We start from the raw sequence: 106,124 nt of genomic DNA on the forward strand, positions 1-106,124 counted from the left end.
ACCACGACGACCCGCCAAGCCGCGGCGGCCGGCAACGCGCCCGTCCTCACCGGAGCGACCGGCCTGACCACCGCCCAGTTCCAGAGCCAGTCGGTCTTCCTGCCGCTGGCGACGAGCCAGGGCTGGAACTTCCAGACGACCTGGGCTCCCCCGAGCGCCGGCTTCTACCCGGAGCTCTACAGCGTCTCGCGCGTGGTCTCCGTCACGGCCGACCCGGCGACCCGGGTCTACGGGCAGGCCAATCCGACGCTCACCGGCACGGTCTTCGGCGGCCCCGGCACCTACGTCTTCGACGCCTCGACCACCCGGCCGACCGCGACGAGCCTCCTCGCCACCAATGCGACCGCGGCGAGCGGGGTCGACGCCTACCCGATCGGCCCGGTCGCCGGCCCGTTCGTCAGCACGGGCAACGTCAGCTACCGGGTGACCGGCATCGCCAACACCCTCACCGTCACGCCCGCGCCGCTGACCATCACGGCGCAGGACGCGACCAAGGCGTTCGGCGACACGCTGACCTTCGCGGGCACGGAATTCCTTCCCCCCGTCGGCCTCGTGAACGGCGATCGGGTGACGCGGGTCGCCCTGGCGAGCGACGGCCAGCCCGCCGCGGCGCCGGTCGGCACCTACGCGATCACCGCCAGCAATGCCCAGGGCACCGGGCTCGTGAACCTGGTCAATCAACAGCCTAACTACACCATCCGGTACGTCGACGGCACGCTCGCGGTCGTCTCGAACGCCGTGGATACGGCCCGGACGGCCGCGACCTCGACGACCACCAACCCCAACACCGTGACCTTCCTGCCGAACTTCACGACGGCCGCGCTGGCGCTGCCCGACGCGATCGACACGCTGACCATCGGCGGCGGCGGCCCGACGATCGGGTCGGCCCAGGGCAGCCAGGACGGCGGCGGAAGCCAGACCCGTGCGGGCGCGCAGACCACGCTGGCCTCGGTCCAGCGCGCCGCGAACTCTCTTGAAGCGAAAGTCGCTGCCTGCGATAGAAGCAACAAGACCGGTCTGCGCGGGACCACGACCTGCTACAGCAACGCGCTCGACAGCTTCGCCGATACGCTGGAGATCCAGCTCCAGCAATTGCCGCCCGCCTTCCGCAGCCTCCCGGCGGTGATCCGCCAGGCGGCCCGCCAGGTCCGCGCGGCGACCACGGTGGCGGAAGCCCGGGCGGCGGTGCGGGTCGCCGTGGTGGCGGTGCGGAAGGCCATCTCGCTGCTGCGGGCGGACGAGCCGGCGGTGACGCGTATCCAGGTGAGGCAAGGCAATGCGATCGCCTCCGCCCTTCGCACGGTCGAGACCCGGCTCACGCGTGCGGTCGGCCTCTGATCGAGCGGTGCGCCGTCCGGGCCTCGCCCGGGCGGTGCGCGCCCTGATCGTTGGCGCCTGCCTGGTTCTGGCGCGCGCGCCGGAGGCGGCCGCCGACACCCGCGTGGCGCTGGTGATCGGCAACGCCGCGTACAAGGCGTTCAAGCCGCTCAAGAATCCGGCGACCGACGCGATCGATGTCGCGACGGCCCTGAAGCTGCTCGGCTACCGGGTGCTGAAGGGCCACGACCTGTCGCGGGCCGAGATGACCGACCTCATAAAGCGCTTCCAGGCGGAGGCGAAGGAGGCGGATGCCGCGATCTTCTACTATGCCGGGCACGGGTTCCAGGTCGATCAGAAGAACTACCTCGTTCCGATCGATGCCGTGATCGCCAAGCCCGAGGACGTCGCCGGGCAGACGATCGACCTGCAGCAGCTTACCACCGGCCTGGAGAACGGCCGCAGCAGCCGCCTGATCTTCCTCGATGCCTGCCGCAACAACCCCCTGCGCGGCAGCGCCGGCGAGGCCGGCGGCAAGGCGGTCCAGGACGGCCTCGCGCGCCTCGGCAGCGCGGCGGGCTTCCTGTTCGCCTACGCCACCCAGCCCGACAACGTCGCGTTCGACGGCGGCGGCCGCAACAGTCCCTTCGCGCAGGCCTTCCTGAGCCATCTTCCGGCCCGCGGCCAGGACGTCAACACGATGATGATCGAGGTCCGCAAGGACGTCATCGCGGCCACCGGCGGGTATCAGGTGCCGTGGGAGAACTCGTCGCTGACGACGCAGTTCTACTTCGCGCCCGGCGCACCGCTCGCCGTCTCGCCGGAGACCCAGCTCTGGCAGCTCGCGGCGACCAGCCGCGACCCGAGCCTGCTGCGTGTCTACATGGGCCGCTATCCCGAGGGCGCCCATGTCGGCGAGGCGCAGAAGATCCTCACTGTCGCCTCGGCCGAGACCCAGACCGCGAGCGTGGCACGCAGCACCGCCGACCTCGACACGATCTCGGACGACCGGCTGTGGGACCTCGCGCAGCGCTCGCGCATCCGGGCGCTCGTCGAGTTCTACATCGACCGCCGGCCGAACGGCCGCCATGTGCCCGCCGCCCAGGAGCTGTTGCAGAGTCTGCCCACCCAGGAGGAGGGGGCGCTGAAGCAGGAGGTCATCTGCGCCCGCACCGCGACCCACCCACGCGACGCGACCGCCAACATGCCGGGCGTCCCGCTGGACGAGCTCGCGCGCAACGGCGAGACCGCCGTCTCCGCCTGCCGGGCGGCCTGGGCCGCCAATCCGGAGATGCCCCATTACGCGGCGCTCCTCGCGCGGGCGCTCGCGGCGACCGGACAGCGCGAGGAGGCGATCGCGCTCTACCGGCTCGCCGCCGACCGGGGCGACCTGCGCGCCATGGTGAGCCTCGGCCTCATCCTCGAGAGCGGGGACGGCGTGGCCCGGGCGCCGAAGACGGCCTACGAGCTCTACGCACGGGCGGCCGAACGCGGCAGCCCGGACGGGGCGATCAATCTCGCGGTCGCCCTGATGGAGGGGACCGTGGTTCCCCGCGACACCAACCGCGCGATCGCTCTGCTGAAGCGCGCCTCCGAGGCCGGTTCGGCGATCGCCACCTACAATCTCGGCGTGCTGGCCGAGCGCGGCGTGTTCAAGGGCAGCCCCGCGCTGCAATACTTCGTGCGGGCGACGGAACTCGGCGACCCGCGCGGCTTCCTCTCGGCCGCCGTCCTGCTCGACGAGGGCCGCACCGTCGCCAAGAACCCGACCGACGCCGCGGACATGCTGCTGCGCGGCGCCGCCTCGGATACGGGCGAGGTGATGGAGCAGCTCGTCCACCGCGCCAACACGTGGTCCCAGGACACCGTGCGGGCGCTCCAGGGCAAGCTGCAGCGGGCCGGCTATTACAGCGGCCCGCTCGACGGGCGCGGCGGCCCGAAGCTGCGCCAGCCCCTGGAGCGATGGCGGCGTACCGGGGCGTTGACCCTGCAATAGGCCGGCCGGCGCCCAGCCGGGTCTCAGGCCCGGCCGGTCACAATGACGAGGCGATCGAGCCGAATCCCATGGCGCGGGCGCGGGCGCGGACCTGGGCCTTCTGGTCCTCGCGCAGCTGGTCGAGCAGCGGGCGCGCGACCGAGTACATCCGCATCCCCGCCCCGATGCCGAAGGCGTCCTTCGGATCCTGTCCCGCACGGACCATCGCGCTCTGCTGGGCGCTGATCTCCAGCAGCGCCTGCTCGACAGGCGCCCAGTAAACCTCCTGCTCGCGCGTCAGCCGCAGCGACAGCCGCATGCGCCGGATCTCGCCCGGCGTGAGCAGCCCGTTGGGCTGGGCGCTCGGCAGAGCGGCCTGCACGGTCGGCACCCGCTGGGGCGGCTTCGGCTCGGGCTTGGGCAGGGCCGCGGCCCGGAGCGGAGCGTCCTCGCGGGCAGGAAGGCCCTCGCGAGGAAGCGCGGCCTCACGGGAGCGAGGGGCCTCGCGGGGCGCGGGCCGGGGCCGGGAATCGGCCTTGGGGAGCGCCTCCTGCGGCCCCGGCCCGGTCTCGCCATTGACCGGCCCGTCCTCGCCTGGAAGGACCGGCGGCGGCGCGAGCCCGGCGGCGGGCTCGCGAAGGTCGGCGCGCGCCCCGTCCCGTGCGGCGTGGGCCGTCTGCAGCCGCGCCCGGACCGGGGGGAGGGGGGCCTTCGCATCCGATTCGAACGGCTTCAACACCGGCGTGCTCTCGATCAGCAGGCCCTGCTGCGCGGGCAGGACAGGCTGTTCGCCGGGCGACAGGCTGACGATCCCGAGGGCCCCGAGCGCGACGACCGCGACGAAGCCCAATGCGGCGCCGGTGACGGCAGAGGCTCGCTTCCAATCCATGCGCCAACCTCGTCAGCTCGAACCAACGCCGAACCGTCGGAGCCGTGACCGCCCATCATCGCCAAGATCCGCGCTCTTGCCTAGAGCGTTGGCGGCGCGGGCTTTCTCGCGCCGGACCGGCAACCGCTTCGCGGCCGGCACGGGACGGTGCGAGCCAACGCGGCCGCCCAGACCGTCAGGGCTGCCTCTTCCACAGCGGCCGTTCGTCGGCTGTCAGGCAAAGTCGGTTCGGGGTGGAAAGCGGGCCTCGACCCTGCGTCTGATACTGGACGTTCCGCTTTCGCCCTCTTTGGTCAGCGAACCTTTCTGATGCTTCTCGTGGGACGATCTTACGTCGCGGAACATGAGCGCAGCTGGGTCCGTCGGCCTCAGGCTCAGGCGTGGGGCTTCGGCCCAGAGCTGCGCCGATAAGGTCGATAGGGCTACATCACTAAAGCGTGAATTCAATCCCAGCAACGATTGCCAGACCGGCCGATTGGGCAGGGGGCGCACGGACGATTGACGCGCGCTTTTAATCCCCCTGTCCCGATGAGTGATCGATGACGCCTCAATTCTGGCTCTGGCTCGGCTTCGCCGGCATGGCGGCGGGCGCCGCAGCTATCTTGTTCATGGGAAAACGGCGGACGCCCGCCGAGGAGGCAGATACGATTATCCACGGCATCGTGCCGATCATCGCGGCCTGCTCCTACTTCGCCATGGCGACAGGACAGGGCAGCATCATCCTTCCAGCCGGTCCCGACGCCGCCGAGGCCGCGCGTCAGTTCTACTTCGCCCGCTACATCGACTGGACCTTCACCACGCCTCTGCTGCTCCTCGGCCTCTCCCGGACGGCGATGCATTCGGGGATGCGTCGGCCGGCCATCGTCTGGGGTCTGATCGGCTCCGACCTGATCATGATCGTGACCGCACTCGCCTTCGGCCTGTCGACGGCCGCCTGGATCAAGTGGACCTGGTTCGCCATCTCCTGCGGCGCGTTCTTGGCCGTGTTCTACGGGATCTTCATTCAGTTGCGCGAGGAGAACGCCGTCGAGCGCGCCGACGTCCAGTCCGCCTTTCGGCGCAATGCCGTGTTCCTCACCGTCGTCTGGTGCATCTACCCCGTCGTGCTGCTCGTCGGTCAGGACGGCCTTGGCATCCTGTCGCCAGCGGCCGCCCTGGCCGTCGTCGCGCTCTCGGACCTGACCGCCAAGGTGGTCTACGGCATCGTGGCGACCCGTGAGACTACGCGCGCGGTCGACCGCGACTTGACCGAGGGGCGCGCCCCGACCGCACCGCTGCGCCGGGCGGCCTGACCGGGATGGCGGCTCGCGCATCCGTCCCACCCCTCAGGGCATCCGACACTGCGAGCCGCCGACGTCCGGGTTCGGCGGGAGCGAGGCTCCTGCCCGTGGCGGGCGCTCTCGCGGCGCTGGCCCTGGTCGCTTCCGCGGCCCTGCCGCGCGAGGCGTCCTGGCTCGCGGCCCTGGGGGCGGTGATCGTACTCGGTGTACCGCACGGCGCCCTGGACGGAGCGGTGGCAGCGCCTCTGCTGCGCACCCGCTACGGACGGGCTTGGTTCGGGATCTTCGCCGTCCCCTATCTCGGGCTCTCGGCCCTGGTGCTTCTTGCTTGGCAGGTCGTCCCCATGACGACCTTGGCAAGCTTCCTCGCCATCTCCATCCTGCATTTCGGTGAGGAGGATGCTGGCCCGGGCCGCCCCTTCGAGGTCCTGGTGCGCGGTGGCGCTCCGATCGCCCTGCCGGCCCTGCTGCGGCCCGAAGAGACGGCGCGGGTGTTCGCCGTCGTGACGCGGGTGCCGATGCCGCATGTCCCCGGCTGGTGGGAGACCATGTCCTGGCTCTGGCTCGCCCTCGCGGCCGTCTGGCTCCTTGGACACCTGCGCAGGCGGGAGGTGCTGGTCGAGGTCCTGATCCTGACGGCGGCCTTTCGGCTGCTGCCACCGCTCACGGCCTTCGCGCTCTACTTCATCGGCCTCCACGCCCCGCGCCACATGCGTGCCCTGATCCAAGACCCGGTTCGGGCTCCCGGCATCGATACGATGGGACAAGCCGTCGTTGCTGCCCTGCCGGTCTTCGCGCTGACGCTGTTCCTTGGTGCAGCCCTATGGCCGCTCTATGCCGCCGGCTCGCCCGACAAAGCCGGCACACTTCTGACGCTCACCCTGCAGGGCCTCTCGGCTCTGACGGTGCCGCATGTCCTTCTCGACCGCCTGGCGGCCCGGCACAGCGAATACGATACGAGCGGCAGCCCTGCACGGCGCCTGAGGGGGGTAAACTGATGCGGCGCCTTGCCTCAACCTTCATGCTGGCCGCTCTCATTGCCGGCCCGGCCGCTGCCGAACAGGATTTGCTCCTCGGGGCGGACATGGGCTCGGCTGCCATGACCAAGGCCGAGATGACTCGGGCCGATGTCGAGGCCCTGATCGCCAAGGCGGATGGCCAGCCCATCGACCTCTCCGATAAGGCACTCGCCGGTCTCGACCTGTCCGGCCTGAACCTGAAAGGCGCGAACCTGCGTACCGCTCGGCTGAACAGGGCCAACCTGCGCGGAGCCGACCTGACCGGGGCGAACCTGGAGCAGGCTTGGTTCATCAAGGCCGACCTTTCCGGTGCGAAGCTCGTCGGTGCCAAGATGTTCGGCATCACCGCTCGAGACGCCAATCTCAGCGGCGCCGACCTGAGCCGCTCCATGCCCATCGGCGACTTCAAAGGCGCCAACATGAGCGGAGCGACGCTAGTCGCTCTCAAGGGAGGCGCAGATATCAAGAACCAGTCCATGGGCCTGATGCGGGCCGTATTCGTTTCGGTGAATCTATCAGGCGCAAACCTGAAAGGGGCCAACCTCGGGCGCTCCCGCCTGGAATACGCCAACCTGAAGGACGCCGACCTTACCGACGTAGTTCTTATGGGCTCCGACCTGTCGGGAGCGAACCTAACTGGCGCAACCGTCTCAGGGGCCGACTTCATGAACGTCGATGTCAGCGGCGCCCGGCTCATCGATCTCAAGGGCCAGGACAGCGCCAAGAATTGGTCGGCCCGGGTGAACGTCGACCGAGCGATCACCCAAACGGCGAACTAAATCAGTCCCATCGGTCATATTCTTTGCCCGGGTTAGTGGTCTGCAAGCGGACCTTCGCAGGGCCTCCTAAGGGTCTCAGCCACCGCCCGAAGGGTCGGTGGACCGGATCATGAACCCTGGATCCGCGCCGGAACACGCAGCGCCGGGGCCGGGATCGCGATAGTTCGAGCCGGCCAACGGCCTGCCGTCATCCGGCGACGGGGGCGGGCGTCTCGCGCAGATCCGCCTCCGCCGCCTCGACGAGGGCATCGCGGGCGATCTTCACGGTCACCCCCATGACGTGGCGCCGGAGCAGGCTCGACAGGCGGGCCGCCTTGCGCGCCTCCAGCGCCGCCATGATGCGGCGGTGATCGGCGATCGCCGTCTGCCAGTTCTCCGCGCTCTTGCGCGCCACGAAGCGGAAGGCCCGCGTCCGCATCAGGATCTGCGTGTAGGTGGCCTGGAGCGTGGCGTTGCCGGCCAGCCCCACGAGCGTCTCGTGGAAGCTGCGGTTGGCGCGCAGGTATTCCGGCTCGTCTCCGGCCTCGTAGGCCAGCATCATCCGGTCGTGGATCGCCCTGAGGCCGGCGATCTCCGCATCGGTTGCCGCCTTGCAGACCAGCTCGCCCGCCAGGGCCTCCAGCACGCCCATCACCGGGAACAGCTCGTCGATCTCCGCCGGGCTCACCCGCGCCACGATGGCGCCCCGCCGCGGCAGCAGCTGCAGCATCCCCTCCGCCGCCAGAACCTTCAGGGCCTCGCGCAGGGGCGTGCGCGAGACGCCGAAGCGCCGGCACAGATCCTGTTCCGGGATCTTGTCGCCCGGAGGCAGCTCGCCCGAGACCACCATCTCGCGGATGGCCGAGACCAGCATGTCGTGCAGGTTGAAGCGCAGGAGCGGCGTGGGCGAGTTCATCGGTCCGATACAGAGCCTCTCGATCCTCGGCGATCCTATCAGCCCCGCGCCGTCATCACAGCGGCGGGATCGAGCACCGCACCGGATTCGCGCGCATCCGCGCCCGGTGCCGGCGCGATTCACCTCCGTTCGGCGTGCGAGAAAGGAGCGGCGGCTCGCGCCGCGGTGCCGTCGCGCCGGCGACGGGTGAGGGTCCCGGCGCCGGTCGGCGGGACGCCGGCCTCCGGCACCACGATTCTGCTTCGCCGTCGGACCGGAAATTTGTTGCATCTCCTTGCCAGCGTCTTATGCATGCAGAATGCGATCGCGGCGCGGCTGGGCCGAGCCGTCGGTCCGACGACCGGCGGGCCAGTCGCGCGCCGTCCCGAACCCGACCGTTCCGGAGGAGGTGATCGTGACGGAGGATCCCGCGCCCGGCGCCGCCCGATCGGAGAGCACGGAACCCGCAGCAGACGCGCCGCTGCGCCCGCTGCCGCTCGCGGGCCTGCGCGTCCTCGACGTGACGCAGGTGATGGCCGGGCCGGTCTGCAGCATGCTGCTCGCCGATCTCGGTGCCGACGTGATCAAGATCGAGCCGCCGGGCACGGGCGACCAGACCCGGGGCGCGATGGGGTTCAAGATGAAGGGGCCCGACAGCATGGGCTTCCTGAACATGAACCGGAACAAGCGCAGCCTCGCCCTCAACCTCAAGAGCGAGGCCGGGCGCGCGCTGTTCCTGCGTTTCGTCGACGGGGCCGATATCCTGGTCGAGAATTACCGTCCCGGCGTGATGACGCGCCTCGGCCTCGGCTACGAGGCGCTGCGCGCGCGCAACCCGCGCCTGATCTACGCCAGCATCTCAGGGTTCGGGCAGTCGGGCCCCTGGGCGATGCGCCCGGGCTACGACCTGATGGCGCAGGCCATGTCCGGCGTGATGAGCGTCACCGGCCATCCGGGCGGCCCGCCCGTCAAGGCCGGCGTGCCGGTGGCCGATATCGGCTGCGCGCTCTTTGCCGTCTACGGCATCCTCAGCGCCGTGATCGGCCGGCAGGCGAGCGGCGAGGGCCAGGCCATCGATGCCTCCCTGTTCGATTCGGCGCTGGCCTTTTCGATCTGGGACATCTCCGAATACTGGGGCACCGGCCGGCCGCCCGAGCCCCTCGGGACCGCGAACCGGATGAGCGCGCCCTACCAGGCGGTGCGCGCCGCGGACGGCTACTTCGTGATGGGGGCGACGAACCAGAAGCTCTGGCGCCAGCTCTGCGCCGTGCTCGACCGGGCGGATCTCGTCGAGGACCCGCGCTTCGCGGACATCCCGGCGCGGCTCGCCAACCGCGAGAGCCTGATCGCGGAGCTCGAGGCGAGCTTCGCCGCGCGGAATGCGGAGGACTGGGTCGCCCACCTCCTCGCGGCCGGCATCCCGGCCGGCCGGATGAACACCTATCCGGAGGCCTTCGAGAGCGAGCACGGGCGCCACCGCCAGATGCGGATCGAGGTGCCGCACCCGATCGAGGGCAGCGTGCCCAATATCGGCTTCCCGGTGAAGCTCTCCGGCACCCCGGCCCGGACCCGTATGCACGCGCCGCTGCTCGGCGAGCACACCGACGCGCTGCTGCGGGAACTCGGCCTCTCCGAGGACGCGGTGGAGACGGCCCGCGCGGGCGGAGCCTTCGCCCCGTGAGCGGCGCGGGCAGCGAGGGGGCGGTCCGCTACCGCCAGGATGGCGGCGTCGCGCACCTGACAATCGACCGGCCGAGCGCGCGCAACGCCATGACCTGGCGGATGTACGCGGACTTGGCCGAGGGGCTCGCCCGGATCGAAGCCGATCCGGCGATCCGGGTCGCGGTCCTGCGCGGGGCAGGAGGCAAGGCCTTCGTGGCCGGCACCGACATCGAGCAGTTCGCGGGCTTCTCGGGCGCGGACGGCGTCGCCTACGAGGCGCGGATCGAGGGCTACGTCGCGGCGCTCGAGGCGGTGCGGGTGCCCACCATCGCGGTGGTGGAGGGCCTCGCGGTGGGCGGCGGGCTCGCGCTCGCCAATGCCTGCGATCTGCGCGTCGCCACGCCGGGCGCGCGCTTCGGCGTGCCGATCGCGCGCACCCTCGGCAATTGCCTGTCGCCGGCTAATCTCCGCCGCCTCACCGCGACGCTCGGGCTCAGCACCGTGAAGCGGATGCTGCTGCTCGCCGAGATGCCCGAGGCCGAGAGCCTGATGCCCCTCGGATACCTCGCGGCAATCGCCGAGCCCGACGCCCTGGACGAGACCGTCGCGCGGCTCTGCGAGCGGCTCCTCGGGCACGCGCCCGTGACCCTGCGCGTCACCCGTGAGATGCTGCGCGCGCTCGCGACCGATCCGGAGGCGGACGGCACGGCGGGAATCCGCGCTTGCTACGGCAGCCGGGATTTCGCCGAGGGCGTGCGCGCCTTCTCGCAGAAGCGCCCGGCCGTGTGGTCGGGCTCCTGACCGGCGCGCGCAGGCATCCCACCCGACGGACAGGCTCCCATGACGCTCTACGCTCTCGACGGCCACGCACCGATCCTGCCCGAGGACGGCAGCGCCTGGATCGCGCCCGGGGCCCATGTCGTCGGCCGCGTCGAGCTCGGCGCCGGGGTGAGCGTCTGGTTCGGCGCCGTCCTGCGCGGCGACAACGAGCCGATGCGGATCGGGGAGCGGACCAACATCCAGGACGGGGCGGTGCTGCATTCCGATCCGGGCTTCCCGCTGACGCTCGGGGCGGGCGTCACGGTCGGCCACGGGGCGATCGTGCACGGCTGCACCATCGGCGAGAACAGCCTGATCGGCATGGGCGCCACCGTGCTGAACGGGGCGCGGCTCGGCCGCAATTGCGTGGTCGGCGCCAACACGCTGGTGAAGGAGGGCGCCGAGTTCCCGGACGGGAGCCTGATCGTCGGCGTGCCGGGCAGATGCGTGCGCAATCTGGACGAAGCCTCCGCGCAGGACCTGCGCCGCCTCGCCGATCACTACGTCGCCAATGCCCGGCGCTTCGCCGCCGGCCTCGTCCCCCGGACATGAGGGGGAGATCACAATGAAAAGTTGCCGCACCTTCGGGCGAATGCAACTTTGAGAAGAGAGTCCGGGTCGATGGGCCGGCCCGGGACGAGGCGGCGGCAGGGCACAGCGCGACGCCCCGCACCGAACGGAGCCGGGCCCGTCAGGGATCCCGGCCCGCACGACCCCGCCCCCAATGACCCGGCGCAGACCGGGCAGATCCGAACGACACGGGAGAACGCCGCATGATCACGATCCCCAGACGCGTCACGGCGCCCGGCTTGGTGCTGTTCCTGCTCTGCCTGATGTACTTCATCACCTACGTCGACCGGGTGAACGTCGGCACCGCCGCCCCGGCCATCAAGGGCGAGCTCGGTCTGTCGAACACCGAGCTCGGCCTCGTCTTCTCGGCCTTCGCCTACCCGTACGCGGTGTTCCAGATCGTCGGCGGCGTGATGGCCGACCGCTGGGGCGCGCGCCGCACCCTGTTCCTCTGCGGCCTGATCTGGGCGGCGGCCACCATCGCCACCGGCTTCGTCGGCGGCGTCGTCTCGCTCTTCCTCGCCCGCTTCGCCCTCGGCTTCGGCGAGGGCGCGACCTTCCCCACCGCGACCCGCGCCATGCAATCCTGGGTGCCGAAGGATCAGCGCGGCTTCGCGCAGGGCATCACCCATTCCTTCGCCCGCTTCGGCAACGCCCTGACGCCGCCCTTCGTGGTCCTGCTGATGGCTCTCGTGGGCTGGCGCGGCGCCTTCGTGCTGCTCGGGCTGATCAGCTTCGTCTGGGTGGCCGTGTGGTACGTCTATTACCGTGACGATCCGCGCGATCATCGCGCCGTCACCCCCGAGGATCTCGACCGCCTCGCCATCGGCGCGCGGACGCTGGCGGCGCCCCGGCCCGTGGTGCCCTGGAGCCGGCTCGTGCCCCGGATGGCGCCCGTCACGCTGACCTATTTCTGCTACGGCTGGTCGCTCTGGCTCTACCTCAACTGGCTGCCGTCCTTCTTCAAGGAGGGCTACGGGCTCGACATCAAGAACTCCGCCCTGTTCGCCTCGGGCGTGTTCTTCGCGGGCGTGGTCGGCGACACCCTCGGCGGCGTGATCTCCGACCGCATCCTGAGGCGGACGGGCGACCTCCAGAGGGCGCGGCGCAACGTGATCTGCGTCGGCATGCTCGTCGCCGCCGCCTGCCTCACGGGGGTGTTCTTCACCAAGGATCTGACGCTGGTGGCGCTGCTGCTCAGCGCCGGCTTCTTCTTCCTCGAACTCGTCATCGGCCCGATCTGGTCGGTGCCGATGGACATCGCCCCGCAATTCGCCGGCACCGCGAGCGGGCTGATGAATTTCGGCTCGGCCTTCGCGGCGATCGTCTCGCCCCTGACCTTCGGGCTGATCGTCGACATGACCGGGAACTGGGTGCTGCCCTTCGCCGGATCGATCGGCCTACTCCTCCTCGGCGCCGGCCTCGCCTTCTTCATGCATCCCGAGCGACCGTTCGAGCCGGAGACGGTGGCGGTGCCCCGCGTCCTGCCGGCCGAGTAACGGCGCGACCGCCGCCCGCGAGGGGGACTGGCACCGCGGCGCACACGGCGCGGCGCCCAAGGCCTGGTGCCCAAGTTGCGGCGGGATGCCGGGCGGCCGCCGCGTGGCCCTGAACCAAGCAGCGGACGTGCTGCCTGCATCCGCGCGTCCCTCCCCATGGGCCTTGCGGCCCGACAAGAACCGGCATCGATCTCGCCTGTCCCGCAGATTTGAGAGCGGTGCGGGTCCTTCGCGCCCGGGCGGTGGAAGAGCCAAACGCCCGGGCTGCGTCGCCGTGGATCCACACGCGCCTGCGACGAGGGGCGAAAGGCCGTGTGGGCGTCATCCGCGATGCGGGGACGCGACGGGTCCGGCGGGGAGGGGGCGCCGACGCCGCGCCCGGCCGCGACACGTCGGAGGTCCGTGCCGGGCGGCCCGTCATCCACAGCTGTCCACAGGCGGAACCCTGCAGCGGCTGCACGGCATTCCGCTCTGCGCTGCGCCGATGTTCGCTTTTTGTTCTTGCGCCGGCGCCCCCGCTCGGTCATCGTGCAACTTCTGCTTGATGTCCTGATACATGACAATAAACCTCGATGTTCCGAGCGTGGGCGGCGGCATGGTCGAAGTGAACCGGGAGCGTCGACGGTTGTCGGCGACATGGCTGAACACGATCGCGTCCGGGGTGGTGTCCGCCGGAACCTGCGGCTCGATCCTGGCCTACAGCTTCGGCGCCCGCCCCGGCGTCAGCGGCCTGCAGGTCCTGACGATCGCGACGGTCTCGATCCTGACCGGCGGGCTGCTGCACCTCGTCGCCCGCGCCCTCCTGCGCACCGACGAGAACGAGCGCTGAGGCGCCCCCGTGGATCCCGGCCGGGGGCCGGGGCGATCCGGCATGCCGGCCGAGCCGCCGCAACCGATCCGGCATCGGATCCCGCGGGTTCGATACCCCGGGGTCGAGCTCTTGCCTTCGATTGCGCGACAGCGTTCGATGCAACCTGAGCGGGACAAGCGGGGATTGTGCGATGACGATCGCGGCTGCCGAGCCGAGCCCACCGGCTGCGCGGGCGAAGCGGGCGCCGCGCTTCGAGTACCTGCCCGTCGGCCTCTTCGGCGCCGTGATGGGGCTCACCGGCCTCGGCGCGGCATGGCGGCTGGCGGGCCTGCGCTACGGCCTCCCCACGCTGATCGCGGACCTCTTCGGCTGGATCGCGCTCGCGACCTTCCTGGTGCTGGCAGCGGCCTACGCCGCCAAGGCCGTGACCGCGCCCGAGGCGGTTCGGGCCGAATTCCGACACCCGATCGCCGGAAACCTGTTCGGCACCGTGCTGATCAGCCTCCTGCTGCTGCCCTTCGTCCTGGTCGGGATCAGCCGCGTTCTGGCGCAGGCGGTCTGGATCCTGGCGGCCTCCGGCATGGTGGTCTTCGCCGTGGTGATCGTCAGCCGCTGGATGAGCAGCCGGCAGCAGCTCGCGCACGCGACGCCGGCCTGGATCGTGCCGGTCGTGGGCCTGCTCGACGTTCCGCTCGCCGCACCCGTCCTCGCGCTGCCGCATACCGGGACGCTGACGCTGTTCGCGCTCGCCGTCGGGCTGTTCTTCGCGGTGCCGCTCTTCACCCTGGTCTTCGCCAGGCTCGTGTTCGAGGAGCCGCTGGCCCCGGCCTTGCGGCCGACGCTGATGATCCTCGTCGCGCCCTTCGCGGTCGGCTTCTCCAGCTACGCGGCGACGACCGGCCGGATCGACGCCTTCGCCGAGAGCCTGTTCCTGATCGGGCTGTTCGTGTTCGCGATCCTCGTCGGCCTGCTGCGCGATCTGCCGCGCTCCTGCCCGTTCCGGATCTCGTGGTGGGCCGTGAGCTTCCCGGCCGCCGCGATGGCCGGCGCCGCCCTGCGCTACGCGGCCTATGCGGCGAACCCCGTCGCGGACGGGCTCGCGCTGCTTCTGCTGGCCTTCGCGACGGGCCTCATCGGCGCCCTCGCCGTGCGGACCCTGGCGGGTATCCTGCGCGGGGAGCTGCGGGCCCTCAGCGGCTGAACCGGCGCCGTCGCGCCCATGCGGGCGCGTACATCCGCGCATCGCGGAGGGAGCCCGCGCCTGTTCCGCCCCCGCAAGGGCGAGCGGATTTGCGCACGAGACCTCTGAACCCGCTAGCTTCCTCGGGGGCGGCGCCTGCACGGCCGCGCCGATGCCGGTCCGGGCGGCTGCGTCGCACAGCGAGGGGCAGGCCGCTCAGAAACCGGGGCCCGCTCCGTGCATTGATGTCGATGCAGGATCCGAAGCATCGGATCGGATAGGACATTCCCGGATCCGGCGGGCCGAACGCCTGTCGGGTCGAAAGTCGTTGCGGGCCGGGGTACGGAGGCCGGGAGGATCGATGAGGCGTCTCGACGAGCTGAAGGGGGATCCGGCGTTCCGGCAGGCCGCCCTCGCGGTGAAGGGCGCGGCCAGCACCCTGAGCGGCCGGGCGATGACCCAGGACGAGGCGGAGCTCCTGGTCAGCTTCGCCCTCGCGACCTTCGCCAATGCCGGCGGCCTTTCCGAGCCGAGCCTGAGCCGGATCATGCGCTTCGCCGAGACGGTCTCGGCCGCGGACGGCGTCAAGGATCTGATCCGGCACTGAGCATCCGGGCCCTCAGGCACGGCCGGCCTCCGGCCGCACGCTCCCGATCACGAAGCCGCTGCGCGGACGTGCCGGGATGTGGGCGAGATCGAGGGTGAGATCCTGCTCCGGGACCGCGTAGCGCATCCCATTGACCAGCAGGTCCGCGATCGTCTCCAGCAGGATCTGGGTGATCCCTTCGCCGGGGCAGCGATGGCCGCCCGCGGCCTCGCCCGCGCCATGCGAGACGAGGGTGAAGGGGTCGACCGGTTCCCGCAGGAAACGATCCGGATCGAACCGGCCGGGATCGCGCCAGAGGCGCGGATCGCGGTTGGTGCCGTAGAGGTCCATCAGCACCCAGTCGCCGCGCCGGAAGGCGTGGTCCCGCCAGTCGAAGGGCTCGCGCACGCGGCCGCCGATGAAGGGGATGAACGGGTAGAACCGGCGAACCTCGAGGGCGAAGCGGCGCCGCGCCTCGGGATCCTCCGTCCGCAGGCCCTCGCGCAGGCCCGGATCGGCCTGGAGCGCCATCGCGGCGAAGACCGCGTAGCGGGCATTGGCGACCGTGGGGCGCAGGATGTTGATCAGCTCCACGCCCGCGATCGTCAGGTCGAGCCGCCGTCCGTCGGCGTCGCGGTGTTCGGCGATGGTGCGGGCGGCGCCCTCCGGCACCGCGCGGCGACCGTCGCGGATCTCCGCGATGATCCCGCGCGCCCAGCGCTCGGTGCGGGCGCGGTAGAGATGGCCGCGCCAGTTGCGCGGGCCGATGGAGCCGGTGCCGTCGATCATCGCGGCGAACTCGGCGGCGCGCGCCCGCGTCTCGGCCGGGGAGAGCGGCAGCCCGACCCATTCGCAGATCGCCGCCGTGAGCACGCAATGGGCCGCGTCGAGCAGGACGACGCGCTCCCGGCCCTGCCACTCGGCCAGGGCGGCCCACCAGTGCCGCACGGTGAGGTCGGCGAGGCGCCCGACCGCCTCGGGCCCGACGCAGGAGAGGAACATCGCCTTCCGGCGCCGGTGGGCCTCCCCGTCCATCACCATGACGCTGCCCTGGTCCTGGATCAGCGCGAACGCGCTCGGCGGCAGGGCGTGGCGGCGGGTGAAGCGGTGGCCGTCGTAGAAGTGGCGCGCCGCCTCCGCGCCTGAGATGCAGAGCGCCGGACTGAGCATCAGGCGCGCGGCGAAGATGTCGGTGCCGAAGCGGCGGCAGCGGTTCGGGATGAAGGCGTAGCCCTCGCGCAGGAGCGACAGGGTGCTGTCGAAGGCGGGATCCCGCGGCAGCGCGTCCGCGTGTCCGGGTTCGCTCAGGGCACGGTTCGATCGCATCCGATCCAGTCCTCCCGCCGGGGGCCGGCCCCGATACCGGAACAATCGGGTCGCCGCGACCGGGTTCAGGCGCAATGCCGCGACGGTTCGGCCCGGATGCCGGGCGCTCGCGGCTCCAGGACGGGCGTAACCATTCCGGCGGCTCGGCGAACCGTCCTGGCAGCGTCTGCGCGCGCCGCCCCGCGGCGTCCGCGCGCGGTCCCGGGCAGGGGCCTGACGGAGGGGGGATTCATGCTCTACGATCCTGTGCCGGGTCCTTCGCGTCGCCCGGCCGAGCCCCCTCCGATCCGGCGGGGCGCGCCGCGCGGGCCCAGGGGAGCGCATCGATGACCGGCCTCGCCGATTCCGCGATCCGCGTCGATCCGCGCCGCTACCACGAGGCCGCGCCCGCGCAGGCGGAGGCCGTGGTGCAGCGTCCGCCGGTCTGCCTCTATCTGGAGGTGACGAACCGCTGCAACCTGCTCTGCACCACCTGCCCGCGCACCTATGTCGAGCTCGAGCCGCCGGCCGACATGAGCTGGGAGCTGTTCACCCGGATCGTCGATCAGCTGCCCGATCTGAGCCGCGCCGTCCTGCACGGGGTGGGCGAGCCGATGCTGGTCAAGGACCTGCCGCGCATGGTCCGCTATCTCAAGGATCGCGGCACCTACGTCCTGTTCAACACCAACGGCACGGTGCTGTCGGAGAAGAACGGCCGCGCCCTGATCGCGGCCGGGCTCGACGAGCTGCGGGTCTCCCTCGACGCCGCGACGCGGGCTTCCTACATCGCCGTGCGCGGCAAGGATTATTTCGAGCGCATCCTCAGGAACGTCCGCGCCTTCCGGGCGCTGCAGGAGCGCGAGGGCCACACCACGCCCCGCGTCTCGGCCTGGCTCACCGGGCTCAAGGAGACGCTGCCCGAGCTGCCCGCCTTCGTGCGCGTCGCGGCCGAGGCCGGCGTGCGCGAGGTCTACCTGCAGCGCCTCGTCTATTTCGACGCCGATGCCATCGGTAAGGCCCGGCCGGATCAGGCCCTCTACGAGCGCTTGGCGTCCGACGAGGCCGACCACCTAACCCAAGCCCAATCCCTCGCTGCCGAACTCGGGCTTACCTTTTCGGCCTCGGGCGCCGCGAGCGAACCTGGAATAAGTCTGAGGCGCGACGATGATGGGTCACCTTGGTCCCTGTGCCGACGGCCATGGAACGTGATGTACGTTACAGCCAATGGGCGAGCGCTTCCCTGCTGCATCGCTCCGTTCTCCCAGCGCGGCTATGAGAACTACACGTTGGGCGACGCCACGCAGCAGACCCTTCGGGCAATCTGGAATGGCGCCGCCTACACGGTTTTCCGAGAGCACCTTCTTTCGGACGCGCCGCCGAAGGCTTGCGCCAATTGCGGGCTGCGCTGGAGCCTGTGAGAAGTCCGCTCCCGCCGACCTTCGTTTCCGCTATCGTACCCTGCTTTGAGGAGGAGACCGCGATCGGTGCGGTCGTGAAGGGGCTGCGCGTGTACGGCGCCGATGCGGTGATCGTCGTCGATGGAGGCTCGCGCGACGCGACGGCGGCGCGGGCTGAGGCGGCCGGCGCGCGGGTGATCTTCGAACCGCAAAGGGGTTACGGCCGCGCGATCCAGGCCGGGATCGCGGCGATGGCCCCCGAGACCGGAATCGTGCTCTTCGTGGATGGTGATGGTAGCGACCGTCTCGACAGGACGCCCAACCTGCTCGAACCGATCCGCCGCGGACGCGCCGACTTCGTTCAGGGCTCCCGAGTCCTTGGGGAGCGCGAGCCCGGCTCAATGAGCGTCCAGCAGATCGTGGCCGGTCATCTCGCCGGATGGCTGATCCGCGCCGCTTACGGCGTGCGCTTCACCGATATGTCGCCGTTTCGGGCTATCCGCGCCGATGCTCTGGCAGAGCTCGGCATGTGCGACGAAACCTATGGCTGGAACCTCGAGATGCTGATGCGCGTCTCGGCGGCCGGGCTACGCTGTGTCGAGATCGATGTCGGCCAGCGAGTGCGTCGAGGCGGCGCATCGAAGGTGTCCGGCGACTGGCGCGTCGGGCTGCGCGCCACATGGGTTATTGGCGCGACTTTCCTCCGTCTCGCCCGAACTTTGGCGGGTGAACGCCGCCGGGCGAGGTAGTGCCCCCATCAGGTTGCCACACGTACGAACAGACCGACGAGACCATTCGTGAACGCTGGCGGGAAGCGGCGGCGCAGCTCCGCGTCGAGGCCGAGGCAACGACCGGCGCCCAAGACGCTGAACAGTCCCATCAAGGCGCCGAGGAATACGTAGCTCCAAGGCCATTCCTGCGGATGCTGGTAAAGCCCAAGCCAGAGCTGGGCCACGAAGGCCACGCCGATTGCGCCCGTAAGCCGAACCCCGAGACCGAGCATCAGCGAGATTGCGAAAGCCAGCTCCGTGAGGAACACCGCGATGTTAAGGACGTAGAACTGCGGGGTCGGCAGCAGCACGTTTTGAACGAGGTCTCGATGGAATTGAAAGGCGGCGTACTTCACTTCCTCGCCAGTCCAGTAAAATAATCCGTTGTCCGTCGTAAAGATTGGCAGCTTCCAAAGCATTCCCTGGAACCACATACATCCAATCAGCAGTCGGAGTCCCCAAAGTGACAGGTCGCGTGCTGTCCGGTTCGCAGGCTCCTCGATCCATTCGCGCACGGCGATGATCAGGCTGCCGAGGATTAAGAGCGCGAACACGGCGACGATAAGCCAGCGTCCTGCCCCGCGGCTGATCTGATCGCCTTGCTCCCCGATCAGGAACAGCCATGAGTCGCTGAAAGGATCCGTCCGCATGGTTCTGGCCTCGGATATCGTTCGTTAATCCGTCACGGGCAGATCGGCCGCGCCAGGCTGTCCACAGGCGCACGCAGCGGCTCTGACAGCCGGGTCGGAAAGTCGGTCAGGCGCAGCGATCGGCGCAGGGCGCGTGACAACGCATCGACCAGTGCCGACAGTAGCGCCGTCGCGACGATCAGGACGACCGCTACGTCGAGGCGCAGCTCGGATATCGCGGCATCGACGTAGAAGCCGAGTGTGGTGACGCCAAGGATGCCGAAGATCGCGCTTTCGCGGAGGATCAACTCCCAGCGGTACAGTAGGTAGGCGAGGAACTGCCCGTAGAGCCGCGGCACCGTCTCGTAGGCGTAGAGATTGACCCCTGTCGGCGCGTCGGCACGGTACGGGAGACTGTCTGCGTGCCGGCCCATCAAGTAGCCGACGATTCCCGCATTGTGGATCGTCAGCGCCAGGATCGCCGGCAGCATAGAGGGACCGACGATCTGCAATAGGACGTAGGCGAGCATGTATTCCGGCGTTGAGCGAACAACGACGAGGACGACGCGGCCGAAGGGTTGGCCGATCGGACCGGCGAAGCGGCGCGAGGCCAGCGGGAACAATAGGAGCGCTCCAAGGGCGGTAGCAACCAGCGCGATCTGCGCCAGAACGAGCGTCTGGGCTGCGCCGGGCAGGATCTGCTGCGTGAGAATAGGTCGGAACCAAGCCCCGAGCTGGAACCAAGTCTTGGTATCGAGGAGCGCGCCAGAGCGGAGGGGGGCCGGGACGATGTCGTGGCCGATAAAGCGCGCGAAGCTGGCAAACAGGTTCGTGGCGCCGACGGTCTCGGGCAGGGCGACGATGCTCGCTGTCAGGAGGATCGGCAGGGTCGAGATCCGCATCCACAGCCGCCGGGAGCCGATCAGCGCGTAGAACGCCAACAGCAACGCCCCCGCCTCGGCGTAGCGTCCCTGTCGGAAGGCCGATTCGAGGTAGAAGCCCATGGTCGGCAGGCCTATGAAGCCGAGCACCAGGGTGGAGCGCAGGGCGCACTCGAAGCGATACAGCGTATAGTGCCGGAATGCCGCGGCCACCTCCGGCAGCCGGCCGTAGGCGAAGGCCGAGATCGCGCTGGTGCCCTCGGGTAGGACGCGCAGCGCGGCGAGATCGGCCTCCTCGATGATCTCCGAATAGACTTTGGCGCAGATGCCCGCGTAGGGCAGCGCGATGGCCAGGATCCCGGTCGTCGCCGACAGCCCGAAGACCTGCATCAAGAGGAGCGCCCAGAATAGCTCGTGCACCGAGCGCAACGCCGTGCAGAGCAGGCGCACCGAGCGCGAGCGCGCGAAAGTGATCGCGAGGACGAAGCCGGCGCTCGCGCCAAGGCTCACTCCGAGCGTCGCGAAGGCCACGGTGTAGACGATGCTCCAGCCCTCGATGGACAGGAGGTCGGGGTGGATCAGTCCGCCGAGCAGGCGCCGGAGGTCGGCCCATGGATCGAGGCTGGTTATCCTGAGGTCGGCCAAAGCCAGGGCCACGAGAGCGCCGAGTAGGAACCAGCGACTGACCGCGGCATAGCCCCGGCCCGTCAGGAAGCGGCCGGCGGCGGGGCGGAGCGAACTCACGCGGCCTCGTCGTGGAAGAACGGAAGCAGTGCCGCTTCGTCAAGGTCGCGGACAGGGGCGTCCAGGACGATGCGGCCCGTTTCAAGCAAGACGATCCGATCCGTATGGGCCAGCGCGAGCCCGATGTCGTGTAGGGCGAGAACCAGGGTCCTATGGCGGCGCGCTAGACGGTCCAGGATGGCTCCGCCCTGATTGCGGTCCAGGGCGGAAACCGGCTCGTCGCCGATCAGGATCGGGCGTCCGTTATAGAGGGCGCGGGCGACCGAGACGCGCTGCTGCTGGCCGCCCGACAAGGCGCCGGCTCTCGTCCGCAACTCCGCGGCGAGGCCGACCTCATCGAGAACCTGGCGGACCGCGTCGACGTCGGCTCGAGAAGGCAGGGCGAGGGTGCGCAAGTTGTGGAGCGTTGAGTGCTGGTCGAGCCGGCCCATGTATACGTTGTGGAATACGGATAGCGTGCGCACCAGCGCGGCGGCTTGCGGAATCAACGCGACCCGCGCTCGCGCCTGCGCATGAATCAGGCCGAGCAGCGTCGACTTTCCTGCCCCAGAGCGGCCCATCAGAGCGACCCTTTCGCCGTCCCTGATCGTCAGGTCGATACCGAACAGCACCGGCCTGCCGTCATACGCGGCTTCGGCGCCGTTGAGCACGATGTCGGGCTCCGTCAACACAGGGGGCACCGGCGCGTCCACTCAGTCGAGCAAACCCGTTGATTTCGCGACGCGTTCCACCGGCTCGTAGGCGGCGTTACTCACGGGGATGAATTTCGAGCGAGCGAAAGGCTGTAGGATCGATGGATCGCTGATGCCAACCAGGGCGCTCTTTAATTTCTCTGTGAAGCCCGCTCCATAGATCGCATCCACATCGCCACGTACCGTCCACTGATAGTCGGGGAAGGGCGGGCTCTCCCAGATCACCGTGACTTCTTTCGGGTCCACCTTCCCAGCCTTGGTGTCGAGGTCCCAGACGGAGTAGTCGACCGCACCGACCTCGAACGCGCCGGACTGTATGAGCTGGATCGTGCGACTATGATCACCCGAGAATCCGACCCGGGCGAACACCTCGTCGGGCGTTTTGCCGGGGAAGGCCTCGCGGACGAAATATTCCGGCATCAGACGCCCGGAAGTCGAGGCACGCGAACCGAAGGTGAAGGTCCGACCCGCGATATTTCTCGGGAACGCAGCGTCCTTCGTCAGCCCGGTTTTCGCGTTGGCGATGAAATAGGTCTTGAAGGCGGCGTCCTCCGCTCCTTGGGCCAAGGCCTGCGCGCCGGGAGAGGCCTTGCGCGCCTGTACGCCAGTGAAGCCACCGAACCACGCGAGCTGGACCTGTCCGTTGGTGAATGCCGTTACCGCCGCTGGATAGTTCTTTACCGGGATGTACTTCACCGGGACGCCAAGCTTGCCCTCAAGATAGGTGGCCACCTTCCCGAAGCGCTCCACGAGGCGGCTCTCGTCCTGATCGGGAATGCCTGTGAAGACGAAGGTCGGCTTGGCGGCGACCCTGGCGGCATCCTGCGCCTGTACCGCCACGGTTCCGATGAGGCAGACCAGACCCAGCACCAACGATCCGCCCAGCTGTCGTTTCCGCATCGCATGCTCCCTCGGTTCGGCTCCGCTTTGAACGACGCCGCACCTCCGCCGATGTCCAATCAATTGCAGGGCCGCGCATCCGCAGCATACGCTCCGCAGCGACGCCGACCTACCATTCGTAGTGCTTGCACAGACGTAGCACGCTGGGTGACCCGTAGCTTCGCGTCCGGTGCTCCACGCTGGGTCATTTTGAAAATGTGATGTCGGCAGCGGCCGTCTCCGTGCGAAGGATCGCATGGCTTCAGCAACAAGCCAATTCTCCGCGGTTCGCTACGTGATGCCAAGATAGGATCTCCATGAGTCCGGCGCCCGCAACTCCGAAGCAGACCTTTTCCCTCGGAATTGGTCTGACCAACGAATGCAATCTGGCCTGCAATTTCTGCTACCGCGATCCCGATCGGCTCGACCGCCTCGGACCCGAACAGGTCCGCGTAGTTCTCGACAGCCTGCCGGTGCGGTCCGTCAATTTGGGGACCGGCGAGAATGGCATGCACCCGCAATTTCCGCTTCTCCTCGATCTGCTGCGTGCGGAGCCGATCAAGCTCACCATCACTTCGAACGGCCACTCGATCGCCGTCATCGACGACGCGGCCGTGCAGGCGTTCGCCGACGTCGAGTTCTCGATCGATTATCCGACCCAAGAGGAACAGGACGCACAGCGCGGCACGGGCAACTGGGACCTCGTGATGGCACAGGCCACGCGCTGCCGTGCGCTTGGCGTCGGCGTGACTTTCATCGCCGTGATGATGCGAACGAATTTCGATCGGCTGCACGAGATTGCGGCCATTGCCGGCTCCTTCAATGCGCCGCTGCGCATCAATGTCTATCAGGCGGTCCGCAGCGATGCCTTTGCGCTGACCTTTGAGGAATATTGGAGCGGGTTCGAGCGGCTTTTCGCCGAAACCGACGTCATCGCGATCGGCGAGCCTCTGGTGCGAGCCATGGCAGGCTTGCCGGTCCGGAGTGGTGGCTGCGGCGTTGGTACCGTACGGGTCACGCCCCGAGCTACGGTTCAACCCTGCGTCTATTGGGGCGGCACCGGACAGGGGCTCGACACCCTTCGCGAGGTCGGCGCGGGTATCGTCGAGACGGCGCCGTTCGCTGCGGTTCGCGCACTTCCCGGTCCGTGTCGGGGGTGCGAGCATGCGGCCGTCTGCCACGGCGGTTGCGCCGGACGGCGGCGGCTGATGCAGCGCCTTGACGAGGCCGATCCCTACTGCCCTATCGTCCGCGGCGAGCACCGACCGCTTACCATCAGGATGGCGCCGACCCGCGATCTGCCGAAGCTCGAGAGCGCCTGCACCACCATCGTTCAGGCCCGGCCAGCGCATGCGCAGACCTGAGATAAAATTGCCGATGACATCTCTGAGAACGGTTGCTGGGTGCTTGGCGGACGAATGGGCCGTCTAAACCATCGGCACGCGCGAACGTTGGGACCGCGTTCTGATGTACCGGACGGTCCCCCGCGTCCGATAAGCCGTCCTCGAATCCGAATGCGTCCAAGGCCGCCCCGCCACAGGAATACGCCATGACCTCTTCACCGGTCCGCCTGACCAGCCTCGCCCATGGCGGCGGCTGCGGCTGCAAGCTCGATCCCGCGGTTCTGCACAAACTCCTCGCCGAACAGCCGGTCGCCGGCCCGTTCGAGCGCCTGCTCGTCGGCAACGAGACGGCCGACGACGCTGCGGTCTGGGCGCTTGACGACGGCACCTGCCTGATCGCCACCACCGACTTCTTCACCCCGATGGTTGACGATCCGCACGATTTCGGCCGGATCGCCGCCACCAATGCGATTTCGGACGTGTACGCGATGGGCGGCAAGCCGATATTCGCCCTCGCTATCCTGGGTATGCCGTTGGGCAAGATTGCGCCCGAGATCGTCGCTCGAATCCTGCAGGGAGGCGCTGCGACCTGCGCCGAGGCTGGCATCCCGATCGCGGGCGGACATTCGATCGATGCGCCCGAGCCGATCTACGGCCTCGCTGTAATCGGGACCTGTGGCCGGACCAGCATCCGCCGCAACGCAGACGCCCAGGCCGGCGACGTCGCAATCCTTACGAAACCCATCGGGGTCGGTATCTACTCCGCGGCGATCAAGCGAGAAGCGCTCGACGGGGCGGGCTACGCGGAATTTGTCGCCGTCACGACGCGTCTCAACAAGATCGGGGCCGACCTCGCTGTGCGGGCCGAGGTTCACGCCATGACCGATATCACCGGGTTCGGGCTTCTCGGCCACGGCCTGGAACTCGCCCGAGGTGCGAATCTCACGTTCGTCGTTGAGGCTGGAGCCGTGCCCTTGCTCCGGCGCACCGAGGCGCTCGCCCGCGAGGGCTTCGTGACCGGCGCCTCGCACCGCAATTGGGCAAGTGTGGCGAGTGCGGTCAGCCTGCCCGACGATCTGCCGGATTGGCGCCGCCACATCCTCACGGATCCACAGACCTCGGGCGGCCTCCTCGTGACTTGCGCGTCGGAGAGTGCGGAGACAATCCTCGCTCAGATCCGCGCTGCCGGGTTCGCGGAAGCCGCGATTGTCGGGCGGTTCGAGGCGGGTGCGCCCAGCATCCGCGTCGCGGCCTAACGCGACGATGTCCCGAACCGACGCGGTAAACGCTCCGATCCTGCGCGATAAGGCACACGGGGCGGCCTCAGAATTCACACCTGAGAGCCTCCTGCGCGAGGCACGCCGTCAGCGCGGGCTCCGTGGCTGCAGCCTCCCGGCGCTCTGCATGCTCGACCCGGACGGCGACATCCTGCGCCATCTGCGGACGACCGGGCAGGCCCAACGCGATACGGACTGGGCCTGCTACCACAGCGAACTCCACCGGTTCGCCCTGGGCGACCGGGAGGTCGGTGTCGTGGCCTGCGCGGTCGGCGCTCCCTATGCCGTGCTGGTGGCTGAGCAGATGTTCGCTTCGGGGTGCCAACTCCTCGTCAGCATCACCTCGTCGGGACAGATAACCGCCACGCGTGCGCCGCCGTACTTTATCCTGATCGAGACGGCCTTGCGCGACGAGGGCACCAGCTATCACTACCTGCCGCCGGCCGAGTTCGCCGCAGCCGATGCCGGTTTGATCGCCGCTATTGCCCCGGCCCTCGGCGGGATCGGCGAGCCAGTGGAGCGGGGCGCGACATGGACCACGGACGCCCCTTATCGTGAGACCGGAGCAGCTATCGCGGCGGCACGGGCACGGGGTATCCTCGCCGTCGAGATGGAAGCGGCTGCACTCTACGCCTTCGCCGAGGCGCGGGGCAGGTCGGTTCTGTGCTTCGCACACGTGACGAACCAGATGGGTCAGGAGGGAGATTTCGAGAAAGGCGACGCAAACGGTGCGACGGCGGCGCTCCGCCTTGTCGCCGCGGTTGCGGCGGCGTGGTTCGGGCCCGGTTAGGGGGCCGCTGGACGCCGGCACGCTCCGACCTCAAGGCATGCCGGTTGCAGGCGTGGCAATCGATCAAGGCACCCATATCCGGTGCGGCCTTGACCAGACGCCTCCGAACAAAACCCTTAGCGTCTTCACGGCGGTCCTAGATGGATCACGGGAAAAAGGCGGGACGGGGTTCACTGTTTAACACCGTGCATCTGGCGTCACAGCGAGGTGCTATCCTGGTTTCGATTGAACGCGATAGTTATGCGATGCTTGAGGACCGGATGGGGTCGAACCGTCGAGTGCGCGGGCTGGTGGCAACACAACGGCCGAGAAAATCCGTCGCTGCAGCAAAAAATCGGTATTGATCCCGATCATCGCGATCTGAGAGGCCAGTACGCGCAGATCTACGAGAGCGCCGTTTGAGCAGATCGAGATATCCGAGGGATGGCTGCGCTCACTCGATGGACGCCAATGCTCCGAGTTGGGCCCTGTTAACCAGACGTTAACCACTGCGTGCCGATGTGGCACAGCTGATCGGCAGCGCGACACGCCGCCGGAATTCGGTCCAACGACCGGAGATAACCGATGCTCGCTATCCTGCAATCCGCGCGCGAATCCGGTGCTCCGGCATCGCCAAGCCTGAGACGCGCGGCCAGCATCGTCGTGTTCATCATCTTGGCGCTGCTGCCGCCCGCGCGCGCCGACGACGGGGCTCAGCGGCTCTTCATCAAGGTCTGGTGGGACAGCCCCGCGACGGAGATGGATCCGTCGGACGATCCCGGCCGGATCGAGGTCTATGTCGGTGAGACTTTCGTCGGGTGTGCCGTCGCGCCGGCGCATCTCAACTATCGTCGGCAACTGATGGTCGTGCCGCCCTCCCTCGGGTTCACCGCGACCGGCGCTCCCTCGGCAGTCCGGATCGTGGTGACAGGTGAACTCGCGGCACTGGCCGGACGGCAGGTCAGCATCAAGCCGATCGGCGACGCGACGCGCCCTCCGTCCTGATCCGGAGTCCGGTCGATCGGAACGGAGACGGTCAGAGGTGATCGCATCACCAGGTCCCCCGCATCAGGCCGGAACGACCTTCCTCGGTCGCCCGCGGGGTCGCTTGGGCTCGGGAGCGGGCGCTGCGTCCTGGCCGGCTGGGCGCATCAGGCCGCCGGCCATCTGCCGCGCAGACGCTTCGTCCAGTGGTAGAGCGCGCGCAGGTGGCTCCAGGCTCGGCGTCGTCCGCGCTGCGCGACCGTGAACAGCCGAAGTCTTATTCCAGTACCGGAAGAGACGTCGATCGCCAGATCGGCGATCTCGACATCGTCCTTCCACATGTCCGCCATGTACCCGCCGCCGACCGCATTGCAGGAATCCGTGAAGGTGACCTCCGGGTTTGCCAGAAGCGCGGCCGTGGTCTGCCGCAGGAGCAGAATACCGGGAGAGTGCTTGCTCAAGGCCTCGTCGTAGGTCGTCATCCAGGTGGCTGCGCCCGAGCCGGAGAAGATCACGATCTGACCGGCCACCATCCGCCCGTCGAGACGGATGGTGCGGCAGGCGACGCGACCCTCCTCCGCGAGACGCCGCATCGCCTCGCGCAGGAAAGTCGCCTTCCGCCGGTCGAGCAGGACCGCTTGGCCGCGTTCGCTCCGCCGCCCTTTCCAGCCGGATCGTTCGAGGAGCAGGAATTCGTCGAGCGCTGCCGCGATCGCGGAGCCGTCGCGACAGACATCTTCTCGCAGAACGCCCAGCGCCTCGAGCCGCCGCCATTTCTGGTTCAGCTTCTTGCGATTCTGCGACGACAGGAACTCCATCGCCTTGCCCGGTCGCGACTGGAGCGCGGCGCGCCGCCGCCGGTGCAGCACGGACGCTGCCGCCTGCTCCCCGCGCAGGGCGGCCTCGAGCACCGCGATCTGCTCCGGTTCGGCATATTGATCGCCGAGTTCGACGATGCGCGGCAGCTGGGATGTCCGGAGGAAGCTCAGGAAGCCGCGGAAAACCGTGACGGCGTGGTCCCCTTCGAGAACCGGCGCGCCGACATAGGCGAGGGGGTTGATAGCCGTCGTGAGGTGTCGGACAGGCCACGGCCAGGTGCGTCGGAGGGTAAGGGGCCAAGCTCCCATCAGGCGGTGGGGCGCGGAATCGTCCGTGGCGTCCCAGGCGAGCAGCACGAAGACCTTCGGATCGGACATCACCGCAGCTGCGACGATGCCCGGATCCGCGAACGGATTCGGCCACGCGGCTCGCGCGGCGAGGGCTTGGAAATCCGCACGGACAGCCCAGAATCGGGCAGCGTCGGCTCTCTCGACGGCGATGCTCGGCGCGGCCATCCGCGGCGGCGCGACGAGGTCCGGACCGTGAGGGGTCACACGCTGATCCATTCGATGGAACGCTCCGTAGAGCGTTCGGCCGACGATCGCAGCACCGTTCTCCTCGGCAGCGCGGATCACCGCTGCATCGGACCGGCTGGCACCGGTACATCGCTGCAGAATCACGGCGCGATGTCTCCCTTTCGAGTCGGCCACAGTCGGAACGCCACGGATCCGGGTCATAGGAGCCCGGTTTCCGGCTTAGGAGAACCGAGATAGAGGATTAGCGCTTTAGCCCGCGCGCTCATGCTTTTGCCCGCACGACCGTGGCGTTCGTCCGAGTTAGATCCTGGCGTCGCGGATCTTGTTCGTCCGCACCGCGAGGGAGCATGGGCGATGGCTTCAGCCGACGTGGTGGTGCTGGGCGGCGGCCTCGCCGGGTCGGTCGCCGCGGCCATGCTCGGTCGGGTCGGCATCTCCACGATCGTCGTCGATCCGCAGGCGCGCTACCCCGCCGATTTCCGCTGCGAGAAGCTCGACGGCCACCAGATGCAGCTGCTGGCGGCGACCGGCCTGCGCGAGGCTCTCTCCGGCCAGCTGTCATACATCGGAGAGCTCTGGCTCGCCCGGCGCGGCCAGATTGTCGACAAGATCGCCCTGGATCAGTACGGGCTCGATTACGGGGCCTTCGTGAACGCCGTGCGAGCCGAGGCCTGCAGGCATGCCGCTTACCGGGTCGATACGGCAACGGAGATCCGCTCGGCCGGCGGCCGGCAAAGGGTTGCGCTGCGATCGGGTGGGGAGATCGAGGCACGCCTCGTCGTCGTCGCGACCGGCCTGCACACCGATCTTCTGGAGGCCATCGGCATCCAACGCCGGCTGATCAGCCGCTGCCACACGGTCACGATCGGGTTCGACATTCGCCGAGTGGATGGCCGCAATTTCGCCGTGCCGTCCCTGAACTATGTCTCGGACCGGGCCGAGGATCGGATGGCCTATCTCAACATCTTCCGCATCGGCGAGCGGATGCGCGTCAACCTGTTCACCTATCGCGACCTGCGCGACCCCTGGCTTCTGGACTTCAAGCAGGATCCGGTGGCAGCCTTGGAACGGATCGCACCCCGACTTTCGCAGCTCATCGGCGCCTATGCGGTCGCGGGCCCCATTCGGATCCGTCCGACGGATCTCTACACCGTCCAGGATCCCGTGCGCCCGGGGATCGTGCTCGTCGGCGACGCCTTCGCCACGGCCTGTCCCGCATCCGGGACGGGAACCCAGAAGGTGCTGACGGATGTCGAGCGCCTCTGCAGCGTCCATATTCCCCGCTGGCTCGCGCGTGACACGATCGGCGCCCGCGAGATTGCGGCGTTCTACGACGATCCCGTGAAGCGGAAGTCCGATGCGTTCGCGGCTCACAAGACCCATGCGCTGCGGACGCTTTCCGTCGGAACCAGCCTCCTGCGGCGGACTCAGCGTTGGCTGCGCCTGATGATCAGGCTCGGCACCGGCGCATGGCGGGGTCGGCGCGAATTCGCCGGGACCTGATTGGCAGTCGTGACGGGGATCCCTGTGTCCGATCGCGACGTTGGATCGCGAGCGTTGTCCGAGGACCCGTAAGCCATCCCCGTGACGGTCTTTTTCACCAGCGACACGCATTTCGGCGATCCGCGCATCCTGCGCCTGGATCGCCGTCCCTATCCGGATCTTCCGACCCACGACGCTGCGCTCATCGCGGCATGGAACGAACGGGTCGGGGACGCCGACGAGGTCTGGCACCTCGGCGATTTCGCGCTCGGTCCGAGCCCGGAGGAAACCCGCGCTCTGCTGGCCGGCCTGCGCGGGACGAAGAAGCTGATCACCGGCAACAACGACGGATCTGCGACCCGCGAAGCGCCCGGGTGGAGTTGGGTCGGCAGCTACGCCGAGATCGCGGTCGATGGCCGTAACCTCGTGCTGTGCCACTATGCCTTCCGGACCTGGAACGGGATCGGGCGGGGAGCCCTGAACCTGCACGGGCACTCGCACGGCCAGTTGAAGCCCATCCCGAAACAATACGATGTCGGAGTCGATGCGCAGGGGCCGGCACCTGTGACCCTCGCGGAGATTCTCGTCTCGCGCCGCCGAGGCAAAGTGGCCTGGACCGCGGAACCATCATCCTAGCTCTGCCGTTTGAAGGGCATCGATCTAGCGAGCGACCCGGACATGACATCTTGTGTCCCAAGTCCGGATGCTGGTTCGGGACGAAAAACAATTCGGCAATGCTTAAGATGGAAAGGCATCCGTTCGCCGTCCGGCGGTTCCCGTGAGGGTGCGGATCCAACCAGGACAGTGTCACCGTGGCGAAGACCAGACTTCTCTCCCTCGCCGGCTTCGGGTTTCTTCTCGCAGTGCAGAACGCGCTCGCTGCCCCGGCCTGCATCGAGGCGCAGCGCAAGGTCGATGAGGCTTCGGCGCTCCGGTTTCAGGCCCGTCAGGAAGCGCGGCTCGGCAATCACGACAGGGTTTGCGAGACCCTCGACGAGGTCGGAGACCGCTACAACGACGCACGGGACGCGTTCGAGGATTGCGGTGCCGGCGTCATCGCGATCGATCTCCGCAGCGAGTTGCGGGGTCTGCGGATCGCCAAGCGCCTGAACCGCTGCGACTGAACCGAGACCTTCCGCTTCGACACGAACGATCCCCTCGCGCGCCGATCGCTCAGTCGGGTGCGCGCCCGCACACCCGCGGGCCGAGCTTCACCATATCCTCACATCAAATCCGACGCCGGTCGTCGCATAGGATCCGTCATGAACACCGAGATGAACGCCCTCCCGACCGGCCCGTCCTTCGCCGCTGCTCTCTGCGGCTTCGTGAGCACCACCATCGCCACGACCGCGTTGATGTTCCTGCTGAGCAGCGTCTGACGGTCGGCTTACGGCGCGATCGACCAGAAGCGGCGCGGAGAGAGCAGCATGTCGGGCGACCCGACACTGGCCGGCGCCGTTGTCTGCGGGCAGGCCGGCTCGGGCCGCGCTGCGGGAACCGAGCATTGCGCGAGGGTCGGCCGCAATCCGAGGCGGATTTGGACGTCCGGCTGACGGACAGCTGCGATCGTGGCGACGCAGGCCACCAGCGCCCCGGCAATGGCTCCGAACAGAAAATTCATCATCCCGCAATTTCCCGGACGCCGCCGCTCCGGCCACCGATCGTCTACGTCCTAAGTCCCGCTCCAAACGGGCGGCTTTGCGGCGTGGTTCGGACGTCTGCGCGAAAACTTACCGTCCCTTAAAGATCCCATGCGACACCGCTCCACCGAGGACGCCGAATCGGCGGTATAACGAGGGGGGTCGGTCCGCATGAGCTACGCTGCAAACGCCTACGCCAGAACCGCGCAGGTCGCCATGTCCCCGCGCGAGGCAGAGGCCGCCGTGTTGCTGAAGGCCGCCCGCCAGCTCCAGACCGTGCAGGACGACTGGGAGAACCAAGCGTCGGGCTTGAATGCGGTGCTGAGCTTCAATCAGAAGGTCTGGACGGTGATCGCCTCCGCGGCGACCGATCCCCAGAGCCCGCTGCCGCTGGACCTCCAGCAGAACATCGCCGGGCTCGCCAGCTTCGTCTTCAGCCGCATCATCGACACGATGGTCGAGCCTAGCCGGGCCAAGCTCGACGCCCTGATCGCCATCAATCACAACATCGCCGCGGGCCTGCAGAACCGCTGAGCCGACTCTCGGCTTCCTCGCCCGGGATGCGGTGGGAGCGAGACGACCTGGCTTGATCGCCGTCCGCGCTCCGGGCGTCAGGCGGCGTCGCCGCCCGGCGAGAGCCGGTGGAGCAATTGACGCTCATACGCGACGAGGTCCCGCGCGCGCTTGATCGCGGCGTGATGATGGCCCGCCTCGAGTTCCAGCTGAATCGCTGCGAGGTAGGGCGCCATGCTGGGCGCCGCCGCCAGAATGTCGCCGGCCTGCGCGTAGAATAAGGCTTCGGCCTCCGCCGGCTGATCCGAGAGATAGATCACCGTCAGGGTGAGTTGCAGCCGTTTGCAGGCCGTGTCGGCCTCGCTCTCCGTGACGATCTCGCTCTCGCGGAGGAACTTGCACTGCGTTTCCACGAGGAACGATGAACGTCGGTCGCCGTTGCGGATCGCCGCACCGTTGATGATCAGCCGCTCGAAGGGCTTCAGCTCGATACGCAGCGGCATGCGGGCGGTGCTCCGGAATCCGAGTCCTGTTCCGTACCGGCATTAGTCACCAATCATTAACCATGTCTCAACGTGGAGCGCGTTCTGCTATCGAACCCACGGCCAAGGCTTGACTTTCAGGTGTCGCGTTAAGCACTCGGCAATCCGCGCCGTGATTTCTCGGACCGCCGCCAGAAAGGCGGTGTTTCAGATCAGCACGGATCGCCATCATGTCCAGCATCACCCTCTCGGCCGCCACGCGGCAGAACCTCCTCGTCGCCCAGGACACTGCCAGCCTCCTGTCGACGACCCAGAACCGCCTGTCGACCGGCAAGAAGGTCAACTCGGCCCTCGACAACCCGACCTCGTTCTTCACCTCGCAGGGCCTCGACAGCCGCGCGAGCGACCTCTCGAACCTGCTCGACTCGATCTCGAACGGCGTGCAGGTGATCCAGGCCGCCAACTCCGGCATCACCTCGCTGCAGAAGCTGGTCGACTCGGCCAAGTCGGTCGCCAATCAGGCGCTGCAGACCACGATCGGCTATTCCACGAAGTCGAACGTCTCGACCACGATCACCGGCGCCAGCGCCGCGGATCTGCGCGGCACCACGTCGTTCGCCAATGCGACGGCCAACAGCAACGTCCTGTACAAGGGTACGGCCGGCGGTACGACCGTCGCGGCCTCGACGACGACCCTCGGCGGTACGGCCGGCACCACCACCGGTACGGTGGTTCAAGACAACGCCGGTACGCCCGCAAACATCACCACCGGCACCTTGCTCTACGGCGCAAGCGGCGCCCTGTCGACGCAGGCTAACTCGCGGTTCGGCGACGGCGACACGCTGACCGTGAACGGCAAGACCATCACCTTCAAGGCCGCGACGACCCCGACGGCTACCACGCTGACCGGATCACAGAGCGAGACGGGCAACACCGTGTTCGACGGTGCCGGCAACTCGACCGTGTACCTGAACGCGGCCACGACGGTCGGTGACGTCCTCAACGCGATCGACATCTCCAGCGGTGCGCAGACGATCTCCAGCGTGTCCAGCGGCACTGCGACGCTGAGCGGATCGGGCTCCTCCATCGCGGGTGGTAAGATCACGCTCAAGTCCAGCACCGGGTCGGATCTCAACATTTCCGGCAAGGCCGATGCCCTGAGCTCCCTCGGACTGACGAGTGCGACGGGTTCCGGCACCGCCACGGTCACCGCCGCCCGCACCGCGTCTTCGGCGAGCCTCGCCTCGCTCATCACCGATGGGTCGACCCTGAACGTCAACGGCAAGACCGTGACCTTCAAGGACGCTGCGGTACCGTCCGCTTCGTCGACCCATACCGGCGTGAGCGGCAACGTCGAGACGGACGGCAACGGCAACTCCACCGTCTACCTTCGCGGCGGTACGGTCGCTGACGTCCTGAACGCCGTCGATCTGGCCAGTGGCGCCCAGACCGCAACGCTGGCGTCCGGTGGTGCGACGTTCGCGGCGGCGACCGGGGCTTCCAAGTCCTCGATCAGCTCGACGGGCGCGCTGGCGCTGAGCACCGGCACGCTGGCCGACCTCAACATCACGGGGTCGGGCAACGCCCTGCAGTCGCTCGGCCTCGCCGGCAACACCGGCACGGACACCAAGTTCACCGCGGCGCGCTCCTCGGTTCCTGGCGGCCTGTCGGGCAAGACGCTGTCGTTCGCCTCGCTGAACGGTGGCACGGCGGTGAACGTCACGTTCGGTGATGGCACGAACGGGACCGTGAAGACGCTCGATCAGCTCAACACGCAGCTTTCCGCCAACAACCTGTCGGCCACGGTCGATGCGGCCGGCAAGTTGACGATCCAGACCACGAACGATCGCGCGTCCTCGACCATCGGCAGCACGGCCGACGGTGGCGCGATCAGCGGCACCGCGGCGACGCTGTTCTCGACGGCGTCCGCTCCGGTGGCGGATACAAACTCGCAGAATACCCGCAGCCAGCTCCTCAACCAGTTCAACCAGATCCTGGACAACATCAAGACGACGGCCTCGGACGCCTCCTTCAACGGCGTCAACCTCCTGAACGGCGACACCCTGAAGCTGACCTTCAACGAGAAGGGCAGCTCGACCCTGAACCTCCAGGGTGTTCAGTTCGATGCCTCCGGCCTCGGCCTGTCCAAGCTTGGCCAGAACGGTGCCAACGAGTTCGAGGACAACTCGGCCACGAACAAGGTCCTCGACACGCTCACCAACGCCGCCACGTCGCTGCGGGCCCAGGCCTCGACCTTCGGCTCCAACCTCTCGGTGGTGCAGAACCGGCAGACCTTCAACAAGAGCATCATCAACGTGCTCCAGACCGGCTCGTCGAACCTGACGGACGCCGACCTGAACGAGGAGGCCGCCAACTCCCAGGCCCTCTCGACCCGCCAGTCGCTGACCGTCTCGGCCCTCGGGCTCGCGAACACGGCCCAGCAGAGCGTCCTGCAGCTGCTCCGCTAAGCCGGAGGCAAACGCGCGACCAGGAAGCGGCCGGGGCTTGTCCCCGGCCGTTTTCGTTTCACGATCGGACTGCTCATTTCAGAGCGGAACCCCCTTCCGGGGCTCGTGTTGATGCGATGCAGCAAGTCGTCGGTGTCGGCTTCCTGCCGCCCCTCCGGGCGTTTCCTCCCAAGACTCGGGCCGCCCTCGTGGGCGGTCTTTTTTGTTGCCGGACGCAGATTCATCGCTGCATCGCGCGCCAAGCTCTCGGGCCGCAGACACGGTTCAGCGGTCGGCGTTTCATGAGGCAGGATGAGGATACCGGCCCGCGCCGGTTCCCGCGGAACGCTATGGACCGGCTCTTGCCGAGGTCGCGCAGGGTCCGCGCGCTTCCGCAGCGGGACGTCGCTGCGATCGTGTGTCTTGCGCGGATCCCAGTCTGGGTCCAGCCTGGATCGCAGCGACGGGGCGTGGATCGCCGCGCGGCGGCTTCGGCGTCGGGAATCGAGGGCAGGCGATGACCACGGATCTGACCGACGGTGGACAAGCCCGCGGGGACGCGACGGTCGAACGGCTCGACACCCAGACGGCGTTGCTCGCCGAATGGGCCGCGACGTCGGCGGCGGAGAGCGCGCCCTTGCTGGAACGCCTCGAGGCGTTGGGTTACGCGGTCCGGGGGAAGTCGCGCGAGGCGATCGCCGAGGTTCTGCGGCATCCCCCGACCGAGCCGCGCAGGGTCGGGTCCTCCTGAGACTTCTCAGCCGGGCTTCCGGTCGTCAAGGGAGATCATCGCCCGCTCTTCTCGGCTCCGCTTGAGCAGAACGGGTGTCACACGCTCGACTTTGACTGATTTGCGACAACGCTCCGATTCTAATTGTTGTGCCGAAGCAACAGAAAATTCACGACGCTCTGATATGGGCTGGGCGTTCGTTCCTGAGACCGCGAACGTTTTTATTGGGCGTGCCTCTTTCGAGGGGCACGCCTTTTTCGGCTGCATCTCAGTGCGAGGGCCGCGCTACATCGCGTGACCCGACCCGATCCATGAGCCCGCGATGCCCCAGCATCTTTGCCTCGATCCGCAAGATCCCTACGCTCAGGGCGAAGTCCTGGTCACCTACGCCCGCGAAGGCGGGGGGTTGCGCCTGATTGCCGTGATCGACTCTCACGGCGATGACATCCTTCAGGATCTGATCGCACCCCAGGTCGGCGATCTCGTCCTGGAGATCGAGCAATCCTGCCTGCCGGGGCTGAGCGCCGCCCGGATGCACGCCGAAACGGTTTGAACGCGTGAGCGGACCAGGCCGCAAACGACTCGCGTCAGCGTGAGCCCCGATCGACGTTCGATCTCGCGTGCGGGATTCCGACCCTTCAGAGCATGATCCACGCGGCGTCGGCGCCCGGGGGACGCTCCGTCCTCCGAGGTCACGACAGGCCCTCGCGCACGCCTGCCAAATCCTGTCTGGGCACTGCATCGCCAGCCGCGCCAAGCGAGATCGAGCGCGTTCAGGGATAGAACCGTGCGTCTTGCCGACCCGCTCGTCGTGCAGCCCGATCGGTGCGGTCACCCCTGAGGGTCGCGGGACTCGAATGCGCTTGTGCCCCTGATCGGTCTCCCATCGAGACGACCGGCCGGAACCGCGCTGGTCGCGCAACAGGACGACCTTCGGTCATGACACCCGTCCGCCGCGCTCCTTCGGATCGGAGCACGGCGGTGGACGTTCGTTCAGCGGGCCGTCTCGGCCGACGCCTGCCGCGCCAGGACCTTCGACCGTGCGGGGCCGGCGGAGACCGGCTGCGGGGTGGTGGTCAGATCGGACGGGGCACGCACCGCCTGCGTGACGCGTGCCTGCTCGCGGTAGAGCGGGGGGGTCAGGTGGATGCGGTCGTCCGCGGAGGCAGCGGCCGTGAAGCCGATCGAAGCGAGGACGGACAGGGCAAGGATGCGGTGAGCGCGCATGAAAGATCTCCGGTTTGGCCCGTGGAAACCTCGTGGATCCGCTCTGGGCCGGTCACCGGATTGAACCACAGTTTTGTGCGGTGCGAACTGCAAATTTTGCAACGCACCACAGTGTGCGGAGCAGCGACTGTCCCGTTCGAGTGCAGGAATGCCGATCCCGATGGCGAGATACTTCCGGTTTGCTGCCCTGACTATGCGCCTCGAAGCTTTCATCTGAGAGGCCGTCAAAAATTTCTTGGGTGCAGTGCAAAATGAATTTGACGGAGCCCCTCGGCGATCGGTCCGGATCGGCCGTCGCGCAGAATCTCTCGGCGATCCACGACCGCCTGTGCCGGGTCGCGGCCGGCATCGCGGCGCCGCTCCACGACGCCATCCAGGGCCCCGGACCCCTCGCGCTGCCGGCGCCGGCTCACGCAAGCGTGGCCGAACGGCTATGCGTCGAGATCATCAACCAGCAGATCTCCACCCGTGCCGCCCTCGCGATCCGGACGCGGATCGAACGAGCGGCGACCGAGCGCGGATCGGGCCCGTACACGCTGTTCGCACCGGAGCACGCGGCGGTGCTCCGCGCCTGCGGCGTGTCGGGCAACAAGATTCGCGCGCTGATGGCCGTCCGGGATGCCGAAGCCGCCGGAAAACTCGGACCCGGCCTCGCCGCGCTGCCGCACGGGGAGCGCTCCACGATCCTGTGCGATATCCGCGGGGTCGGCCCCTGGACCGCCGACATGATCGGCATCTTCCACTTCAACGATCCGGATATCTGGCCGCTCGGTGACGTCGCGGCCGTCGGGACCCTGCGGCGCCTCGCCGACTGCACGGACACCGGGCCCGTCGCCGCGGCCTTCGCGCCCTATCGTTCGTACCTGGCGTATCACCTCTGGCGGAGCCGCGACGCGCCATCCTGACCCGGCGCGCTGACCGAGTTCTGTCGTCCACAGCCGGGCTGCCGAGCGCGCGACGCAACCACCCGGCGGCTGCCGCATTAAGACTTGACGAACGACGGCCGACGCATCATGCGCTGGTCGCCCGCATGTCTGCGCTGCATCGCCGATCATGCGGTCTCACAGGAACTTCGAACCCTATGCCCGACGACAGTAGTCGATCGACCACGCCGCTTGTGGCCGTCCGCGTGCACCGCGCCTGATCGTCGGATCGGCTCGCCCGCGACCGGCCCTGGCGGCTGGTCAGAACGAGGTGAGCCATGACCCACTCGACCCTTATCGCGCGGCGAGCCGTTCGTACCGGCCGCAGCGATCACAGCGTCCTCGTCATCGCCTTCATGATGGCGCTCGTCTTCGTACCCGTTCTGGCGATGCACCTGATGGCCTCGGTGTTCGCGCCCGCCGCGGCTATGGAGCTGGCGACCGAGAGCGCTCCGCTCACCGCGCGCCTGTCGGTTCGCGCGCCGGGCTGACGTCGACCGCGGACTCCCCCGATCTGGACCGCGGCTGATCTTACGGTGATCAGGGTTGCGCAGCCGTTGATCAGGGTTGCGCGACGGATCTACCACCGGGGGGCATTGTATTGCCCCAATTCGGGACGAAAGACCCCAATTCGCGCCGAAGAAACTCGGGGACCGGCGCGGACCATGCTAGCGTCTCGGCCGTGCTGTCGTCGGACCAGCGTCGCGCAATCGGGCGGGCCCGAGGGGTTACAGGATGTCGTCAGAAGCGCGGCCCGATTCAGGTCGGGATGAGATTCGGCAGAACGCGACCGGCGGCCCGCACGGCCAGGGGGCGGAGCGCCCGGCGGACGGACCGATCCATCGCATCGATTCGGGTATCAGCGCGCTGGTCCTCGTCGCCTCGTTCCATCAGGTCCAGTGCGAAGGCGCGCAGATCCGGCACGAACTCGGGCTCGGCGTGAAGGCCGCGAGCCCTGTCGATCTCGTGCGTGGGGCCAAGCTCGTCGACCTGAAGGCGCGGCTCCTCGAGAAGCAGGCGCCCGAGCGGCTCGATCGCGTCCCGTTGCCCGTCATCATCCAGTACGACGATGGCAGCTACCGGCTGATCGGCCGACGGATGGAGGACGGCACCTATCGGGTGATCGATCCCGCTGCCCGGACCGCCGAACACCTGCCGCGGGACACCGTCGTTGCGCGTTGGACCGGGACCCTGATCCTGGTGGCGCGGCGCGCGAGCCTCGCCAAAGTGGTCAGCGATTTCGGCCTGACCTGGTTCATGCCGTCGATCTGGCGCTATCGCAGGTCCCTGGGCACGGTTCTGGTCGCGTCGCTGTTCATCCAGCTGTGCGGATTGATAACGCCGATCTTCTTCCAGATCACGATCGACAAGGTGCTGGTCCACCGCGGCTATTCCACCCTGACCCTCGTCGTGATCGGGCTCGTCGTGCTCGGCCTGTTCAACGTCGTGCTGCAATACCTCCGGCAGTACATCCTCACGCACACGACGAGCCGGATCGACGTCGAGCTCGGCGCGCGCCTGTTCGACCATCTCATGCGGCTGCCTCTCGGCTACTTCGAGACCCGCGCCGCCGGCCAGACGGTCGCCCGCGTGCGCGAGCTGGAGCAGGTCCGCGCCTTCCTCACGGGCCAGGCCCTGTCGGCCGCGATCGACGTGCCCTTCACCCTGATCTTCATCGCGATCCTGTTCTTCTACTCCCCCGTTCTCGCCACGATCGTGACGCTGTCGATCCCCTGCTACATCCTCGTGGCGGCGCTCCTGCGCCCGATCCTGCGCGAGAAGACCCTGGAGCAGTTCAACCGCTCGGCCCTGTCCAATCAATTCCTGATCGAGTCGGTCGTCGGCATCCACACCATCAAGGCGATGGCGGTCGAGCCCACCCTTCGGGTGCAGTGGGAGGAACGCCTCGCCGCCTACGTGAAGACGAGCTTCGTCACCGGGATCATCGGCAGCCTGGGGCAGAACGCGATCCAGTACATCAACGCGGTGACCTCGGCGCTGGTGCTGTTCTTCGGCGCCTACGCGGTGATGGACGGCGACCTCACCGTCGGCGCGCTGATCGCCTTCAACATGATCATGGGGCAGGTCACCCAGCCGATCCTGCGCCTGAGCCAGCTCTGGCAGAGCTTCCAGCAGGTGAAGGTCTCGATCGAGCGGCTCGGCGACGTCCTGAACGCCCCCGTCGAGACCCGTTCGATGGGGCAGGCCCATCTTCCGCCTGCCAAGGGCAACATCACCGTTCGCAACTGTGTGTTCCGCTACCAGCCGGGCGCTCCAGAAGTGGTGCGGGACGTCTCGATCGACATCCCGGCGGGGCAGGTGATCGGCATCGTCGGGCCGTCCGGCTCCGGCAAGTCGACCTTCGCCAAGCTGCTGCAGCGCCTCTACGTGCCGGAGAAGGGTCAGGTTCTGGTCGACGGCGTCGACATCGCGCAGGTCGATCCCGCCTGGCTGCGCCGCCAGATCGGCGTGGTGCTCCAGGAGAACCTGCTGTTCAACAAGACCGTGCAGGAGAACATCGCGCTCGCCAATCCGGGCCTGAGCCGCGCCCAGGTGATCCAGATCGCACGGCTGTCGGGGGCCGACGACTTCATCAACCGGATGCCGCGCGGATACGACACCATGATCGAGGAGCGCGGCGCCAACCTCTCGGGCGGACAGCGCCAGCGCATCGCCATCGCGCGGGCGCTCGCGACCAACCCGAGGATCCTGATCCTCGACGAGGCGACGTCCGCCCTCGACTACGAGAGCGAACGCATCATCCAAGAGAACATGCGCCACATCGTGCAGGGGCGGACCGTGATCATCATCGCCCACCGCCTCGCCGCCGTGCGTGGCTGCGACCGCATCATCGCGATGCAGGACGGCCGCATCGTCGAGGACGGCGCCCACCGCGACCTCCTGGCGCGGCCCGACAGCCTGTACGGCCGCCTCTGGCGCCTGCAGGGCCATTCGGGTTCCGAGCAGGGAGCCGCCGCATGAGCGCGCAGCCGACCTCCAACCCGCCTCCGAATTCGACGAATCCGCCCGTCCTGCCGGCACCGGCCGCGCGCCGCGCCGGGCGCCTTCCCGCTTTGCGCCCGCGCGACCTGACGCCCCGGGCCCTGACCGAGCGGGTGCGGACCTTCGCCAACGCCCGCGAGGACCAGGAATTCCTGCCCGCGCATCTGGAGATCTTGGAAACCCCGCCCTCGCCGTTGGCGATGGTCTTCACTTGGACGATCTGCGCGATGTTCGCCTGCGCCCTGCTCTGGAGCGTGCTGGCGAACCTGGACATCTTCGCCGTGGCGACCGGGCGCGTGCAGCCGTCGGGCCGCTCCAAGGTCCTGCAGCCGTTCGAGACCAGCAAGGTCCAGGTCGTCAACGTCCACAACGGCGACCGCGTGCGGGCCGGCGACCTGCTGATCGACCTCGACGCAACAGAGGCGGCGGCCGACCTCGCGAGCCGCGAGAGCGATCTCGAGACGTTGGTCGCGCAAATGGCGCGTCGGGCCGCCACCGTGGAGGCGATTCGGCAGAACCGCACTCAGATCGAGCCGGATTACGCGGAGACCACGTCCAAAGCCGTCCGGATGCGCGAGAACGCGGCCCTCGTGGCCGAGATCAACCAGTACCGGGCCACCCGGGCCTCGCTCGAGGCCCAACTCGCCGAGAAGGTCGCGACCGAGCAGCGCTTCACCGCGAGCGTCGCCGCGCGCGAACGCCTCAAGGCGGTTCTGCGCGAGCGGGCGGACATGCGCGAGACCCTCGTGGCGCGCTCGGCGGGAACCCGCGCGGCGGTGATCGATGCCCTGCAGCAGGTCGAACAGGTTGCGGCCGACCTCGCCTACGACCAGGGTCAGCTGATTGAGGCGCGCGCGGGGGCCGAATCCCTGCAGCGGCGCATCGAGCAGCTCACCAGCGAGACGATCGCCAAGCAGGCCCAGGCGCTGACCGAGACGGCGCAGAAGGTCGACAGCCTGCGTCAGGACGTGATCAAGGCGCGCCTGCGCCGCGACCGCATGCAGTTGCGCGCGCCGATCGACGGCACCGTGCAGCAGCTCGCCGTCACCACGGTCGGGCAGGTGGTGACGCCGGGCCAGCCTCTCCTCGTGCTCGTGCCGAGCGACGGCCCGGTCGAGATCGAGGCACAGGTGCAGAACAAGGATATCGGCTTCGTCGCGCCCGGCCAGGACGTCGTTCTGAAAGTCGATTCCTTCCCGTTCACCCGCTACGGCACGGCCGACGGGCGCGTCGTGCGGGTCTCGCGGGATGCGGTCGACGAGCGGGAGGCCGGGGGTAATTCCGACGCCCTCGCCAACGCGCGCAGCGCCAATGCCGGCTCGCCGAGTGGATCCCCGCGAACCCAGAATCTCGTCTTCCCGGTCACGATCGAGGTGATCAGGAGCGGGATCGTGGCGGACGGCAAGCCGGTCGCGCTGACGCCCGGCATGACCGTTCAGGCCGAGATCCACACCGGGCGGCGGCGCGTCATCGACTACGTGCTCTCTCCGATCCGCGAGACCACCTCGACCGCCGGGCACGAGCGCTGAGGCGGCGTCGGACGTGCGCTACTTGCTGGCCGCCTGTTCGCGGGCACGCTGACCGAGCCCGATCGCCCGCGAGATCCGTGAGCGCTCGGCGCTGTAGGTGGCCGAGACGAGCGGATAGTCGACCGGCAGGCCCCACTTCGCCCGGTAGGCCTCCGGCGTGAGACCACGCAGGGTGAGATGGCGCCGCAGCGCCTTGTAGGGCTTCCCATCCTCGAAGCTGATGATGGTGTCCGGTCGGATCGAGGCCCGGATCTGCGCCTCGGTCGCCTTGCGCGAGGTCGGGCTCTCAGGCTGGCTCAATTCGTTCAGCGACCGGTGTACGGTTCCAACAAGTTCTGGTAACTGTACTGCCGGAACACTGTTCTTGCTGACGTAGGCCGCAACGATCCGTGCCGCCAATTCGATGGTATCGGGTTCCACTTGCACAGGCGTCTCCATGGCGACTTGCGAGGTTCGTGGCGGCCCGCTTCGCCCCAGGGATGTTTTTGCGGTTCTCCGGGTCGATCCGGACACTGTAGCGACGACTCCCCTAGGTAGGCGCGCGAGGTTCACACCACGGCGCTTGCAACTTCCAAGCGCCAACTCGCTGGAAATGTTCTACTTAAAATTGTTAGTGGCGGTCAATACCATTCGTGCACCCGGCTTCAGAAGCACCGAGTCTGTTCGGTGCAGATGCAGCAGTATCCATGCGGGGGTGTCGGAGGTGCTGGTCGCGGCTGCGGGATCGACGGGGCGCGATTTTTCTGCGTCCGCTGCCATCCCCGGCGCCTGCAAATTGGCTAGAACCCTCCGACGGACCCGGCCGCCGCCGTGGGCCGGCTGGTTCGAACGGGGCTTTTCGGAATGGATGTGCTCGTCGTCGGTGCCGGTGTGGTCGGTCTTGCGGCCGGACGGGCGCTCGCCCTGCGCGGCCACGCGGTCGTGGTCGCCGACGCCTCGGACGCGATCGGGACCGGGATTTCGTCGCGCAATTCCGAGGTGATCCACGGGGGGATGTACTATCCGGCCGGCTCGCTTCGGGCGCGTCACTGCGTCGAGGGCCGGCGGATGCTCTATGCCTATTGCGAGCGGCACGGCATCCCACACCGCGCCTGCGGCAAGCTCATCGTCGCCACAACCGATGCCGAGGCCGGAAAGATCGCGGCGATCCACGACCAGGGCACGGCGAACGGGGTCGAGGATCTCGCGCTGCTCGACGCGGCGGCGGCGAAGCGGCTGGAGCCGCAGCTTGCCTGCACGGCGGCCCTGCTCTCGCCGCGCACCGGCATCGTCGACAGCCATGCCCTGATGCTCTCGCTCCTCGGCGAGATCGAGGAGAGGGGCGGAGCGTTGGCTCTGCGCACGCCGATCGAACGCGTGACCCGCGCCGAGGGCCGCTGGTGCGCGCATTTCGGCGGACCTGAGCCCGGCACCTTCCCGTGCGATGCGCTCGTCAACGCCGCGAGCTTCGGGGCCCAGACGCTGGCGGCAGCGGTCGAGGCGTATCCGGCCGCGCGCATTCCACCGCTCGTGCTGGCACGCGGCAACTATTTCGGATGCTCCGGCAAGCCGGCCTTCCGCCACCTGATCTATCCGGCGCCGGTCGATGGCGGCCTCGGCATCCATCTGACGCTGGATCTCGGGGGACGGATGCGCTTCGGCCCCGACGTCGAGTGGACGAACGACCTCGACTATCGCGTCGATCCCGCCCGCGGGGCGGTGTTCTACGCGGCGATCCGGCGCTACTGGCCGGGCCTTCCGGACGGTGCTCTGGTTCCGGACTACGCGGGCATCCGCCCGAAGCTCTCCGGGCCCGGCGAGCCGGCCGCGGATTTCCGCGTCGATGGACCGGCCGAGCACGGACTTTCGGGTCTCGTGCATCTCTTCGGGATCGAGAGCCCGGGTCTCACCGCAAGCCTCTCGCTCGCGGAGGACGTCGCCGACCGGATCGAATCCGGGATCTGAGAGCCGGTCGAGGGCGTCACGCTTCCCGAGAGTGCCCTGAGGCTCAGGTCAGCAGGTGCAGTGCGAGCGGCGCCAGGACCGCCGTGAGAAAGGCGTTCAGGCCCATGGCGATGCCCGCGAAGGTGCCTGCGACCTCGCTGACCTGGAAGGCGCGCGCGGTGCCGACGCCGTGGGCCGCGAGTCCTGCGGCGAAACCGCGGGCCCGCATGTCCTGGATGCCCATCAGCTCCATCATCGGCGTGACGAGGATCGCCCCGACGATGCCCGTCATCATCACCAGCACGGCCGTCAGCGTCGGGTCGCCGCCGAGCGCTTCGGAGATGCCCATCGCCACGCCGGACGTCACCGATTTCGGACTCAGCGACACGATCACCGGCTCGGGGATGCCGAGGAGGCGGGCGAGCCCGATCGCCGTGGCGAGCGCCGCCGCGCAACCGGCTCCGAGGGCGGCGAGCATCGGCACCAGCGCCCGCATCACCGTGGACCGGTGCTCATAGAGCGGCAGCGCCAGCACGACCGTGGCCGGCCCGAGCAGGAAATGCACGAACTGGGCGCCGGCGAAGTAGGTCGCGTAGGGGGTGCCGGTGAGCGCCAGGATCGTCCCGGTGATCGCGATGGCGATGAGCACGGGGTTGGCCACGGGATGTCGGCCGGTGGCCGCGGAAATTCTGTCGGCAACGAGATAGGCCGCGAGCGTCACCGTCAACCAGAGCAGGGGCGTGCGGGAAAGGTAGACCCAGAGCGCGAATTCGCCGCTCATGGTCTGTCCGCGCCCGATCGGTCCATCAGCCGCTGCACGCCGAGGAAGACGAGGACGGTGGCGGTCAGCGCGGCCGCCGTCGAGGCCAGGATCACCAGAGCGAGCTTCAAGCCCTGCGCCTGCACCACATCGAGCCGGCCGACGATGCCGGCGCCGGCCGGCACGAACATCAGGGAGAGATTGGCGAGCAATCCCCGTCCGGTATTCTCCAGCGTCCCGTCGACGAGAGGGCGGGGCATCAGGCGCAGCGTGGCGCGCGGCCCCCTGTCGCGCAGGATCAGGAACCCGAGGAGAAGGGCCATCCCGATCACCGGACCGGGCACCGGCCATCCGGCGCCGCGAGCCACGGCCTCGCCGAGGAGTTGCGCCAGCAGGATCAGGGTCAGGCTCGCGATCATCGCGCGCGCGTCCCGTTCACGGCGCCACCCCGTCCGTCAGGCAGGGCGCGGCGCCCCGCGCCCGGCCGATTCCAGCGTCGTCGAAGCCGAGGAGCCGGCCGAGGCGCCAGACCAGCGCCTCCTCGAACTCGTCGATCGTGCCATCGGCCCCGGCCACCGACCACGCCATGGTGAGCAGGCGCTCGCGCTCGCCGTCGTCCGTCTGATGCGGGATCAACTCGACGAGGCTGGCGACATCGCGCATCTCGGCATCGAAATCCGCCGCCCGGCTGATGAGCGCGCGAGCCGCCTCCGGCGTGGCAGCGAAGCGACCGAGGACGAGGCGGGCGAGCCGATCCAGCTCCTCCTGCGCGAGTATGCCGTCGGCGCGCGCCACGTGGACGAGGAGCGCGATCGCGGCGAGATGTGTATCGTCCGCCGGGTCGGCATGCGCGGTGAGCCCGAAGGCTTCCGCGGCGTAGCTGCGCAGGCGTGAGACCAGCGACATGATCGTCTCCCGATTGATGCGGTGCACAGTCCGGGCGGCATTCCGGCACGTCAAGCGTGCACCGGCTCCGCACGCCGGAACCGCGACCCGCGTTGCAGCCGGGCATCGCTTCGCGACACAGGCGGCGCCGATGCTTGCCAAGGCCCGAGGGGAAAGCTAAAGAGCCATCTCCCGCGCCGGGGGTTCCTCCCGGCACCGGTTCCGCCGCAATAGCTCAGCTGGTAGAGCACCTCATTCGTAATGAGGGGGTCGGGGGTTCGAATCCCTCTTGCGGCACCACAGCATTGCCGATCCGCACCGACGGCTCGTCCAAGCCAGAGCGGCGCTGCGATCCAGCGCGATGCGGGGAACGACCTCGAAACTCTCGGCGACGTCTTGCTCAGGGCCCTGAGATCGGCTGGTGCCTACGCGTGTGATCCTCGGTGCAGGATCACGGCCAGGCCTAGGTGGCGGTCTTCAGGCAGGACTGCGTTCGTTACGCCGCGGAACGGAACCGTCGCAGCGCGATCTGAATGTTGAGGCGAACACCGCAGCGGATGCGGAGGTGGTTTTCAGAAAACGCGCATGAGCCACCGGCAGAGGCGAACCGATCCGCTTGGCCATCAAGGCCAACCGACGGTCGGGTGCCGAACCGTTGCTCGAAGAAAGTATTTGTTTCGTAAACCGAGATCGGTGCGCGTCTCAGAAAAATGGTGCCCAGGGGCGGAATCGAACCACCGACACTGCGATTTTCAGTCGCATGCTCTACCAACTGAGCTACCTGGGCGACATCCGATCCGCGGGGCGGCGTCGGATGGCGGGGGTATAGTGAAGCCGATTGGCGCTGTCCAGCCTCTCCGGCGCGACCGTCACGATTTCTCGGTGTCCGGGTCTGAGCCGGGATGGGCGAGGTCGGGATCGGCGTCCGGCTCGTCGCCGGGAATGACGTAGTGGTCGCTGAGCCAACGGCCGAGATCGATGTCGGCGCAGCGCTCCGAGCAGAAGGGGGCGAGCTTCGGATCGGCCGGCTTGCGGCAGATCGGGCAGGGGGGCGGCGCCCTCACGCCATCGCTCCCCAGCGGGCACGGATCGGAAAGCCTTCGCCGTCGAGCAGGCTCATGGTCTCGTAGAGGGGAAGCCCGACCACCGCGCTGTGGGAGCCGACGAGCTTCACGACGAAGGCGGCGGCCAGCCCCTGGATCGCGTACCCGCCGGCCTTCCCGCGCCACTCGCCGGAACCGAGATAGCTCTCGATGTCGCGCCCCGAGAGGCGTTTGAAGCGGACCCGGCTCTCGACTACGCGCTCACGCCGCCGGCCATTGGGCGTCAACAGACAGAGCGCGGTGAAGACCCGGTGCTGGCGGCCCGAGAGCAGCCGGAGGCAATCCGCAGCCTCGTCGGGCAGTTCGGCCTTCGGGAGCACGCGCCGTCCGACGGCCACCACCGTGTCGGCCGAGAGCAGGAAGGTGCGCGCCAGCCCGCCCTCCAGCCGCAACGCCGTCTCGGCCGCGGCGAGCTTCTCGCGCGCGAGGCGCCGGGCGAGTTCGCGTGGGGCCTCGGCCTTGCGCGGGGCTTCGTCGATGTCGGCGGGCAGCAGGGCATCGGGCTCGATGCCGATCTGCTGCAGCAAGGCCAGCCGACGCGGGGAGGCGGAGGCGAGGATCAGACGCGCCCCCGGGTGGGCGTCGGCCCCGGTCGTCTGCGGCGCCTCGGCCGGGCTCGTCTCTGGAATCATGGGCTCTTCGGGTGCGCACCGGCCCCGTCCCGCGCGCCACGGCGCTGCGGAGCTTCCGCGCGTGTTAATCGAAGGCCGCGGCGAAGGAAACAACGGCCTGTCCGCCTCAGCCCCCTGGCGAAGGCCGGCCGGCACCGCTACATGTGAGGGGCGGGGCTGCAGAGTTCGTCAGGAGAACTTTCCCCGGGGCCTTATCGACTCCCCCGGGAGCTGTCCCTGGCCTCGTCCCTGGACTTGGCCAACACGGCGCCCACCTACTCTGTAGGTTTCCCGGGATCGATCCTCCAACGGCTCACGTGGCTCCGCACCCCGACCTTTCCTCCCCGATCGCAGATCGCAAGGCGGCCCTCCGCGCCGAGGCTCTCGCCAGACGGGACGCCCTCGATCCGGAATTCCGCCGCTCGGCCTCGCGGGCCGTCGCCGACACGATCCTGGCGATGCCGGTGCTCGCGCGGGCGGCCCTGGTCTCCTCCTTCTGGCCGATCCGCAGCGAGATCGATCCGCGCCCGATCGTCGAGGGCCTGTTCGCCCGCGGTCAGCGGGTGGCCCTGCCGCATGTCACGCCGGAAGGCTTGGTCTTCCGCGAGTGGCGGGCGGGCGAGGCGCTGGTGGCCGGCCGCTTCGGGTTGAGCGAGCCGCGGGCGGACCTGCCCGCCGTCGATCCCGACGCGCTCCTCGTGCCGCTCGCCGCGTTCGACCGCCACGGCCAGCGCATCGGCTACGGCCGCGGCTATTACGACGGCGCGATCGCGCGGCTGTCGCATCGGCAGGCGCCGCTCACCATCGGGCTCGCCTTTGCCTGCCAGGCCGTCGCCCAGGTGCCGGCTGAGCCGCATGATCGGCCGCTCGATCACGTGGTCACGGAGCATGGTCCGGTTCCGCTTCGCTCCGAAGACGCCTAAACCACGCGACGGGCCCAGGAACGGTCCCGCAGAGATCTCCTTCATGCGCTTGCTCTTCCTCGGTGATGTCGTGGGGCGCCCCGGCCGTCAGGTCGTCGGCGAGCGCCTGCCGCGCCTGCGCGAGCGCTGGCGGCTCGATTGCGTGGTGATCAACGGCGAGAATGCCGCCCACGGCTTCGGCATCACCGAGTCGGTCTGCGACGAACTGCTCCAGGCCGGTGCCGACGCCGTCACGCTCGGCAACCACAGCTTCGACCAGCGCGAGGCGATGGTGTTCATCGATCGCCAGCCCCGCCTCGTGCGCCCGGCGAACTACCCGCCGGGCACGCCCGGACGCGGCGCCTGCGTCGTGGAAACCCGGTCCGGCGCGCGGGTGCTCGTCGTCAACGTGATGGGGCGCGTCTTCATGGACGCGATGGACGATCCGTTCGCGGCGGTCGAGCGCGAGCTGTCGGCCTGCCCGCTGTGCGACGCGGCTGACGCGGTGATCGTCGACGTGCATGCCGAGGCCACGAGCGAGAAGCAGGCCTTCGGGCATTTCCTCGACGGCCGCGCCAGCCTGGTCGTCGGCACCCACACCCATTCGCCCACCGCCGATCACAGGATCCTGCCCGGAGGCACCGCCTACATGTCGGATGCCGGCATGTGCGGCGACTACGATTCCGTGCTGGGCATGCAGAAGGACGAGCCCCTGCGCCGCTTCCTCCAGAAGACGCCGGGCTCGCGTTGGGAGGTGGCGCACGGGGAGGGGACGCTCTGCGGCCTCGCCGTCGAGACCGACGCGAACGGGCTCGCGGTCCAGGTCGCGGCCGTGCGGCTCGGCCCGCATCTGCAGGAGACCTGGCCGGAAAGCTGGGATTAGGCGCGGACGCAGCGTCCGTTCGCCCGACCCCGTGGAGAGCGCGACTTGATCGCGGGTGAGGCTGTCGCCACAGTGCCGGCCCGACCGGCCCCGGCTAACCGGCCCCCAGGAAGCGTTTCGGGCAGACGCCACCCGTTCTGATGAGTTCCGACCGATGGCCGCCCGACCTGCAACTCAGCCTCCGGGAAACGCCCCCGCGCACACGGCTGCGAAGCCGATCGCCCGACCGGGCATCTACCTCGTCCGGATGCTGGTCTTCCTGACGCTCGTCGGTTTCCTGGCCTTCGTCCTGTTCCGGCAGATCACTCCGGCCTTCCTGGCCAATCCCGGACTGAACGGCCTGATCCTCGGGGTCCTCCTGATCGCCGTTCTGCTCGCCTTCGGTCAGGTGGTCCGGCTCTTTCGCGAGGCGGGCTACGTCAACGCGGTGGCCGTCGGCGAGAGCGTGAAGCGCCCGCCGAACCTCCTGAAACCGCTCGTGCCGGCCGTGCAGGCGCGGGCGACCGGCGCGACTCTGCCGGGCATCCGCGCATTCCTCGACACCGTTGCGGCCCGGCTCGACGAGGGGCGCGACATCCTGCGCTACATCGCCGGCATCCTGATCCTGCTCGGCCTGCTCGGCACCTTCTGGGGCCTGATCGATACGCTCTCGGCCGTCGGCTCAGTGATCCGCACCATGCGGGGCGGGGGCGATGCCGCGGTGATGTTCGACGAGCTGAAGAACGGGCTCGCGGTGCCGCTCTCCGGCATCGGTCTCGCTTTCTCGGCCTCGCTGTTCGGCCTCGCGAGCTCCCTGATCGTCGGCTTTCTCGATCTGCAGGCGGGGCAGGCGCATGCCCGCTTCCACAACGAACTGGAGGATTGGCTCGTCTCGGGTGCCGAGAGCGCGACGCCTGCCGCCGCAGCCGCAGGCGTCGCCGTTCCGGCGGCCGGCGTGACCCGGGAGCTGCAGGAGGCGGTAGACCGGCTCACCGGCGTCATCAGCGAGGGCGCCAACGGCCGGGCCGCGACGCAAGCCATGGCCAACCTCGCCGAGGGCATCCAGGGCCTCGTTCAGCACATGCGCGCCGAGCAGCAGATGATCCGCGACTGGGTCGAGGCGCAGGCGAGCCGGGAGCGCGAGCTGAAGCAGGTGCTTGAACGCCTCGGGCGGGAGCGGGTCTAGGCGATGGCATCGCGAGCGGCGCGGCGCGAGCGCAGTCTCAACGTCTGGCCGGGCTACGTCGACGCGCTGGCGACGCTGCTCCTGGCCGTGGTCTTCCTGATGACGGTCTTCGTCGTCGGGCAGTTCTTCCTGTCGCAGGAATTGTCGGGTCGCGACACCATGCTGGCCCGGCTCAACCGCCAGATCGCCGATCTCACCGACCTCCTCGCGCTGGAACGCTCGAATCTGCGTACCGAGACCGCGTCCGCCGAAGCCCTGCGCACCACGTTGTCGAACGTCGAGGCCGAGCGCGACCGGGCGCTGGCGGAGGCCAAGGGAAGCGCCGCCCAGCAGGGGCAGGCCGGCGATCTCGACCGCCAGCTCCAGGCCGAGCGCGGCGCCACCCGCCGCGCCCTGTCCCAGGTCGATCTCCTGAACGAGCAGATCGCCGCCATGCGCCGGCAACTGGCGGCCCTTGAGGATGCGCTGGCGGCCTCGGAATCGCGCGATCGCGAATCGCAGGCTCGGATCGCCGATCTCGGCAGCCGTCTGAACGTCGCGCTCGCCCAGAAGGTGCAGGAACTCGCCCGCTACCGGTCCGACTTCTTCGGGCGGCTGCGCCAGATCCTCGGCAACCGCAGCGACATACGGGTGGTGGGCGACCGCTTCGTGCTGCAATCCGAGGTGCTGTTCCCAGCGGGCTCCGCCGCGCTGAAGCCCGAGGCGGGGCCGGAGCTCGACCGCATCGCCGCGGCAATCGCTGATCTGGCCAAGCAGATCCCCTCCGATCTTCCTTGGGTCCTGCGGGTCGACGGTCATACCGATGCCCGTCCCATCGCCAGTGCGCAGTTTCCGTCGAACTGGGCCCTCTCGGCCGCTCGCGCCATCGCGGTGGTGCAGTATCTCGCGGGCAAGGGCCTGCCGCCCCAGCACCTGCTGGCGGGTGCGTTCGGCGAGTTTCAGCCCCTCGACGCAGGCACCTCGGAGGAGGCCTACGGCCGCAACCGCCGCATCGAGATGAAGCTGACGGAGCGGTAGGGCGGGCGCTCAGGCGCCGGGCGGTGCCTCCGGCGGCGGCCTGCCGGGTGGTGAGAAGATGCCGAGGAACAGGGGACGGGCGAAGAGGTCGCCCGCATTGTCGGCATCCACATCCGCGCACCAGCGGCCGAGGTCGCAGGCCGAGTCGATCATGCTGCTCACCACCTGCGCGGCGATGATCGGGTCGACCGGACGGATCGAGCCGTCCGCCACGCCGTCGGCGATCGGGAAGGCGAGACGCTCCCACAGGCGCGTGAGTGTCGCCGGAACCTCGGCCCTCAGGACGTCCGGGAGCGCGCCGACGGCAGCGCTCCGCAAGAGCGGTCCGCTCTCCGAGAACTGGTGGCGGACCAGGGCGCGGGCGCATCCGGTCAGACGGTCCCAGCCCGGGCCCCCGCGCGCCTCCGCCGCGTCCTGCTCGCGGCGCAGGATCTCGAAGGTCCGCGCGAAGCAATTGGCGACGAGATCGTCCTTGTTGTCGTTGTGATGGTAGAATGAGCCCTTGGTCACGCTGAGCCGGGCCGAGATCTTCTCGACGGAGGCGCCGCGGTAGCCCTCCTCGTTGATCAGCGCCGTGGCGGCCCGGAGGAACGGTTCGGTCGCTCCGGTCATGCCGCCGGTGAGTGGCGGGGCCGTGCTCTCCCAGCCGGAGCCCGGCGCGGCGAGTCCGGTCACCAGGATGTCGGCGACGCGGGCGCCGACCCGTCCGTAGTCGCGCGCCTCGTAGCGGTCGATCCAGGCGCGTGCGGTGTGGACGATCGACAGGACGAGATGCGTCCGGGCGTTGCGCTCCGTGCGATCGAGGCGAAACGCGTCCTCCGGCAGAAAGGCCGCGCGGACGCGCCGGAACAGGGCGTTGTAGGCCGGGAACACCGCCTCGCTCTGCGGGCTGGGTAGGGCGAGCAGGTCGGTGAGCCGCACCTGCGGGCGATGAGTGCCGGTCTCGATGGCCGCGAGGTCGCTGAAGTAGCCGGCGAGGAAGCCGCGCAGCCGCGCCTCCGGTTCCGGAAGTGCTGCGACCGCGTCCAGGCGCGAGGCGTACCAGTCGAGGGTCCGACCGAAACAGGCCGCCGCCAGATCCTCCTTCCGGCGGTAATAGTAGGTGATGCTGTTCGTCACCAAGCCGACGCTGCCGGCCACGTCGTTCAGAGCCGTTCCGCGGATGCCGCGTGCGTTGAAGTGGCCGGCGGCGGCATCGAGAATCGCCTCGCGCTTGCGGGCGTAGCGCTTCGTCTGCTGCGGCGCGGTGGCGGCCCCTTCAATCATCCCGCGTGATTCAGCATGTCGGCGGGAGGGTTGCAAGGCGCCAGAGGCTGCCGTCCCGCCCGGAGGAAGGCCCCTCATAGCTGGTTGACTGACCCGGCCCGGTCGACCGGCGAGAACTTTTTCGAAGCCGCGGTATTGTCGCCGTAGCGCCGTGACGACGCTGCGCGGAAGCCCGGATAAATCGAGCCACGGCGGCGTTCCGCTGCGAAATTCCGGATCCGTCGGCGTTGTACCAATCGCTGATGCGGGAAAAGCACAATCGAGGGGGATTCCACTTTTTTGCGGTTGCGGTGCGCCGGGCCAAGTCTAACCTGTGTGAATCATGCTGATGCAAGCGCCCACGGCATTTCTGCCGTTCTCCTCAGCCGTGACGGCCGGTGCCGTGCGTCGAACGTCCGCGAGTGACCGCCACATGTTGTACGACGCGTTCCAGGCTCAAGCAGATCTCGCTGAACAGACCCGGGCCTGGGGGCGCGTCATCCACGATGCGGTCTCGCCCTGGAGCGGTTTCGGGGAGCCGGTTTCTTGGTGGTCCGCTGGCGCCCGGATGATGATGCGCGCCGGGATGACCTTCGCGCGACCGAGCTTCGGGCTGGCGGAGGTCATGGTCGGCAACCGCGCGGTGCCGGTCGTCGAGGAATCGGTATTCAGCACGCCCTTCGGGACGCTCCTGCGGTTCCGCAAGGACATCGACGCGCCGCAGCCGAAGCTTCTGGTCGTCGCGCCGCTCTCGGGTCACTTCGCCACGCTCCTTCGCAACACGGTGCGGGCGCTCCTGCCCGACCACGACGTCTACATCACCGATTGGCACAACGCCCGCGACGTTCCGCTCTCGGCCGGTCCCTTCGGGTTCGACGATTACGTCGACCATCTCGTGCAGTTCATGGGCGTGATGGGGGAGGGCTCGCACATGCTGGCGGTGTGCCAGCCGGCCGTGCAGGCGCTTGCCGCCTCCGCGGTGATGGCCCAGAGCCGCGATCCGGCCGCGCCGCGGAGCATCACCCTGATGGCCGGCCCGGTGGATTGCCGGATCAGCCCGACGGCGGTGAACACGCTTGCCACCTCCAAGCCGATCGCGTGGTTCGAGAAGAACCTGATCTCCACGGTTCCGAGCCGCCACAAGGGCGCGGGCAGACGGGTCTATCCCGGGTTCGTCCAGCTCTCGGCGTTCATGTCGATGAATATGAAGCGCCATATGCAGAGCCATGCGGACCTGTTCTGGCACATGGTCAGCGGCGATACCGCCAAGGCCGAGCCGATCGAAGCGTTCTACGATGAGTATTTCGCCGTGCTCGACCTTGCGGCCGAGTTCTACATCGAGACCGTCAAGACGGTGTTCCAAGACTACACGCTGGCCAAGAATGAACTCACCCACCGCGGCCAGCCCATCGACATGCGGGCGATCCGGCGCACCGCTCTAATGACCGTCGAGGGCGAGCGCGACGATATCTGTGCGGTCGGACAAACCATGGCGGCCCACGATCTCTGCACCGGTCTCGCGCCCCATATGAAGACGCACCACCTCCAGGCCGGCGTCGGCCATTACGGCGTGTTCTCGGGCAAGCGCTGGGAGCAGCAGATCTATCCGCAGGTGCGCAACTTCATCCAGTCGCACGCCTGATCGCGCGCGGTCCGGCCGGGGAAAGGGCCGGCGACAGGCCCCACCTCCCGAGGGCTGGGCGGATTTGACCCGCTGGCCCCGCACCGCCACCATGATAGCGTGTCCTGAGCGCGCCCTGGCAGCGCGGGAGGTTTTCGGCTGGAGCGGCGAGACGATCACGTGGACGATCAGCACGCGCAGCATCCCGCCGGCCCGGCCGTGACCGCACGGCTCGACCGCTTGGTCGCGCGGGCCCGGCTCGCAGGCCTCTGGGAGCGCGCATGGCCCCTGCTGTGGCGCGGGCTCGGTGTGGTGCTGGCCTTCGTGGTCCTGTCCTGGCTCGGGCTCTGGCTCGATCTCGGGCCGATCGCCCGCATGGCCGGCGTCGCGCTCTTCGGCCTGGCGCTCGCCGCTGCGCTGCTGCCCGTCCTGCGACTGTCCCGGCCCGGCCGGCAGGAGGCGCTGGCCCGCCTCGACCGCGAGGCGGCCGCGCGCGACCCCGCGCTCGCCCACGGTCCGGCCTCCTCGGCGGAGGATCGGATCGCGGTCGGCGGGAGCGATCCGATCGCGCGGGCGCTCTGGGCGCTGCATCAGCGCCGCGCGGCCGAGGCCATCGCGCGGCTTCGGGTCGGCTTGCCCCGGCCCGGCATGCCCCGGCGCGACCCCTACGCGCTCCGGGCCGCCCTCAGCGTGGCCGCGCTGGCGAGCCTGTTCGTCGCCGGCCCCGAGTGGCGCGAACGGATCGGCAGCGCCTTCGATTGGCGCCAGCCGCCGAGCGCGGGTCCGAATTACCGCATCGACGGGTGGATCGATCCGCCGCTCTATACCCGGATGCCACCGCTCCTCGTGACCCTGACGGAGCCGGAGCAGCGCCTGCGGGCGCCCGTGAACGCCCAGCTCATCGTGCGCATCGCGGGCGAGAACCGCGCGGCTGCCGACACGGTCCTGACCCCGAATGCCGGCCTGCAGCCGGTCTCCGGCAAGGAGTCGCGCGCGGACCTGCGTGAGGACCGCTTCAAGCTCGTCGGACCGGTGGCCGAATTGGACGTGGGAACGCCCGGCGGCAGGCGCCACCTCGTGATCGAGGCGATTCCCGACCATCCGCCCGAGATCCGGCACGTCGGGACCCCAGAAGTGAACGGGCGCGGCACCTTCAACTTGAGCTACCGGGCGCGGGACGATTACGGCCTCGCCTCGGCCGACGGTCTGGTGGAGGCGCCGGACGGCGGACGCTCGCTCGTCCCGCCCCCGCGCATCGCCCTGGTCCTGCCACCGGACGCCACGGGCGAGGTGGATGCCAAGACGCTCGTCGACCTCACCGACAATCCGTGGTCGGGTGCGCGCGTGCGCTTCACCTTGTCCGTCAAGGACGAGGCCGGGCAGGAGACCCGCTCCACGCCCGTCGAGATGGTCCTGCCGGCCCGCCCGTTCCGCGATCCCCTGGCCCGGGCCCTCGCGGAGGAGCGCCGGCGCCTCGTCACGACACCCGACACCGGTCGCCGCCGGGTTCAGATGGCGCTCGATGCCCTGCTGATCGCACCCGAGACCTTCACGCCGCAGCCCGGCGTGTTCCTGGGACTGAAGACCGCGACGCGGCGCCTGCGCCGAGCCGAGACCGACGCGGATCTCACCGAGGTCGCCGACCTGCTCTGGGAGATGGCGCTCAAAATCGAGGACGGCGATCTCTCGGACGCCGAGAAGCAGCTCCGGCAGGCTCAGGACCGCCTCAAGGAGGCGATCGACCGCAACGCGCCCGACGACGAGATCAAGCGCCTCACCCAGGATCTCAAGCAGGCGCTCGACAAGTTCCTCAAGGAGATGGCGCAGAAGCAGGGCCGCGAGCCGCGCCAGCAGCAGGGCCAGCGCAATCCCCCGAACGGGCAGTCCAAGAGCGTCACGCCCGAGGACCTCGACAAGATGCTGAAGGATATGGCCGACGCGATGAAGCGCGGCGATACCGCGGAGGCGCAGCGCCTGATGGAGCAACTGCGCAATATTCTGGAGAACCTTCAGACCGCCGAGCAGGGCGGCAAGTCCGATCAGGCGACCCGCGAGATGCGCCAGCAGATGCAGGAGCTCGACCAGATGTCGCGCGAGCAGCAGGGCCTTCGCGACGAGACCTTCAAGGACGGTCAGCAGAAGCGCGGCGAGCAGGGGCAGCGCGGCCAGCGCCCGCAGCAGAACCGGAGCCCGTCGCAGCAGGGACAGCAGGGCCAGGGCGGCGAGTCGCAGCCCGGGCAACAGGGGCAGAAGGGTGAGCGCGGCCAGCAGCAGGGCCAATCTCCCGGCAAGGGCGACGTGGGCGAGCGCCAGCAAGCCCTGCGGCAGCGCCTCGAGGATTTGCAGAAGCGCATGAAGGAGAACGGCATGAAGGGCGAGGACGGCCTTTCCGATGCCGAGGAAGCCATGCGCGAGGCCGAGGGCGCGCTGAAGGAAGGCCGCGAGGGCGAGGCCGTCGAGGCGCAGGGACGTGCCCTCGACGGGCTCAAGCGTGGCGCCGAAGGCATGCAGCAGCAGATGCAGGACATGGCCGAGGGCGAGGGCCAGGGCGACCAGCCGGACGGCCAACAGCCCGGCCAGCAGGGTCAGGCCGGCTCCCGCGACGACGATCCGCTCGGGCGTCCGACGCGCGGCCGCGATATGTCCGATGGCCGGGTCAGGGTGCCGACCGCCGACGAATCCGCGGTCCAGCGCGCGCGCCGGATCATGGAGGAGTTGCGGCGCAAGCTCGGCGACCCCGCTCGCCCGCGCGAGGAGCTGGACTATTTCGAGCGGCTGCTGCGCCGCAACTGACGAAACCCTGACGTTCGCCGCCGGTCAGCGATCACCGCCGGCCGATCGCATCCCCGAGATCTCCCGCCGATGTCCGCAAACACCCTCGTCCTCGTCGCCTGCGCCGCCGTCGCCGTCATTCTGCTGATGGGATTGGCCAACATGCTGCGCGGCGGCAGCGCCAACCTGTCCCAGAAGCTGATGCGCCTGCGGGTGCTGCTGCAGTTCGTCGCCATCGTGATCATCATGGGCGTGGTCTGGTGGCGTCAGGCCTGAAGCGGCTCCCGGCTGTGTGACCGGCACGCCGCACCCGCCCGGTTTCGGCGCGGATCGGGATGATTCCAGAACCGGCGGCCGACCGCGCCTGCGCAACCCGTGCTAGTGCTGACGGGCTATGAAGTCGGACCCGGCACCCATGCTCAACTCGTTCCGCTGCGTACTCGCCGGCGTTGTCGCGCTGGCTGCGACGGCCCCCGTGTCAGCTGCCGATCTCGCTGCTCCGCCGCGGCCCGTGCTCTACGCCGCTCCGGTCCAGCCGCTCAGCTTCGTCTCCGAGCTGCGCATCGGCGGCTCGGTGCAAGATCCCGGTAGCGCCGAGGGCAAGTCGCCTGGCTTCAGCACCGCGAACGTCAACGGCGAGATCCTGTTCGCCAAGCCGGTGATCAGCGCCGACCCGTTCTGGCAGGCCTTCGTGCCACGCCCGACCGTCGGCGGAAGCTACAACACCGGCGGACGCACCAGCTACGCCTATATCGGCGCGACCTGGACGATCGACATCCTCCCCGAGACGTTCAACCGCCGCGTGTTCCTCGACGGGTTCTTCGGCGGCGCGGCCCATAACGGCTATACGGGCCCGAAGGCCGGCACGCCCTTCGGCTTCAACACGCTCGGTTGCTCGCCTCTGTTCCGCGAGGCGGCGGCGCTCGGTTTCCGGATCACCGAGCACTGGAGCGTCATGGCGACGGTCGAGCACATGTCGAATGCCGGCCTCTGCGCGAACAATCGCGGCCTGACGAATTTCGGCGGCAAGCTCGGCTACACCTTCTGAACGCCTCCGATCCCTCGCTTGCCGGCCCGCCGGGCGCGTGACATCAGCGCCGGGCGGGCTTTTTCATGCCCGCGACAGGCCCGACGAACGGGCCGCCGCAGGGGAGGCAGGCGCCGTGGTCACGCTCAACCGCATCTACACCCGCACCGGTGACAAGGGCACGACCGCGCTCGCGGACGGGCAGCGCCGCTCGAAGGCCGACCTGCGCGTCGAGACCTACGGCACGGTGGACGAGACCAACGCCTGCATCGGGCTCGCCCGGCTCCAGGCCGAGCCAAATCTCGACGGGATGCTCGCGGCGATCCAGAATGATCTGTTCGATCTCGGGGCGGATCTCGCCACGCCGCCGAGCCCCGAGCCGCTGCCCTATGAGCCGCTCCGCATCGTCGCGGCGCAGGTAAAGCGTCTGGAAGCGGACATCGACGCGCTGAACGCCGCGATCCCGCCGCTGAAATCCTTCGTGCTCCCGGGAGGCACGCCGGCGGCGGCCGCCCTCCACCTCGCCCGCACCGTCTGCCGCCGGGCCGAGCGCCTCGCGGTGAGCCTCGCCGCGACCGAGGGAGAGATCGTCTCGGCCGAGGCTCTGCAATACCTCAACCGCCTCTCCGACTTTCTGTTCGTGGCGAGTCGAGCCGCCAACGGCAACGGTGCGGGCGACGTGCTGTGGGTGCCGGGTCAGAACCGCTGAGGCGCCCGCCAGGCCATACCGCCGCGTTGAAAACGACATCGGCCGATGTCCCGTCGCTTTTCGAAAGCGCGAGGCCGGGCGTCGCGTTGACAAGGCGGAAATGTGGCCGTTACGGTCCGCGCCCTGTGTGCGACGCGGCGCGCCCGGGTCGGTGCGCGGTCGCCGGATAGCGCTTCGTCAGAACAAACCACGCGGAGGAAGTTGGCCCCCATGAAGGTTCTGGTGCCCGTGAAGCGGGTCGTCGACTACAACGTCAAGATCCGCGTTAAGGCGGACGGTTCGGGCGTGGAGCTCGCGAACGTCAAGATGTCGATGAACCCCTTCGACGAGATTGCGGTCGAGGAGGCCATCCGCCTCAAGGAGAAGGGCAAGGTCAGCGAGATCGTGGCCGTCTCGATCGGCCCGCAGCAGGCGCAGGAAACCTTGCGTACCGCCCTCGCCATGGGGGCCGACCGCGCGATCCTGGTCAAGACCGACGTCAATTGCGAGCCGCTCGCGGTCGCCAAGATCCTGAAGGGCGTGGTCGAGAAGGAAAGCCCTGAGCTCGTCATCCTTGGCAAGCAGGCGATCGACGACGATTCGAACCAGACCGGTCAGATGCTCGCCGCGCTGCTCGGGTGGCCGCAGGGTACCTTCGCCTTCAAGCTCGAGTTCGGCGAGGGTGCCATCGACGTCACCCGCGAGGTCGACGGCGGCCTGCAGACGGTGTCTCTGAAGCTGCCCGCTATCGTCACGACGGATCTGCGCCTCAACGAGCCGCGCTACGCGTCGCTGCCCAACATCATGAAGGCGAAGAAGAAGCCGCTCGAGGAGATGGCGCCCGACGCGTTCGGCGTCGACGTGACCCCCCGGCTCAAGGTGCTGAAGACCGCCGAGCCGCCGGGCCGTTCGGCCGGCATCAAGGTCGGCTCTGCGGCCGAGCTCGTCCAGAAGCTGAAGGTGGAGGCCGGCGTCTTCTGAGGACGACGGCTTCGCCCGCGAATCGGGCTTGAGATTTCGCGATTCCGGCAGGCTGCCGCAGGGCGCCGCCCAGAGCAGGAACACCCCATGACAACGCTCCTCTACGTCGAGCACGCGAATGGACAGATCAGGGACGCCAGCCTGAAGGCGCTCACGGCGGCCAAGGAACTGGGAGCCCCCGTCCACGCGCTCGTCCTCGGAACCGGGTCGAAAGCTGCGGCTGAGGCGGCGGCCAAGCTCGACGGCGTCGTGACCGTCCTCAATGCCGAGGACGGGGTCTACGACCACGATCTCGCCGAACCGGTCGGGGCGCTGATTGCGGCCATCGCCGGCTCCTACGACGCCATCGTCGCCGCCGCGACGACGACAGGCAAGAACGTGCTGCCGCGGGTGGCGGCGCTCCTCGACGTGGCTCAGATCTCCGACATCATCAGGGTCGTGTCCCCCGATACCTTCGAGCGGCCGATCTATGCCGGCAACGCGATCCAGACCGTGCAGTCCGGTGGCGGCAAGATGGTGATCACGGTGCGCACGGCGGCCTTCAAGCCGGCCGGCGAGGGAGGCGCGGCCTCGATCGAGGCGGTGCCGGCGTCGGCGCCGGAGGTCGGCGGATCGAGCTTCAAGGGCGAGGAGATCGCCAAGTCCGACCGTCCGGAGCTGGCCTCGGCCAAGTTCATCGTCTCCGGCGGGCGTTCGCTCGGGTCGGCCGACAAGTTCAAGGCGCTGATCGAGCCGCTGGCGGACGCGCTGGGCGCGGCGGTCGGCGCATCGCGCGCGGCCGTCGATGCCGGCTACGCCCCCAACGACTGGCAGGTCGGCCAGACCGGCAAGGTGGTGGCGCCCGACCTCTACGTCGCGGTGGGAATTTCCGGCGCGATCCAGCATCTTGCCGGGATGAAGGATTCGAAGGTGATCGTCGCGATCAACAAGGACGAGGACGCGCCCATCTTCCAAGTGGCGGATTACGGGCTGGTCGGCGATCTGTTCCAGGTCGTGCCCGAGCTGCAATCCGAGATCGCCAAGGCCAAGGACTGAGCTTCCGGCTCAGACGACGGGGAAGCCGGCCGCGTCGCCGCGACCGGCTCCCGTCGTCCCGGTCGTTTGGGCGACGAGAGAACATGGCGACCCCCGGCGCATCGTGCCGGGGACTTCCTGCGCGCCCGCGAAAGGCGCACGATAACAATATGCCCGACTGCGCTCCCCCGGATCCGATCCGGGACGGAATGCGGCGGGTGGGGGTGGATACGCCGCGAAAGGGTTTCTTCCGTCCGCTCACGCGGGCTAGAAGGGAGCGGACCGGCGCGCCGAGGATCGAATTCCATCGCGCAGGTCAGCGTATTCGCTGGAGGCCGACTGCCGGTCCGGCTGTCGGAGATGGGGCGCGGATCGAAACATGGCCATCGACATTACGCGAGTCGGCATCATCGGGGCCGGGCAGATGGGCAGCGGGATCGCGCAGGTTTGCGCGGCCGCCGGCCTCGACGTGCGCCTGAATGACCGGGAGGGCGCCCGGATCGAGGCCGGCCTCGCCCATATCGAGGGGAACTTTGCCAAGCAGGTCGCCAAGGGCGCGATGGACGAGGCCGCGAGTCGTGAGGCCCGGGCCCGGGTCGTACCGGCCAACAGCTATGCCGATCTCGCGGAATGCGACCTCATCATCGAGGCCGCGACCGAGAACGAGGCAACGAAGCGCGAGATCTTCTCAACCCTGTGCGCGTCGCTCCGACCCGATGCGCTCGTGGCGACGAATACCTCGTCGATCTCGATCACGCGGCTCGCCGCGGCGACCGATCGACCGGAGCGTTTCATCGGCATCCACTTCATGAATCCCGTGCCGGTGATGCAGCTGGTCGAATTGATCCGCGGCATCGCCACGGAGGACAAGACTTACGAATCGGCCAAGGCCTTCATCGCCAAGCTCGGCAAGACCTCGACTATGTCCGAGGACTTCCCGGCCTTCATCGTGAACCGCATTCTGCTGCCGATGATCAACGAGGCGATCTACACCCTTTACGAGGGCGTGGGCTCGGTCGAGGCGATCGACACGGCGATGCGGCTCGGCGCGAACCACCCGATGGGCCCGCTGCAACTCGCCGATTTCATCGGCCTCGATACCTGCCTCTCCGTGATGCAGGTGCTCTACGACGGGCTGGCCGACTCGAAGTATCGCCCGTGTCCCCTCCTCGTGAAGTACGTCGAGGCCGGCTGGCTCGGCCGCAAATCGAAGCGCGGCTTCTACGATTATCGCGGTCCGACGCCGGTGCCGACACGCTGACGAGCCGGCTGGTCCGAACACGACGACGGCCGGGATGCGCCTGCATCCCGGCCGTCGTCGTTTCGTCCTTCGGCCGACGCCTTACTTGGGCGGGGCGGCGCCGTTCGCCGAGGGCTGCGACTGCTGGGGATAGGCCGGGTTGGCGGCCGGCGTGCCCGACGTGTTGGCGGACGAGGGCGCGTTCGCCTTGCCGTTGACCGACCCGGTGACCTCCTGGCGCGAGGCGTCCTGACTCTGCGAGGCGTAGTCCTTCGGCGAATTCGCACCGTTCCAGGTCAGCAGCCCGATCGTGGCGATGGCGAGGAGCGCCAAGCTCCCGACCAAGACCCACAGAACCGGCTTGCCGCGCGAACCCTGGCGCGCCTGCGTGTTGTCCAACTTCTCGACCATCGGGTGCTCTCAGCCTCCATGCTCGGGCACGAGGCTCCCGGCCCCGGCGCGATGCAACCTATGCCCGCAAACGCAGGGCTGATCGCGCCGGTTCCTGATGCGGTTGGAGCGAAGGCCCTCAGCGGCCCGTCACCAACAGGATCTTTCCGAGATGGGCGCTCGATTCCATGAGCTCGTGGGCCTTGCGCGCCTCCTCGAACGGGAAGGTGGCGTGGATGATCGGACGGACCGCGCCGGAATCGAGATCGGGCCAGACGTCGTGCGCGAGGCCGGCCGCGATCGTCGCCTTCTCGGCGATCGGCCGCGGTCGCAGCGTCGCGCCCGTGAAGGTGAGGCGCTTGGTCATGATCGGGGTGATGTTGAGGTCCTCGACCTTGAAGCCGCCCATCAGCGCGATCAGCACGAGGCGGCCTTCGAGCGCCAGCGACGCAAGATTGCGTGGCAAGTAGCTGGCCCCAATCATGTCGAGGATCACGTCGACGCCCTTTCCGTCCGTCAACCGCCGAACCTCCTCCGCAAAATCGACCTCGCGGTAGTTGATGGCGTGATCGGCGCCGAGTTCTTCGCAGAACCGACATTTCTCGGTGGAGCCAGCAGTCGCGAAGACGCGAGCGCCGCGCCGCTTGGCAATCTGGATCGCGGTCGAACCGATGCCGCTCGATCCGCCATGCACAAGGAACGTCTCGCCCCGGGCGAGACGACCGCGCTGAATTACGTTGGAGTAGACCGTGAAAAAGGTCTCGGGGATGCCGCCCGCATTGACGAGTGAAAGCGACGCTGGCCGCGGCAAGCAGTGAACGGCCTCAGCCACCGCGAACTCGGCGTAGCCGCCACTGATGACGAGGGCGCAGACCTCATCGCCCAGTGCCGGTCTCTCGACGCCTTCGCCAACCGCGACCACCCGGCCACTCACCTCAAGGCCCGGAATGTCGGTTGCGCCCTTCGGCGGCGGATATTTGCCCAGCCGCTGCATCAGGTCGGGCCGGTTGATCCCGGCCGCCACGACCTCGATCAGCACCTGGCCGGGGCCGACCTGAGGCAGCGGCGCGATCTCCAGCGTGATGACCTCTGGACCGCCGCCGTCGCTGTAGCGGATCTGGCGCATCGTCTCGGGCAGGGCGGCTGTGGCGATCATGGCTGGTCCTCGGTGGCGTGAAGGCGTCGCACGTCAGGTGCCGCATGATGTAGCGGCGGCAAGTCCCGGTCTGCACATTCCCGGCGCCGGCGCGTCACGGCTCTGACTTGGCACAGATGATACGGGTCGGGCGGCCTGCCTCAGCGCGTGCCGTACATGCGGTCACCGGCATCGCCGAGGCCCGGCACGATGTAGCCGTGATCATTCAGGTGGCTGTCGATCGCCGCCGTCCAGATCGGTACGTCGGGATGGGCGGCCTGGAGCCGGGCGACTCCTTCGGGCGCGGCGAGCAGGCAGACGAAGCGAAGATCCTGGGCTCCGCGCTCCTTGAGGCGCTGCAGGGCAGACACAGCGGAATTGGCGGTGGCGAGCATAGGATCGAGCACCAGCACGGTCCGGTCGGCAAGGTCGGACGGCGCCTTGAAATAGTACTCGATCGCCTCAAGCGTCTCAGGATCGCGGTAGAGACCCACATGGGCGACGCGGGCCGAGGGCACGAGCGAGAGCATTCCATCGAGAAATCCGACGCCCGCCCGCAGGATCGGAGCGAGCACGAGCTTTTTGCCCTGAATCTGACGCCCCTCCATCGCCTGGATCGGGGTCTCGATGGTGACGGGTTCAAGAGGCAGGTCGCGCGTCACCTCGTAGGCGAGCAGCATGCCGATCTCGTTGAGGAGATTGCGGAACCCTTGGGTTGAGCGTTCGCGGTCCCGCAGAAGGGTCAGCTTGTGCTGAACCAGGGGGTGCTCCACCACCGTGACCGATGCCGCCATGCCGCTCCCCTTCACTTTGCTGCAACGGTGTGCCGAAGGCGGCGCGGTGGCGCAACGGCAGTGGCGCCCGCACGCACGAAAAAGGCTCCCCGCCCGTGGACGGAGAGCCTAAGCGGCCAGGAGTCCAGCGCGGGTCAGGCGCGATCGTTTCCGCCTTCTGTCCGGCGCTTGGCCATGAAGGCATCGAATTGCTCCCGATCCTTGGCGCGCTTCAGCTCCTCGACGAAGGCTGCGAAGGCGCGGCTCTCCTCATTAAGCGCCCGGCGCTGCGCCTCGAGGCGCTCGAGTTCGGCGCGACGATAGTCGTCGAAGGCCGCGTTGCCGGTGGCACTGCGGCGGCTCGCCGTCTCGAAGGCCTGTGCGAAACGCGAGACCGGGCGTTCGGTGTGAACCCGCGCGACCATGTCGCGCAGCTCTGCCACAGCGGGATAACCCGCCAGCTTCCATGCCACGAGGGCGAGGCCGACCGGCCACCAATAGATGAAGGCGACCACGATCGCGCCGATCTCGATGGAACGGCGCGGGAATGGACCCGAACGGCAGACCCTGCCGGTGGCCCAGGGATTGGTGGAGGATGTGCTCACGGGAGGCTCCGCGTTCGATGTGAACAGCGTTAACATGCGGGGCCCGAATCCGGGTTTCAAGGGGTGCGCCGCCGCGCCCTCCGAGGCGTTTTCGGTCTTCACCTCTGTGGTAGACGACATCGGCCATCGTCCCGGCATCCGCTCCGGGCCGCCGATGTCGGGAGCGCCGCCACGGGAGGCGTTCCACCGCTCTTCCGGGAAAGTCGTATGCCGGCACAGGAGCTTGGAGCGTCGCAATGAGGTCGATCCCCGGCCCGATACCTTACGGTCGGCGCGGGATAGCGGCCCCGTGAACGAGCGCCAGGACTCCGGCGCGGAGGAGCTCGTACTTATCCGGGATACCGGGCCCCTTTGGTAGGTGCCCAGCCGCTGACAGGGTGGCGAGACCGTGCGCCAGCGCCCAGACCTCGAGCGCGATGAAGCGCGGGGCAACGCCGCCGAATCCCTCGGGGAAGGTCGATTGAAGAGCTTCGACCAGCAGGTCGAACGGGCTCGGCCGCGCTTCGGTCTCGATCTCGACGTGGAGGCCGCGGGTCTCGAAGATCGCCGCATAGTAGGCCGGCTCCTCTTCGGCGAAGGCGAGATAGGCTTCTCCCATCCGGGTGAAGCGTTCGAGCGCGCTGCCGCGCGAGGTGAGCGCCCGCGCCAAGCGCTCGGCCAGATCCGCGAAGCCGCGACCGGCGAGTTCCTCCAGCAACGCTTCGCGCCCACGGAAATGCCGATAGAGCGCTGCCGGCGTGACGCCGACGAGGCGCGCCGCATCCACCAGCGTGAAGCCGCCGATGCCGCGCTCGGCGATGAAGCGGCGCGCCGCCTCGATCAGCGCCTCCTTGAGGTTGCCGTGGTGATAGCTCCGTCGGTCACCGGATCCCTCCCGCCAGGGTCGCAATGTTCACTCCTCACGCTCCGAATGCCATGAAGACGGGCAAACGGCAGCTTTGTTTCAACGATCAGGGGGACTTAGCAGAGTTGCGCGCGATTCGGTGCGTAGCGTCTAGTGCTAGACGATGTTTTCGCCGCGGCTTGACATCGCGCCAGCCTATCGCTGCAACAGTGTTACACCGGTAGGCGCCGATCGCTTGGCGGGCAGTCCATGGGGCGATACACCGATGGCATTCATCAGCGTCAAGGCATGGCGCGCTCGCACCGCCAAGCGGAAGCACCTTGCGGACGAGTTGAAGCGCGTCCTGCGCACCGCACTTGCCCTCGCCGAGTCTGATTCGCTCGCGATCAACGAGATCGCCTGTCCAGACCCAGGCTGCCCGGACCTCGAAACGATCGTCTTGGTCATGCGGGTCGGTCAGCCGACGCGAGCTCTGCGCATCCGCAAAACACTCGACACCGTCGAGGCCGGCGACGTCACGGCAGTCGTGCGGGACGAGGCGCGGCGCCGGGCCGCCGGAGAGCCTTGAGGCTCGCGCCGATGTGACGCGCGTTCGCCGCGCGTTTGCGGCATATCATCGTGCGCAACCGAACAACGCGCTGGTCGTGTCGAGCGCGACGAAACCGACCGGGGCTGCGGCACGAACACACGCGGTTGAACGAGGACACGCTATGCTCAACCGCCGCCGCCTTGCCGCGCTCGTCGCGGTCAGCCCGTTCCTGGGCACTCCGGCCCGCGCCGCCGAGATCGTGCCGTTCCAAGCCGAGGCCTTTGAGGCCGCACAGAAGGCCGGCAAGCCGATCATCATTGCGGTGAACGCTCCCTGGTGCCCGATCTGCAGAGCGCAGAAGCCGATTCTAGCCAAGCTGTCAGCCGAGCCGCGCTTCAAGGAGCTGCAGATCTACGGGATCGACTTCGATACCCAGAAGGATTTGCTGCGCCGCTTCGACGCACGGACGCAGAGCACCCTCATCGCCTTCAAGGGCGTGAACGAGACAGGACGGTCTGTCGGCGAAACCCAGCCGGAATGGATCGAGGGGTTGCTCGACAAGACGATTTGAGGCGCGCCTCAGCGTTTGAAGAACGCGTCGGCCGCGCCGAGGGCGGCGACCTTTGCGGCCCGCACCGCATTTAAGCGGTCAATCTCCCGCTGCAGGAGATCGATGCGCTCGGCCAAGTCTTGTACCGAGAGCGTGTCGAGACTCTGGCCGATCTCGTGGCTCACCGGCTTAAGCCGTGCCCGCTCCTCGTCGTCCCGCATGTTCGCGCTCCTCACCACCAAGGTTGGCCGGCCGCCTGCCGCGGCAGATCAAGATGGCGCGCCACCGTCGCGCCGATATCCGCAAGGCTCGCCCGTCGACCAATCGGCCCTGGTGTGATCAGCGGTCCGAATGCCAAGACCGGTACCTGTTCCCGGGTGTGATCGGTGCCGGCCCAGGTCGGATCGTTGCCGTGGTCGGCAGTGATGACGCAAAGGTCGCCCGGCTTGAGCACAGCCTGGATATCAGGGAGGCGTGCGTCGAAGGCTTCGAGTTCCGCCGCATAGCCCGGCACATCGCGGCGATGGCCGTGCTCGGTGTCGAAATCCACAAGGTTGAGGAAGACGAGACCGCCGTCTGGCAGGTCGCGCAACGCCGCGAGCGCGGCGTCGAGGCAGGCCGCATTGCTGCCGGGCTTGATCTCGAAGCCAGTGGCGCGATGGGCGAAAATGTCGCCGATCTTGCCGACGCTGACGATTGGGCGGCCGGCCACAGCGGCCAGATCGAGCAAAGTCTCACCTGGCGGCACCACTGCGAAGTCTCGTCGGTTACCTGTGCGGCGAAATCCGACTTCGGAGTTGCCCTTGAACGGCCGTGCGATGACACGGCCGATCCGGTATGGGTCGCAGAGTTCGCGTGCGGTGCGGCAGAGCTCGTAGAGCGGCGCCAGCCCGAACGCCTCTTCATGGGCCGCGATCTGGAACACGCTGTCGGCTGAGGTGTAGCAGATCGGCTTGCCGGTTCTCAGGTGCTCGGCGCCGTATGCCTCGACGATGGCGATGCCCGATGCATGGCAATCGCCGAGGATGCCCGGCAGCCGGCCCCGAGCGATCAGGTCCCGGGTCAACGCCTCCGGGAAGGCCGGTTTCGTGTCTGGGAAATGGCCCCAGGGCTCGCGCATAGGCAAACCCGCAATCTCCCAGTGGCCGGATGGCGTGTCCTTGCCGGCCGCCATCTCGATGGCGTGCCCGTAGGCCCCGGCCATAGGACCGTCGTACTCCAGCCCCGGCGGCACACGGCCCGTGGCACCAGCGGCGGCGAGTCCGAGGCCGAGCCGGGCGAGGTTCGGTAGGCGCAAGGGACCGATCCGCAGGCCGGGCCGGTCTCCCGCGCCGGCGGCGCATCGTTCGGCGATGTGACCGAGTGTATCGGCGCCCGCGTCGCCGTAGGCGGCGGCATCGGGGGCGCCGCCGATCCCGACGGAATCGAGCACGACAAGGAGCGCGCGCGCCATGGCTTCAGACCGGCTCGAGATCTGCCACCGTCTCGCTGCGCAGATCGAATGCGGCGGCGAACAGGGTGCGGGTATAGGCCGTCTGCGGATCTGTGAAGATGCGCTCGGCCGGCCCTTCTTCGACGACGTGGCCGTTCTGCATCACGAGGACGTGGTTGGCGAGGGCCCGCACGACCTTCAGATCGTGGCTGATGAAGAGGTAGGCGAGGCGTCGCTCTCGTTGCAGGTCGCGCAGAAGGGTCACGATCTGCGCCTGCACCGAGCGATCGAGGGCCGAGGTCGGCTCGTCGAGGACGACGAAGCGCGGCTTCAAGACGATGGCGCGGGCGATGGCGATGCGCTGACGCTGGCCTCCGGAGAACTCGTGTGGGTAGCGGTCCATCACCTTCGGGTCGAGCCCGACATCGGTCAGCGCGCGCGCGACCGCGTCGCGGCGCTCGGCGTGGGAGCGCACCGCGCCCTGAACGACGAGCCCTTCGCCCACGATGTCGGCCACCGACATGCGGGGCGAGAGCGATCCGTACGGATCTTGGAAGACCACCTGCATGTCCTTGCGCAGCGGACGCATGCCGCCGACCCCGAGCCCGTCGATCGATCGACCCATGAAGCCGATGGGCCCCTCCGATGCGATGAGGCGCAAAATGGCGAGGCCCAGTGTTGTTTTGCCAGAGCCGGACTCGCCGACGACGCCGACGGTCTCGCCTTCGCGCACGCGTAGTGAAACGCCGTCTACCGCCTTGATATAGCCGGCCGTACGCCGGATCAGACCCTCCTTCAACGGAAACCAGACTTTCAGCGGCCCGGCCTCTACGAGTACCGGCGCGTCGGCAGGCACCGGGTTGGCGCGGCCCTTCGGCTCCGAGGCGATCAGGCGTCGGGTGTAGGCATGCTGCGGGTCGCCGAAGATCTGGGCGGCAGTTCCGGTTTCAACGATACGGCCGGCAAGCATCACGCAGACGCGCGAGGCGATGCGCTCGACGATGCCGAGATCGTGGGTGATGAAGAGCATCGCCATGCCGAGCCGCTTCTGGAGATCGGCCAGCAACGACAGGATCTGGGCCTGCACCGTCACGTCGAGGGCGGTGGTCGGCTCGTCTGCGACAAGCAGATCCGGTTCGCAGGCGAGCGCCATGGCAATCATCACACGCTGGCGCTGGCCGCCCGAGAGCTCATGCGGATAGGCGCCCATGCGCCGCGCGGCGTCGCGCAGGCCGACGAGTTCGAGAAGCTCAAGGATGCGTGTCCGAGCCTGCTTGCCCGAGAGCCCGCGGTGCAGTCCGAGCACTTCGCCGATCTGCCGCTCAATGGTGTGGAGCGGGTTGAGCGAGGTCATCGGCTCTTGGAACACCATGGTGATGTCGGCGCCCCGCACCTCGCGCATCGCGCGCTCGGGCAACGCCAGCAAGTCGCGCCCCTTGAAGACGATGCGGCCGGACAGCGTCGCGGCGCCATCCACGAGACGGAGGATCGAGAGCGCCGTCACGGACTTGCCGGATCCGGATTCGCCTACCAGCGCCACGGTCTCGCCCGGTGCGATGCTGAAGCCGACCCTGTCGACCGCGACCGTGCGGCCTCCTTCCGTTGGGAACGTGACGGACAGATCCTCGACAGTCAGCAGCGCTTCGGTCATCTCACTCGGTTTCGGATCAAGGGGAGACGTTTCTTATAGCGCGGCGGGGCAGCGGGGGCGAACGGTCGCTTCGGCAAACCGGACGGATCGCCGCGGCGGCCGAGTCGATCATCCTCAGCGAGCAATTTTCGGATGCGGAACGGCTGGATCCAGCTTCACACATGCGAGCTACGGTACCACGCCGCGGCCCGACGGGTGCTCGGACGCCAACGACGCGTCCAGGGCATGGGTCGGGCAAACGTCCTTCGCCGTGCCGGCACGCGGAATATCTGGTCCTATCGAGGCAAACCGCTCGGGCGTGGCTGTCGGACCAGATTGATCGTTCGGCGCGGCACGCTACAACCCGCGGCGTGATCCGATCCCCATCCAGAACCTGCGCGACGCTTTGCGTCGCTCTGCTCGCCTGCACGATTGTCTTGCGCTCGGTGGCAGCGGTGGCGGTGCCCACCGATGGCACGGGCGAAACCGTGGAACAGGCACTATGCCGCCTGATCGAGGGCTCGGCGAAGGCGCAAGCCATCCCGGTGCCGTTCCTGACCCGCCTGATCTGGCGCGAGAGTAGCTTTCGGGTGGGCGTCGTTAGTCCTGCCGGTGCGCAGGGCGTGGCTCAGTTCATGCCCGGCACTGCGCGCGAACGTGGCCTGACTGATCCGTTCGATCCCGAGCAGGCGATCCCTCACGCCGCAAGGTTGCTCGCCGACCTCAAGCGCCAGTTCGGCAATCTCGGTCTCGCGGCGGCGGCCTATAATGGCGGCGCCGGCCGCGTGACCAACTGGATCGCCGGCAGCGGCGGATTGCCCGCCGAGACCCGGGCCTACGTGCTCTGGATCACCGGCACGCCTGCCGAGGATTGGCGTGGTAGCCGCGGCACGATCGAGTTCCCGGAGGGCGGCGCGCCAAAAGCGGACCCGAAGGGCGAAGACACAGCGGTTGCCACGCCGGACAAGAGGATGGCCAGAACCGAGCCGGCCATCGACACGCCGCAGACCTGCCTACAGACCACGGCCGCTCTACGCATACCGTCGCGCGGCGACCGCTTCGCGATCGGACCGAATGAGGGGCCGGCGGCACCCTGGGGGATCCAGCTCGCGGGAAACTTCTCGAAATCGCTGGCGCTCGCGAGCTTCTCGCGGGCGCGCGCGACCTATGCGCGCGTGATCGGGGACGTGCGGCCGATGATCATCGGCACGCGCCTGCGGAACCGCGGCACACGCGCCTTCTACCGGATCCGCATTCCGGCGGAGAGCCGACAGGCGGCTGACGGTCTATGCACCCGGATCCGAGGAGCCGGCGGCGCCTGCATCGTGCTCCGGACCTGAGGTTTGGCTCGTTGCGATGGGGCCGGCCGCGTTTCCGTCATGAATCCGCCCCGAGGCCCCCGTCCTGTCGCTGGCCAGTCCCAATCGGAGATCGAATGACCCGCGTCCTCACAGCGCTCGCCAGCGTGGTCTGTCTCGCGCTCAGCGCGCTCGGCATCGTCGCCTGCTCGCCGCTCGCTTTGTTCGACGCGATCGGGCCGCGGGACGCAGGCGGGCGACAGGTGCTGCGCGACCATCCATTCGGCGAGGGGCCGCGCCGGACGCTCGATGTCTACGTCCCTGTCGCAGGGGCCGAGCGCGCGCCGGTCCTCGTGTTCTTCTACGGCGGATCCTGGCAGAGCGGCACGAAGGACGACTACGCCTTTGTGGGGCAAGCGCTCGCGGCGCAGGGCTTCGTCACGGTGCTGCCCGATTACCGGCTCTACCCGGAGGCGCCGTTTCCGGGCTTCCTGGAAGACGGCGCCCGCGCGGTCGCGTGGGTGCACGACAACATCGCGGAGTACGGCGGTGACCCTCGCCGCATCGTACTGGCCGGGCACTCGGCCGGGGCCTACAATGCCGTGATGCTCGGCCTCGACACGCGTTATCTGCGGGCTGCGGGTGTCGACCCCCGCGTGATCCGAGCGGTGGCCGGGCTCTCAGGCCCCTACGATTTCCTGCCTTTCGACCAGGAAACCACGATACGGGTCTTTGGACAGGCACCTGACAAGCCGGCGACCCAGCCTATCAACTTCGTCGGTCCCCACGCGCCTCCAGCCTTCCTCGCGAGCGGAGAGTCCGACACGGTGGTCCGCCCGCGCAACACGGCGAGTCTCGCGGCCAAGTTCCGGGCGGCGCACGTGCCGGTTCAGGAGCGTATCTATCCGGGGCTCGATCACAGCGACACGCTGCTTGCCCTATCGGTCACCTTCCGCTCGAAGGCTCCGGTGCTGGCCGAGATGGCCGCTTTCCTCAGGGGCCAGGCGCTGAACCGCCAGCAGGTATCGGTGGGCGCGCGGTAGGAGACGCCGCAATCTCATCCGGGAGCGTGAAGACCACCAGCGCGTCGCCTGTGCCGAAGCCCGATCCTTTTGTGAAGGAGGATCCGCCAGCGGCTACCGCGAGGTACTGGCGCCCGTCGAGCCTGTAGGTGATCGTCGGGCCGCTGATCCCGGCACCGCACTGGAAGCGCCAGAGCCGTTCACCGGTCCGGGCATCGTGCGCATCAAGGTTGCCGTCCTCCTCGCCGGAGAAGACGAGGCCGCCTGCTGTGGCGAGCGTGCCGCCGGCGAGCCGGCTGTCAGCGCGCCGGGACCATGCGATCCGTCCGCCATTGGCGACGTCTACCGCGGTGAGCGTGCTGTAGCTCGGTTCGCCGCGCGCTTCGCCGGTTTCGGTGTAACGGATCTCGGGTCGGCCAGGGGCGCCCGGCACCGTCTTCACCGTGTAGGTCGTCGCTCCGTGCCGCACCTGAAGGTAGGCCATCCCGCTGGCTGCATCGTAGGCGGTCGGGGGCCAGGAGACCGCGCCGAGGGGGCCAGGGCTCACGACCGTGCCTCCCGGAGTCGGTGGCCGGAACAGGTTCTTCTGCTCGACGAGCGCCTCGGAGCGGGCGAGCAGCGCCCCCGTCGACCGATCGTGGACGTAGATCCAGCCGGTCTTTGACGCTGAGGCTACGGCCTTGACGCTGCGCCCGTCCGGTGTCCGGTAATCGAGCAGGAAGGGTGGGCTCGCGACATCGTAGCCCCATTCATCGTGTGGCACCTGCTGGTAATACCAGCGCAACTCACCGGTCCGCACGTCCAAAGCGACGAGGCTCATGGTATAGAGGTTGTCCCCTGGCCGCGAGAGCCCGAAGTTCTGCGGCGCCGGGTTGCCGGTGCCGAGATAGATCAGCCCGAGTTCCGGATCGTAGGCCGGCGTCATCCAGAGCGAGCCTCCGCCGACGCGCCACGCCTCGGCATGGGCGGGCGCAGCCGCTTTCTCGGCCGCGATGTCGCGATGGAGCGGTATGCCGTCGGCAGTCTCGGGCACGAAGCCGCCCTCCCAGCCTTCGGCCTTGGTGACGTACCAACGCCAGCGCTCCTCGCCCGTCCGCGCATCGAAGGCAGCGAGCCAACCGCGCCGGCCGTAGCCGCCCTCGATGCCGACGACCGCGCCGCCATCGAGACCGCCCGCCTGATCCTCCACGTGAAGGCCATAGCCCGCGCCGGTGACGCCGACGATGACGAGGCCGTCGGCCACCAGCGGCGGCATCTTGAAGCCGAGCCGGCTCGACCCCTGCACCGGTTTGCCGCCGAGCGTGCGGGCAAGACCTGACGCGGTCTCGCTCTCGCCCTCCTCGGGGCGCACCGCCTCATGATCCCAGACCACCGCTCCGGTCTGCGCGTCCAACGCGATCACCCGGCCGTCCATGGTAGCCTCGTAGACCCGGCCTCCCGAGACGGCGAGACCACGGTTCGACGGTGGTCCGAAGACCTGATCGGTGCGCGGCTTGTGGGTGTAGGTCCAGCGTACGCGACCACTGTGCGCATCGAGCGCCGCAACGCTGTTACCCGTGGTGGAGATGTAGAGTGTCCCATCGACGACGATCGGCTGCGCCTGGAAATACCCGGTGATGCCGCTTTGAAAGATCCAGGCCGGGCGTAAGCGTCCGACCGTGTCGCGATTGATTGCGTCGAGGTCTGAGAAATTGCGATTCGATGTATCGTGCCCGAACATCGGCCAGCCGACATCCGCAAGATCGGCGGCTCCGGCGCACAAGGGGACGACGCCGAGCGCGAGGCCCAGCAGGGCGGATGCCCCCCGCAGCATCCGGGCATGATCGAGCATCGCGTTTCTCCTGAACGGTCTTGCAGCGCTGCGTTCAGCTCGTCGCGACAGGCGCAGCGCCCCGCGGAGCTTGCACAAGAAGCCCCGGCGCGGCCTGTGCTCCCATCGCCTGCGCCATCTCGGCGGCGGTCTGGCCGGCGGCATCGCGCCGCTCAGGATCGGCGCCGCGGGCGAGCAGCATCTCCAGGATCTCGATCCGGTCGAACATCGCAGCGATCATGAGGGCTGTTCGGCTACCGTCGCCGACGCCGTCCACCTGAGCCCCGTGGTCCAGAAGCATCCGGGCGATCTCGGTCTCACCCTTGAAGGTCGCACCTGCGAGTGGCGTCTGGCCGCGGTCGTTGGCAAGTTCCGGATCGCCCCCGGCCTCGAGGATGACCCGGACGGCCTCAGGCTGCCCGTTATAGGCGGCCAGCATCAGAAGGCTGTCACCCTTGTCGTTGCGCAGGTTCGCCGGCAAGCCCTGCCCGAACAGCTCGGCCAATTCGTCGGCATGGCCCATGCGGGCGTACTGAAACACCCGTCCCGCGAAGGCGAGGGTGGCGTCGTCGAGGACGGGCAGCGGAGTCTCGTCGGCTGGCATTCTGGCTTCCGTGTGTCAGGCGTCTCGAACTAGGGCAACCCGGACGGAAGGGGAGCCCGGTGCGGTTGGGCGACGGCCACCTGTCCGTCGGAAGTGCGTCGAACTTACCTCAGATCCGAGCTTCGGCTCCGACCGCGCATAGGCACAGCACCTTCGAGATCTCGGCATGCTCCATGTCCAAGTCTCCTGATGGTTCGATGGAAGTGTCGTCCACTTTACGACAGGCTAGGCAGGCTTCTATCATTCATCAAAGTCAATGTAGAAGGCGGCAGCGAAAACTTGAACAAAGAGCCGGTCAAGAAATCCACCGCGACCCAGGCACATGCCGGCCATCATCATCCGAAGAATCACCACAAGAAGATCGACGCGGCGCACAATCAGTCGAACGCCCAGTTTATCGCTGAAGCCGCGCGCGCAGCGCAGATTTCAGAGCAGACCACCGGCGTCCCAGCGAGCGTGACGATTGCGCAGGCTATTCTCGAATCCGGATGGGGCAAACATCATATCGGAAAGGCCAATAATCACTTCGGCGTCAAAGCGCATACCGTCAAAGGCTCGATTGACGTCGGCAAGGAGGCAACCGGGTACGTAACCGTCAAAACGAAGGAGCACATCAAGGGCAAGGACAAGATCGTCGACGCCAATTTTCGATCCTACAAAGATTTGTCTGGCTCCTTCGTCGATCATGGAGAGTTCATCAAAACCAACAAGCGCTATCACAAGCATGTCATGGATTATGCAAAGACCGGCAATGCTGACGCATTCGCAAAGGGTCTGCAGAAAGCCGGATACGCAACCGACCCGCACTACTCAGAGCTTTTAATCAAGATCATGAAAAAAAATAGTCTCTACAAGTATAATGGGGGACTTAGGCAGGTTCCCGATCTGAACGCGTCTCGACCATCGCCGCAGATTATCCTTCCCTAAAGGCGAAGCATGAGATCGAACCTTACCTATATCGGCGTTTTCGCCGCGCTGGCCCTCGGTAGCATCACCTGTGGCGAGAGCGCTGAGGCTCCCGCCTGCCGACCCGATGCCGTCCAAGATTCAGCGGTCCGGGAGCGATCGCGCGCATCAGCCAAGCTGCTCGCCGGGCTGGAGATTTCGCAAGTCGCGTTCTGCAGCTATGCCTCGGCGACCGAGATCTGGATCACGCCGCGATACGATCCGCAGACGGGGCCCAACACATATCGATATAACAAACTCTATCTTCGGTTGACGGATCTGCTGAAGACTGACGTCGTTCTGCGCGATCAGATGGACGACCTGACAATTCGGATTACTCGGACGCAGACCGGGATCCACACCGATTTTCAAACGGCACCGGAGTAGGGCACCTGTCGCGGCCCGTCAGGCTGCCGCCGATACCTTGTCGACGCCGGGCAACCCGCCGTAGCGGCGATCGCGCCGAGCGAACTCGCCGACGGCTTCCGCGAGGTCGGCCTGCCCGAAATCAGGCCACATCCGCTCAGTGAAGTGGAGCTCGGCATAGGCCGCCTCCCAGAGCATGAAGTCCGAGAGCCGTTTCTCGCCGCCGGTGCGGATAAGCAAGTCGACATCGACCGGGGAGCCGTGCATCTCACCCGCGATCAGGCGCCCGAACTCGCCGCGCGAGACGCCGGCATTCTGAGCCTGCGCGGCGGCGGCCAGGATCGCGTCGCGGGCCGAGTAGTCGACGGCGATGCGCAGGTGCAGACGCTTGCCCGACGCGGTCGCAGCTTCCGCGGCCTCGATTGCCTCTGGGATGCCCGCGGGGAGGCGATCGCGCCGTCCGATCACGCTCAGGCGGGTTCCGGTCCGGGCAAGCCGAGCGGTCTCGTTGCGCAGATACGAGCGCAGTAACCGCATCAGCGCGCCGACCTCGTCCGCGGGACGTTGCCAGTTGTCGCTGGAGAAGGCGTAGAGCGTCAGTGTACCGATCCCGAGGTCCGGGCAGGCCTCAGCCGTCACCCGGATCGCCTCGACGCCGCGGCGGTGGCCGGCGACGCGCGGTAGGCTGCGCTGGGTTGCCCAGCGCCCATTCCCGTCCATGATGATCGCGGCGTGCAGGCCGGGTCGCGCGTCGGCCAAGCTTTGCATCATAGAGTCTCCGCTCGGTCGGGGATCGGTGGCATGGGGAGGAGGTCAGACCGTGGTCGTAGCGAGGTCGGGAGCGCGGCCGGCAGCCTTCGCCGCGTCGCGCACCACCTGCTCCAGCACCGCGAGATATTCGAGGAATCGGGCGCGACCGGCCGGCGTCAGGCGGCAGATCGTCTGCGGCCGGTTCTGAGTGTGGCCCTTCTCGAGGCTCACCAAGTCGGCCTCCTGCAGCACGGCCAAATGTCGGCTCAGGTTGCCGTCCGTGAGGTTGCACAGGCGCTTCAGATCGGGGAACGGCAGTCCCTTAGGGTGCCCCACCAGAGAGGTCAGAACGCTGAGGCGCGCCTTTTCGTGGATCGTACGGTCGAGCCCCTCATAGGAGAAGCGGCCGTCGGCTCGGTCAGAGATCGTCATCGCGGCCTCCTCCGGCCCGGTGCAGCACGACGGCAAGCAGGCACTGGCCGACCATGAAGGGCAGACCCATCAGCCAGGGTGACAGGCCGCGACCGCCGCTGGCGCATGCAAGGCCGGCGAGGCCGGCGAGCAGATACCAGGCCGCGATCCCATGTACGCCCCGCGGCAGCATCCGGGCCGAGGCGAACAGGCCGAGGCCCATCAGAACCTGCCAGAGGCCGGGCAGCATCCAGAGCGCGTCCGGAGCGAAGCGGGCGATCACGAGACCGAGGCAGGCGCCAGCGCCCGCCGTGGGCAGGAACAACTCGATGGCGTTCCAGATCATCGCGTCGGCGAGCCCGGAATGCAGCCGGCGCGAGCGCCGCACCGTCTCGATCCCCACGAGGCCAAAGGCCAGCAGCGCAGCGCCGATCCAGAGTGAAAAGAACAGCAACGGGCGCGCATTCGGGTCGCCGAGCCAGAGTGACTGGGCGGCAGCCAACCCGAACGCCACGAAGCCCGTTGCCGCGACGGTCGCAGCGCCGAGCCCGCGAAACGCGGTGTCGCGCGCGATCTGGCTACGGATCGCCACGATGTCGGCCAGGGCCCTGTCGAGGTCGTGCATCAGCCTCCCCCACCCGCGGTGCGCTTTGCAATGCAAAGTAACCCGGCGCCGGGCAACCGGCAAGAGCTTATGAACTGTCCGCGCGAGCCAATCTGGCGGATGCCGTGCCCGAGGATGAGATTCGGGAGTAGGGGGTTCAGGCCGCGATCAGGCCACCATCATCGGAGACCCGGCGCAGGTGATGAGGGGTGTCCCCGAGCTGGTACTCGATCATCGCGAGCCGTTTGAAGTGATGCGCGCCGATATATTCCATCGTCATGCCGATGCCGCCGTGGAGTTGCACTGCCTCCTGGCCAACGAGGCGGCAGGCCTTGTTGATCTGCACCTTCACCGCCGAAAGCGCAGTGGCACGCTCGGACGGGTCAGCGGTGTCGACCATCATTGCGGCGTAGAGCGCCATTGAGCGGGCCTGCTCCAGCGCGATCATCATGTCGACAGCCCGATGCTGCAGGGCCTGGAAGCTGCCGACCGCGACGCCGAACTGCTTGCGGGTCTTGAGATAATCGACCGTGAGCCTGTGCAGGGCGTCCATCGAGCCGACCGCCTCGGCTGCGAGCGCCGCGATGCCGTGCTCGACCACGCGCTTCAGAAGCGGCAGGCCGCCTGCCGGATCGCCGAGCACGGAGTCCGCGCCGACCCGGACTCCGACGAGGGCGACCTCCGCGGCGCGCCCACCGTCCTGCGTGGGGTACGCCTGGATCGTCAGGCCGGGGGTATCCGCGGGCACGAGGAACAGGCCGATGCCATGGGGATCGCGGCGGTCACCGGAGACGCGGGCGCTCACGATCAGGAGGCCTGCCGCGTCGGCGTTCAGCACCACGCTTTTGTGCCCGTCGAGGATGTAAGCGTCGCCGGAGCGACGCGCCGTGGTGTTAACGTCGTGCAGATCGTAGCGTGATTGCCGCTCTGTCTGGGCCAGAGCGAGGCGCAGCGAGCCTTCGATCACGCCCGGAAGCAGACGTTGGCGCTGGGCGGTGTCGGCGCCGAGCCGAAGCGCGGTGGCGCCGAGCACCCCGCTGGCGAGAACAGGCTCGACCGCGAGGTTGCGGCCGATCGCCTCCATCACGATCATTGTCTCGACCGGTCCGCCGCCGAAGCCTCCATCGTCCTCCGAGAAGGGAAGGCCGCTGATGCCGAGTTCGGCGAGCCGCGCCCAACCCTCATCCGAAAAGCCGAGCGCCGCCCGGGTGTGAGCTTGGCGCCGCTCAAGTGACGGGTAGGCGTCGGCCAGCAACCGCTCGACGCTGTCGCGCAGGAGGGTTTGCTCTTCGCTGAGGTCGAAATCCATGAGCTGCGTATCTCTTCGCGGGATCGTAGGCGCGGGAACGGGTTAGAGTCCCAGCACGCCCTTGGCGATGACGTTGTGTTGGATCTCGTTCGACCCACCGTAGATCGAGACCTTGCGGTTGTTGAAGTAGCTCGGCGCCGCCGCATCGACCCAGTCGAAGCCCCCGGGCGGGCTGTTGTCGCCCGTGGTCCGGCGATCCGGGGCGGCGAGAGCGAACGGGCCGGCGAGTTCCACCAGCAGCTCGGTGGCGGCCTGCTGCAGCTGCGATCCGCGGATCTTCAGCAGCGAGGAGGCCGGGTCGGGCTCGACCGAATCGGCGCGGCTCTTCTTGGCCGCGACGCGCATCTGGGTGATCTCCAGGGCCTTCAGCTCGATCTCGACCTCGGCCACGCGCCCGCGGAAGGCCGGGTCGTCCCACATCGTGCCGGCCCCGGCCGGCATCTCGCGCGCCAGCCGCTTGATGCGCTGGATGCGCTCCTTGGTGAGTCCGATCCGGGCGATGCCGGTCCGCTCGTTGGCGAGCAGGAACTTGGCGTAGTCCCAGCCGCGATTCTCCTCGCCGACGAGATTCTCGACGGGCACACGCACGGCGTCGAAGAACACCTCGTTGACCTCGTGGCGGCCCTCCAGGGTGATGATCGGCCGGACGGTGATGCCCGGCGTCGTCATGTCGATCAGCAGAAAGGAGATGCCGCGCTGCTTCTTGGCCTCCATGTCGGTGCGCACGAGGCAGAAGATCCAATCCGCGTGCTGGCCGAGGGTGGTCCAGGTCTTCTGCCCGTCCACGACGTAATGGTCGCCGTCCCGCACGGCCCGCGTCTTCAGCGAGGCGAGGTCGGAGCCGGCCCCCGGCTCCGAAAAGCCCTGGCACCACCAATCGTCGAGGTTGGCGGCGCGCGCGAGGAAGCGCTCCTTCTGGGCGTGGGTGCCGAAATTCGCCAGCACCGGGCCGAACATGTAGCAGTTGAACTGCTGCGGCAGGGGCACCGCGGCCTGGAGCAGCTCCTCGGTGTAGATGTAGCGCTGGATCGGGGTCCAGTCCTGGCCGCCCCATTCCTTCGGCCAGTGCGGCACGGCCCAGCCGCGGGCGTTGAGGATGCGCTGCGAGGCGACGATGTCGTCCTTGGAGAGGCCGCGCCCCTCCGAGACCTTGCGGCGGATCTCGGCCGGGATCTCGCTGCGGCAGAAGCTGCGGACCTCGTCGCGGAACGCGACCTCCTCGGGGGTGAAGCGCAGGTCCATCTCAGGCTCCGATCTCGAACAGGCCGGCGCAGCCCTGGCCGCCCGCAACGCACATGGTGACGACGGCGAAGCGGGCGCCGCGGCGGCGGCCCTCCACCAGGGCGTGCCCGACCAAGCGGGCGCCCGACATGCCGAAGGGGTGGCCGATGCTGATCGCGCCGCCATCCACATTGACCCGCTCGGGATCGATCCCGAGCCGGTCGCGGCAATAGATCGATTGCGAGGCGAAGGCCTCGTTCAGCTCCCACAGGTCGATATCCGCGACCGTGAGGCCGTGGCGCTCGAGCAGGCGCGGCACCGCGAAGACCGGGCCGATGCCCATCTCCTCGGGCGCGCAGCCGGCCGAGGCGAAGCCACGGAAGCGGCCGAGCGGCGTCAGGCCGCGCCGGGCGGCCTCGGCCGCCGACATCACCACGCAGGCCGAGGCACCGTCCGAGAGCTGGCTGGCATTGCCGGCGGTGATGAAGGCGCCCGCGCCGCGCACGGGCTTCAGCTTGGCCAAGCCGTCGAGCGTGGTGTCGGGCCGGTTGCCCTCGTCCCGCGACAGCCGCGTCTCCACCGTCCGGGTCTCGCCCGTGGCCTTGTCGGTCACCGCCTGCAGCGCGCTGATCGGCACGATCTCGTCGTCGAAGCGGCCGGCGGCCTGCGCGGCGGCGGTGCGGCGCTGGCTCTCCAGGGCGAAGCGGTCCTGCGCCTCGCGGCCGATGCCGTAGCGCTCGGCCACGATGTCGGCCGTCTCGATCATCGGCATGTAGATCGCCGGCAGGTGCCGCTCCAGCCAATCGTTGCGGGTCAGCTCGCGCTGCACCCGCGGCTGCACGAGGCTGATCGATTCGAGCCCGCCCGCCACCGCCACCGGCACGCCGTCGAGGATCACCCGGCGCGCGGCGCTGGCGATCGCCTCGAGGCCGGAGGCGCAGAAGCGCGAGACGGTGACGCCCGCCGATTGCACCGGGATGCCGGCGACGAGGCTCGCATGGCGGGCGACGTTGCCGCCCGTGGCGTTCTCCGGGTAGCCGCACCCGAGGACGACCTCCTCGACCTCGGCCGGCTCGACACGGGCACGCTCCAGGGCGGCGCGGATCGCGTGGGCGCCGAGATCGGCACCCCCCGTGAGGTTGAGGGCGCCGCGGAACGCCCGGCCGATCGGCGTGCGGGCGGTGGAGACGATGACGGCGTCTGTCATGACGGGTCCTGCTGTGCGCGCGCCCGCTCCTCGGCGACGAGGACGCTGGCCAGAAGCTTGCCCGCGGGACTCCGGGGCAGCGCCTCGCGGAACTCGAGGGCTCGGGGGATCTCGTGGCGGCCGATGCGGCTGCCGAGGAAATCCTGCAGCGCCTCCAGGTCGAAGGGCTCCGCCCCCGTCTTCAGGGTGACGAAGGCCTTGGCGGCCTGCCCGCGATAGGGATCGGGCACGCCGATCACGATCACCTCGGCGACGTCCGGGTGCTCGTAGATCGCGCCCTCGATCTGCACCGGATAGACGTTGAAGCCCCCGGAGATGATCATGTTCTTGCGCCGGTCCACGAGGTCGAACACCCCGTCCGCGTCGACGCGCCCGATATCGCCGGTGAGGAACCAGCCGTCGCGGAAGGCCGCCTCGGTCGCCTCCGGCTGCTCGAAATAGCCCGCGAAGACGTTGGGCCCCCGGATCGCGATCTCGCCGGTCTCGCCGGTCGCCACCGGGCGGGACGGATCGTCGAGGCTGACGATCCGCATGCCGATGCCCGCCAGCGGGATCCCGATGATGCCCGGGCGCAGGCCGGCGCGCGCGGGCAGCCGTGTCCCGGCCGGCGCCGTCTCGGTCATGCCCCAGCCGACCGAGAGACGGATCCCCATCAGCGCGGTGAGGCGCGCCATCACCTCGAAGGGCAGGGGCGCGCCGCCGCTCATGCAGGAGCGCAGGGACGAGAAATCCACCCGCTCGATGCCCGGGCGGTTGAGGAGCGCCACCCACATGGTCGGCACGCCCGGGAAGGCGGTGGCGCGCTTCACCTGGATGTCGTCCACGATCTCGGCCGGGTCGAAGCGCTGGCGCAGCAGGATCTGGCTGCCGGCCCGGACGCAGCGCAGCAGCACCGTCGTCAGCGCGTAGATGTGGAACAGCGGCAGCACGCAGATGGTGCGGGCGGAGATCGCGTCGTCCTCGCCCTCGTCGCTCCAGAGCCGGTACATCGAGGCCGCGGCGGTCAGGTTCCGGTGCGTCAGCATCGCGGCCTTCGGCAGGCCGGTGGTCCCGCCGGTGAATTGCAGCAGCATCACGTCGTCGGGCCGGCGCTCGGGCCATGCGGCCGGCGGCGGCGCGTCGCTACCCGCGAGATCGACCACGCCCGCGCGCAGCGGGATCGGCAGGGGCTCGGCCACGGCGGAGGGGCCCCATTCCGCGTCGTCACCGACGAAGACCGTATCGACGAGCCCCTGGTCGAGCAGGCCGAGGGCGACGGGTAGGAAGCCGGGCAGGTTCGTCGTCACGACCGCGCGGGCCCGGGTGGTGCCGAGCTTGTGGGCGAGCTCGCGCGGCGCGTCGAGACCGGAGAGATGCACCACGACCAGCCCGGCGCGGGCCGCGGCGAAGAAGGCGCGCGGGTGCAGCGGCGTGTTGGGCAGGTGAAGGCCGATCGTGTCGCCGGGCTTCAGCCCCGCCGCGATCAGCCCCTCCGCCATGCGCGCGACGCCGGCCGCGAAATCCGGGAAGTCGATCGTGCGCCCACGGAAGTCGAGAAGCGGACCGCGCGCCGCGGCGCAACCGCGCGTCAGGAAGTCCGGGACCGTGCAGGTCTCGATGTCCGCGTCCCACCGGCTGGAACCCGGGAAGCTGCGCTGCCAGACCGGTCTCGCATCCGCGTCCGCCGCAATGTCGCGCGCGTCGTCCATCGCTCGGCCGGCCTCCCTGTGCGACCTCGCCCCGCGAGCCTCGATCGGGCTGCTTTCTTGGGCTTAGAAAATTGGATATGTGGTCCGCCGAGGGCCTGTCAACGGATCCGGCCGGGTTTTGGAAAAGGCGGTATCGTGGCAAGGGGACCGCTGCAGGGCGCTCGCGACGGCTCGCCCCCGGGCAGCAGGCGCGGGACCGCGGTGTCCGCGCAGCGGCTTTCGTAACCCCGTCGTGGTGGGCGTTCGCGGGCCGGACAATCCGGACGCGGTGCCGATGATGACACGGGCATGCCGTCGCTCGCATGGATCCGGTGCCCCGCCAAGGAACGCCGGCCCGCGCCGGGACGATGTAACAACCCGCTCGATCGAAGCGGAGCGAATGCGATGACGGAGGAAGCGATGACGCCGGACGCCGATCCCGACCTGCCTCTGGCGGGCGTGCGGGTCCTCGACCTGTCGCGGGTGCTCGCCGGCCCGTGGTGCGCCCAGGTTCTCGGCGATCTCGGCGCCGCCGTGATCAAGGTCGAGCACCCCGAGCGGGGAGACGACACCCGCGACTGGGGCGTGCCGACGCCGTCGGGCGGGACGAGCTACTTCGACAGCGTCAACCGCAACAAGCGCTCCCTCGGTCTCGACCTCGCGAGCGAGGAGGGCGCCGCCATCGCCCGCGAACTGGCCGCCGCGAGCGACGTGGTGATCCAGAACTTCAAGCGCGGCGGCGCCGACCGGCTCGGCCTCGGCTACGAGCGGCTCGCGGCCGAAAACCCGGGCCTGATCTACTGTTCGGTGACGGGCTATGTCGGCGACGGGCCCGAGGGCGAGCGGCCGGGCTACGATCTCGTGGTGCAGGGCGAATCGGGGCTGATGGCGCTGAACGGGCGTGCCGAGGAGCCGCCGCTGAAATTCGGGGTCGCCGCGGTCGATCTCTTTACCGGGCAATACGCGGCGCAGGCGGTGCTGGCCGCGCTCGTCGCCCGCGCGCGAACCGGGCGCGGGCGGCATGTGGAGATGGCGCTCTACGATTCGGGCCTGAGCCTCACCGCCTATGTGGGCCTCGGCGCGCTGGCGCTGGGGCGCGATCCGGAGCGCGTCGGCAACGCGCATCCGGCCATCGTGCCCTACGGCGTCTTCGAAGCCGCGGACGGGACGCTGGTGATCACCGTGGGCAACAATGCCCAGTACCGGCGTTTCTGCGCGGTGATCGGCCGGCCCGATCTCGCCGACGACCCGGATTACGCGACCAATCTCGGCCGCTCGCGCCTGCGCGACCGGCTCGGTCCCGAGATCGAGGCGGAGCTGCGTCGCCGGCCCCGCGCCGCGCTGATCGCGGCTCTGGGCGCGGCCGGCATCCCGTGCGGCGAGGTCGCGGGCCTGCACGAGGCCCTCCGCTCGGCGCGGACGGCGCAGGCCGGCATGCTCTCGGACGACGCGGGCGGCACGCGCTCGCCCGTGCTCGCGCCGCCCTATCGCCTCGACGGGCGCCGGCCCCCGGTCCGCCGCCTGCCGCCCACGCTGGGCGCCGACACGGAGGCGGTCCTCGCCGAGATCGGGATCGATGCCGCGCGGATCGCCGACCTCAGGGAGCGCGGCGTGGTGGCCTGAGGGCCGAGCCGCCGGCGGGCGCCAAGCCTCCCGGCGCGCGCGAAACCGCCCGATGCGAGGGTCGCACCCTGCGGCGAGCGGCCGGGCAGACAGGATCATTCGGAGAAGGACGGACAGGCATGACGGACAAGACGCAGATGCGCCGCGAGGGCCGGGTCGCAGTGATCACCCTGGCGAACCCGCCCGTGAATGCCCTCGGGGCGGCGCTCCGCGGCGAGCTGCGCGACCGGATCGCGCAGGCCGAGGCCGATCCGGAGATCGCCGCGATCGTGCTGACGGGTGCCGGCAAGCTGTTCAGCGGGGGCGCCGACATCACCGAGTTCGGCAAGCCGCCGCAGGGGATCGACCTCAACGCCCTGCTCTCGGCGGTCGAGGATTCGGGCAAGCCCGTGATCGCTGCCATCCACGGACAGGCGCTCGGCGGCGGCACGGAGCTGGCGCTCGCCTGCCATCACCGCGTCGCCACGCCCTCGGCCCGGATCGGGCTGCCGGAAGTGAAGCTCGGCATCGTGCCGGGCGCGGGCGGCACGCAGCGCCTGCCCCGGGTGGTCGGGCCGCACAAGGCGCTCGCGATCATCACCTCCGGCCAGCCCGTCGCCGCGCCCGCCGCGCTCGCGATGGGCCTCGTGGACGCGCTCACCGCCGAGGACGCGCCGGTGTCCGACGCCGTCGCCTTCGCCGAGCGCCTGATCGCCGAGGGCCGGTCCTCGCCGCGGATCCGCGACCGCGACGACCGGCTCGCCGAGGGCCGCGACGATCCCGGCCTGTTCGACCGCTTCCGCGCCGAGAACGCCAAGGCGTTCCGCGGCTTCGAGGCGCCCGAGGCCTGCATCCGCTGCGTCGAGGCGGCCTGCACCCGGCCGTTCGCCGAGGGGCTCGCCTTCGAGCGCGAGACCTTCCTGCGCCTCGTCTCCGGCGCCCAGTCGATCGCGCAGCGCCACGTCTTCTTCGCGGAGCGCGAGGTCGCCAAGATCCCGGACCTGCCCGCCGACCTGCCCCTCGTTCCGGTGCGGATGGTCGGCATCGTCGGCGCCGGCACGATGGGCGGCGGGATCGCGATGAACTTCCTCAATGCCGGCATCCCCGTGCGGATCGTCGAGGCGCGCGCGGACGCCCTGGAGCGCGGCCTCGCAACGATCCGGCGCAACTACGAGAACACCGCCCGCAAGGGACGCATCACCGAGGCCGACGTCGCGGCGCGGATGGAGCTGCTGCGGCCCGGGCTCGATCTCGCGGCGCTCGCCGATTGCGACCTCGTGATCGAGGCGGCCTTCGAGGACCTCGCGATCAAGCGCACGATCTTCGAGCGGCTCGACGCCGTCGCCAAGCCCGGCGCGATCCTCGCCTCGAACACCAGCTATCTCGACATCGATGCGATCGCGGCGGCGACGGGGCGGCCCGAGCAGGTGCTCGGGCTGCATTTCTTCTCGCCCGCCAACGTGATGCGTCTGCTCGAGGTCGTGCGCGGGGCGAAGACCGCCCCCGCCGTCATCGCCACCGCGATGGCGCTCGGGCGCCGAATCGGCAAGGTCTCGGTCCTCGCGGGCAACGGGCACGGCTTCATCGGCAACCGCATGCTGGCGCAGCGCCAGAGGGAGGCCAACCGCCTGATCCTGGAGGGCGCCACGCCCCAGGACGTCGACCGGGTGGTGACCGGCCTCGGGCTGCCGATGGGGCCGTTCCAGATGATCGATCTCGCGGGGCTCGATCTCGGCTGGTCGCCCGAGACCTCGACGGGCGAGACCGTGCGCGAGATCCTGTGCGAGCGCGATCGCCGCGGCCAGAAGACCGGACGCGGCTTCTACGATTACGACGAGACCCGGAGGGCCACGCCCTCCGACGAGGTCGCGGCGGTGATCCGGCAGGTCGCCGAGCGTCAGGCAATCGCGCAGCGCGCGGTGGCGGACGAGGAGATCCTGGAGCGCTGCCTCTATCCGATGATCAACGAGGGCGCGAAGATCCTGGAGGAGGGCAAGGCGCTGCGGGCCTCCGACATCGATATCGTCTGGATCACCGGCTACGGCTGGCCGGTCTACAGCGGCGGCCCGATGCATTGGGCGGACGGGATCGGCCTCGGCCACATCGTCGAGCGGCTGCGGGCGCTCGAACAGGCGCAGGGCCCGGAGTTCCAGCCGGCGCCCCTTCTCGACCGGCTCGCCGGCGAGGGCCGGACCTTCGCGGATTACGACCGCGATCGTCGCGCCGGTGTCCGGTCCGCCGCGGGGGCGCGCGTCGCGACGACGGGGTAGGGCCCGACCCGCCTCCCGGGTCGGGCGATCCGCTTAACGCTCCTGCAACTATACGGCGCAATAAAAACCGCACGGTCGCTTCCCGTGCGGTGGGCGGCGGCAGGTAGCGTAACGGATAGCCCCGCCGTGAAGACGAGACGAGGACGACGCCCCGGAACCGTCCGCTGGCTCGGGACCGCCATGATCCCCTGGGTGGCCGGCCTCGGCTTCCTGGTGTCCTTCACGGCGACCGCCGGCACCGACAGCACCCTGGGCACCAGCCTGATGGCGGGGCCGGACTGGCGCAGCGTCCCGGCCCTGCCGCCCGGCACGGTCCTGATCGGCGGCGCCGTCGCCCCGAACGGGGATCCGCTGCGGTCCGACCTCAAGGCGGCGGCCCGGGTCTACCCGGTGGTCCAGCGCGAGCGGAAGGGCGGACCGGCCCAGGCCGTGGGCGCGAGCTTCGCCCGGCGCGCCGCCACGATCCGCGAGGCGTCCCTCGTCTTCAGCGATCTGACGGGCGCCGTCAGCGGCGTCCTGACGCCCGGCGCCGCGATCTGGAATCCCGAGCTCGAACCGGAGCGCGGCTTCGTGCCCGTGCCGGATCTCGGCCTGACCACGGGGCCGGACAGCGCCGCCTCGACCGGCTCGGGCAGCGCCGACATCACGGAGAGCAACGAGGCGGAGCGGCGCGACGACGGATCGACCCCGGCGGTGCCGCGCGCGGTCGCCCTGTCGTCGACGACGCCCGCTCCGGCCGACGCGATCCCGGTCGAGGTCGCGGCCGGGAGCCTCGCGCTGCCCGAGATGGCGCTGCGTCCCGAGCGGGTCGAGCCGGCCGCCCCGGAGGCGGCGCGCCACCGCTACGCCGACCTGATCGATCCCGAGGCGATGAATCGCGAGCAGCGCTGCCTGGCGGAAGCCGTCTATTTCGAGGCCCGCAGCGAGCCGGAGGCCGGGCAGGCCGCGGTCGCCCAGGTGGTGCTCAACCGCGTCAAGAGCGGCCTCTACCCGGCCAACGTCTGCGGGGTCGTCTACCAGAACCGGCACCATTACATGGGCTGCCAGTTCTCCTTCGCCTGCGAGGGCAAGTCGCTGCGCATCACCGACAGCGAATCCTGGCAGACGGCGACCCGCATCGCCCAGTCGGTGATCGAGGGCCGGACCTACCTGAGCGAAGTCGGAGCCGCCACGCATTACCACGCGGATTACGTGCGTCCGGGCTGGTCGCGGCGCCTTCACAAGATGGACGTCATCGGCCGGCACATTTTCTACACGCTCAAGCCCGGCCAGACCTGATATGAACAGCTTTCGGCCAATGCGATTTACCTAAGTAGGCAGTTGCTAAGCAGTCGAAACCAAGGGTTAATTTTACCTTGATTCGGAAATCGGCTTGCCCGCTGGGCAACCTGGACCGCATTTGAACGTCGAGATCAGCGCGGGACTCGCGCCGCCTCCCGCCCCCGTTCAAACGTCGCCAGAGGAAGCCGACATGACCGCTCCGGTCGCCCGAACCCTCCAAGCCCCGATTCTCGCAGCCGCCCTCGCGGGCGCTCTCGTCTTCGCCGGCCCGGCCCTGGCCGGCGGCTGCTACGGCACCGCCTGCTACCGCCAGGTCACGACCCCGCCGGTCTTCGATACCGTGCAGGAGAACGTGCTCGTGCGTCCGCCGCGCACCGTCTACCGCTCCGTCCCGCCGGTCTTCGACACGGTGAGCGAGCGCGTCCTGGTCTCGCCCGGCGGGCGCCACTGGTCCACGCGCCGCGGTCCCTACGGAGAGCTGATCGGCTGCTGGATCGAGACGCCCCCGCGCTACGCGGTGCAGCACCGCCGCGTCCTCGTCGAGCCGGGCCGCACCATCCCGGAGACGATTCCACCGGAATATGCCAGCGTCAGCCGTCGCGTTCTGGTCGCCCCGGCCCGGTCCGGCTGGGTTCCGCTCGACGGCCCGGGCTATGGCGGCGGCTATGGCGGCGGGATCGTCGGCGGGGTCGGCGGTGCGATCGGATCGATCCCGACGGCGCTGGGCTTGGCGGGTGCGGGCGCGGCCGATATCGGCGTCGGGCTCGGCCTGTCCTCCGGCAGCGTCTACGACGGATACTGACACCCCGGGCGCGATGGGCCCGGCTCATCGCGATCGGCCTGACGAGCCACACGGGTCATGGCCCATGCGGCTCGGTATGGGCTTGGTCATCGGCCGCTTCTCCGGCCCGGCGCGGGACCCGGACGAGGCGATGCCGATCGTCGGGGTGCCGTCCTGGCGCCGGCCGACGGAACCGCAGCGGCGGCGACGGCATTGCCGATGTCATGAGCATTGCATTCGTCCGTGAGAAGGAGGGCGGGGAAGCCTTCGAGGACCTCCCCGACCGGCCCATCTCCCCCCATCCGAACTTCGTCACGCCCGAGGGCTTGGCGCAGATCGAGGCCCAGGTCGCGACCCTCCAGCAGGAGGCCGGCCGGCTCGATCCCGCCGACAAGGCCGGCAGCGCCCGCGTCGCGCGCGATCTGCATTACTGGGTCGCCCGGCAGGGCTCGGCCCAACTCGTCGAATCCGTCGAGGGCGACGCGGTGCATTTCGGCTCGACCGTGACGATCCTGCGCGACTCCGAGGAGCAGACCTTCCGCATCGTCGGCGAGGACGAGGCCGACCCGACCAAGGGGTCGATCTCCTACGTCGCGCCCCTGGCCCGCGCGCTCACCGGAAAGACAGCGGGCGACGTGGTCGAGGTCAACGGCCACGAGATCGAGATCGTCGGCATCCGCTAGCGGCCCGGCCGGGTCCGGCGCCCACCGGGGAACCTCCGCGCGACGCGGGACATTGCCAGCGCGCACGGGAGAGGCCCGGTCTGTCGCCCCGCGGCAGCCGGCCGTTCCGGAGCCCACGATTGGGGATGACCGCGATGGCGAAGGTACTGGTTCTCTATTACTCGTCCTGGGGCCACGTCGAGCAGATGGCGCAGGCTGCCGCGGAGGGCGCCCGGGAGGCCGGCGCGGACGTCGTGGTCAAGCGCGTGCCGGAGCTTGTGCCGGAGGACGTCGCCCGCAACTTTCACTACAAGCTCGATCAACCCGCACCGATCGCCAGCCCCGACGAGCTGGCCGCGTATGATGCGATCATCTTCGGCACGCCGACCCGCTTCGGCAACATGGCCGCCCAGATGAAGCAGTTCCTCGATCAGACCGGCGGCCTCTGGGCGAGCGGCGCACTGGTCGGCAAGGTGGGCTCAGTCTTCACGTCGACGGCCTCGCAGCACGGCGGCCAGGAAACCACGCTGACGAGCTTCCATACGGTTCTGCTGCATCACGGGATGGTCGTGGTGGGCCTGCCCTACAGCTTCCAGGGCCAGAACGGGGTCGCCGAGGTCAAGGGCGGCTCCCCGTACGGCGCGACGACGATCGCGGATGGAGACGGCTCGCGCCAGCCCAGCGCCGTCGAACTCGACGGCGCACGCTTCCAGGGGCGGCACGTGGCGACGATCGCCGCCAAGCTCGCGTAGGGGAGCGAGCGCACGCCGGACCGGATCTCGACCGCCCGTCAGGCAAGAAAAAAGGCTCGGATTGCTCCGAGCCTGGAAAGGATGAAGGCCATTGGGGGCTGAACTGGCCTTCGTGATCGGTAAACGGCGCCACCGGGCGGAAGGTTCCCGGCGGTTCCGCCGTCCCGAGAAATAATTTACCGCGGCGCCGCGGCCCGACCGAGGCGGTCGCGGATCGCCTCGCCGAGGCCGAGCCCCGGGATCGGCGCGACCGCGATACAGCCCGCACCGGAGGCGTCCAGGCTGCGCAACGCGGCGAAGAGCCGGGCGGCCGCTTCGGCCAGATCGCCGGAGGGGCTGAGGTTGATCGCTGCCCGCGCATCCGCGAGGCCGGCGGGGGGAACCGGGCCGAACAGCAGCGCTGCCTCGCCGGGAGCGATTCGCTCCGCATCGAGCCGGACTCGGGCGCGAGGCGCGTAATGGGAGGCGAGGAGCCCCGGACCGATCGGGCGCTCCGGATCGACGCTCGAATTCTCGGCGTTCGCCGGCTCCGCCAGGGGCCGGCCTAGAACCCCGGCGAGGTCCGCGCGGGTGATGCCGCCGGGCCTCAACAGGCGCGGGCTGTCCCCCAGACAGGCGACCACCGTCGATTCCACGCCGATCGCGGTCTCGCCGCCGTCGAGAACGGCCGCGATGCGTCCGTCCAGGTCGGCGAGCACATGGTCGGCACGGGTCGGGCTGACGCGGCCCGAGCGGTTCGCCGAGGGCCCGGCGACCGGGCGGCCCACCGCGGCAAGGAGATCGCGGGCGAGGGCGTTGCCCGGCACGCGCAGCGCCACGCTGTCGAGTCCGGCCCGGGCGAGATCGCAGACCGCCGTCGTCCCATGGGCCGGCACGACGAGCGTCAGGGGGCCCGGCCAGAACGCCTCCGCGAGCGCCTCGGCCGCTGCATCGAACCGACCCTCGGCACGCGCTCCGTCCCTTGTCGCCAGATGGGCGATCAGCGGATTGAAGCGGGGACGACCCTTCGCGGCGAAGATCCGCGCCACCGCCTCCGGATCGGTCGCATCCCCGCCGAGACCGTAGACCGTCTCCGTCGGGAAGGCGACGAGCCCGCCCCGGCGCAGGATCCCGGCGGCTTCCGCCAATCCGGCCGCGTCCGGGTCGAGACGACGCGTCGCCTCCCGTGACGTTGACCCGAGATCGTTCATATATAAACTATCTCCGCTCGTGACGACGATGGCGGTTCGGGCGTATGTCGCGGGACCGAACCGGCCTAGCCTTCCGGCGACCGGCGCGTCAAACACAGGGCCGCGCGCCGGCGGCCGAGGGAGATGTCCGTGGTTTATCGCGCGCCCGTCGCCGAGATGCTGTTCACCCTGTCCCATGTTTCGGGGATCCCCGGCGAGGCGGTGAGCATCCAGGATGCCGAGGCGATCCTGACCGAGGCGGCGCGCTTCGCGGGCGGGGTGATCGCGCCGCTGAACCGGGTCGGTGACCGGCACGGGGCGGTTCTGAGCGAGGCTCGCGTGACGACGGCGCCCGGATGGCCGGACGCCTACCGGGCCTTCGTTCAAGCCGGGTGGAACGGGCTGGCGGCCGATCCGGATTTCGGCGGGCAGGGCCTGCCGCACACGCTCGGCGCTGCCGCGACCGAGATGTGGAACGGTGCCAACCTCGCCTTCGGCCTCTGCCCTCTGCTCACCGCGGGCGGCATCGAGGCGCTCTCCGCCCACGGCTCGGCGGACTTGAAGGCACGCTATCTCGAGAAGCTCGTGTCGGGCGAGTGGACCGCGACGATGAACCTGACCGAGCCGCAGGCGGGCTCGGACCTGTCCGCGTTGCGCAGCCGCGCCGAGCCCGTCGGCGACGGCACCTACCGGATCACGGGCGGCAAGATCTACATCACCTACGGCGAGCACGATCTCGCCGACAACATCGTGCATCTGGTCCTGGCGCGCCTGACCGGTGCGCCCGCGGGCACGCGCGGCATCTCGCTGTTCCTCGTGCCGAAGGTGCTGCCGGACGGCAGCCGCAACGACCTGCGCTGCTCCGGCCTGGAGCACAAGCTCGGCATCCACGCCTCGCCGACCTGCTCGATGGCCTTCGGCGACGCGGGCGGGGCGATCGGCTGGCTGATCGGCGAGGAGAATCGCGGTCTCGCCTGCATGTTCACCATGATGAACTCGGCCCGCCTCAACGTGGGCCTCCAGGGTGTCGGGATCGCCGAGGCGGCCTACCAGCACGCCCTGGCCTACGCGCAGGAGCGCCGCCAGGGACGCGCACCGGGCGATGCCGAGGCGAGCCCGATCGTGCGGCACGCCGACGTCCAGCGCATGCTCCTGACCATGAAGGGCTACACGGCGGCCGCCCGGGCGATCTGCTACCTCACCGCCGCCGCCCTCGATGCGGCCGACGGCCCCGAAGGGCAGGCGGCGACCGACCGGGCGTCGCTGCTCACGCCGGTGGCCAAGGCCTTTGCCACGGACATCGCCAACGAGGTGACCTCGCTCGGCGTGCAGATCCATGGCGGGATGGGGTTCGTCGAGGAGACCGGCGCGGCCCAGCTGATGCGGGACGCGCGCATCCTCGGCATCTACGAAGGCACGAACGGCATCCAGGCGATCGACCTCACGAGCCGCAAGCTGCCGCTGAACGGCGGCGCGACGGTGCGCGCCCAGATCGCCTCGATGCGCAAGACCGCCGAAGCGCTCCTCAAGAACGCCGATCCGGCCTTCGGACACATGGCCGCGCGCCTGCGCGCCGGGATCGAGAGCCTCGACCGGGCGACGAGCTTCCAACTCGCCGCGCTCGCCTCGAACCGGCCGGAGACCGCGCTCGCGGGCGCCACGCCCTATCTGCGGCTGTTCGGCTTGGCGCAGGGCGCCGCCAGCCTCGCCAAGGCGGCGCTCGCCGCGCAGGCGGCGCTGCGCGCGGGCGAGACGGATCCGGCGCATACCGCGCGCATCGTGCTCGCGCGATTCTTCGCCGAGAACCTGCTGCCCGCGACCTCGGGCCTGGAGCAGACGGTGATCGAGGGCGGCGCCGTCCTGGACGAGGCCGCGTCGGCGCTCGTGGCCTGACGATCGGTGAGCTGAGGAGAGGCGCATGAACGAGAACGTCCGGATCGCCGATCTCGAGGGCGGCGTCCGCCTGATCACCCTCGATCGACCCGAGAAGAAGAACGCGCTGACCGGGGCGATGTACGACGCGATGCGGGGGGCGCTCGAGGACGCCGATGCGGCGGAGACGATCGGCGCCGTGGTGTTCGCCGGGCAGCCCGGCGCCTTCAGCGCGGGCAACGACATCGCGGATTTCGTGGCCCGCGCCAATGCGGCGATGGCCGAGGCGCCGTCGCTGCGCTTCATCCGGCAACTCGCCCGCACCGCGACCCCGATGGTCGCCGCGGTCGACGGCGTGGCGGTCGGCATCGGCACCACGCTGACGCTGCATTGCGACCTCGTCTACGCCAGCCCCGCCGCGCGCTTCCGCATGCCCTTCGTCGAGCTCGGCCTCGTGCCGGAGGCGGCGTCGAGCTATCTCCTGCCGCGCCGCGTCGGACGGCTCAAGGCGACCGAATTGCTGCTCCTGTCCGAGATGTTCGGAGCGGATGCCGCCGAATCGCTCGGCCTCGTCAACGCGGTGATGCCCTCGGACATGCTGGTCGAGCACGCGGTGGCGCAGGCGGCCCGGCTCGCGGCCCTGCCGCGCGGCGCGCTCGCGGCCTCCCGCGCGCTCATCCGGGGCGATCAGGCCGCGGTCGACGCCGCCCTCGCCGCCGAGGCCGAGGCCTTCGAGCGCCAGCTCCGCAGCCCGGAGGCCCAGGCCGCCTTCATGAGCTTCCTGTCCCGCGCCAAGCGCGCCTCCGCGTGAGCGCCCTCGCCGGGCAGATCTGCCTCGTCGCCGGCGCCTCGCGCGGGGTCGGGCGGGGCATCGCCCGCGGCCTCGGCGAGGCGGGGGCCACGGTCATCGTCACGGCCCGCTCCAGCGAGACGGGCCCGCGCACCGAGATGCGGCCGGAAGCGATCGAGGACACCGCCCGCGAGGTCGATGCCGCGGGCGGGCAGGGGCACCATTACCTCTGCGACCACACCAGCGAGCGCGCCGTCGACGAGCTCGTGCACTGGGCTTTGCGCCGCTTCGGGCGCATCGACGTGGCCGTCTCCAGCGTCTGGGCCGGCAACGAGGGCTACGACGGCGAGCGCTACCCCGACGGCGCCGGCTGGGGCACGCCGTTCTGGCGCCGCTCGGCCGAGCCCTATCTCGCCTTCCTCCGGGGCGGGCCGCACGCGGCGCTGCTGCTGGCGCGGGCGGTGGCGCCCGCGATGGTCTCGGCCCGGCGCGGCCTGATCGGCCTCGTCTCGTTCGACACCGCGGACGGCTATCTCGGCGACGTCTTCTACGATTCCGCCAAGGCCGCCACGAATCGCCTCGCCCTCGGTTTCGCGGCCGAGCTCGCTCCGCACGGCGTCACGGCGCTCGGCCTCTCGCCGGGTTTCGTCGCCACCGAGCGGGTGCGCGACCTCGGCCAGGACGCGCTGGCCACCGAGACGCCGCTCTTCGCCGGGCGCGCGCTCGCGGCGCTCGCAGCCGACCCTGACCTCGGCAGCCAGGCGGGCCGCGTGCTCCACGCCGCCGATCTCGCGCGCCGCTACGGCTTCACCGACGCGGACGGCTCGCAACCGGACCGCTTCCGGATCGCGCGGCCCGGCGAGCCGTGCTGAACCCCCTTCGCCAGACGCCACCCGGAGGAAACCCATGAGCCAGACACTGGCCGGCAAGACCCTGTTCATCACCGGCGCTTCCCGCGGGATCGGCCTGGCGATCGGACTGCGCGCGGCGCGCGACGGAGCCAACGTCGCGATCGCGGCCAAGACCGCCGAGCCCCATCCGAAGCTCGAGGGCACGATCTACTCGGCCGCGGACGCGATCGAGCGCGCCGGAGGCAAGGCGCTGCCGATGGTCGTCGACGTCCGCGAGGAGGATTCGGTGCGCCGCGCCATCGACCAGACCGCGCAGCATTTCGGCGGCCTCGACATCGTGGTGAACAACGCCAGCGCGATCTCGCTGACGCCGACGCCGCAGACGGAGATGAAGCGCTTCGACCTGATGCACCAGATCAACACGCGCGGGACCTACATGGTCTCGAAATACGCGATCCCCCATCTCGAGAAGGCCGCGAACGCGCACATCGTCATGCTCTCGCCGCCCCTCGACATGGCCGAGAAGTGGTTCGCCCCCCACCTCGCCTACACCATGGCCAAGTTCGGCATGTCGATGTGCGTGCTGGGCCTCGCGGGCGAGCTGCGCCGCCGGGGCATCGCCGTGAACGCGCTCTGGCCGCGCACCACCATCGCCACGGCGGCGGTGAACAACCTGCTCGGCGGGCAGGCGCTCATGCAGGCGAGCCGCACGCCCGAGATCATGGCGGACGCCGCCCACGCCCTGTTCCTGCGCGAGGCCCGCAGCCTGACCGGCCAGTTCCTGATCGACGACACCTTCCTGGCCGAGACGGGTGTCACGGACTTTTCAAAATACCGCGTCACACCCGGCGTGCCCCTTGCGCCGGACTTCTTCGTGCCGGATGCGAGTTCACCGCCGCCCGGCGCGCTGTCCTGAAGCCGCCGCCACCCCGAGCCCTGACGCGTGATCTTCATCCACCAGCCGGTCGCCGGCACCGGGCAGATCCAGCTCGAGCGCCGCGCGCTCGAATTGCAGGAGGCGATTCCCGACGACACCGTCTGGCTCGACCTGATCCGCCCGAGTCGGGAGGAGGAGCTGAAGGTCGAGGGATTCTCCGGGATCGAGGTGCCGACCCGCGAGGAGATGAAGGACATCGAGCCGTCCGAGCTGCTCTACGTCGAGGACGGCGCCCGCTACATGACGGGGCGGGTGCTCTCGAAGGTGAGCGACGCGGACGAGCCTGGACTGGCCGGCATCACCTTCATCCTGCGCGGCAACAAGCTCGTCACGGTCCGCTACGAGGAGCCGCAGGCCTTCCGGATGTACACCCAGCGGGCCGGACGGGCGACCGGCAACGGCCCCACCACGTCGATCTCCGGCGAATCGATCCTCGCCGGTCTGATCGAGGCGGTGATCGACCGGGCGGCCGACGTGCTGCAGCTCCAGGGCGAGCGCATCGACCGGCTCTCGGGCAAGATCTTCGAGGTCCAGGACGACCCCTCCGCCCGCAACACCGCCTTGCAGGACACGCTCCGGGCGCTCGGGCGCCACAACGATCTGATCTCGAAGCAGCGCGAGAGCCTCGTCTCGATGGAGCGCATCCTGCTCTCGCTCTCGGCCACCTACCGCACCAACAAGGCGCCGCGCGAATTGCGGGAGGACGTGCGCTCGACGCTGCGCGACCTGCAATCCCTCGAGGAGCACGCGACCTTCCTGTCGACCAAGATCCAGTTCCTGCTCGACGCGACGCTCGGCCTCGTGAACCTGGAACAGAACAACATCATCAAGCTGTTCTCGGTCATGGCGGTGGTGTTCATGCCGCCGACCCTGATCGCCTCCATCTACGGCATGAACTTCAAGTCGATGCCCGAGCTCGACTTCCCTCTCGGCTATCCGATGGCGGTGGTGATGATGATGGTGGCCGCCATCCTGCCCTACGCGTTCTTCCGCTGGAAGAGATGGCTCTAGGAGGGCGACGATGTGCGGACGCTTCTTCATCGCGCAGGCGCCGCAGGTCTTCGCCGAGTTCTACGGCTACCCGGAGCGGCCGAACTTCCCGCCGCGCTATAACGTGGCGCCGACGCAGCCGGTGCCGGTGGTGCTGCGCGACCAGGGTGGGCGCCACGTCCGGCTGGTGCGCTGGGGCTTCTGGCCCTCCTGGCTCAAGGACCCGAAGGGCTTCCCGCTGATCATCAACGCCCGGGTCGAGACCGTGCTGGAGAAGGCGACCTTCCGCGGCGCCATCCGGCATCGCCGCTGCATCTTCCTGGCTGACGGCTTCTACGAGTGGCGCCGCGAGGGCAGCGGTCGCAACGCCGTGCGGACGCCCTTCATGATCCGGCGGGCCGACGGTGCGCCCATGGCCCTCGCCGGGCTGTGGGACGCGTGGCTCGGCGCCGACGGCTCGGAACTCGATACCGCCGCCATCGTGACGACCGGTGCCAACGGCACCATGGCGGCGGTGCACGACCGGATGCCCGCGATCCTCGCACCGGAGGATGTCGAGCCCTGGCTCGATGCCCATGCCGTGCGGCCCGAGGCCGCGGCTGCCCTGTGCCGGCCCTGCCCGGATTCGTGGCTGCGGCTCGACCCGGTCAGCGACCGGGTCAACGCGGTGCGCAACGACGATCCGGGGCTGATCGAGCCGATCGGGCGACCGGCACCCGGCCTGATCCCACCCGAAGCGCCCGAGCCTCTGTCCAGCGACGAGGACGCGCAGGGTCGGCTGCTCTGAGCCTGCCGGGCGAACCGGGAAGGCGAACCGTTCAGGCGCGCCAGAACGGCTTGGCGATCTCCGCCCGGACACGGACCGGATCGAGTCCGGCCTCCCGCATCTGCTCGCGGTGGAGCGCCGCCAGCGCGCGCCGCGTCCGGATACGCCGCAGCCAGCGCGCGTAGAGGCTCGTATCAATGCGCGCAATGCTCCGAGATGCTGTCGAGGAGCCGCAGGTCCGGGGCGTCCGCAACAGCGAGAGCTGCGGGAGGATCGTGGTCATCGTCGTTGCTCCAGCACCGCAATTCGCCGTGCGGCCGGGCGGCTCGGAAGAGGCGCGAGGGCAGGATTGAACCGCCGGCGTTTTCGGTGCAATCTAAACATTGAACGCGGAGCAATTTTGCCGATGACGGATTATCGTGGCGTCGCCGATCTCGTGGCCGCCGAGATCGCGTCGGGGACCCTCCGGCCGGGCGACCGGCTTCCACCGCAGCGGGACTTCGCCTATCGGCGCGGCATCGCGGTCTCGACCGCGAGCCGCGTCTACACCGAGCTCGCCCGGCGCGGCCTCGTCGTCGGCGAGGTCGGCCGCGGCACCTTCGTGCGGTCGAGCCCCGGCGTGCCCGTCTCCGTGCAATCGGAGCCGCCCCCGGCGGCGATCGACCTGCAGCGCACCCATTCGAGCCTGCCCGAGCAGGAGAGCATCCTGCTGGACGGGCTGCGCGCCCTGCTGCGGAACGGGGCTGCGGACGCCGCCCTCAACCAGTTCGGACCGGGTGGGACGCCCCGCGCCCGCGCGGTCGCGGCCCGCTTCCTGAGCCGCGGCGGATATGGGGCCGATCCCGACAGCATCCTGTTCACCGGAAACGGGCGCCAAGCGCTCGCGGCGGCGCTGGCCGCCCTTGCTCCGCCCGGGGAGCGAATCGGCTGCGAGCCGCTGACCTATCCGGTGGTGAAGGGCATCGCGGCCCGCCTCGGCATCGTCCTGGTCCCGCTCGCCCTCGACGCGGAGGGCGTCCGCCCGGAGGCGATCCTGCAGGCCCATCGGGCGACACCCCTCGGCGGGATCTACCTGCAGCCCACCCTGCAGAATCCCCTCGGCCTGACGATGTCGCCCGAACGGCGTGCGGCGGTGGCCGGGGTGCTCGCCGAGGCCGGGCTCGTCGCCATCGAGGATCGCGTCTACGGCTTCCTGTCCGACGCAGCCCCGCTCGCCGCCTCGGCCCCGGAGCGCACGATCCTCGTCGACAGCCTGTCGAAGCGCATCATGCCGGGCCTGACGCTCGGCATGATTGCGAGTCCGCGCGAACTCACCGAGCGGATCGCCGCGTCGATCCGCCAGGGCGGGTGGGCGGCGACCGGACTGCCGCTCGCGGCGGGCGTGCACTGGATGGAAGACGGATCGGCCGAGCGGCTGACGCGGGCGAAGCGCCGGGACGCGGCCGAGCGCAACGCGCTGGCGCGGGATCGCCTCTCCGGCCTCACCGTCGCCGGCGATCCGGGAGCCTATCATCTCTGGCTCACCCTGCCGGAGACATGGCGGGCCGAGGCCTTCACGGCGGCCGCGATGCGGCGCGGCATCGCCCTGATCCCGGCCTCGGCCTTCGCGGTGAGTCCGGGCCACGCGCCCAACGCCGTGCGGCTCGCCCTGGCGGCCCCCGCACGCGACGCCCTCGCCACGGCGCTCACGACCCTCAGGCGCCTTGCCCTCGCGGGTGACGATCAGGTGGCGGAATGAGGATCGCCCGCGAGCCGGATACGAGGGGCTGGCGTGGGTCTCATCGCAGCGGTGCCGCCCGGCGGGACGGCTACGTCTTTTCCGGGGCGGCTAGGTCGTCCGGTATCGGGGCGGCCGGTGCGCCCACGTGGATCCCGGCCTCCGACGCGTAGGCGTTGATGATCGCGGCCAGCAGGCCGGGGAACCGGGTCTCGACTTCAGACCAGCGCGAGTGATTCCGCATCTCCACGCCGTGACGCTCGCTCCGGATCAACCCGGCCTCGCGCAGCACCTTGAAGTGGTTGGACAGGGAGGATCGCGGGATGACCCGGTCGCCCAAAGCGGCGACGGCCGAGCAGGCCTCGACGCAACCCGCACCCATGATCCTCGCGAAGATGGCGGCGCGGTCCGGGTCGGCGAGCGCGTGCAGGATCGCCCCGGGCTCGACGTCCTCGATCGCCGGATGGAACAGCGGCCTCATGAATCGATCATAGGGGACTTGAACCCGGCGCCATCAGTTCCGAATTTCCGAACTATGGGAATAAGCGGCCGATCCGGCGCCTCCCGTTGTCGAGGATAGCACACATGGCAAAGCTTGCGGGCAAGGTCGCCGTCGTCACCGGCGCCTCGAAGGGTATCGGTGCCGCGATCGCCAAGGCATTGGCCCGGGACGGCGCCGCGGTCGTGGTCAATTACGCGTCGAGCAAGGCGGGCGCCGAAGCGGTCGTCGCGGCGATCACGGCGGCCGGGGGTCAGGCCGTCGCGGTCCAGGGCGACGTGTCCAAGGCCGCTGAGGCCCAGGCCCTGATCGAAGCCGCGGTCAATCGGTTCGGCCGGCTCGACGTGCTGGTCAACAATTCCGGCGTCTACGAATTCGCGGCGATCGAGGAGGTGACGGAGGCGCATTACCGCCGGCTGTTCGACGTCAACGTCCTGGGCGTGCTGCTGGCGACCCAGGCCGCGGCGCGGCATCTCGGAGAGGGCGGCAGCGTCGTCAACATCTCCTCGGCGGCCGTCAGCATCCATCCGCCGACATCGGCGGCCTATACCGGGACCAAGGGCGCGGTGAACGCGATCACGGGCGTGCTCGCCAACGAACTCGCCCCCCGCCGAATCCGGGTCAACGTGGTGAGCCCGGGCTTCGTGGTGACCGAGGGGACGCAGACGGCCGGCATCGTCGGCTCGGAGATGGAGAGCGGTCTCGTCGCCCAGACGCCGCTCGGCCGTGCGGGGCAGCCGGACGACATTGCCGGGATCGTCGCGTTCCTCGCCTCCGACGATGCCCGCTGGGTGACCGGGGAGGACATCACCGCGAGCGGCGGCCTGCGCTGACGCGGGCATCGGCGCGGGACCGAGAGCCCGCTCGCTGCGGATCGAAGCCCGCCTCAAAAGCCGTGGGGACGGGCCGAGATTCGCGCGTCAGCAGCCACGGCAGATGCTGCCCTCGATCCGCTCGTCGACGCGGCGCTCGCGCTGCTCCCTGTCGGCGGACGGCACCTCGCCGGGACCGAGCGAGGTGCCCGGCGGCTTCGTCACGCCCTCGCGGTTGGTGTAGGGCGCCGTGATCGTGGAGGTCGGGCCCCCGCCCGTTCCCGTCTGGTCCGGCAGAGTCTGCGCGCCGACGGGTGCCGTCGCCGCCAGGATCAGAAGGCAGGCCCACGCAGCCCGACGGCGCGCGGATCCGGGGAGTTCAATCGTCGCGCGCATGCCTGGCCTCCAATTCGCGTGGGAACGCGCAGCGTCGGCCTGGGTTCAATCGCCCCGCTATCGCGGCCGGCGCAGTGCCGGTCCGCGCCGCGCGGGTGGGCGGCGGAAAAGGCCGACCATCTCGAGATGCGCGCTGTGGCGGAACTGATCGACCGGGGTGACGCGCTCCAGCGCGTAGCCGCCCGCGACCAGGGTCGCGGCATCCCGCGCGAATGTGCCCGTGTCGCAGGCGACGCTGATCACCACCGGCACCTGCGACTCGGCCAGCTGGCGCATCTGGGCCTGTGCGCCGGCGCGGGGCGGGTCGAGCACCACCGCGTCGTACGGGATGAGGTCGTGGGCGAGGAGCGGCCGGCGAAACAGGTCGCGGCGCTCGTGGGAGACGCGGTGCAGGCCTTTCGTCGCCCGGAAGGCGCGGTCGAGTCCGACCAGCGGGGCGCCCTCGGCCTCGACCGCGTGGACCTCCGTCTGCCGGGCCATCGCGAGGGTGAAGGGGCCGCAGCCGGCGAACAGGTCGGCGACCCGGCGCGCCTTGGGCGGCAGGGCCTCGAGCACGAGCTTGGTCAGCATCGCCTCGCCCGCCGCCGTGGCCTGCAGGAAGCCGCCCGGCGGCGGGTAGAGCGGGATCCCGCCGGAGGCGACCGTCGGCGGCTCGCCCTCGACCAGGACGTCCCCGTGGAGCGAGAGGCGGGCGAGGCCGTGTTCCTGCGCGATGCGGATCAGGGCATTGCGGACGCCGTGATCGGCCGGCCCGTGGCCCCGGATATCCACGTCGAGGCCGTGGTCGGTCGCCGTCACCGCCACGTCGAGGGGCTTGCGGCCGTGGCCCAGCGGCGCGCTTAAGGTCCGCGCGAGGGCAGGGGCGCCGTGCAGGGCCGGCACGGTGATCGGACAGCGGTCGATGGCCACGAGGTCGTGGCTGCGCGCGGCCATCAGCCCGGCCTGCGCGCCGTCCTCGGAATGGCGGACATGCAGGGTGATGCGCCGCCGGCCCGCGCCGTGCGCATCGATCAGCGGCTCCGGCGCGCAGTACAGGCCGGCCTGAGTGAGCGCCTGGATCAGCAGCCCGCGTTTCCAGGCCGCATAGGGCTCCGGGGCGAGGTGCTGCACCGCGCAGCCGCCGCAGCGGCCGAAATACGGGCAGAACGGCGCGATCCGCTCGGGCGCGGGCGCCAGCACGGTTTCGAGGGCGCCGCGCCCGTCGGCCCGGCCGATCGCGACGCGCTCCCCGGGCAGTGCGCCGGCTACGGGCGTTCCGTCCTCGGCGATGCCGTCGCCGCGGGCGCCGAGGCGCTGGATCGTGACAATGTCGGTCATGGTGCGGAGTCCGGTGTCCTGCGGGCGCCGATCAGGAACTCGGCGTTGCCGTCGCCCCCCGCGATCGGCGACGGGATCAGATCGAGTTTCGTGAATCCGAGCTGCGCGAGCGCGCCCTCGATGTCGGCGCAGACCTCGGCATGGACGGCCGGATCGCGCACGACGCCGCCGCGCCCGATCCGCGCCCGGCCCGCCTCGAATTGCGGCTTGATCAGCGCCACGAGATCGGCGCGCGGCGCGAGCAGAGCCGCGACGGCCGGGAGCACCAGGCGCAGGCCGATGAAGCTCACGTCGATGCCGCAGAGATCCGGCACCGGTGCGAGCGCCGCGCCCGCGAGGCTGCGGATGTCGGTGCTCTCCCGGCTCGTCACCCGCGGATCGGCGCGCAGGGTCGGATGCAGCTGGTCGCGCCCGACATCGACGGCGTGGACATGGGCGGCGCCCCGGCGCAGCAGAAGGTCGGTGAAGCCGCCGGTCGAGGCGCCGACGTCGAGGGCGGTCCGGCCCGCGGGATCGAGCCCGAACGCCGCGAGGGCGGCTTCGAGCTTCAGCCCGCCGCGGGACACGAACGGATGCGGCGCCGACGCCTCGATCCGGCTGTCCGGCGCGAGCGGCTCCGACGCCCGCGTCAGGGTGCGGCCGTCCGCCCGCACGAGCCCGGCGCTGATCGCGGCCTGCGCCCGCGCCCGGCTCTCGAAATGTCCGTGCTCCACCAGGAACCGGTCGGCCCTGAGCCGGTCGCGCGTCATCGTCCTCTCGCGTGGGCGGGTGCAGATAGCTTGGCCGGACGCCCTGTCGGCGGCGCGGCGCCGGCCTACCTAGCCCGGCGACGAGAGGAGAGCCATCACATGACACGCACCCTGCGCCTGCTCGCGCATACGGCGAGCCTCGCCGCCTGCCTCGCCGCGGCCCAGGCCGCCTCTGCCCAGGACGCGGCCAAGCCCGCCGAGGGCGCCGCGGCCGAGCCGCAGCTCTTCGAGGCGCCGATCCGGAACAACAAGGGCGACGAGGTCGGCAAGCTCGCGATTCGCGACGGGGCGAACACCCTGGTGTTGCGCATCACCGTCGCCCCCGGCGGTCTCACGCCCGGCTGGCACGGCCTGCATTTCCACGCCGTGGGCGATTGCTCCGACACCGAGAAGTTCGAGAAATCGAAGGCGCACGTGAACCACGACCAGAGCAAGCACGGCCTGCTCAACGCCGACGGTCCGGACGAGGGCGACCTGCCCAACCTGTTCGCCAACGCGGACGGCTCGGCCAACGCCGAGGTCTCGAGCGAGACGCCGCTGACGGGCGAGGGCGGCCTGAAGGACGGCGACGGCTCCGCGCTCATCATCCATGCCCAGCAGGACGACCACGTCACCCAGCCGATCGGCGGGGCGGGGGCGCGCGTCGCCTGCGGGGTGATCAAGTAGCGGTCGTTCGCCGGGCCCGTCCTTCCCTGGGGACGGGCCCGGCGCCGGCTCAGGCGTGGGCGAGTCGACGCTTGGCGCCGAGCGCCTCCTCGACGGTGCCGGCCCCGTCGAGATAGCCGTGCACCTTCGGGTTCGGCATGATGAGCGAGGCCACGAAGGCGATGGCCAGGAGCACGGTGACGTACCAGAAGAACGTCGATTCCATCCCGGCGTCCTTGAAGTACAGGGCGACGTACTCGGCCGTTCCGCCGAAGGTCGCGTTGGCCAGCGCGTAGGACAAGCCGACGCCGAGCGCGCGCACCTTGGTGGGGAACAGCTCCGCTTTCACGATTCCGGAGATCCCCGTGTAGAAGCTCACCGCGAGCAGCCCGAGGGTGATCAGCGCGAAGGCGAGGTAGGGGTCGGTGGTGCCGCCGATGGCCGTCATCAGGGGCACGACCATGACGGTGCCGAGGCCGCTATAGAGGATCATGTTGGCCTTGCGGCCGATCCGGTCCGACAGCCAGCCGAAGATCGGCTGCACCAACATGTAGACCAGCAGCACCGCCGTCATGGTCCGCGACGCCGTGGTCTTGTCCATGTGCGCCGTGTTGACGAGGTATTTCTGCATGTAGGTGGTGAAGGTGTAGAACACGAGCGAGCCGCCCGCCGTGTAGGCCAGCACCACGCAGAAGGCGCGCCAGTGCTTGGCGAGCTCGCTGAAGGTCCCGGCATTCTCCTTGTCCGAGCCCGCCGTCTCGGCGAGCGAGCGGCGCAGGTAGAGCGCGACCACCGCGGCGCCGGCGCCGAGCAGGAACGGGATGCGCCAGCCGTAGCTCGAGAGCTGCTCGGTGGTCATCACGGTCTGGAGGATGATCAGCACCAGCGAGGCGAGGAGCTGGCCGCCGATCAGGGTCACGTACTGGAACGAGGCGAAGAAGCCGCGATGCCCCTTGAGCGCGACCTCGCTCATGTAGGTGGCGCTGGTGCCGTACTCGCCGCCCACCGAGAGGCCCTGCAGCATGCGGGCGAGCAGGAGCAGGATCGGGGCCGCCGCGCCCACCGTCTCGTAGGTCGGCAGGATCGCGATGAACAGCGAGCCGAAGCACATCATCAGGACCGAGATCACCATCGAGGTGCGCCGGCCGACCCGGTCGGCGATGCGGCCGAACAGCCAGCCGCCGATCGGGCGCATGAAGAAGCCGACGGCGAAGATCCCGGCCGTCTGCAGCAGCTGCGTCGTCTGATCACCCTTCGGGAAGAACGCCGACGAGAAGTAGATCGCGAAGAAGGCGTAGGTGTAGAAGTCGTACCATTCGACGAGATTGCCCGAGGACGACGCCACGATCGCCTTGATGCGCCGCGCGCGGTCCGCCGCCACGTCCGCCGCACTCGGTGCGATTCCGATCGGCTCTGCCATGTCCACTCCCTGACTTCCTCGGGGACCACGACGTCTGGTCCGCTTGTTCTGGACCCGCGCCTAGCATGGTGCCGGCGGTCCGACCCAGGGGCGGCCCGGATCATCCTGTCGCGAACCGCGCAAAATGTCACAGCGCCGATGAAGGCTCCTCCGCGGCGCCGCGGAACGGTCGCGTCCGCTCCGCCGTTCCGGCCGGCATTCGATACCGGGCGCCCATCCGGGCGGGGGTCGAGAATCGGCAGGGCAGGAGCGCAGCGATGAACAGGGTCCTTCGTGGAACGGTGACGGCGGCGGTGCTGATGGTCGGGACGGCGACCGCCTTCGGTCAGGGCGGACCCGGCGGCGGCGGTGGCGGGCCGGGTGGCGGGGCCGGTGGTCCCGGCGGCGGCGGTGCCGGCATGGGCGCCGGTCCAGGGGGTGGCGGGGCCGGCGGTCCCGGTGGCGCGGGCGGCGGTGCCCGCGGCGGCGAGGGGCCCGGCATGCGCGGCGGCGCGGCCGGTGGCCCTGAGCGAGGCGGGCCGGAGCGGGGCGCGGGCCCCGATGCGGGCGGACCCGGCCGCGGCGCGGCCGATGGGCCGGGTGCGGGCGGGCGCCCGGGCGCAGCCGAGCGGGGTGATCGCGACGGAGCCCCCGGCCGGGCCGGCGA

Annotated in this window: 105 protein-coding genes, 2 tRNA genes and 1 other RNA gene (1 of these 108 only partly in view); 66 read left to right on the plus strand and 42 right to left on the minus strand. The window is 69.3% G+C overall.

Annotation, left to right across the window (positions count from 1 at the left end):
* Positions 1-1,338 carry the final stretch of a beta strand repeat-containing protein gene (locus tag ACS5RC_RS21880; protein ID WP_478346029.1) on the plus strand. Its footprint begins 3,378 nt before the window's first position, so the window shows 1,338 of its 4,716 coding nt (coding positions 3,379-4,716); the start codon falls outside the window, past its left edge; it ends in the stop codon at positions 1,336-1,338.
* A 7-nt stretch (positions 1,339-1,345) separates the two neighbouring features.
* Positions 1,346-3,313, plus strand: a complete 1,968-nt coding sequence (locus ACS5RC_RS21885) for a caspase family protein (RefSeq protein ID WP_478346030.1) — start codon at positions 1,346-1,348, stop codon at positions 3,311-3,313.
* Between the two features lie 37 nt (positions 3,314-3,350).
* Here the strand turns inward: ACS5RC_RS21885 and ACS5RC_RS21890 are convergent, their stop codons facing one another.
* The gene (locus ACS5RC_RS21890) at positions 3,351-4,181 is read right to left on the minus strand and encodes a hypothetical protein (protein ID WP_478346031.1); all 831 of its coding nucleotides are present in this window, start codon (positions 4,179-4,181) and stop codon (positions 3,351-3,353) included.
* 539 nt (positions 4,182-4,720) lie between these two features.
* Here ACS5RC_RS21890 and ACS5RC_RS21895 point away from each other — a divergent pair.
* The 3 genes from ACS5RC_RS21895 to ACS5RC_RS21905 all read left to right on the plus strand — a co-directional run bounded on the left by ACS5RC_RS21895 (position 4,721) and on the right by ACS5RC_RS21905 (position 7,259).
* Positions 4,721-5,473 carry a bacteriorhodopsin gene (locus tag ACS5RC_RS21895; RefSeq protein WP_478346032.1) on the plus strand — a complete coding sequence of 251 codons (753 nt, stop codon included), beginning with the start codon at positions 4,721-4,723 and terminating at the stop codon, positions 5,471-5,473.
* A 95-nt stretch (positions 5,474-5,568) separates the two neighbouring features.
* On the plus strand, positions 5,569-6,459 hold the full coding sequence (locus tag ACS5RC_RS21900; RefSeq protein WP_478346033.1) for a Brp/Blh family beta-carotene 15,15'-dioxygenase: 891 nt from the start codon (positions 5,569-5,571) through the stop codon (positions 6,457-6,459).
* Positions 6,459-7,259 carry a pentapeptide repeat-containing protein gene (locus tag ACS5RC_RS21905; RefSeq protein WP_478346034.1) on the plus strand — a complete coding sequence of 267 codons (801 nt, stop codon included), beginning with the start codon at positions 6,459-6,461 and terminating at the stop codon, positions 7,257-7,259. The genes ACS5RC_RS21900 and ACS5RC_RS21905 overlap by 1 nt, the downstream gene beginning before the upstream one ends.
* 187 nt (positions 7,260-7,446) lie before the next feature.
* On the opposite strand, the gene ACS5RC_RS21910 is transcribed toward ACS5RC_RS21905, so the two are convergent.
* Positions 7,447-8,154 carry a GntR family transcriptional regulator gene (locus ACS5RC_RS21910; protein WP_478346035.1) on the minus strand — a complete coding sequence of 236 codons (708 nt, stop codon included), beginning with the start codon at positions 8,152-8,154 and terminating at the stop codon, positions 7,447-7,449.
* Between the two features lie 460 nt (positions 8,155-8,614).
* Between ACS5RC_RS21910 and ACS5RC_RS21915 the strand changes: the two genes are divergently transcribed.
* The 7 genes from ACS5RC_RS21915 to ACS5RC_RS21945 all read left to right on the plus strand — a co-directional run bounded on the left by ACS5RC_RS21915 (position 8,615) and on the right by ACS5RC_RS21945 (position 15,281).
* Positions 8,615-9,814: a CaiB/BaiF CoA transferase family protein gene (locus ACS5RC_RS21915; RefSeq protein WP_478346135.1), complete on the plus strand. Its 1,200-nt coding sequence runs from the start codon at positions 8,615-8,617 to the stop codon at positions 9,812-9,814.
* On the plus strand, positions 9,811-10,596 hold the full coding sequence (locus ACS5RC_RS21920) for an enoyl-CoA hydratase (protein ID WP_478346036.1): 786 nt from the start codon (positions 9,811-9,813) through the stop codon (positions 10,594-10,596). The genes ACS5RC_RS21915 and ACS5RC_RS21920 overlap by 4 nt, the downstream gene beginning before the upstream one ends.
* Positions 10,597-10,635: 39 nt before the next feature.
* Positions 10,636-11,166 carry a gamma carbonic anhydrase family protein gene (locus ACS5RC_RS21925; RefSeq protein ID WP_478346037.1) on the plus strand — a complete coding sequence of 177 codons (531 nt, stop codon included), beginning with the start codon at positions 10,636-10,638 and terminating at the stop codon, positions 11,164-11,166.
* 221 nt (positions 11,167-11,387) lie between these two features.
* Positions 11,388-12,683 (plus strand): MFS transporter, encoded by a 1,296-nt coding sequence (locus ACS5RC_RS21930; protein WP_478346038.1) that lies wholly within the window; start codon positions 11,388-11,390, stop codon positions 12,681-12,683.
* A 556-nt stretch (positions 12,684-13,239) separates the two neighbouring features.
* Positions 13,240-13,512 (plus strand): hypothetical protein, encoded by a 273-nt coding sequence (locus ACS5RC_RS21935; RefSeq protein ID WP_478346039.1) that lies wholly within the window; start codon positions 13,240-13,242, stop codon positions 13,510-13,512.
* 172 nt (positions 13,513-13,684) lie between these two features.
* A complete protein-coding gene (locus ACS5RC_RS21940) occupies positions 13,685-14,695 on the plus strand; it encodes an SLAC1 anion channel family protein (RefSeq protein ID WP_478346040.1) in 1,011 nt (336 codons plus the stop codon).
* 340 nt (positions 14,696-15,035) lie between these two features.
* A complete protein-coding gene (locus ACS5RC_RS21945; protein WP_478346041.1) occupies positions 15,036-15,281 on the plus strand; it encodes a hypothetical protein in 246 nt (81 codons plus the stop codon).
* A 12-nt stretch (positions 15,282-15,293) separates the two neighbouring features.
* Here ACS5RC_RS21945 and ACS5RC_RS21950 read toward each other — a convergent pair whose 3' ends face one another.
* On the minus strand, positions 15,294-16,586 hold the full coding sequence (locus ACS5RC_RS21950; protein WP_478346042.1) for a cytochrome P450: 1,293 nt from the start codon (positions 16,584-16,586) through the stop codon (positions 15,294-15,296).
* Positions 16,587-16,912: 326 nt separating this feature from the next.
* On the opposite strand from ACS5RC_RS21950, the gene ACS5RC_RS21955 reads away from it, so the two are divergent.
* Both ACS5RC_RS21955 and ACS5RC_RS21960 read left to right on the plus strand, forming a co-directional pair.
* Complete coding sequence (locus ACS5RC_RS21955) at positions 16,913-17,983, plus strand: radical SAM protein (RefSeq protein ID WP_478346043.1); 1,071 nt, start codon at positions 16,913-16,915, stop codon at positions 17,981-17,983.
* The gene (locus tag ACS5RC_RS21960) at positions 17,980-18,711 is read left to right on the plus strand and encodes a glycosyltransferase family 2 protein (RefSeq protein WP_478346044.1); all 732 of its coding nucleotides are present in this window, start codon (positions 17,980-17,982) and stop codon (positions 18,709-18,711) included. Before ACS5RC_RS21955 ends, ACS5RC_RS21960 begins: the two co-directional genes overlap by 4 nt.
* Before the next feature lie 8 nt (positions 18,712-18,719).
* On the opposite strand, the gene ACS5RC_RS21965 is transcribed toward ACS5RC_RS21960, so the two are convergent.
* The 4 genes from ACS5RC_RS21965 to ACS5RC_RS21980 form a co-directional block, all read right to left on the minus strand.
* On the minus strand, positions 18,720-19,382 hold the full coding sequence (locus ACS5RC_RS21965) for a DoxX family protein (protein WP_478346045.1): 663 nt from the start codon (positions 19,380-19,382) through the stop codon (positions 18,720-18,722).
* A gap of 32 nt (positions 19,383-19,414) precedes the next feature.
* Complete coding sequence (locus tag ACS5RC_RS21970) at positions 19,415-20,887, minus strand: PhnE/PtxC family ABC transporter permease (protein ID WP_478346046.1); 1,473 nt, start codon at positions 20,885-20,887, stop codon at positions 19,415-19,417.
* Positions 20,888-20,982: 95 nt separating this feature from the next.
* Positions 20,983-21,654: an ATP-binding cassette domain-containing protein gene (locus ACS5RC_RS21975; RefSeq protein WP_478346047.1), complete on the minus strand. Its 672-nt coding sequence runs from the start codon at positions 21,652-21,654 to the stop codon at positions 20,983-20,985.
* A 24-nt stretch (positions 21,655-21,678) separates the two neighbouring features.
* A complete protein-coding gene (locus tag ACS5RC_RS21980) occupies positions 21,679-22,578 on the minus strand; it encodes a putative selenate ABC transporter substrate-binding protein (RefSeq protein WP_478346048.1) in 900 nt (299 codons plus the stop codon).
* Between the two features lie 296 nt (positions 22,579-22,874).
* On the opposite strand from ACS5RC_RS21980, the gene ACS5RC_RS21985 reads away from it, so the two are divergent.
* From ACS5RC_RS21985 to ACS5RC_RS22000, 4 genes are all read left to right on the plus strand, one after another.
* Complete coding sequence (locus ACS5RC_RS21985) at positions 22,875-23,921, plus strand: radical SAM protein (RefSeq protein ID WP_478346049.1); 1,047 nt, start codon at positions 22,875-22,877, stop codon at positions 23,919-23,921.
* A 185-nt stretch (positions 23,922-24,106) separates the two neighbouring features.
* Positions 24,107-25,156 carry a selenide, water dikinase SelD gene (gene selD, locus ACS5RC_RS21990; RefSeq protein WP_478346050.1) on the plus strand — a complete coding sequence of 350 codons (1,050 nt, stop codon included), beginning with the start codon at positions 24,107-24,109 and terminating at the stop codon, positions 25,154-25,156.
* 7 nt (positions 25,157-25,163) lie between these two features.
* Entirely contained in the window at positions 25,164-25,967 is an 804-nt protein-coding gene (locus ACS5RC_RS21995) for a nucleoside phosphorylase (protein ID WP_478346051.1), read from the plus strand.
* Between the two features lie 564 nt (positions 25,968-26,531).
* Entirely contained in the window at positions 26,532-26,951 is a 420-nt protein-coding gene (locus tag ACS5RC_RS22000) for a hypothetical protein (RefSeq protein WP_478346052.1), read from the plus strand.
* Positions 26,952-27,097: 146 nt separating this feature from the next.
* On the opposite strand, the gene ACS5RC_RS22005 is transcribed toward ACS5RC_RS22000, so the two are convergent.
* The gene (locus ACS5RC_RS22005) at positions 27,098-28,486 is read right to left on the minus strand and encodes a GNAT family N-acetyltransferase (RefSeq protein ID WP_478346053.1); all 1,389 of its coding nucleotides are present in this window, start codon (positions 28,484-28,486) and stop codon (positions 27,098-27,100) included.
* A gap of 174 nt (positions 28,487-28,660) precedes the next feature.
* Between ACS5RC_RS22005 and ACS5RC_RS22010 the strand changes: the two genes are divergently transcribed.
* The 4 genes from ACS5RC_RS22010 (at position 28,661) to flaF (ending at position 31,941) form a co-directional block, all read left to right on the plus strand.
* Positions 28,661-29,788: an FAD-dependent oxidoreductase gene (locus ACS5RC_RS22010; RefSeq protein WP_478346054.1), complete on the plus strand. Its 1,128-nt coding sequence runs from the start codon at positions 28,661-28,663 to the stop codon at positions 29,786-29,788.
* 81 nt (positions 29,789-29,869) lie between these two features.
* Positions 29,870-30,403, plus strand: a complete 534-nt coding sequence (locus ACS5RC_RS22015) for a metallophosphoesterase family protein (RefSeq protein ID WP_478346055.1) — start codon at positions 29,870-29,872, stop codon at positions 30,401-30,403.
* Positions 30,404-30,579: 176 nt separating this feature from the next.
* The gene (locus tag ACS5RC_RS22020; RefSeq protein WP_478346056.1) at positions 30,580-30,891 is read left to right on the plus strand and encodes a hypothetical protein; all 312 of its coding nucleotides are present in this window, start codon (positions 30,580-30,582) and stop codon (positions 30,889-30,891) included.
* A 687-nt stretch (positions 30,892-31,578) separates the two neighbouring features.
* Complete coding sequence (gene flaF / locus ACS5RC_RS22025; RefSeq protein ID WP_478346057.1) at positions 31,579-31,941, plus strand: flagellar biosynthesis regulator FlaF; 363 nt, start codon at positions 31,579-31,581, stop codon at positions 31,939-31,941.
* A gap of 77 nt (positions 31,942-32,018) precedes the next feature.
* Here the strand turns inward: flaF and ACS5RC_RS22030 are convergent, their stop codons facing one another.
* The gene (locus ACS5RC_RS22030) at positions 32,019-32,423 is read right to left on the minus strand and encodes a flagellar biosynthesis repressor FlbT (RefSeq protein WP_478346058.1); all 405 of its coding nucleotides are present in this window, start codon (positions 32,421-32,423) and stop codon (positions 32,019-32,021) included.
* 209 nt (positions 32,424-32,632) lie between these two features.
* Here ACS5RC_RS22030 and ACS5RC_RS22035 point away from each other — a divergent pair, with 209 nt between their 5' ends.
* The 3 genes from ACS5RC_RS22035 (at position 32,633) to ACS5RC_RS22045 (ending at position 36,132) form a co-directional block, all read left to right on the plus strand.
* On the plus strand, positions 32,633-34,870 hold the full coding sequence (locus ACS5RC_RS22035; protein WP_478346059.1) for a DUF1522 domain-containing protein: 2,238 nt from the start codon (positions 32,633-32,635) through the stop codon (positions 34,868-34,870).
* A 496-nt stretch (positions 34,871-35,366) separates the two neighbouring features.
* Positions 35,367-35,600 (plus strand): hypothetical protein, encoded by a 234-nt coding sequence (locus ACS5RC_RS22040; RefSeq protein ID WP_478346060.1) that lies wholly within the window; start codon positions 35,367-35,369, stop codon positions 35,598-35,600.
* A 301-nt stretch (positions 35,601-35,901) separates the two neighbouring features.
* The gene (locus tag ACS5RC_RS22045) at positions 35,902-36,132 is read left to right on the plus strand and encodes a hypothetical protein (protein WP_478346061.1); all 231 of its coding nucleotides are present in this window, start codon (positions 35,902-35,904) and stop codon (positions 36,130-36,132) included.
* A 440-nt stretch (positions 36,133-36,572) separates the two neighbouring features.
* Here ACS5RC_RS22045 and ACS5RC_RS22050 read toward each other — a convergent pair whose 3' ends face one another.
* On the minus strand, positions 36,573-36,806 hold the full coding sequence (locus ACS5RC_RS22050) for a hypothetical protein (protein ID WP_478346062.1): 234 nt from the start codon (positions 36,804-36,806) through the stop codon (positions 36,573-36,575).
* A gap of 251 nt (positions 36,807-37,057) precedes the next feature.
* Between ACS5RC_RS22050 and ACS5RC_RS22055 the strand changes: the two genes are divergently transcribed.
* The 4 genes from ACS5RC_RS22055 to ACS5RC_RS22070 all read left to right on the plus strand — a co-directional run bounded on the left by ACS5RC_RS22055 (position 37,058) and on the right by ACS5RC_RS22070 (position 42,261).
* Positions 37,058-37,711: a DNA-3-methyladenine glycosylase family protein gene (locus ACS5RC_RS22055; protein ID WP_478346063.1), complete on the plus strand. Its 654-nt coding sequence runs from the start codon at positions 37,058-37,060 to the stop codon at positions 37,709-37,711.
* Between the two features lie 296 nt (positions 37,712-38,007).
* Entirely contained in the window at positions 38,008-38,220 is a 213-nt protein-coding gene (locus ACS5RC_RS22060) for a hypothetical protein (RefSeq protein ID WP_478346064.1), read from the plus strand.
* 244 nt (positions 38,221-38,464) lie between these two features.
* Positions 38,465-40,711, plus strand: coding sequence for a type I secretion system permease/ATPase (locus ACS5RC_RS22065; protein WP_478346065.1), 2,247 nt, complete (start codon positions 38,465-38,467; stop codon positions 40,709-40,711).
* On the plus strand, positions 40,708-42,261 hold the full coding sequence (locus ACS5RC_RS22070; RefSeq protein ID WP_478346066.1) for an HlyD family type I secretion periplasmic adaptor subunit: 1,554 nt from the start codon (positions 40,708-40,710) through the stop codon (positions 42,259-42,261). Before ACS5RC_RS22065 ends, ACS5RC_RS22070 begins: the two co-directional genes overlap by 4 nt.
* Before the next feature lie 18 nt (positions 42,262-42,279).
* On the opposite strand, the gene ACS5RC_RS22075 is transcribed toward ACS5RC_RS22070, so the two are convergent.
* Positions 42,280-42,699 carry a Ros/MucR family transcriptional regulator gene (locus ACS5RC_RS22075; protein ID WP_478346067.1) on the minus strand — a complete coding sequence of 140 codons (420 nt, stop codon included), beginning with the start codon at positions 42,697-42,699 and terminating at the stop codon, positions 42,280-42,282.
* Positions 42,700-43,104: 405 nt separating this feature from the next.
* Between ACS5RC_RS22075 and ACS5RC_RS22080 the strand changes: the two genes are divergently transcribed.
* Complete coding sequence (locus tag ACS5RC_RS22080) at positions 43,105-44,205, plus strand: NAD(P)/FAD-dependent oxidoreductase (protein ID WP_478346068.1); 1,101 nt, start codon at positions 43,105-43,107, stop codon at positions 44,203-44,205.
* 43 nt (positions 44,206-44,248) lie between these two features.
* On the opposite strand, the gene ACS5RC_RS22085 is transcribed toward ACS5RC_RS22080, so the two are convergent.
* The 3 genes from ACS5RC_RS22085 to ACS5RC_RS22095 are packed head-to-tail and all read right to left on the minus strand — an operon-like array spanning position 44,249 to position 45,850.
* Positions 44,249-44,965: an LrgB family protein gene (locus ACS5RC_RS22085; RefSeq protein ID WP_478346069.1), complete on the minus strand. Its 717-nt coding sequence runs from the start codon at positions 44,963-44,965 to the stop codon at positions 44,249-44,251.
* The gene (locus ACS5RC_RS22090) at positions 44,962-45,363 is read right to left on the minus strand and encodes a CidA/LrgA family protein (RefSeq protein WP_478346070.1); all 402 of its coding nucleotides are present in this window, start codon (positions 45,361-45,363) and stop codon (positions 44,962-44,964) included. The genes ACS5RC_RS22085 and ACS5RC_RS22090 overlap by 4 nt, the downstream gene beginning before the upstream one ends.
* 16 nt (positions 45,364-45,379) lie before the next feature.
* Entirely contained in the window at positions 45,380-45,850 is a 471-nt protein-coding gene (locus ACS5RC_RS22095) for a tellurite resistance TerB family protein (protein WP_478346071.1), read from the minus strand.
* A gap of 203 nt (positions 45,851-46,053) precedes the next feature.
* Between ACS5RC_RS22095 and ACS5RC_RS22100 the strand changes: the two genes are divergently transcribed.
* Positions 46,054-46,129 (plus strand) — tRNA-Thr (locus tag ACS5RC_RS22100).
* A 411-nt stretch (positions 46,130-46,540) separates the two neighbouring features.
* On the opposite strand, the gene ACS5RC_RS22105 is transcribed toward ACS5RC_RS22100, so the two are convergent.
* The 3 genes from ACS5RC_RS22105 to ACS5RC_RS22115 all read right to left on the minus strand — a co-directional run bounded on the left by ACS5RC_RS22105 (position 46,541) and on the right by ACS5RC_RS22115 (position 47,564).
* Positions 46,541-46,616: transfer RNA gene (locus tag ACS5RC_RS22105), tRNA-Phe, on the minus strand.
* A gap of 82 nt (positions 46,617-46,698) precedes the next feature.
* Positions 46,699-46,893: a DNA gyrase inhibitor YacG gene (locus tag ACS5RC_RS22110; protein ID WP_478346072.1), complete on the minus strand. Its 195-nt coding sequence runs from the start codon at positions 46,891-46,893 to the stop codon at positions 46,699-46,701.
* Positions 46,890-47,564, minus strand: a complete 675-nt coding sequence (locus ACS5RC_RS22115; RefSeq protein WP_478346073.1) for a Maf-like protein — start codon at positions 47,562-47,564, stop codon at positions 46,890-46,892. Before ACS5RC_RS22115 ends, ACS5RC_RS22110 begins: the two co-directional genes overlap by 4 nt.
* A 150-nt stretch (positions 47,565-47,714) precedes the next feature.
* Here ACS5RC_RS22115 and ssrS point away from each other — a divergent pair.
* The 5 genes from ssrS (at position 47,715) to ACS5RC_RS22140 (ending at position 51,510) form a co-directional block, all read left to right on the plus strand.
* Positions 47,715-47,871: non-coding RNA, 6S RNA (gene ssrS / locus ACS5RC_RS22120), on the plus strand.
* A complete protein-coding gene (locus tag ACS5RC_RS22125) occupies positions 47,861-48,466 on the plus strand; it encodes a 5-formyltetrahydrofolate cyclo-ligase (RefSeq protein ID WP_478346074.1) in 606 nt (201 codons plus the stop codon). The genes ssrS and ACS5RC_RS22125 overlap by 11 nt, the downstream gene beginning before the upstream one ends.
* Before the next feature lie 43 nt (positions 48,467-48,509).
* Positions 48,510-49,328 (plus strand): TIGR00282 family metallophosphoesterase, encoded by an 819-nt coding sequence (locus ACS5RC_RS22130; RefSeq protein ID WP_478346075.1) that lies wholly within the window; start codon positions 48,510-48,512, stop codon positions 49,326-49,328.
* Between the two features lie 154 nt (positions 49,329-49,482).
* Entirely contained in the window at positions 49,483-50,493 is a 1,011-nt protein-coding gene (locus ACS5RC_RS22135) for a MotA/TolQ/ExbB proton channel family protein (protein ID WP_478346076.1), read from the plus strand.
* 3 nt (positions 50,494-50,496) lie between these two features.
* Positions 50,497-51,510: a peptidoglycan -binding protein gene (locus ACS5RC_RS22140; protein ID WP_478346077.1), complete on the plus strand. Its 1,014-nt coding sequence runs from the start codon at positions 50,497-50,499 to the stop codon at positions 51,508-51,510.
* 9 nt (positions 51,511-51,519) lie between these two features.
* On the opposite strand, the gene ACS5RC_RS22145 is transcribed toward ACS5RC_RS22140, so the two are convergent.
* Positions 51,520-52,776: a TetR/AcrR family transcriptional regulator gene (locus ACS5RC_RS22145; RefSeq protein ID WP_478346078.1), complete on the minus strand. Its 1,257-nt coding sequence runs from the start codon at positions 52,774-52,776 to the stop codon at positions 51,520-51,522.
* Between the two features lie 412 nt (positions 52,777-53,188).
* Here ACS5RC_RS22145 and ACS5RC_RS22150 point away from each other — a divergent pair, with 412 nt between their 5' ends.
* The 8 genes from ACS5RC_RS22150 to ACS5RC_RS22185 all read left to right on the plus strand — a co-directional run bounded on the left by ACS5RC_RS22150 (position 53,189) and on the right by ACS5RC_RS22185 (position 62,119).
* Positions 53,189-54,397: a polyhydroxyalkanoate depolymerase gene (locus ACS5RC_RS22150; RefSeq protein ID WP_478346079.1), complete on the plus strand. Its 1,209-nt coding sequence runs from the start codon at positions 53,189-53,191 to the stop codon at positions 54,395-54,397.
* Positions 54,398-54,556: 159 nt separating this feature from the next.
* Positions 54,557-57,169, plus strand: coding sequence for a TIGR02302 family protein (locus ACS5RC_RS22155; protein WP_478346080.1), 2,613 nt, complete (start codon positions 54,557-54,559; stop codon positions 57,167-57,169).
* A 69-nt stretch (positions 57,170-57,238) separates the two neighbouring features.
* Positions 57,239-57,424 (plus strand): twin transmembrane helix small protein, encoded by a 186-nt coding sequence (locus tag ACS5RC_RS22160; RefSeq protein WP_478346081.1) that lies wholly within the window; start codon positions 57,239-57,241, stop codon positions 57,422-57,424.
* 139 nt (positions 57,425-57,563) lie between these two features.
* Complete coding sequence (locus tag ACS5RC_RS22165; protein ID WP_478346082.1) at positions 57,564-58,196, plus strand: acyloxyacyl hydrolase; 633 nt, start codon at positions 57,564-57,566, stop codon at positions 58,194-58,196.
* Positions 58,197-58,311: 115 nt separating this feature from the next.
* A complete protein-coding gene (locus ACS5RC_RS22170) occupies positions 58,312-58,884 on the plus strand; it encodes a cob(I)yrinic acid a,c-diamide adenosyltransferase (protein WP_478346083.1) in 573 nt (190 codons plus the stop codon).
* A gap of 210 nt (positions 58,885-59,094) precedes the next feature.
* On the plus strand, positions 59,095-59,844 hold the full coding sequence (locus tag ACS5RC_RS22175; RefSeq protein WP_478346084.1) for an electron transfer flavoprotein subunit beta/FixA family protein: 750 nt from the start codon (positions 59,095-59,097) through the stop codon (positions 59,842-59,844).
* An 87-nt stretch (positions 59,845-59,931) separates the two neighbouring features.
* Entirely contained in the window at positions 59,932-60,879 is a 948-nt protein-coding gene (locus tag ACS5RC_RS22180) for an electron transfer flavoprotein subunit alpha/FixB family protein (RefSeq protein WP_478346085.1), read from the plus strand.
* 358 nt (positions 60,880-61,237) lie between these two features.
* Positions 61,238-62,119: a 3-hydroxybutyryl-CoA dehydrogenase gene (locus ACS5RC_RS22185; protein WP_478346086.1), complete on the plus strand. Its 882-nt coding sequence runs from the start codon at positions 61,238-61,240 to the stop codon at positions 62,117-62,119.
* 81 nt (positions 62,120-62,200) lie between these two features.
* Here ACS5RC_RS22185 and ACS5RC_RS22190 read toward each other — a convergent pair whose 3' ends face one another.
* The 5 genes from ACS5RC_RS22190 to ACS5RC_RS22210 all read right to left on the minus strand — a co-directional run bounded on the left by ACS5RC_RS22190 (position 62,201) and on the right by ACS5RC_RS22210 (position 65,890).
* Complete coding sequence (locus ACS5RC_RS22190; protein ID WP_478346087.1) at positions 62,201-62,509, minus strand: hypothetical protein; 309 nt, start codon at positions 62,507-62,509, stop codon at positions 62,201-62,203.
* Between the two features lie 118 nt (positions 62,510-62,627).
* Positions 62,628-63,644, minus strand: a complete 1,017-nt coding sequence (locus tag ACS5RC_RS22195; RefSeq protein WP_478346088.1) for an NAD(P)H-quinone oxidoreductase — start codon at positions 63,642-63,644, stop codon at positions 62,628-62,630.
* A 140-nt stretch (positions 63,645-63,784) separates the two neighbouring features.
* Positions 63,785-64,417, minus strand: coding sequence for a uracil phosphoribosyltransferase (gene upp, locus ACS5RC_RS22200; protein WP_478346089.1), 633 nt, complete (start codon positions 64,415-64,417; stop codon positions 63,785-63,787).
* Positions 64,418-64,551: 134 nt separating this feature from the next.
* Complete coding sequence (locus ACS5RC_RS22205) at positions 64,552-65,037, minus strand: DUF2852 domain-containing protein (protein ID WP_478346090.1); 486 nt, start codon at positions 65,035-65,037, stop codon at positions 64,552-64,554.
* A 226-nt stretch (positions 65,038-65,263) separates the two neighbouring features.
* Positions 65,264-65,890 (minus strand): TetR/AcrR family transcriptional regulator, encoded by a 627-nt coding sequence (locus ACS5RC_RS22210; RefSeq protein WP_478346091.1) that lies wholly within the window; start codon positions 65,888-65,890, stop codon positions 65,264-65,266.
* A 220-nt stretch (positions 65,891-66,110) separates the two neighbouring features.
* Between ACS5RC_RS22210 and ACS5RC_RS22215 the strand changes: the two genes are divergently transcribed.
* Together ACS5RC_RS22215 and ACS5RC_RS22220 are read left to right on the plus strand one after the other, a co-directional pair.
* Positions 66,111-66,413 (plus strand): hypothetical protein, encoded by a 303-nt coding sequence (locus ACS5RC_RS22215; protein WP_478346092.1) that lies wholly within the window; start codon positions 66,111-66,113, stop codon positions 66,411-66,413.
* Positions 66,414-66,555: 142 nt separating this feature from the next.
* Positions 66,556-66,945, plus strand: a complete 390-nt coding sequence (locus tag ACS5RC_RS22220) for a thioredoxin family protein (RefSeq protein ID WP_478346093.1) — start codon at positions 66,556-66,558, stop codon at positions 66,943-66,945.
* Positions 66,946-66,953: 8 nt separating this feature from the next.
* On the opposite strand, the gene ACS5RC_RS22225 is transcribed toward ACS5RC_RS22220, so the two are convergent.
* The 3 genes from ACS5RC_RS22225 to ACS5RC_RS22235 are packed head-to-tail and all read right to left on the minus strand — an operon-like array spanning position 66,954 to position 70,007.
* Positions 66,954-67,145, minus strand: coding sequence for a DUF1192 domain-containing protein (locus tag ACS5RC_RS22225; RefSeq protein ID WP_478346094.1), 192 nt, complete (start codon positions 67,143-67,145; stop codon positions 66,954-66,956).
* An 11-nt stretch (positions 67,146-67,156) separates the two neighbouring features.
* On the minus strand, positions 67,157-68,377 hold the full coding sequence (locus ACS5RC_RS22230; protein ID WP_478346095.1) for a phosphopentomutase: 1,221 nt from the start codon (positions 68,375-68,377) through the stop codon (positions 67,157-67,159).
* A 4-nt stretch (positions 68,378-68,381) separates the two neighbouring features.
* Entirely contained in the window at positions 68,382-70,007 is a 1,626-nt protein-coding gene (locus ACS5RC_RS22235) for an ABC transporter ATP-binding protein (RefSeq protein WP_478346096.1), read from the minus strand.
* 416 nt (positions 70,008-70,423) lie between these two features.
* Between ACS5RC_RS22235 and ACS5RC_RS22240 the strand changes: the two genes are divergently transcribed.
* Positions 70,424-71,326 (plus strand): lytic transglycosylase domain-containing protein, encoded by a 903-nt coding sequence (locus tag ACS5RC_RS22240; protein WP_478346097.1) that lies wholly within the window; start codon positions 70,424-70,426, stop codon positions 71,324-71,326.
* A 95-nt stretch (positions 71,327-71,421) separates the two neighbouring features.
* Positions 71,422-72,327, plus strand: a complete 906-nt coding sequence (locus ACS5RC_RS22245; RefSeq protein ID WP_478346098.1) for an alpha/beta hydrolase — start codon at positions 71,422-71,424, stop codon at positions 72,325-72,327.
* Here the strand turns inward: ACS5RC_RS22245 and ACS5RC_RS22250 are convergent.
* Both ACS5RC_RS22250 and ACS5RC_RS22255 read right to left on the minus strand, forming a co-directional pair.
* A complete protein-coding gene (locus tag ACS5RC_RS22250) occupies positions 72,278-74,137 on the minus strand; it encodes an outer membrane protein assembly factor BamB family protein (RefSeq protein WP_478346099.1) in 1,860 nt (619 codons plus the stop codon). The genes ACS5RC_RS22245 and ACS5RC_RS22250 overlap by 50 nt on opposite strands.
* A 34-nt stretch (positions 74,138-74,171) precedes the next feature.
* Positions 74,172-74,720 carry an ankyrin repeat domain-containing protein gene (locus ACS5RC_RS22255; protein ID WP_478346100.1) on the minus strand — a complete coding sequence of 183 codons (549 nt, stop codon included), beginning with the start codon at positions 74,718-74,720 and terminating at the stop codon, positions 74,172-74,174.
* A 279-nt stretch (positions 74,721-74,999) separates the two neighbouring features.
* Between ACS5RC_RS22255 and ACS5RC_RS22260 the strand changes: the two genes are divergently transcribed.
* On the plus strand, positions 75,000-75,647 hold the full coding sequence (locus tag ACS5RC_RS22260) for a glycoside hydrolase family 73 protein (RefSeq protein ID WP_478346101.1): 648 nt from the start codon (positions 75,000-75,002) through the stop codon (positions 75,645-75,647).
* A 9-nt stretch (positions 75,648-75,656) separates the two neighbouring features.
* Positions 75,657-76,052, plus strand: coding sequence for a hypothetical protein (locus ACS5RC_RS22265; protein WP_478346102.1), 396 nt, complete (start codon positions 75,657-75,659; stop codon positions 76,050-76,052).
* 18 nt (positions 76,053-76,070) lie between these two features.
* On the opposite strand, the gene ACS5RC_RS22270 is transcribed toward ACS5RC_RS22265, so the two are convergent.
* The 7 genes from ACS5RC_RS22270 to ACS5RC_RS22300 all read right to left on the minus strand — a co-directional run bounded on the left by ACS5RC_RS22270 (position 76,071) and on the right by ACS5RC_RS22300 (position 83,221).
* Positions 76,071-76,799, minus strand: coding sequence for a di-trans,poly-cis-decaprenylcistransferase (locus ACS5RC_RS22270; protein ID WP_478346136.1), 729 nt, complete (start codon positions 76,797-76,799; stop codon positions 76,071-76,073).
* 45 nt (positions 76,800-76,844) lie between these two features.
* A complete protein-coding gene (locus tag ACS5RC_RS22275; protein WP_478346103.1) occupies positions 76,845-77,213 on the minus strand; it encodes a transcriptional regulator in 369 nt (122 codons plus the stop codon).
* Positions 77,200-77,817, minus strand: a complete 618-nt coding sequence (locus ACS5RC_RS22280; RefSeq protein ID WP_478346104.1) for a hypothetical protein — start codon at positions 77,815-77,817, stop codon at positions 77,200-77,202. The genes ACS5RC_RS22275 and ACS5RC_RS22280 overlap by 14 nt, the downstream gene beginning before the upstream one ends.
* Before the next feature lie 136 nt (positions 77,818-77,953).
* Positions 77,954-79,105 (minus strand): acyl-CoA dehydrogenase family protein, encoded by a 1,152-nt coding sequence (locus ACS5RC_RS22285; RefSeq protein ID WP_478346105.1) that lies wholly within the window; start codon positions 79,103-79,105, stop codon positions 77,954-77,956.
* 42 nt (positions 79,106-79,147) lie between these two features.
* Entirely contained in the window at positions 79,148-80,347 is a 1,200-nt protein-coding gene (locus ACS5RC_RS22290; RefSeq protein WP_478346106.1) for an acyl-CoA dehydrogenase family protein, read from the minus strand.
* Between the two features lies 1 nt (position 80,348).
* Positions 80,349-81,533, minus strand: coding sequence for an acetyl-CoA C-acyltransferase (locus tag ACS5RC_RS22295; RefSeq protein WP_478346107.1), 1,185 nt, complete (start codon positions 81,531-81,533; stop codon positions 80,349-80,351).
* Positions 81,530-83,221, minus strand: coding sequence for an AMP-binding protein (locus ACS5RC_RS22300; protein ID WP_478346108.1), 1,692 nt, complete (start codon positions 83,219-83,221; stop codon positions 81,530-81,532). Before ACS5RC_RS22300 ends, ACS5RC_RS22295 begins: the two co-directional genes overlap by 4 nt.
* A 384-nt stretch (positions 83,222-83,605) precedes the next feature.
* On the opposite strand from ACS5RC_RS22300, the gene ACS5RC_RS22305 reads away from it, so the two are divergent.
* The 6 genes from ACS5RC_RS22305 (at position 83,606) to wrbA (ending at position 90,548) form a co-directional block, all read left to right on the plus strand.
* Positions 83,606-84,823, plus strand: a complete 1,218-nt coding sequence (locus ACS5RC_RS22305; RefSeq protein WP_478346109.1) for a CaiB/BaiF CoA transferase family protein — start codon at positions 83,606-83,608, stop codon at positions 84,821-84,823.
* A 119-nt stretch (positions 84,824-84,942) separates the two neighbouring features.
* Positions 84,943-87,072: a 3-hydroxyacyl-CoA dehydrogenase NAD-binding domain-containing protein gene (locus tag ACS5RC_RS22310; RefSeq protein ID WP_478346110.1), complete on the plus strand. Its 2,130-nt coding sequence runs from the start codon at positions 84,943-84,945 to the stop codon at positions 87,070-87,072.
* A 192-nt stretch (positions 87,073-87,264) separates the two neighbouring features.
* Entirely contained in the window at positions 87,265-88,350 is a 1,086-nt protein-coding gene (locus ACS5RC_RS22315) for a cell wall hydrolase (protein ID WP_478346137.1), read from the plus strand.
* Between the two features lie 193 nt (positions 88,351-88,543).
* Positions 88,544-89,155, plus strand: coding sequence for a hypothetical protein (locus tag ACS5RC_RS22320; protein WP_478346111.1), 612 nt, complete (start codon positions 88,544-88,546; stop codon positions 89,153-89,155).
* 203 nt (positions 89,156-89,358) lie between these two features.
* Complete coding sequence (gene greA / locus ACS5RC_RS22325; protein WP_478346112.1) at positions 89,359-89,817, plus strand: transcription elongation factor GreA; 459 nt, start codon at positions 89,359-89,361, stop codon at positions 89,815-89,817.
* 134 nt (positions 89,818-89,951) lie between these two features.
* Positions 89,952-90,548 (plus strand): NAD(P)H:quinone oxidoreductase, encoded by a 597-nt coding sequence (gene wrbA / locus ACS5RC_RS22330; RefSeq protein ID WP_478346113.1) that lies wholly within the window; start codon positions 89,952-89,954, stop codon positions 90,546-90,548.
* Between the two features lie 176 nt (positions 90,549-90,724).
* On the opposite strand, the gene ACS5RC_RS22335 is transcribed toward wrbA, so the two are convergent.
* Positions 90,725-91,738: an L-threonylcarbamoyladenylate synthase gene (locus ACS5RC_RS22335; RefSeq protein WP_478346114.1), complete on the minus strand. Its 1,014-nt coding sequence runs from the start codon at positions 91,736-91,738 to the stop codon at positions 90,725-90,727.
* Between the two features lie 129 nt (positions 91,739-91,867).
* Here ACS5RC_RS22335 and ACS5RC_RS22340 point away from each other — a divergent pair, with 129 nt between their 5' ends.
* Genes ACS5RC_RS22340 through ACS5RC_RS22365 form a run of 6 tightly spaced genes read left to right on the plus strand, consistent with a single transcriptional unit; the run spans position 91,868 to position 97,944 of the window.
* Entirely contained in the window at positions 91,868-93,610 is a 1,743-nt protein-coding gene (locus ACS5RC_RS22340; protein WP_478346138.1) for an acyl-CoA dehydrogenase, read from the plus strand.
* Positions 93,611-93,635: 25 nt separating this feature from the next.
* Entirely contained in the window at positions 93,636-94,400 is a 765-nt protein-coding gene (locus ACS5RC_RS22345; protein ID WP_478346115.1) for an enoyl-CoA hydratase-related protein, read from the plus strand.
* Entirely contained in the window at positions 94,397-95,251 is an 855-nt protein-coding gene (locus ACS5RC_RS22350; RefSeq protein WP_478346116.1) for an SDR family NAD(P)-dependent oxidoreductase, read from the plus strand. Before ACS5RC_RS22345 ends, ACS5RC_RS22350 begins: the two co-directional genes overlap by 4 nt.
* Positions 95,252-95,285: 34 nt before the next feature.
* Complete coding sequence (locus ACS5RC_RS22355; RefSeq protein ID WP_478346117.1) at positions 95,286-96,146, plus strand: SDR family oxidoreductase; 861 nt, start codon at positions 95,286-95,288, stop codon at positions 96,144-96,146.
* A gap of 27 nt (positions 96,147-96,173) precedes the next feature.
* A complete protein-coding gene (locus tag ACS5RC_RS22360; protein ID WP_478346118.1) occupies positions 96,174-97,178 on the plus strand; it encodes a magnesium transporter CorA family protein in 1,005 nt (334 codons plus the stop codon).
* Between the two features lie 10 nt (positions 97,179-97,188).
* Positions 97,189-97,944, plus strand: coding sequence for an SOS response-associated peptidase (locus tag ACS5RC_RS22365; protein WP_478346119.1), 756 nt, complete (start codon positions 97,189-97,191; stop codon positions 97,942-97,944).
* A 31-nt stretch (positions 97,945-97,975) separates the two neighbouring features.
* Here ACS5RC_RS22365 and ACS5RC_RS22370 read toward each other — a convergent pair whose 3' ends face one another.
* Positions 97,976-98,206: a DUF1127 domain-containing protein gene (locus tag ACS5RC_RS22370; RefSeq protein ID WP_478346120.1), complete on the minus strand. Its 231-nt coding sequence runs from the start codon at positions 98,204-98,206 to the stop codon at positions 97,976-97,978.
* A gap of 117 nt (positions 98,207-98,323) precedes the next feature.
* Here ACS5RC_RS22370 and ACS5RC_RS22375 point away from each other — a divergent pair, with 117 nt between their 5' ends.
* Positions 98,324-99,661, plus strand: a complete 1,338-nt coding sequence (locus ACS5RC_RS22375) for an aminotransferase-like domain-containing protein (protein WP_478346121.1) — start codon at positions 98,324-98,326, stop codon at positions 99,659-99,661.
* A gap of 70 nt (positions 99,662-99,731) precedes the next feature.
* On the opposite strand, the gene ACS5RC_RS22380 is transcribed toward ACS5RC_RS22375, so the two are convergent.
* Entirely contained in the window at positions 99,732-100,121 is a 390-nt protein-coding gene (locus tag ACS5RC_RS22380; protein ID WP_478346122.1) for an ArsR/SmtB family transcription factor, read from the minus strand.
* Positions 100,122-100,225: 104 nt separating this feature from the next.
* Between ACS5RC_RS22380 and ACS5RC_RS22385 the strand changes: the two genes are divergently transcribed.
* Positions 100,226-100,972 (plus strand): glucose 1-dehydrogenase, encoded by a 747-nt coding sequence (locus ACS5RC_RS22385; RefSeq protein WP_478346123.1) that lies wholly within the window; start codon positions 100,226-100,228, stop codon positions 100,970-100,972.
* An 87-nt stretch (positions 100,973-101,059) separates the two neighbouring features.
* On the opposite strand, the gene ACS5RC_RS22390 is transcribed toward ACS5RC_RS22385, so the two are convergent.
* From ACS5RC_RS22390 to ACS5RC_RS22400, 3 genes are read right to left on the minus strand one after another with little or no spacing between them, the layout of a single operon-like run.
* The gene (locus ACS5RC_RS22390; RefSeq protein ID WP_478346124.1) at positions 101,060-101,347 is read right to left on the minus strand and encodes a hypothetical protein; all 288 of its coding nucleotides are present in this window, start codon (positions 101,345-101,347) and stop codon (positions 101,060-101,062) included.
* A 57-nt stretch (positions 101,348-101,404) separates the two neighbouring features.
* A complete protein-coding gene (locus ACS5RC_RS22395; protein WP_478346125.1) occupies positions 101,405-102,664 on the minus strand; it encodes a class I SAM-dependent RNA methyltransferase in 1,260 nt (419 codons plus the stop codon).
* A complete protein-coding gene (locus ACS5RC_RS22400; protein WP_478346126.1) occupies positions 102,661-103,413 on the minus strand; it encodes a TlyA family RNA methyltransferase in 753 nt (250 codons plus the stop codon). Before ACS5RC_RS22400 ends, ACS5RC_RS22395 begins: the two co-directional genes overlap by 4 nt.
* Before the next feature lie 99 nt (positions 103,414-103,512).
* On the opposite strand from ACS5RC_RS22400, the gene ACS5RC_RS22405 reads away from it, so the two are divergent.
* Positions 103,513-104,079: a superoxide dismutase family protein gene (locus ACS5RC_RS22405; RefSeq protein WP_478346127.1), complete on the plus strand. Its 567-nt coding sequence runs from the start codon at positions 103,513-103,515 to the stop codon at positions 104,077-104,079.
* Positions 104,080-104,128: 49 nt separating this feature from the next.
* On the opposite strand, the gene ACS5RC_RS22410 is transcribed toward ACS5RC_RS22405, so the two are convergent.
* Complete coding sequence (locus ACS5RC_RS22410) at positions 104,129-105,478, minus strand: MFS family transporter (RefSeq protein ID WP_478346128.1); 1,350 nt, start codon at positions 105,476-105,478, stop codon at positions 104,129-104,131.
* A 257-nt stretch (positions 105,479-105,735) separates the two neighbouring features.
* On the opposite strand from ACS5RC_RS22410, the gene ACS5RC_RS22415 reads away from it, so the two are divergent.
* On the plus strand, positions 105,736-106,124 hold a 389-nt coding region (locus ACS5RC_RS22415), incomplete at its 3' end, for a hypothetical protein (RefSeq protein WP_478346129.1).

The organism is Methylobacterium sp. HJ2 (genome assembly GCF_056431005.1).

Excerpts from the sequence above, each read along its gene's own strand:
- ACS5RC_RS21890 (WP_478346031.1), bottom strand. The coding sequence starts at position 4,181 with ATGGATTGGAAGCGAGCCTCTGCCGTCACCGGCGCCGCATTGGGCTTC.
- ACS5RC_RS21895 (WP_478346032.1), top strand. The coding sequence starts at position 4,721 with ATGACGCCTCAATTCTGGCTCTGGCTCGGCTTCGCCGGCATGGCGGCG.
- ACS5RC_RS21905 (WP_478346034.1), top strand. The coding sequence starts at position 6,459 with ATGCGGCGCCTTGCCTCAACCTTCATGCTGGCCGCTCTCATTGCCGGC.
- ACS5RC_RS21910 (WP_478346035.1), bottom strand. The coding sequence starts at position 8,154 with ATGAACTCGCCCACGCCGCTCCTGCGCTTCAACCTGCACGACATGCTG.
- ACS5RC_RS21925 (WP_478346037.1), top strand. The coding sequence starts at position 10,636 with ATGACGCTCTACGCTCTCGACGGCCACGCACCGATCCTGCCCGAGGAC.
- ACS5RC_RS21930 (WP_478346038.1), top strand. The coding sequence starts at position 11,388 with ATGATCACGATCCCCAGACGCGTCACGGCGCCCGGCTTGGTGCTGTTC.
- ACS5RC_RS21935 (WP_478346039.1), top strand. The coding sequence starts at position 13,240 with ATGACAATAAACCTCGATGTTCCGAGCGTGGGCGGCGGCATGGTCGAA.
- ACS5RC_RS21940 (WP_478346040.1), top strand. The coding sequence starts at position 13,685 with ATGACGATCGCGGCTGCCGAGCCGAGCCCACCGGCTGCGCGGGCGAAG.
- ACS5RC_RS21945 (WP_478346041.1), top strand. The coding sequence starts at position 15,036 with ATGAGGCGTCTCGACGAGCTGAAGGGGGATCCGGCGTTCCGGCAGGCC.
- ACS5RC_RS21950 (WP_478346042.1), bottom strand. The coding sequence starts at position 16,586 with ATGCGATCGAACCGTGCCCTGAGCGAACCCGGACACGCGGACGCGCTG.
- ACS5RC_RS21955 (WP_478346043.1), top strand. The coding sequence starts at position 16,913 with ATGACCGGCCTCGCCGATTCCGCGATCCGCGTCGATCCGCGCCGCTAC.
- ACS5RC_RS21965 (WP_478346045.1), bottom strand. The coding sequence starts at position 19,382 with ATGCGGACGGATCCTTTCAGCGACTCATGGCTGTTCCTGATCGGGGAG.
- ACS5RC_RS21980 (WP_478346048.1), bottom strand. The coding sequence starts at position 22,578 with ATGCGGAAACGACAGCTGGGCGGATCGTTGGTGCTGGGTCTGGTCTGC.
- ACS5RC_RS21985 (WP_478346049.1), top strand. The coding sequence starts at position 22,875 with ATGAGTCCGGCGCCCGCAACTCCGAAGCAGACCTTTTCCCTCGGAATT.
- selD (WP_478346050.1), top strand. The coding sequence starts at position 24,107 with ATGACCTCTTCACCGGTCCGCCTGACCAGCCTCGCCCATGGCGGCGGC.
- ACS5RC_RS21995 (WP_478346051.1), top strand. The coding sequence starts at position 25,164 with ATGTCCCGAACCGACGCGGTAAACGCTCCGATCCTGCGCGATAAGGCA.
- ACS5RC_RS22000 (WP_478346052.1), top strand. The coding sequence starts at position 26,532 with ATGCTCGCTATCCTGCAATCCGCGCGCGAATCCGGTGCTCCGGCATCG.
- ACS5RC_RS22005 (WP_478346053.1), bottom strand. The coding sequence starts at position 28,486 with ATGACCCGGATCCGTGGCGTTCCGACTGTGGCCGACTCGAAAGGGAGA.
- flaF (WP_478346057.1), top strand. The coding sequence starts at position 31,579 with ATGAGCTACGCTGCAAACGCCTACGCCAGAACCGCGCAGGTCGCCATG.
- ACS5RC_RS22030 (WP_478346058.1), bottom strand. The coding sequence starts at position 32,423 with ATGCCGCTGCGTATCGAGCTGAAGCCCTTCGAGCGGCTGATCATCAAC.
- ACS5RC_RS22035 (WP_478346059.1), top strand. The coding sequence starts at position 32,633 with ATGTCCAGCATCACCCTCTCGGCCGCCACGCGGCAGAACCTCCTCGTC.
- ACS5RC_RS22040 (WP_478346060.1), top strand. The coding sequence starts at position 35,367 with ATGACCACGGATCTGACCGACGGTGGACAAGCCCGCGGGGACGCGACG.
- ACS5RC_RS22045 (WP_478346061.1), top strand. The coding sequence starts at position 35,902 with ATGCCCCAGCATCTTTGCCTCGATCCGCAAGATCCCTACGCTCAGGGC.
- ACS5RC_RS22050 (WP_478346062.1), bottom strand. The coding sequence starts at position 36,806 with ATGCGCGCTCACCGCATCCTTGCCCTGTCCGTCCTCGCTTCGATCGGC.
- ACS5RC_RS22055 (WP_478346063.1), top strand. The coding sequence starts at position 37,058 with ATGAATTTGACGGAGCCCCTCGGCGATCGGTCCGGATCGGCCGTCGCG.
- ACS5RC_RS22060 (WP_478346064.1), top strand. The coding sequence starts at position 38,008 with ATGACCCACTCGACCCTTATCGCGCGGCGAGCCGTTCGTACCGGCCGC.
- ACS5RC_RS22065 (WP_478346065.1), top strand. The coding sequence starts at position 38,465 with ATGTCGTCAGAAGCGCGGCCCGATTCAGGTCGGGATGAGATTCGGCAG.
- ACS5RC_RS22070 (WP_478346066.1), top strand. The coding sequence starts at position 40,708 with ATGAGCGCGCAGCCGACCTCCAACCCGCCTCCGAATTCGACGAATCCG.
- ACS5RC_RS22075 (WP_478346067.1), bottom strand. The coding sequence starts at position 42,699 with ATGGAGACGCCTGTGCAAGTGGAACCCGATACCATCGAATTGGCGGCA.
- ACS5RC_RS22080 (WP_478346068.1), top strand. The coding sequence starts at position 43,105 with ATGGATGTGCTCGTCGTCGGTGCCGGTGTGGTCGGTCTTGCGGCCGGA.
- ACS5RC_RS22085 (WP_478346069.1), bottom strand. The coding sequence starts at position 44,965 with ATGAGCGGCGAATTCGCGCTCTGGGTCTACCTTTCCCGCACGCCCCTG.
- ACS5RC_RS22090 (WP_478346070.1), bottom strand. The coding sequence starts at position 45,363 with ATGATCGCGAGCCTGACCCTGATCCTGCTGGCGCAACTCCTCGGCGAG.
- ACS5RC_RS22095 (WP_478346071.1), bottom strand. The coding sequence starts at position 45,850 with ATGTCGCTGGTCTCACGCCTGCGCAGCTACGCCGCGGAAGCCTTCGGG.
- ACS5RC_RS22115 (WP_478346073.1), bottom strand. The coding sequence starts at position 47,564 with ATGATTCCAGAGACGAGCCCGGCCGAGGCGCCGCAGACGACCGGGGCC.
- ACS5RC_RS22130 (WP_478346075.1), top strand. The coding sequence starts at position 48,510 with ATGCGCTTGCTCTTCCTCGGTGATGTCGTGGGGCGCCCCGGCCGTCAG.
- ACS5RC_RS22135 (WP_478346076.1), top strand. The coding sequence starts at position 49,483 with ATGGCCGCCCGACCTGCAACTCAGCCTCCGGGAAACGCCCCCGCGCAC.
- ACS5RC_RS22140 (WP_478346077.1), top strand. The coding sequence starts at position 50,497 with ATGGCATCGCGAGCGGCGCGGCGCGAGCGCAGTCTCAACGTCTGGCCG.
- ACS5RC_RS22145 (WP_478346078.1), bottom strand. The coding sequence starts at position 52,776 with ATGATTGAAGGGGCCGCCACCGCGCCGCAGCAGACGAAGCGCTACGCC.
- ACS5RC_RS22150 (WP_478346079.1), top strand. The coding sequence starts at position 53,189 with ATGTTGTACGACGCGTTCCAGGCTCAAGCAGATCTCGCTGAACAGACC.
- ACS5RC_RS22160 (WP_478346081.1), top strand. The coding sequence starts at position 57,239 with ATGTCCGCAAACACCCTCGTCCTCGTCGCCTGCGCCGCCGTCGCCGTC.
- ACS5RC_RS22165 (WP_478346082.1), top strand. The coding sequence starts at position 57,564 with ATGCTCAACTCGTTCCGCTGCGTACTCGCCGGCGTTGTCGCGCTGGCT.
- ACS5RC_RS22175 (WP_478346084.1), top strand. The coding sequence starts at position 59,095 with ATGAAGGTTCTGGTGCCCGTGAAGCGGGTCGTCGACTACAACGTCAAG.
- ACS5RC_RS22180 (WP_478346085.1), top strand. The coding sequence starts at position 59,932 with ATGACAACGCTCCTCTACGTCGAGCACGCGAATGGACAGATCAGGGAC.
- ACS5RC_RS22185 (WP_478346086.1), top strand. The coding sequence starts at position 61,238 with ATGGCCATCGACATTACGCGAGTCGGCATCATCGGGGCCGGGCAGATG.
- ACS5RC_RS22190 (WP_478346087.1), bottom strand. The coding sequence starts at position 62,509 with ATGGTCGAGAAGTTGGACAACACGCAGGCGCGCCAGGGTTCGCGCGGC.
- ACS5RC_RS22195 (WP_478346088.1), bottom strand. The coding sequence starts at position 63,644 with ATGATCGCCACAGCCGCCCTGCCCGAGACGATGCGCCAGATCCGCTAC.
- upp (WP_478346089.1), bottom strand. The coding sequence starts at position 64,417 with ATGGCGGCATCGGTCACGGTGGTGGAGCACCCCCTGGTTCAGCACAAG.
- ACS5RC_RS22205 (WP_478346090.1), bottom strand. The coding sequence starts at position 65,037 with ATGTTAACGCTGTTCACATCGAACGCGGAGCCTCCCGTGAGCACATCC.
- ACS5RC_RS22215 (WP_478346092.1), top strand. The coding sequence starts at position 66,111 with ATGGCATTCATCAGCGTCAAGGCATGGCGCGCTCGCACCGCCAAGCGG.
- ACS5RC_RS22220 (WP_478346093.1), top strand. The coding sequence starts at position 66,556 with ATGCTCAACCGCCGCCGCCTTGCCGCGCTCGTCGCGGTCAGCCCGTTC.
- ACS5RC_RS22225 (WP_478346094.1), bottom strand. The coding sequence starts at position 67,145 with ATGCGGGACGACGAGGAGCGGGCACGGCTTAAGCCGGTGAGCCACGAG.
- ACS5RC_RS22230 (WP_478346095.1), bottom strand. The coding sequence starts at position 68,377 with ATGGCGCGCGCGCTCCTTGTCGTGCTCGATTCCGTCGGGATCGGCGGC.
- ACS5RC_RS22235 (WP_478346096.1), bottom strand. The coding sequence starts at position 70,007 with ATGACCGAAGCGCTGCTGACTGTCGAGGATCTGTCCGTCACGTTCCCA.
- ACS5RC_RS22245 (WP_478346098.1), top strand. The coding sequence starts at position 71,422 with ATGACCCGCGTCCTCACAGCGCTCGCCAGCGTGGTCTGTCTCGCGCTC.
- ACS5RC_RS22250 (WP_478346099.1), bottom strand. The coding sequence starts at position 74,137 with ATGCTCGATCATGCCCGGATGCTGCGGGGGGCATCCGCCCTGCTGGGC.
- ACS5RC_RS22255 (WP_478346100.1), bottom strand. The coding sequence starts at position 74,720 with ATGCCAGCCGACGAGACTCCGCTGCCCGTCCTCGACGACGCCACCCTC.
- ACS5RC_RS22265 (WP_478346102.1), top strand. The coding sequence starts at position 75,657 with ATGAGATCGAACCTTACCTATATCGGCGTTTTCGCCGCGCTGGCCCTC.
- ACS5RC_RS22270 (WP_478346136.1), bottom strand. The coding sequence starts at position 76,799 with ATGCAAAGCTTGGCCGACGCGCGACCCGGCCTGCACGCCGCGATCATC.
- ACS5RC_RS22275 (WP_478346103.1), bottom strand. The coding sequence starts at position 77,213 with ATGACGATCTCTGACCGAGCCGACGGCCGCTTCTCCTATGAGGGGCTC.
- ACS5RC_RS22280 (WP_478346104.1), bottom strand. The coding sequence starts at position 77,817 with ATGCACGACCTCGACAGGGCCCTGGCCGACATCGTGGCGATCCGTAGC.
- ACS5RC_RS22285 (WP_478346105.1), bottom strand. The coding sequence starts at position 79,105 with ATGGATTTCGACCTCAGCGAAGAGCAAACCCTCCTGCGCGACAGCGTC.
- ACS5RC_RS22290 (WP_478346106.1), bottom strand. The coding sequence starts at position 80,347 with ATGGACCTGCGCTTCACCCCCGAGGAGGTCGCGTTCCGCGACGAGGTC.
- ACS5RC_RS22295 (WP_478346107.1), bottom strand. The coding sequence starts at position 81,533 with ATGACAGACGCCGTCATCGTCTCCACCGCCCGCACGCCGATCGGCCGG.
- ACS5RC_RS22300 (WP_478346108.1), bottom strand. The coding sequence starts at position 83,221 with ATGGACGACGCGCGCGACATTGCGGCGGACGCGGATGCGAGACCGGTC.
- ACS5RC_RS22305 (WP_478346109.1), top strand. The coding sequence starts at position 83,606 with ATGACGGAGGAAGCGATGACGCCGGACGCCGATCCCGACCTGCCTCTG.
- ACS5RC_RS22310 (WP_478346110.1), top strand. The coding sequence starts at position 84,943 with ATGACGGACAAGACGCAGATGCGCCGCGAGGGCCGGGTCGCAGTGATC.
- ACS5RC_RS22320 (WP_478346111.1), top strand. The coding sequence starts at position 88,544 with ATGACCGCTCCGGTCGCCCGAACCCTCCAAGCCCCGATTCTCGCAGCC.
- greA (WP_478346112.1), top strand. The coding sequence starts at position 89,359 with ATGAGCATTGCATTCGTCCGTGAGAAGGAGGGCGGGGAAGCCTTCGAG.
- wrbA (WP_478346113.1), top strand. The coding sequence starts at position 89,952 with ATGGCGAAGGTACTGGTTCTCTATTACTCGTCCTGGGGCCACGTCGAG.
- ACS5RC_RS22335 (WP_478346114.1), bottom strand. The coding sequence starts at position 91,738 with ATGAACGATCTCGGGTCAACGTCACGGGAGGCGACGCGTCGTCTCGAC.
- ACS5RC_RS22345 (WP_478346115.1), top strand. The coding sequence starts at position 93,636 with ATGAACGAGAACGTCCGGATCGCCGATCTCGAGGGCGGCGTCCGCCTG.
- ACS5RC_RS22355 (WP_478346117.1), top strand. The coding sequence starts at position 95,286 with ATGAGCCAGACACTGGCCGGCAAGACCCTGTTCATCACCGGCGCTTCC.
- ACS5RC_RS22365 (WP_478346119.1), top strand. The coding sequence starts at position 97,189 with ATGTGCGGACGCTTCTTCATCGCGCAGGCGCCGCAGGTCTTCGCCGAG.
- ACS5RC_RS22370 (WP_478346120.1), bottom strand. The coding sequence starts at position 98,206 with ATGACCACGATCCTCCCGCAGCTCTCGCTGTTGCGGACGCCCCGGACC.
- ACS5RC_RS22380 (WP_478346122.1), bottom strand. The coding sequence starts at position 100,121 with ATGAGGCCGCTGTTCCATCCGGCGATCGAGGACGTCGAGCCCGGGGCG.
- ACS5RC_RS22385 (WP_478346123.1), top strand. The coding sequence starts at position 100,226 with ATGGCAAAGCTTGCGGGCAAGGTCGCCGTCGTCACCGGCGCCTCGAAG.
- ACS5RC_RS22390 (WP_478346124.1), bottom strand. The coding sequence starts at position 101,347 with ATGCGCGCGACGATTGAACTCCCCGGATCCGCGCGCCGTCGGGCTGCG.
- ACS5RC_RS22395 (WP_478346125.1), bottom strand. The coding sequence starts at position 102,664 with ATGACCGACATTGTCACGATCCAGCGCCTCGGCGCCCGCGGCGACGGC.
- ACS5RC_RS22400 (WP_478346126.1), bottom strand. The coding sequence starts at position 103,413 with ATGACGCGCGACCGGCTCAGGGCCGACCGGTTCCTGGTGGAGCACGGA.
- ACS5RC_RS22405 (WP_478346127.1), top strand. The coding sequence starts at position 103,513 with ATGACACGCACCCTGCGCCTGCTCGCGCATACGGCGAGCCTCGCCGCC.
- ACS5RC_RS22410 (WP_478346128.1), bottom strand. The coding sequence starts at position 105,478 with ATGGCAGAGCCGATCGGAATCGCACCGAGTGCGGCGGACGTGGCGGCG.